At 33.6% G+C, this 115343-nt stretch carries 81 protein-coding genes and 2 tRNA genes (2 of these 83 running past the window's edge); 24 read left to right on the top strand and 59 right to left on the bottom strand.

All coding sequences use genetic code 11. From position 1 onward, the window contains the following. From HNQ90_RS04115 to HNQ90_RS04080, 8 genes are all read right to left on the bottom strand, one after another. Positions 1 to 1606: the 5' portion of an alpha-amylase family glycosyl hydrolase gene (locus tag HNQ90_RS04115; RefSeq protein ID WP_144115384.1), read on the bottom strand. The gene continues 47 nt to the left of window position 1, outside the view; only the first 1606 of its 1653 coding nucleotides appear in the window; the start codon lies at positions 1604 to 1606; the stop codon falls past the left edge of the window. 4 nt (positions 1607 to 1610) lie between these two features. After that, positions 1611 to 3479 carry an alpha-amylase family protein gene (locus HNQ90_RS04110; RefSeq protein ID WP_144115382.1) on the bottom strand — a complete coding sequence of 623 codons (1869 nt, stop codon included), beginning with the start codon at positions 3477 to 3479 and terminating at the stop codon, positions 1611 to 1613. A gap of 56 nt (positions 3480 to 3535) precedes the next feature. After that, a complete protein-coding gene (locus tag HNQ90_RS04105) occupies positions 3536 to 5515 on the bottom strand; it encodes a glycoside hydrolase family 13 protein (protein WP_144115380.1) in 1980 nt (659 codons plus the stop codon). Between the two features lie 11 nt (positions 5516 to 5526). Beyond that, a complete protein-coding gene (locus tag HNQ90_RS04100; RefSeq protein WP_144115378.1) occupies positions 5527 to 7647 on the bottom strand; it encodes a glycoside hydrolase family 97 protein in 2121 nt (706 codons plus the stop codon). Between the two features lie 39 nt (positions 7648 to 7686). Continuing rightward, entirely contained in the window at positions 7687 to 9996 is a 2310-nt protein-coding gene (locus HNQ90_RS04095; protein ID WP_144115376.1) for a glycoside hydrolase family 65 protein, read from the bottom strand. 149 nt (positions 9997 to 10145) lie between these two features. Then, positions 10146 to 10817 carry a beta-phosphoglucomutase gene (gene pgmB / locus HNQ90_RS04090; RefSeq protein ID WP_144115374.1) on the bottom strand — a complete coding sequence of 224 codons (672 nt, stop codon included), beginning with the start codon at positions 10815 to 10817 and terminating at the stop codon, positions 10146 to 10148. Positions 10818 to 10821: 4 nt separating this feature from the next. Next, positions 10822 to 12180, bottom strand: coding sequence for an MFS transporter (locus tag HNQ90_RS04085; protein ID WP_144115372.1), 1359 nt, complete (start codon positions 12178 to 12180; stop codon positions 10822 to 10824). A 198-nt stretch (positions 12181 to 12378) separates the two neighbouring features. Further along, complete coding sequence (locus HNQ90_RS04080) at positions 12379 to 13452, bottom strand: LacI family DNA-binding transcriptional regulator (protein ID WP_144115370.1); 1074 nt, start codon at positions 13450 to 13452, stop codon at positions 12379 to 12381. Positions 13453 to 13774: 322 nt separating this feature from the next. Here HNQ90_RS04080 and HNQ90_RS04075 point away from each other — a divergent pair, with 322 nt between their 5' ends. The 4 genes from HNQ90_RS04075 (at position 13775) to HNQ90_RS04060 (ending at position 22893) form a co-directional block, all read left to right on the top strand. Further along, entirely contained in the window at positions 13775 to 16945 is a 3171-nt protein-coding gene (locus HNQ90_RS04075) for a SusC/RagA family TonB-linked outer membrane protein (protein ID WP_144115368.1), read from the top strand. A 12-nt stretch (positions 16946 to 16957) separates the two neighbouring features. Continuing rightward, positions 16958 to 18505: a RagB/SusD family nutrient uptake outer membrane protein gene (locus tag HNQ90_RS04070; RefSeq protein WP_144115366.1), complete on the top strand. Its 1548-nt coding sequence runs from the start codon at positions 16958 to 16960 to the stop codon at positions 18503 to 18505. Positions 18506 to 18524: 19 nt separating this feature from the next. Next, a complete protein-coding gene (locus HNQ90_RS04065) occupies positions 18525 to 19919 on the top strand; it encodes a SusF/SusE family carbohydrate-binding protein (protein WP_144115364.1) in 1395 nt (464 codons plus the stop codon). A gap of 88 nt (positions 19920 to 20007) precedes the next feature. Then, the gene (locus tag HNQ90_RS04060; protein WP_144115362.1) at positions 20008 to 22893 is read left to right on the top strand and encodes an alpha-amylase family glycosyl hydrolase; all 2886 of its coding nucleotides are present in this window, start codon (positions 20008 to 20010) and stop codon (positions 22891 to 22893) included. 86 nt (positions 22894 to 22979) lie between these two features. Here HNQ90_RS04060 and fsa read toward each other — a convergent pair whose 3' ends face one another. The 12 genes from fsa to HNQ90_RS03975 all read right to left on the bottom strand — a co-directional run bounded on the left by fsa (position 22980) and on the right by HNQ90_RS03975 (position 39879). Then, entirely contained in the window at positions 22980 to 23636 is a 657-nt protein-coding gene (gene fsa / locus HNQ90_RS04055; RefSeq protein ID WP_144115360.1) for a fructose-6-phosphate aldolase, read from the bottom strand. A gap of 10 nt (positions 23637 to 23646) precedes the next feature. Continuing rightward, positions 23647 to 25695, bottom strand: a complete 2049-nt coding sequence (locus tag HNQ90_RS04050; RefSeq protein WP_144115358.1) for a transketolase family protein — start codon at positions 25693 to 25695, stop codon at positions 23647 to 23649. 249 nt (positions 25696 to 25944) lie between these two features. Continuing rightward, positions 25945 to 27507 (bottom strand): glycerol-3-phosphate dehydrogenase/oxidase, encoded by a 1563-nt coding sequence (locus HNQ90_RS04045; RefSeq protein WP_144115356.1) that lies wholly within the window; start codon positions 27505 to 27507, stop codon positions 25945 to 25947. A gap of 55 nt (positions 27508 to 27562) precedes the next feature. Continuing rightward, positions 27563 to 28042: a nucleoside deaminase gene (locus HNQ90_RS04040; protein ID WP_144115355.1), complete on the bottom strand. Its 480-nt coding sequence runs from the start codon at positions 28040 to 28042 to the stop codon at positions 27563 to 27565. A gap of 255 nt (positions 28043 to 28297) precedes the next feature. Further along, positions 28298 to 28777 carry a response regulator gene (locus HNQ90_RS04035; RefSeq protein WP_144115354.1) on the bottom strand — a complete coding sequence of 160 codons (480 nt, stop codon included), beginning with the start codon at positions 28775 to 28777 and terminating at the stop codon, positions 28298 to 28300. Between the two features lie 14 nt (positions 28778 to 28791). Beyond that, positions 28792 to 29583 carry a PAS domain-containing protein gene (locus HNQ90_RS04030; protein WP_144115353.1) on the bottom strand — a complete coding sequence of 264 codons (792 nt, stop codon included), beginning with the start codon at positions 29581 to 29583 and terminating at the stop codon, positions 28792 to 28794. Between the two features lie 163 nt (positions 29584 to 29746). Beyond that, the gene (locus tag HNQ90_RS04025; RefSeq protein WP_172625817.1) at positions 29747 to 30145 is read right to left on the bottom strand and encodes a PAS domain-containing protein; all 399 of its coding nucleotides are present in this window, start codon (positions 30143 to 30145) and stop codon (positions 29747 to 29749) included. Next, positions 30132 to 30557: a DUF7793 family protein gene (locus HNQ90_RS04020; RefSeq protein WP_144115351.1), complete on the bottom strand. Its 426-nt coding sequence runs from the start codon at positions 30555 to 30557 to the stop codon at positions 30132 to 30134. Before HNQ90_RS04020 ends, HNQ90_RS04025 begins: the two co-directional genes overlap by 14 nt. Then, complete coding sequence (locus HNQ90_RS04015) at positions 30557 to 30970, bottom strand: DUF7793 family protein (RefSeq protein ID WP_144115349.1); 414 nt, start codon at positions 30968 to 30970, stop codon at positions 30557 to 30559. The genes HNQ90_RS04020 and HNQ90_RS04015 overlap by 1 nt, the downstream gene beginning before the upstream one ends. 185 nt (positions 30971 to 31155) lie before the next feature. Next, a complete protein-coding gene (locus tag HNQ90_RS17940) occupies positions 31156 to 36798 on the bottom strand; it encodes a PAS domain-containing protein (RefSeq protein ID WP_241678327.1) in 5643 nt (1880 codons plus the stop codon). Positions 36799 to 36803: 5 nt separating this feature from the next. Continuing rightward, entirely contained in the window at positions 36804 to 37181 is a 378-nt protein-coding gene (locus tag HNQ90_RS03980; RefSeq protein ID WP_221279718.1) for a response regulator, read from the bottom strand. 28 nt (positions 37182 to 37209) lie between these two features. Beyond that, on the bottom strand, positions 37210 to 39879 hold the full coding sequence (locus tag HNQ90_RS03975; protein WP_144115345.1) for a PAS domain-containing sensor histidine kinase: 2670 nt from the start codon (positions 39877 to 39879) through the stop codon (positions 37210 to 37212). A gap of 934 nt (positions 39880 to 40813) precedes the next feature. Between HNQ90_RS03975 and HNQ90_RS03970 the strand changes: the two genes are divergently transcribed. The 4 genes from HNQ90_RS03970 to HNQ90_RS03955 all read left to right on the top strand — a co-directional run bounded on the left by HNQ90_RS03970 (position 40814) and on the right by HNQ90_RS03955 (position 45704). Next, the gene (locus tag HNQ90_RS03970) at positions 40814 to 41026 is read left to right on the top strand and encodes a hypothetical protein (protein ID WP_144115343.1); all 213 of its coding nucleotides are present in this window, start codon (positions 40814 to 40816) and stop codon (positions 41024 to 41026) included. Between the two features lie 13 nt (positions 41027 to 41039). Then, positions 41040 to 42443 (top strand): glucuronate isomerase, encoded by a 1404-nt coding sequence (uxaC, locus tag HNQ90_RS03965; protein ID WP_144115341.1) that lies wholly within the window; start codon positions 41040 to 41042, stop codon positions 42441 to 42443. Between the two features lie 175 nt (positions 42444 to 42618). Beyond that, positions 42619 to 44064, top strand: a complete 1446-nt coding sequence (locus HNQ90_RS03960) for a tagaturonate reductase (RefSeq protein WP_144115340.1) — start codon at positions 42619 to 42621, stop codon at positions 44062 to 44064. Positions 44065 to 44096: 32 nt separating this feature from the next. Beyond that, positions 44097 to 45704, top strand: coding sequence for a UxaA family hydrolase (locus HNQ90_RS03955; RefSeq protein WP_144115339.1), 1608 nt, complete (start codon positions 44097 to 44099; stop codon positions 45702 to 45704). A gap of 55 nt (positions 45705 to 45759) precedes the next feature. Here HNQ90_RS03955 and HNQ90_RS03950 read toward each other — a convergent pair whose 3' ends face one another. Continuing rightward, a complete protein-coding gene (locus HNQ90_RS03950) occupies positions 45760 to 46788 on the bottom strand; it encodes a LacI family DNA-binding transcriptional regulator (RefSeq protein WP_144115337.1) in 1029 nt (342 codons plus the stop codon). A 391-nt stretch (positions 46789 to 47179) separates the two neighbouring features. On the opposite strand from HNQ90_RS03950, the gene HNQ90_RS03945 reads away from it, so the two are divergent. The 3 genes from HNQ90_RS03945 (at position 47180) to HNQ90_RS03935 (ending at position 49970) form a co-directional block, all read left to right on the top strand. Next, positions 47180 to 48172, top strand: coding sequence for a pectinesterase family protein (locus HNQ90_RS03945; protein ID WP_206669635.1), 993 nt, complete (start codon positions 47180 to 47182; stop codon positions 48170 to 48172). Then, positions 48154 to 48909 (top strand): rhamnogalacturonan acetylesterase, encoded by a 756-nt coding sequence (locus HNQ90_RS03940; RefSeq protein ID WP_144115336.1) that lies wholly within the window; start codon positions 48154 to 48156, stop codon positions 48907 to 48909. The genes HNQ90_RS03945 and HNQ90_RS03940 overlap by 19 nt, the downstream gene beginning before the upstream one ends. A gap of 68 nt (positions 48910 to 48977) precedes the next feature. After that, entirely contained in the window at positions 48978 to 49970 is a 993-nt protein-coding gene (locus tag HNQ90_RS03935; RefSeq protein WP_144115335.1) for a Gfo/Idh/MocA family protein, read from the top strand. Between the two features lie 146 nt (positions 49971 to 50116). On the opposite strand, the gene HNQ90_RS03930 is transcribed toward HNQ90_RS03935, so the two are convergent. From HNQ90_RS03930 to HNQ90_RS03855, 16 genes are all read right to left on the bottom strand, one after another. Further along, positions 50117 to 51808, bottom strand: coding sequence for a glycoside hydrolase family 28 protein (locus HNQ90_RS03930; RefSeq protein WP_144115334.1), 1692 nt, complete (start codon positions 51806 to 51808; stop codon positions 50117 to 50119). Positions 51809 to 51816: 8 nt separating this feature from the next. Beyond that, a complete protein-coding gene (locus tag HNQ90_RS03925) occupies positions 51817 to 53442 on the bottom strand; it encodes a glycoside hydrolase family 43 protein (RefSeq protein WP_144115333.1) in 1626 nt (541 codons plus the stop codon). A gap of 25 nt (positions 53443 to 53467) precedes the next feature. After that, positions 53468 to 54700 (bottom strand): glycoside hydrolase family 88/105 protein, encoded by a 1233-nt coding sequence (locus tag HNQ90_RS03920; protein WP_144115332.1) that lies wholly within the window; start codon positions 54698 to 54700, stop codon positions 53468 to 53470. Positions 54701 to 54704: 4 nt separating this feature from the next. Continuing rightward, a complete protein-coding gene (locus tag HNQ90_RS03915; RefSeq protein WP_144115331.1) occupies positions 54705 to 55712 on the bottom strand; it encodes a DUF4861 family protein in 1008 nt (335 codons plus the stop codon). Between the two features lie 23 nt (positions 55713 to 55735). Then, the gene (locus HNQ90_RS03910; protein ID WP_144115330.1) at positions 55736 to 57157 is read right to left on the bottom strand and encodes a glycoside hydrolase family 28 protein; all 1422 of its coding nucleotides are present in this window, start codon (positions 57155 to 57157) and stop codon (positions 55736 to 55738) included. A gap of 105 nt (positions 57158 to 57262) precedes the next feature. After that, positions 57263 to 59503 (bottom strand): pectinesterase family protein, encoded by a 2241-nt coding sequence (locus tag HNQ90_RS03905; RefSeq protein WP_144115328.1) that lies wholly within the window; start codon positions 59501 to 59503, stop codon positions 57263 to 57265. 9 nt (positions 59504 to 59512) lie between these two features. Continuing rightward, on the bottom strand, positions 59513 to 61024 hold the full coding sequence (locus HNQ90_RS03900; protein ID WP_144115327.1) for a pectate lyase family protein: 1512 nt from the start codon (positions 61022 to 61024) through the stop codon (positions 59513 to 59515). A gap of 83 nt (positions 61025 to 61107) precedes the next feature. Then, the gene (locus HNQ90_RS03895) at positions 61108 to 62778 is read right to left on the bottom strand and encodes a DUF4957 domain-containing protein (RefSeq protein ID WP_144115325.1); all 1671 of its coding nucleotides are present in this window, start codon (positions 62776 to 62778) and stop codon (positions 61108 to 61110) included. A gap of 21 nt (positions 62779 to 62799) precedes the next feature. Further along, on the bottom strand, positions 62800 to 64629 hold the full coding sequence (locus tag HNQ90_RS03890; RefSeq protein ID WP_241678325.1) for a RagB/SusD family nutrient uptake outer membrane protein: 1830 nt from the start codon (positions 64627 to 64629) through the stop codon (positions 62800 to 62802). 2 nt (positions 64630 to 64631) lie between these two features. Further along, positions 64632 to 67955, bottom strand: a complete 3324-nt coding sequence (locus HNQ90_RS03885) for a SusC/RagA family TonB-linked outer membrane protein (protein WP_144115323.1) — start codon at positions 67953 to 67955, stop codon at positions 64632 to 64634. 670 nt (positions 67956 to 68625) lie between these two features. Then, the gene (locus tag HNQ90_RS03880) at positions 68626 to 69840 is read right to left on the bottom strand and encodes a glycoside hydrolase family 88/105 protein (protein ID WP_144115321.1); all 1215 of its coding nucleotides are present in this window, start codon (positions 69838 to 69840) and stop codon (positions 68626 to 68628) included. Between the two features lie 8 nt (positions 69841 to 69848). Next, positions 69849 to 70364 carry a cupin domain-containing protein gene (locus HNQ90_RS03875; RefSeq protein WP_144115319.1) on the bottom strand — a complete coding sequence of 172 codons (516 nt, stop codon included), beginning with the start codon at positions 70362 to 70364 and terminating at the stop codon, positions 69849 to 69851. A gap of 5 nt (positions 70365 to 70369) precedes the next feature. Then, positions 70370 to 71260 carry an alpha/beta hydrolase gene (locus HNQ90_RS03870; protein WP_144115318.1) on the bottom strand — a complete coding sequence of 297 codons (891 nt, stop codon included), beginning with the start codon at positions 71258 to 71260 and terminating at the stop codon, positions 70370 to 70372. Between the two features lie 182 nt (positions 71261 to 71442). Then, positions 71443 to 73044, bottom strand: coding sequence for a RagB/SusD family nutrient uptake outer membrane protein (locus HNQ90_RS03865; protein ID WP_144115316.1), 1602 nt, complete (start codon positions 73042 to 73044; stop codon positions 71443 to 71445). An 11-nt stretch (positions 73045 to 73055) separates the two neighbouring features. Beyond that, on the bottom strand, positions 73056 to 76187 hold the full coding sequence (locus HNQ90_RS03860) for a SusC/RagA family TonB-linked outer membrane protein (RefSeq protein ID WP_144115314.1): 3132 nt from the start codon (positions 76185 to 76187) through the stop codon (positions 73056 to 73058). Between the two features lie 84 nt (positions 76188 to 76271). Beyond that, positions 76272 to 76664, bottom strand: a complete 393-nt coding sequence (locus tag HNQ90_RS03855; RefSeq protein WP_144115312.1) for a hypothetical protein — start codon at positions 76662 to 76664, stop codon at positions 76272 to 76274. Positions 76665 to 77462: 798 nt separating this feature from the next. On the opposite strand from HNQ90_RS03855, the gene HNQ90_RS03850 reads away from it, so the two are divergent. Both HNQ90_RS03850 and pelA read left to right on the top strand, forming a co-directional pair. Beyond that, positions 77463 to 78935, top strand: a complete 1473-nt coding sequence (locus HNQ90_RS03850; protein ID WP_206669634.1) for a pectate lyase family protein — start codon at positions 77463 to 77465, stop codon at positions 78933 to 78935. A 142-nt stretch (positions 78936 to 79077) separates the two neighbouring features. Continuing rightward, positions 79078 to 80187, top strand: coding sequence for a pectate lyase (pelA, locus tag HNQ90_RS03845; protein WP_144115310.1), 1110 nt, complete (start codon positions 79078 to 79080; stop codon positions 80185 to 80187). Between the two features lie 153 nt (positions 80188 to 80340). Here pelA and HNQ90_RS03840 read toward each other — a convergent pair. Beyond that, positions 80341 to 80422, bottom strand: a tRNA-Leu gene (locus HNQ90_RS03840). A gap of 101 nt (positions 80423 to 80523) precedes the next feature. Here HNQ90_RS03840 and HNQ90_RS03835 point away from each other — a divergent pair. The 3 genes from HNQ90_RS03835 (at position 80524) to HNQ90_RS03825 (ending at position 84071) form a co-directional block, all read left to right on the top strand. Continuing rightward, positions 80524 to 81912 carry a dipeptidase gene (locus tag HNQ90_RS03835; protein WP_144115308.1) on the top strand — a complete coding sequence of 463 codons (1389 nt, stop codon included), beginning with the start codon at positions 80524 to 80526 and terminating at the stop codon, positions 81910 to 81912. 107 nt (positions 81913 to 82019) lie between these two features. Further along, positions 82020 to 82877 (top strand): DMT family transporter, encoded by an 858-nt coding sequence (locus tag HNQ90_RS03830; RefSeq protein WP_144115306.1) that lies wholly within the window; start codon positions 82020 to 82022, stop codon positions 82875 to 82877. 93 nt (positions 82878 to 82970) lie between these two features. After that, positions 82971 to 84071 carry a DUF4407 domain-containing protein gene (locus tag HNQ90_RS03825; RefSeq protein WP_144115305.1) on the top strand — a complete coding sequence of 367 codons (1101 nt, stop codon included), beginning with the start codon at positions 82971 to 82973 and terminating at the stop codon, positions 84069 to 84071. Here the strand turns inward: HNQ90_RS03825 and HNQ90_RS03820 are convergent, their stop codons facing one another. Continuing rightward, a complete protein-coding gene (locus HNQ90_RS03820) occupies positions 84072 to 84350 on the bottom strand; it encodes a hypothetical protein (RefSeq protein WP_144115303.1) in 279 nt (92 codons plus the stop codon). A gap of 297 nt (positions 84351 to 84647) precedes the next feature. Here HNQ90_RS03820 and HNQ90_RS03815 point away from each other — a divergent pair, with 297 nt between their 5' ends. After that, positions 84648 to 85079, top strand: coding sequence for a YybH family protein (locus tag HNQ90_RS03815; RefSeq protein WP_144115301.1), 432 nt, complete (start codon positions 84648 to 84650; stop codon positions 85077 to 85079). Positions 85080 to 85290: 211 nt separating this feature from the next. On the opposite strand, the gene HNQ90_RS03810 is transcribed toward HNQ90_RS03815, so the two are convergent. The 8 genes from HNQ90_RS03810 to HNQ90_RS03775 form a co-directional block, all read right to left on the bottom strand. Then, positions 85291 to 85869 (bottom strand): PhnA domain-containing protein, encoded by a 579-nt coding sequence (locus tag HNQ90_RS03810; RefSeq protein ID WP_144115300.1) that lies wholly within the window; start codon positions 85867 to 85869, stop codon positions 85291 to 85293. 164 nt (positions 85870 to 86033) lie between these two features. Then, the gene (locus tag HNQ90_RS03805; protein WP_144115299.1) at positions 86034 to 86864 is read right to left on the bottom strand and encodes a hypothetical protein; all 831 of its coding nucleotides are present in this window, start codon (positions 86862 to 86864) and stop codon (positions 86034 to 86036) included. Positions 86865 to 87004: 140 nt separating this feature from the next. Further along, positions 87005 to 87370: an MmcQ/YjbR family DNA-binding protein gene (locus tag HNQ90_RS03800; protein ID WP_144115298.1), complete on the bottom strand. Its 366-nt coding sequence runs from the start codon at positions 87368 to 87370 to the stop codon at positions 87005 to 87007. Beyond that, positions 87371 to 87979: a DUF4230 domain-containing protein gene (locus tag HNQ90_RS03795; protein ID WP_144115297.1), complete on the bottom strand. Its 609-nt coding sequence runs from the start codon at positions 87977 to 87979 to the stop codon at positions 87371 to 87373. Continuing rightward, entirely contained in the window at positions 87980 to 88729 is a 750-nt protein-coding gene (locus tag HNQ90_RS03790; RefSeq protein ID WP_092848128.1) for a cyclase family protein, read from the bottom strand. Beyond that, a complete protein-coding gene (gene hemW, locus HNQ90_RS03785) occupies positions 88726 to 89850 on the bottom strand; it encodes a radical SAM family heme chaperone HemW (RefSeq protein WP_241678332.1) in 1125 nt (374 codons plus the stop codon). Before hemW ends, HNQ90_RS03790 begins: the two co-directional genes overlap by 4 nt. A 142-nt stretch (positions 89851 to 89992) precedes the next feature. Then, positions 89993 to 90598, bottom strand: coding sequence for a crossover junction endodeoxyribonuclease RuvC (ruvC, locus tag HNQ90_RS03780; RefSeq protein WP_241678324.1), 606 nt, complete (start codon positions 90596 to 90598; stop codon positions 89993 to 89995). Beyond that, positions 90598 to 91236, bottom strand: coding sequence for an outer membrane beta-barrel protein (locus tag HNQ90_RS03775; protein ID WP_092848131.1), 639 nt, complete (start codon positions 91234 to 91236; stop codon positions 90598 to 90600). The genes ruvC and HNQ90_RS03775 overlap by 1 nt, the downstream gene beginning before the upstream one ends. 30 nt (positions 91237 to 91266) lie before the next feature. On the opposite strand from HNQ90_RS03775, the gene HNQ90_RS03770 reads away from it, so the two are divergent. The 3 genes from HNQ90_RS03770 to HNQ90_RS03760 are packed head-to-tail and all read left to right on the top strand — an operon-like array spanning position 91267 to position 94135. Continuing rightward, on the top strand, positions 91267 to 92241 hold the full coding sequence (locus HNQ90_RS03770; RefSeq protein WP_144115296.1) for a lysylphosphatidylglycerol synthase domain-containing protein: 975 nt from the start codon (positions 91267 to 91269) through the stop codon (positions 92239 to 92241). Then, complete coding sequence (locus HNQ90_RS03765; protein ID WP_144115295.1) at positions 92238 to 93380, top strand: glycosyltransferase; 1143 nt, start codon at positions 92238 to 92240, stop codon at positions 93378 to 93380. The genes HNQ90_RS03770 and HNQ90_RS03765 overlap by 4 nt, the downstream gene beginning before the upstream one ends. A 20-nt stretch (positions 93381 to 93400) precedes the next feature. After that, positions 93401 to 94135, top strand: coding sequence for a Bax inhibitor-1/YccA family protein (locus tag HNQ90_RS03760; RefSeq protein WP_144115294.1), 735 nt, complete (start codon positions 93401 to 93403; stop codon positions 94133 to 94135). A gap of 155 nt (positions 94136 to 94290) precedes the next feature. On the opposite strand, the gene HNQ90_RS03755 is transcribed toward HNQ90_RS03760, so the two are convergent. The 3 genes from HNQ90_RS03755 to HNQ90_RS03745 form a co-directional block, all read right to left on the bottom strand. After that, positions 94291 to 94767: a hypothetical protein gene (locus HNQ90_RS03755; protein ID WP_144115293.1), complete on the bottom strand. Its 477-nt coding sequence runs from the start codon at positions 94765 to 94767 to the stop codon at positions 94291 to 94293. A 130-nt stretch (positions 94768 to 94897) separates the two neighbouring features. After that, positions 94898 to 96910: a M56 family metallopeptidase gene (locus HNQ90_RS03750; RefSeq protein ID WP_172625816.1), complete on the bottom strand. Its 2013-nt coding sequence runs from the start codon at positions 96908 to 96910 to the stop codon at positions 94898 to 94900. Positions 96911 to 96912: 2 nt separating this feature from the next. Further along, the gene (locus HNQ90_RS03745) at positions 96913 to 97275 is read right to left on the bottom strand and encodes a BlaI/MecI/CopY family transcriptional regulator (protein WP_092848147.1); all 363 of its coding nucleotides are present in this window, start codon (positions 97273 to 97275) and stop codon (positions 96913 to 96915) included. 141 nt (positions 97276 to 97416) lie between these two features. Here HNQ90_RS03745 and HNQ90_RS03740 point away from each other — a divergent pair, with 141 nt between their 5' ends. Then, positions 97417 to 97920 carry a DUF456 domain-containing protein gene (locus HNQ90_RS03740; protein WP_144115292.1) on the top strand — a complete coding sequence of 168 codons (504 nt, stop codon included), beginning with the start codon at positions 97417 to 97419 and terminating at the stop codon, positions 97918 to 97920. Positions 97921 to 98181: 261 nt separating this feature from the next. On the opposite strand, the gene HNQ90_RS03735 is transcribed toward HNQ90_RS03740, so the two are convergent. From HNQ90_RS03735 to HNQ90_RS03720, 4 genes are all read right to left on the bottom strand, one after another. Beyond that, the gene (locus HNQ90_RS03735) at positions 98182 to 98856 is read right to left on the bottom strand and encodes a response regulator (RefSeq protein WP_144115291.1); all 675 of its coding nucleotides are present in this window, start codon (positions 98854 to 98856) and stop codon (positions 98182 to 98184) included. 2 nt (positions 98857 to 98858) lie between these two features. Further along, positions 98859 to 100649 (bottom strand): tetratricopeptide repeat-containing sensor histidine kinase, encoded by a 1791-nt coding sequence (locus HNQ90_RS03730; protein WP_144115290.1) that lies wholly within the window; start codon positions 100647 to 100649, stop codon positions 98859 to 98861. 179 nt (positions 100650 to 100828) lie between these two features. Further along, entirely contained in the window at positions 100829 to 100978 is a 150-nt protein-coding gene (locus HNQ90_RS03725; RefSeq protein ID WP_172625814.1) for a hypothetical protein, read from the bottom strand. A 335-nt stretch (positions 100979 to 101313) separates the two neighbouring features. Further along, entirely contained in the window at positions 101314 to 102318 is a 1005-nt protein-coding gene (locus tag HNQ90_RS03720) for a LacI family DNA-binding transcriptional regulator (RefSeq protein ID WP_144115289.1), read from the bottom strand. Positions 102319 to 102537: 219 nt separating this feature from the next. Here HNQ90_RS03720 and HNQ90_RS03715 point away from each other — a divergent pair, with 219 nt between their 5' ends. The 3 genes from HNQ90_RS03715 to HNQ90_RS03705 all read left to right on the top strand — a co-directional run bounded on the left by HNQ90_RS03715 (position 102538) and on the right by HNQ90_RS03705 (position 109045). Beyond that, positions 102538 to 105045, top strand: coding sequence for a TonB-dependent receptor (locus tag HNQ90_RS03715; protein WP_144115288.1), 2508 nt, complete (start codon positions 102538 to 102540; stop codon positions 105043 to 105045). Between the two features lie 506 nt (positions 105046 to 105551). Beyond that, positions 105552 to 107306, top strand: coding sequence for a hybrid sensor histidine kinase/response regulator (locus HNQ90_RS03710; protein ID WP_144115287.1), 1755 nt, complete (start codon positions 105552 to 105554; stop codon positions 107304 to 107306). Further along, entirely contained in the window at positions 107303 to 109045 is a 1743-nt protein-coding gene (locus HNQ90_RS03705) for an ATP-binding response regulator (protein WP_144115286.1), read from the top strand. Before HNQ90_RS03710 ends, HNQ90_RS03705 begins: the two co-directional genes overlap by 4 nt. Before the next feature lie 200 nt (positions 109046 to 109245). On the opposite strand, the gene HNQ90_RS03700 is transcribed toward HNQ90_RS03705, so the two are convergent. The 5 genes from HNQ90_RS03700 to dnaE all read right to left on the bottom strand — a co-directional run. Continuing rightward, positions 109246 to 109319 (bottom strand) — tRNA-Asp (locus HNQ90_RS03700). Between the two features lie 113 nt (positions 109320 to 109432). Then, on the bottom strand, positions 109433 to 110362 hold the full coding sequence (locus tag HNQ90_RS03695; RefSeq protein WP_144115285.1) for a DUF58 domain-containing protein: 930 nt from the start codon (positions 110360 to 110362) through the stop codon (positions 109433 to 109435). 213 nt (positions 110363 to 110575) lie between these two features. After that, positions 110576 to 111118: a ClpP family protease gene (locus HNQ90_RS03690; protein ID WP_172625813.1), complete on the bottom strand. Its 543-nt coding sequence runs from the start codon at positions 111116 to 111118 to the stop codon at positions 110576 to 110578. Positions 111119 to 111200: 82 nt separating this feature from the next. Continuing rightward, complete coding sequence (trxA, locus tag HNQ90_RS03685) at positions 111201 to 111518, bottom strand: thioredoxin (protein ID WP_092848165.1); 318 nt, start codon at positions 111516 to 111518, stop codon at positions 111201 to 111203. A gap of 285 nt (positions 111519 to 111803) precedes the next feature. Beyond that, on the bottom strand, positions 111804 to 115343 hold the 3' portion of the coding sequence (gene dnaE / locus HNQ90_RS03680) for a DNA polymerase III subunit alpha (protein WP_144115283.1). It continues 849 nt past the right edge of the window; 3540 of the gene's 4389 nt are visible here — the last part of the coding sequence; the start codon falls outside the window, past its right edge — the gene reads right to left on this strand; it ends in the stop codon at positions 111804 to 111806.

Here is a 115343-nt window from a genome sequence, read left to right as displayed (position 1 = left end):
TTTTTCCTTGTGTAACTGTGTTTGAAACCCCAGAGTAAGCGTCATGTAGAGTCTCTCCATTTTTAAATAGTTTAGATACATCTACTACCTTTTCGCCATGAGGTAAGTTTAATCCAACAACAACTAAGTCTTTATAATTACCTTTTGAAAAACTTCTGTAAAACACATAAGGTGTCTCGGTTATCATTTGATGAATGCCGGCTCCTACTGCTGGATGGTTTGCCCGAAACTGCCCCAATTTTTGCCAATGTTTTAAAATGGATTGTGTTTTGGGGTTGTTTTGAACGTCGTCCCAATTCATGAAAGAACGCAATGTGGCATCGCCAACCGCATCTTTAATTACAAGAGACCTTGCTGATTCATCGCCATAATAAACTTGAGATGCACCAGGACACAACAATAATCTTGTAGCAGTTACAAAGGGTTTTTCTCTAACGGCATCAAAGGGTTGACCATCATCGTGAGAGCTTAAATAATTTAAAAGACTATAGCCTTTTAATTCTGAATTTAGTACCTGTGAATATTTTTTAAAATGCGCCTCGGTTGACATTTGAGCTGCATTCCATTTCATTTCAAAATTAATAAGTGCATTAAAAGCATTATCAAAATAATTGACTTTCTTATCGCCAAAGTCGAACCCTTTGGTTGCTGAAATTCCGTAATTATAAACCTCGCCCAACAAATAAAAGTCGTTATTATCTAGCACTTTATCTGGGTTGTTTTTTTTGAATTCCGCGAAAGCGAAATCGCATTCTTGCTTAAATTCTTGCCAAACATGTTCTTCTACATGTTTAACCGTATCTACACGATACCCATCAATTCCAAATTCTGTGATATAATCTGTAAGCCATTTCATGATATAAAACCGAGGTGCTCTAGGATAGTTTGTTCTTTTAAAAAAGGCATCTAGTTCTGCTACCTCACTTTCATACCTTCCTTCGACTTGCCATTTAGTAACCAAATGTGGTGGTAACTTTACCGCTTCATCACTTTCTGTTTTAATGTCTGGAAGGTTTTTAACTAAGGTGCAGGTAATGGTGTTTTGGTAAGATTGATAATCGCAGTGTGGTTGAGTACGCACCCAATTTGAAGGCCAAATTGGATCTTTTTCGGTTACTGGCCCTGTATGATTTATTACGGCATCAAGCAAAATACGAATGCCATGTTTATGAGCGGTTTCTACTAGTTGATGCAAATCCTGTTTGGTTCCAAAATTAGGATCTAAAGCCGTCCAATCGCTGGCCCAATAGCCATGAAAACCATAGCTTAAACCTGTACCCTCGTCTGTACCCCCATGAATTTGCTCTACAATGGGTGTCATCCAAATGGCATTAATTCCTAAATTGGTAAAATACCCGTCCTTTATTTTTTGAGTTACACCCTTAATATCGCCTCCTTTAAAACCACGAAGCTTTCCTGTTTCTGCGTTTCTTTCAAAATTAATATCATTTGAAACATCACCATTATTAAACCTATCTGTTAATAAAAAATATATGTTTGCAGCTTGCCAAACAAATGGTGTTTCTGGCTGTTCTGGAAGGATATCTTTTTTGTTTTCACAATTAAAAAACACTAAAAACGATAATAAAATGGCTATATGCTTCATGTTTTTAATTAAGTTTTAAAATGAAAGACTCCAAAGGTTCAATTTTTATTTTGAGACTAGCGTTACCATTTTCAACGTTTAAAACAGACGTGAATTGATGGTATAATTGGTCTTTAGCTTGATAAGCCTTATTATCTAACTGCCAATTTTCAACAACACTTTTGGGTATTTTCAGGTCGAATTCATAGCCCGATTTATTATCGAAATTTGAAATAACAATTAGCTTTTCATCATCACTCCAACGTACAAATGATAGCATTTTATCATGGTAACCTTCGGTATGCTTTCTGTTATACAAATGTATGTCTTGATACGCTCCAACTAAAGCACTACTGTTTATTGTAAAATTTAAAAGGCGCTTATAAAAATCTCTTAACGCTTTTTCATTTTTGGTTAATTGCCCGCCATCAAATTGTTTATTATTTACCCAACGTTGATGTGCCGGAACGCCTACATAATCGAATATTGAGGTCCGTGTAGCCTTACCAAAGCCTGCATTTTCTGAGCCATCTTCACCCACTTCCTGACCAAAATAAATCATTGTTGGTGCCGTGGTAGATGTTGCAGAAACTACCATAGCGGGTTTTCCTTTTTCGGGGCTTCCAGCAAAATCCGGACTTGCTAAACGTTGTTCGTCATGATTTTCTAGAAAATGTAACATGTGCTGTTCTATATCCTTTAAATCATTAAGAATAGGTGGAATATTATCTGTTTTTCCGTGGCCTTGAATGACGCTTTTTATGGTATCGTACAATTGGACTTTATCATACAAATAGTCCATTTTACCTTTTTTGATATAATCTCTATACAGCAATGGATTATACACTTCGGCTAATAAAAAAGCATTGGGATTTTGCATTTTAATGCTCGAATTCATGTAACTCCAAAACTCAACCGGCACCATTTCTGCCATGTCATAACGAAAACCATCAACTCCCATTTCTAGCCAATACAATGCAATATCTTTAAACTTTACCCAAGAATTAGGTACGGTTTTGTCTTTCCAAAAGTCAAAATGTGTTTTATAATTTTCATTTTCAAAACCGTCGGGAAGTGCAACAAAATCCTTTTTACCATCAGGCGAAATACCATAATTAACCTTTGCGGTTTCGTACCAATCGTTCATATCTGGTTGAGAAAGCCTAGATCCATTCCCTGTCCATTTTGCAGGTTTTTCGGGGAACTCACCATCCTCTAAAAGATGTTTTTCAGGACCTAATGGCGAATATCCATTTTTCCATACAGGTACTTTAAACGTTTCGTTAGGGTTATAATAGAAGTTATTATTTACTTTATATACCACAGCGGTATCATCATCTTCACCAAAATCTTTAACGCCTTTTGGATTAGAAATACTTTTATAATTGCGAGCTACATGATTGGGCACAATATCAATTATAACCTTTAATCCAGCTTGGTGTGTACGGTTTATAAGTGCTTGAAATTCTTGCAATCTATTAGCAACATTATCTACCAAATCTGGATTTACGTTATAATAGTCTTTTACCGCATAAGGCGAACCCGCTCGACCTTTTACAACATCTGGATCGTCGTTTGAAATACCGAACTTGGTATAATCTCTAATAACACCGTGATGAGGCACTCCTGTAAACCAAATATGAGAAACTCCTAAATCCTTAATTTCGTGTAATGCTTTATCAGTAAAATCTTTGAATTTACCAACACCATTTTCCTCAATGCTTCCCCAAGGTTTATTGGTAGTATTAATATTACCAAACAATCGTGTAAAAACTTGGTAAACTACCTGTTTTTTCTTTACTACTTTTATACTAGCGTTATCATTATACTTCTTATTTTCCTTACAAGACATGAAAACAGGAAACAATGAAACTATAAAAAAAAGCTTTTTCATTTTAATATTTCTTTTCAGATTTAAGATGCTAAACATGTTGACATGAGACAACTAAATTAGTCCAGTTTAGTAGTTAAAACAAGGCTTCCTTTCCCGTTTAAAGTGATATTATCTCCCCAAAAAAATTGGTAGTCGGTAATTATGTTTTTAATTGCTTTTCCTTTTAACCCCAATTCCCTAAACCTATTTAAATCTAATTCTATTGGTTTATCGTTTTTATTAATAATATGAATTACAGTTTCGTTATCTGCACTTCTAAACAATACATACACCCCGTTTTCTGGAGCAAAATGCAAGGTTTTACCATCGTGAATGGCTTTGCTATTTTTTCTATAATTTAAAAGCTTCTTTAAAAAGATTTGCATGTCCTTTTGCTGCTCACTTAAACCTTCTCCTGTAAATGCGTTAACTTGATCGCCCTCCCATCCTCCAGGAAAATCAGATCGAATTAACCCATGATCTCCAGGTTTATCAAAATCGTTCATTAAAATTTCTGTACCGTAATAAATTTGCGGAATTCTTGGTAAGGCTAATAAATAACTAAGTGCCATTTTAGTGTTAGCCACATCACCTTTTAGCTGGGTAAAAATGCGACTCATATCATGATTATCAGGAAAAACCATAAGATCTTTAGGACTTGCGTAATAAAAATCGTTTGCCAAACCTTGATACATTTTAACTAGGCCTTTATCCCACTCTTCATCTTCATTTAGCGCTTCAACTATAAAATTTTGCATTGGAAAATCCATTGGCGATTTTAAATTAGACTTGTAGCCATCTCTATTATTAGCTCCATCTTGCCAATACCCAACCAAAAGCGGGTTGTAACTCCACTCTTCTCCAACAATACTAAAATTAGGATATTCATTCATAATTTCACCAGCCCAACGACTCATAAAATCTTTATCCGGATAAGGATATGTATCCTGACGAATACCGCCTAAATTTGCCGTTTCTATCCACCAAATACTATTCTGAATGGTATATTTCGCCATAAAGGCGTTGCGTTGATTTAAATCTGGCATAGCAGATACAAACCAACCTACGTTCATGTTTTCCTTATCAACTTTAGAGGCATACCTGTCTTGGTTGGTTGTACGTCTGTGATTGGTAATAATACTAGCGTCTCCATCCCAATTACCCATATTTGATTCGTAATATTGTTGATGGTTAATCCAATTTTTAAATGGCAAATCTTTCATCCACCAATGCTCTAAACCGCAATGGTTTGCCACTTGATCCATAATTAACTTCATGCCCTTTTTAGACAACTTAGCTGATAATTCTTTGTATTCTTCTAAAGTTCCAAATCGAGGATCTATTTCGTAAAAATTGGTCATGGCATAACCATGGTACGAACCCTGTGGCATATCGTTGCTTAGCAACGGAGTTGGCCATACGGCTGTAAATCCTAATTCTTCAATATAATCTAAATGATTGGTGATGCCTTGAATGTCTCCACCATGACGAGCATAATCATCATTCCTATCAATTATTTTCTCATGAAGTCCTTCAACAATGTCGTTCTCTGGATTCCCATTAGCAAACCTATCTGGTGTAATTAGATAAATAGCATCACTACTATTAAAACCTATATATTCTTCTGAAGATTTTTTTCTTGATTTAAGCTCATAAGTATGAATTAAATCTTCTTTATTTTCTTCTTTAAAAATGATATTGAATTTCCCCGATTTTGTAGATTCTGAGATATTTAAATCTATAAATAAATAATTTGGACTATCTGCTTTATGAACTTTTTCTATAGAGATACCTTGGTAAGAAACTTGAACCGTTTTACCAGAAATATTAGGATGATGGACTAGCAACTGAAGTTTAGAATTCTTAAACCCTACCCACCAGTTTAAAGGCTCTATACGATTAATATCCAATTTCTCAACTATTGAAACATTTTCACTAATCTCATCCATTTTTGTATCACCTTCTTTTTTACAAGATAAATTTAACGCAAATACAGATAGCAACCCAAGGAATATTGAACGTTTAATATTTTTATATATTTTAAAATAATGTCTCATAGCTATTAATTTTAATTTACAGCTTCAATACTAATAGCATAACCTCCACCTGGCGCAGATAAAAGTGATAATTTTGATTTACTTGTTACCTTCTTTGTAATAATAGAATAAGCTTGCGGATTGGTTTTGTAGTGCGCACTTTCAGCATCGCCATAAATAGTAGCCATATATTTTTTTCCTTTTTCAAGAAAATCTAAACTAATATTAGAGGTTCTAGAATTAACCCCATTTACATTACCCACAAACCAATTATCACTTCCTTTTTCTTTCCTAGCTACAGTTAAATAATGTCCTGGTTCTGCTTCTAAATAGACACTTTTATCCCAATCTATTGCCACATCTTTTATAAACTGAAAAGCATCCATAAACTGCTCGTAATGTTCAGGTAAATCTGCAGCCATCTGCAATGGGCTGTACATGGTAACATACAACGCCAATTGGTTTGCAATTGTGCTGTTTACATGCGAATTGTTATTAGGATTTAATTTACTAATATCCATTTCAAAAATTCCTGGTGTATAATCCATTGGCCCGCCAATAAGTCTTGTAAATGGTAGTATGGTAACATGATTTGGTTTTGAACCACCAAATGCCTGAAACTCGGTACCTCTAGCAGACTCGTTTCCAATTAAATTAGGATATGTTCTACTTATTCCGGTTGGTCTTACGGCTTCGTGAGCGTTTACCATAACCTCATAATCGGCAGCTTTTTCAAGAGCGTATTGATAGTGGTTAACAATCCACTGGCTGTAATGGTGTTCGCCTCTAGGTAAAATATTACCAACATACCCACTCTTTACCGCATCGTAACCATTGTCTTTCATGAATTGATACGCTTTATCCAAATGGCGCTCGTAGTTTCTGGTTGAACCAGACGTTTCATGATGCATAATCATTTTAACACCTTTAGATTTTGCGTAATTATGAATAGCCTCAACATCAAAATCGGGATACGGTGTCACAAAATCGAAAACATAATCTTTAGATTTTCCAAACCAATCTTCCCAACCTTGGTTCCAACCTTCAACTAAAACACCATCAAATCCGTGTTCTGAAGCAAAATCGATGTAACGTTTTACTTTAGTATTATTGGCTGCATGGGTTGTATTTGCCTTCACTTTAGAATAATCTGTTACTCCTAATTGAATTGCAGGTAAATCATTGGTATACGCCCAAGAACTTTTACCGGTTATCATTTCCCACCAAACACCAATATACTTTACTGGTTTTATCCAAGAGGTATCTTCAATTTTACAAGGTTCATTTAAGTTTAAAGTGATTCTTGAATTTAAAATATCTCGCGCATCATCACTTACCATAATGGTTCTCCAAGGTGAATTACACGGTGCTTGCATATACCCTTTGTCGCCGTTTACATCTGGTGTTAACCACGACTCAAAAACCATGGTTTCTTCATTTAAATTTAAATGCATACATGAATAATCGATAAGTGCTGCTTCGTGTAAATTAATATACAAACCATTAGCAGTTTTCATCATTAAAGCTGTTTGCACACCTGTTTTAGAAAATTGCTCTTGCGAGGCATTCCCCGTTACAGCCTTATCAAACTTTGAACTTATTTCTGATAATTTTGATTCGGTATAATCGTATTCTTGAGTATCATAATCTCCTGGAATCCAAAATGCCGTATGGTCTCCCGTCATAGCAAATTGAGACTTTTCTTCTTTAATTACGAAATATACCAAGTTTTCCTGTTGCGGAAACTCATAACGAAACCCTAAACCCTCGTTAAATAACCTAAAACGAATAACCACAATTCTATTTGTTTCATTTTGTTTTAGACTAACAGTTAATTCATTATAATGATTTGTAATTTCTTTTTCCTCGCCCCAAACTGGTGCCCAAGTGTTGTTAAAAGTTGCATTTTCGGTTTTTAAAACTTTAAAATCATTGAGTAATGACTTTTCATCATCTTTTAGCTCTAAACCTAAGTGACTAGGGTTTATTACACTTTTATCTTTAAAGGCTAACTGGTAGGTTGGCCTACCAGCATCATCTAGATAAAACGCCATAGTTAATGCGCCATTAGGAGATTTTAACTCTTGTGCATAAGCTGCCTGATTTAAAAATGAACACCAAGCCGTTACAAATAATATATATAGAAATTTCATGCTTTTTATTTTACAAAGATTCTGGTTTTAAACGCTATACTAACTCACAACTTTTAAACTATCACCCTTTAGCATTAAGGGTTTATTGTTTACAAGTATTTCTAGATCGTTACCACCAATTATTTCGAAATTGGTTTGCTCTTGGGTAATATGAACCTTTAAAATATGGTTTCTAAAATTCACTTTAAAGGAGTAGCCTTTCCATTGTTTAGGAATTTTAGGGGTAAATGACAACTTATTATCCTTAACACGCATACCACCAAAACCTTCAACAATGCTCATCCAAGTTCCCGCCATAGATGTAATATGAAGGCCTTCGTGTACTTCGTGATTATAATCGTCTAAATCTAATCTTGAAGTTCGTAAATAGAAGGTGTAGGCCTGTTCCATTCTATCTAATTTTGCAGCTTGAATACTATGCACACACGGCGACAAAGAACTTTCATGAACTGTAAATGGCTCATAAAAATCGAAATGACGCTCTAAAGTTTCATTTGAAAATTGATCTTCAAAAAAGTAAAAACCTTGTAAGGTATCTGCTTGTTTTATGTATGGTGAACGCAAGATTCTATCCCAACTCCATTTTTGATTTATAGGTCTTTCTGATTTTGATAAATTTTCAACAGAAATCAATTCTTTATCTAAGAACCCATCTTGTTGTAAATACACCTGATGTTTTTCAGAATACGGAAAGTACATATTATCTGCCACTGCCTTCCAAAGGGCCAATTCTTTTTTAGATAGTTTTACTTTTTCGGAAATTCTAGAGAAATCTGAAGTATATTCTGTTTCAATTTTTTCAATTTGCTCTAGCGTATAATCTATACACCATTTGGCTAAATAATTAGTATACCAATTATTATTTACGTTATTTTCATATTCATTTGGTCCCGTAACACCAAGAATAACGTACTGGTTTTTATCTGCCGAAAACGTAGCACGCTGTTGCCAAAAACGAGCTATACCAATTAAAACTTCTAGTCCTTTTTCTGGAATATAACTGTAATCTCCGGTGTAGCGGTGGTAATTATATATTGCAAATGCAATGGCACCGTTTCTATGAATTTCTTCAAAGGTAATTTCCCATTCGTTGTGGCACTCTTCGCCATTCATGGTTACCATAGGATATAAGGCTGCACCGTTATTAAAACCTAGTTTTTCAGCATTTTCGATAGCTTTATCCAAATGATTATAACGGTACTCTAAAAGTGTTCTAGCAACGTTTTGATCTTTAGTTGCCATGTAGAACGGGATGCAATACGCTTCGGTATCCCAATAGGTGCTTCCTCCATATTTTTCGCCTGTAAATCCTTTAGGCCCAATATTTAATTTGGAATCCTTACCTAAATACGTTTGGTTTAATTGAAAAATATTGAAACGGATACCTTGTTGGGCTTTTACATCGCCATCAATAGTAATGTCGGCTATTTCCCAAATTTTTGCCCACGCTTGCTTTTGCCCTTCAAGCAATTGATTAAACCCCTTTGTTGTCGCTGTTTTTAAAACGGCTTTTGCAGCATTTACTAAATTAGATTTGTCATGATTTCTATCGACTGTATAGCCTCCAAATTTTTGAATACTAAACGTTTCTCCTTTTTTAACTGCGTGTGCATAACTAAACGACACTTTGTTAGAGCTCTCGGTAATACTAGGCTCAACCAAAACAGATTTACCAGAAAGAAAAACTACCGACTCCATAAAAGTACAAGTATGGAAATGGGTTTTCATGGTTTTCGCTTCAATAAAAGCCTGATTATTTGCATGATTCACCTTAGTGGTGTCCCAAAATTTATCATCCCAATTGGTATCTTCATTGGTAATTCCAGAATCTAAATACGGTTGAAATATAATTTCGGCGTCGCTATTTAAAGGGGTTACCAGGTAATTAATAGCTCCTATTTCATCTAATTCTAAACTTAAAAAACGCTTTACCTCCACCTCTATCTGAATAGAATTGGGTAAGGTTGCTTTAAACGATCTTGATAACCAGCCCTCTTTCATATTGAGTTCTCGCCTAAAATCTTCGACAGATGTACAGGTATTTAAATCTAAGGGCTCGCCATTAATTGTCACGTTAATTCCAATCCAATTTGGCGCATTTAATACCTTAGCAAAGTATTCTGGATAGCCATTTTTCCACCAACCCACACGAGTTTTGTCTGGGTAGTAAACACCAGCAATATAACTCCCTTGAAAGGTATCGCCGGAGTATGCTTCTTCAAAATTTGCACGTTGTCCCATGGCACCATTGCCAATACTGAAAATACTTTCTGAAGATTTTACATGACTTGCATCGAAACCTTCCTCAATGATGGACCAATTATCTGGTTTTATATAATCTTGATTCATTTTTTTAAGATGATAGAGAATGGACTTTAGGCCGCTTAGCTGTTAGACTAGGCTTACTAATACGTCTAGTTCTCGATTATTATTTTTTATTTAATTAATATGAATTCTAGTGCCCCTCAAGCATCAACTTGAAATGCGTGCTATTACCGCTATTTGACTGTCTCTATTTTTGTTATTAATGATTTGATAAAACCTGAAGTTATTTCGGTTAAATCTTCAACATTAAAATCGGCTTTACTAAGGGTTTCCTTATCACCAACACCAATGGAAATCATATGTGCAGCATTTGCAGCATCGATGCCCGCAATGGCATCTTCAAAAACAACACATTGTTCTGGTTTAAGCTTTAATTTTTCTGCTCCAATTAAAAACACTTCTGGGTCGGGCTTAGCCTTAGAAACGCTGTTTCCATCAACAATACCCACAAACCTGTCAAATAAATTAACTTGTTTTAAAATTAAAGGTGCATTTTTACTGGCAGACCCTAATACATATTGTATTCCTAAATCGTCCAGTGTATCGAGTAAGTTACTTGCTCCTGGCAAAATTTCTTCTGGTCCCATTTTATGGATATACTGCAGGTAATGCTCATTTTTGCTTACTAAGAATTCTTGCTTTTTTTCATCGGAAAGTTCTACTTTACCTATGCCCAAAAGAATTTCTAATGATCTAACACGACTTACACCTTTTAGTAGTTCGTTGTGTGCTTCTGTAAACTCAAACCCTAAATGATTTGCCAGCTCTTTCCAAGCTAAAAAATGATATTTTGCCGTGTCTACAATTACACCGTCTAAATCGAAAATAACGCCTATTTTGTTCATGATTTTATGATTGAATTATATCATCAACATCTTTTACTTTATAGACTAAAGATGCTGCAATTAAAAAACTAACACCACTCATCATTAAAGCGAATATGGCTTGGTTGCCATACGCGTATTTTACAAGTGGACCGCCAATTAAGGCATTGATTATTTGAGGAATTACAATGAAGAAATTAAAAATACCCATGTAAACTCCCATTTTTTTTGGCGAAATAGATCCTGCCAAAATAGCATAAGGCATTGCTAAAATACTTGCCCATGCAATGCCTACGCCTATCATAGAAACAATAAGCCAATTTTCGTTTGGCATAATGTAGATAGACAATAAGGCTAAGCCTCCAATAATAAGAGATATTGAATGTGTTTTTTTACGGCCAATTTGTTTAGCAATATAAGGCAATGCAAAGGCGTAAAATGCAGACACTAGATTATAAACCCCAAAGAGAATACCTACCCAATCGCCAGCATTTTGATATGTAGAACTGCTACTATCTGTAAATGGCAACCCATAAATATGCTGCGCAATAGCCGGTGTAGCAAACACCCACATACCAAAAAGCCCAAACCAAGAAAAGAACTGCACCCAACTTAATTGACGCATGGTTGTTGGCATTTTTTTGAAGTCTTCAAAAATATCCCATAAACTCGATTTCTCTTTTTCGTGATTATCTATGGCATCTGCGTGTGCATGTTCGTCTTCAAAACTATCAAGTTCCTCTGGCGAATATTCTTTAGTAGTAACAACAGTAATTAAAATTGAAACCACTAAAATAATTGCACCAATTATAAATGACAGAATTAAATTAAACGGCACAGCACCTTGAATGGTTTCATTAGAAATCCCAAACCAATTGGTCAAGGCATAAGGTAACCAAGAGCCAATAACCGCCCCAAAACCAATAAGTGCAGTTTGCACGCTAAACCCTAAGGTACGTTGATCGGTTCTTAAATTATCGCCTACTAATGCACGAAAAGGCTCCATAGCAATATTAAAGGAGGCATCCATAATCATTAACATTCCTGCTCCAACCCATAAGGCAGGCAAAAAGGCAATAAAAATATCGGCTTGCGGCATAAGCACTAAGCCTACCGAAGCTAAAATGGCACCTACTAAAAAGTAAGGCTTTCTACGGCCAAACCTACCCCAAGTTTTATCGCTATAATGCCCAATAATGGGTTGAACAATTAAGCCCATTAAAGGCGCAATTATCCAAAACCATGACAGTTCGTGAACATCGGCTCCGAAAATTTGAAGTATTCTACTTGCGTTGGCATTTTGGAGTGCAAACCCCATTTGTATTCCTAGAAATCCAAAACTCATGTTCCAGATTTGCCAGAAACTTAATCTGCGCTTTTCCATTAAATAGTATATTAAATTAATACTATTTGATAAGCGGTTTTGTATCAATTTTTATAGAAAAAATCAATATTTCTAATTGATACTACTTATCAAAACTTATTGTGAGAAGTGAAAATATAAGTTTTGATTTCGAGTCAAAGATATAAAAGAATTTCGGTTTTCCTAATTAATTTTATTTCGGCATAGCGTTCTACGAAACTATTTAGTAGATTCTCTTTCAATTATTTCTGTCTCAATAACTAACTTTATAAAATCACGTTTTTGCTCGTTATTTGTAAAGTATTGCTCGGGTTGTGTGTCTTCGGCCTCCAGTCTATCAATTAACAAATTGGCCGATTGCTCGCCTATTTTTTGCCCATGTTGGCTAACGGTTGTAAGGCTTGGTGTTGCGTGTTTAGACAAAACTCCATCGGTAAACCCAATAACCTGAACATCGTCTGGTATTTTTAGCCCGAGTTTCCTAGCCACTTTCATAGCAGAAACTGCATAAAGCTCATTAACCGCAAAAACGCCATGAATATTAGGATTCGATTTAAAAAATTGCGCTATTTCTGCTTCCAAAACGTCCAAATTATTTTCAACATCTAAGCTGTCGTCAATTTTTAAAATAAGATTAGAATCGGCTTCTATTCCATTACTCTGTAGGGCCTCTAAATAGCCTTGAGTCCTTAATTTACCCACACTTACATAATCCAACGTGGTAATTAAAGCTATGTGTTTGCAACCGTTTCCAATAAGTTTCTTTACTGCTTTTACAGCGCCATTAAAATCATCGACAATTACCTTGTCGCAATCTACTTCATCAACAACCCTATCAAACATAACAATAGGCATGCCTTGGTTTATTGTGGCATTAAAATGATGATAATCTTGCTTTAGTAAAGTTTCTTTTGAAATGGAAAGAATAAACCCATCAATGCTACCATTGGCTAGCATTTCCATGTTTATAATCTCTTTGGTAAACGACTCATTTGATAAACCTACAATAACATTATAACCTCTACGATTGGCTACGCGCTCTATACCTCGAATAACTGTCGAGAAAAAGTGATGCACAATTTCTGGTATTAAAATACCTATGGTTTTAGTTTTTCTGTTCTTTAAACTAAGCGCTATATTATTGGGTTTATAATTATATAATTTAGCAAAAGCTTGGATTTTTTGAGTAGTATCTTCACTAATTTCTTTGCTATTGCTAAGCGCTTTAGAAACCGTTGAAACCGAGACATCCAACTCTTTTGCAATTTGCTTTAATGTTATCTTTCTTTTCATATAATTAAAATAGTGTACCGCTTAAGCAGAAATATTTTGTTTAATAAACGTAGTGAGATAAAGGTTTTACCAACACGTTTATTAATGTAAAAATAGCTATAAAAATATTGTTGCTGTAAAGATAGAAGATTATTTAAACTAGCGCTAAATATATGAAATTCTTATTTTAAGATCTAAAAATTAAAAAGTTGTCAACACGAAAACGTTTTCGTAAAATATTTCGTAATACATAATTATTTCTTTACAATTTCTTTACATAGGTTTGGATTGAGAAGTGAAAATATAAGCAAACTAAAACAACTAATTATTTAAACTAATTTGTATGAAAACAACTATTAATAGTTTACTGTTTTTTCTGTTTTTGGCTCCCATCCATATATTTGGGCAAACGCCAATAACGGGCTCAGTGACAGAACAATCTACTTCAATTCCTCTCCCTGGAGTTAATGTTGTTGTAAAAGGAACCAATAATGGTACCGCAACAGACTTTGATGGAAACTACCGTATTGAAGTGAATAACGGAGACGTTATTGTATTTTCCTATATTGGTTTTCAACCTAAGGAGGTTATCTACTCAGGTCAAACAACTCTAGACGTACAATTAACCGAAGACACATCTCAATTAGATGAAATCGTTATTATTGGTTATGGTAGCGTGAAAAAAGAAGACTTAACTGGTGCGGTTGATGTAATTTCGGCAAAAGACTTTAACCAAGGAGCCGTTGTATCTCCAGACCAATTACTACAAGGTAAAGCAGCTGGTGTAAGAATTACAAGTGCTGGCGGACAACCGGATGCTGCACCTAATATTCGCATTAGAGGCGGATCGTCACTTTCCGGAAACAACGCGCCATTAATTGTTATTGATGGTGTACCATTGGATAACGGTGGTGTTGCCGGTGTTGGTAACCCGTTAAGCTTAATTAACCCTAACGATATTGAAAGTTTTAGTATCCTTAAAGATGCATCGGCAACTGCTATTTATGGTTCGCGTGCCTCTAATGGTGTACTTATTATTACCACTAAAAAAGGAACTTCGGGTGAAACTAAATTTAATTTTTCTGCCAGAACGTCTTTAAGTAACATTAGTTCTAACGATCAAGTTCCTGTAATGAATGGTAACGAGTTTGTACAATTTGCACAAACCTACTTCCCAGATAATATTGACGCTTTAGGTGTTCCTGTAGGTAGCGTAGATACCAACCAACCTATAGCACAAATTATTAGCACTCCAAATGGAGATAGAGCTATTTACAATACAGACTGGCAAGATGTTATTTACAGGACTGCCGTAACCAAAGATTATAATTTTGGTGTAAGAGGAAATTTATTGAAAAAAATTCCTGTTAGAGCCTCTGTTGGTTATAACGAAACCGAAGGTGTTGTACAAACCAACGATTACGAAAGAATTACAGCGTCGTTAAGATTAACACCAAAGTTTTTTGACGATCACTTAAAAGTAGATATTAACGCTAAAGGAACTGTTGTAGATAAAAACTCTATAGATGATGGTGCTGCTCTAGGTGGAGCCATCTCCATGGATCCTACAAAACCAGTTTATGATGCAAACTCAATTTTTGGTGGTTTCTACCAGCAATTACAGGCTTCGGACAACCCTAATAACCCAAATGCAAAAATTGGAGCAGGCAATCCATTAGGTGTTTTACTTCAAAGAACTCGACCTGAAAAAGTAAATCGTTTACTCGGTAATATAGAGCTTGATTATAAATTTCATTTTTTACCTGAACTGCGCGCTGTTGTGAATTTAGGATTAGAAGCTTCAAGAGCAGAAATTACTGAAACCTTTTCAGATAACGCAATAAATAGTTATGCGCAAATTGCGAGTGCTGATCCCAGTGCGCCTTTACCTATTGGAACTTTCATCTTGCAACCTGGATTATCATATGCTGAAAATCAACATATAACAAATGTAACTGGAGAATATTACTTAGCATATCGTAAAGAATTTGATGATTTATTTATTAATAATTTTGATGTTCAAGCAGGTTATTCTTATCAAAATTTTAAGAATGATGGTAATAAAAAAATATTTCAATCTGATCCAGCTTATGATGCTGATAAAATAGCGGGGGTTGATTACGATTTAGATAGTGATGGAGTTACAGGGGATAGAGTAAGGAATTTAAACCCTAATAATCCTAATGACCGCTTTTTCAATGAATTGAATCTTCAATCATTTTTTGGGCGTGCTAATATTAACTTAACTAACAAATATTTACTTACTGCTTCTTTTAGAGCAGATGCATCTTCATTCTTTACCGAAGAAAATCGTTGGGGCTACTTCCCTTCGGCAGCATTAGCTTGGAAAGTAAAAGAAGAAAGTTTTTTAAAAGATGTGAATTTTGTTAACGATTTTAAACTAAGATTTGGTTGGGGTGAAACTGGACAACAAGATATTTCTGGACAAGTTGGTTTTTATCCATCCATTCCTTTATTCGAAATAGGAGATGCTAATAGTCAATATATTGAGGGAGTAAACTTATACGACGCTAAAGAGTTCAACCCTGATTTAACTTGGGAAAAATCAACTACATATAATTTAGGTGTAGATTTCGACTTCTTTAAAAACAGTTTTCTTTCAGGTTCTTTTGATATCTTTAAAAGAGAAACTACAGACTTGCTAGTGTTAACTGGAGTTTCTCCTGGATCAGCACTAAGCGATCAAGTTATAAAGAATGTAGGATCTACTGAAAGTAAAGGTTTTGAATTAAATCTAAACTTAAACCCTGTACAAAATGAAGTTTTCAACTTATCTTTTAATGGAAATTTATCATATAATTTTACTGAGGTAACTGACTTAGAAGGTGTTGAACAAATTAACGCTCCTGATGGTGGTCTTGCTATTGGAACAGGAAATATTTTATTAAGACATGCATTAGGCGAACAAGCTGGTTCTGCTTGGGTGTTAAAACAAGTTTATGATACAGCTGGAGACCCAATTCTAGGATCTTTTGTAGATTTAAATGATGATGGTAGAATTACTGAAGCTGACAGATACTATAGAGCTATACAACCTAACTGGACTTTTGGTTTTGGTTTTAATATGAACTACAAAAACTGGGATTTTAGTGCCAGTTTTAGAGGTCAATTAGACGGCGAAATTTATAACTCTAGACGATTAACACATGGCGCCATAGAAAATGCGCTAGCCTTAGATGGTAATTCATTTAACAACACGCTAAACTTCTATTCAGGCGAAGCAAGTACAGTGTTTACAGACATCGTAGACCCTGTGCAATACTCAGATTACTTTCTTGAAGGGGCGTCTTTCTTAAGATGCGAAAACATTGTAATTGGGCACACCCTAACTAATGTTATAAAAAATGCATCATTAAAAATATATGGAGCCGTTAACAATCCATTCTTAATTACTAATTACTCCGGACAAGATCCTGAGAATTTCAATGGAATTGATAATGATTTCTATCCAAGAGCAACGATATATAATTTAGGTGTAAATATTGATTTTTAAACTAAAGAAATTATGAAAAATAAAATTTTTAAATTACTATTTGGTTTAGTAGTAGTCTTCACTGTTAACATAGGTTGTACAGATGATTTAAATACTGAACCTTTAATAGAATTATCATTAGAAGAATTGCTAGATCAAGACCCTCAAGCGGTTGAGGGGATATTATCTAGGCTTTATGGTTCATTTTCGCTTTCGGGAGCAAAAGGGCCTGAGAGTTCAGATATTAGTGATAATGCTGGAGAATCACCTTTTTTAAGAGGTATTGTAAACTTACAAGATTTTGCTGCCGATGCCATGAAAAATAGATGGGGAGATAATGGTTTAGACCAATTAACAACCACTACAGATTGGACTCCAGAAAATAAATTCTTTAGATACTTATACAACAGAATCTTTTTCACTATTCCACAATGTAACAACTTACTTTCTATACTACCAAATGTAGATGTAGAAGACAAAGATGGAATTATTTCTGAAGTACGCTTTATTAGAGCTTTAGCTAATTATTATTTAATAGATGTATTTGGAAAAGGTGTAATTGCTACAGAAGAAAACTTTGGTCAATCAGAATTATTACCAGAAGCATCACGCCAAGAATTATTCGACTTTGTTGAATCTGAATTGTTAGAAATTGAAGCTATATTACCAGTAACTAATACTTATGGTAGAGCAACAAAAGGAGCAGCTAGAATGTTATTAGCAAAATTATATTTGAATGCTGAAGTGTATACAGGTACACCTCGATATGCTGATGCAGCCTCATTTGCTAATAAAGTAATTACTGAAGGGCCTTATTCATTAGCAAACGATTTTGTTAGTATATTTTCTGCAGATAATGATTCGTCAACCGAAATTATATTCCCTTTAATTGCTGATGCTCAAGTAAGTCAAAGTTTTGGAAATACTACCTATATTGTAAATGGTAGTTTAAACGATGCCACAATACCATTAGCCCAATTTGGCGCTACTGAAGGTTGGGGTGGACATAGATCAAGCAAAGCTTGGTACGGATTATTTGGTGATTTAGGAACATCAAACGATGATAGAGCTAAATTATTTTGGACTGAAGGCCACAACTATGAAATGGAAGATTATAAAGAGTGGACAGATGGTTATCCATCAATAAAGTTTAGAAACACAAGCTTTTCTGGTACTTCAAACCAAACTAGTTTTTCTCCAACAGATTTTCCTTTATTCAGACTTGCTGATGCTTACTTAATGTATGCGGAATGTGCTGTTCGAGGAGCTACAGGAACAGACATGGGAACAGCAGTGCAATATGTAAATGATGTTCGGGATAGATCAAATGCAAGCCTTATCACTCAAAACGATTTAACAGAACAATTTATAATTAACGAACGCGGAAGAGAATTAAACCTTGAAGGACACAGACGTACTGATTTAATTCGATTTGGTATGTTTACAGGAGGATCTTATCTATGGCCATGGAAAGGTGGTGTAAAAGCCGGAACTTCTATACCAGCAACTTATAATTTATACCCAATTCCTTCGTCGGCTTTACAGGCTAACCCGAATTTAACTCAAAACCCAGGATATTAAAAACTAAACACAAACTATTATGAAAAATATAAAATTATTATCATTCTTATTTATAGCCTTCATAAGCTTTAATGCTTGCGATCAAGATGACGACTTAGTATTTACGGCTTCCGAAGCCCAAGACTTTGTTTTCAACACAACATTTTTAAATAATTATATATTAAGTTCTGGTGTTAATAGCAATTTAGCAGAACGCTTTACATGGAACCATGCTAATTTTAATGTTCCAACACAAATAACATACAATCTACAGGCAGCTACAATGTCTGACTTTAGTGATTATGTAGGTAACCCTGAAGCTGACGACTTTAACACTTATAATTTAGGTACCACGAGTTCAAACGAATTGGCAGTAACAGTCGGTCAAATGTTAAAATTAGCTAATTTAATTGAGGGTATTGATAATGACCCTAACACGACAGATATTCCTAATAATAGCCAATTGTATTTTAGATTGAGAGCTACAATTGGAACGGACGCAAGCTTGGAATCGTTTTCTGCAATACAAACATTAAATATTGAATTACAAGAAACTACTGATGGAGGCGGAGGCGCTTTTGAAGTAGCATCGTGGGGTGTTGTAGGTTCTGGTTATAATAACTGGGGCGCATTTGCTGATGGTAAATTTTACACAACGGCAACGCCAGGAGTAATCGTATCATACGTTAATTTACTAGATGGTGAAATTAAATTTCGCGAAAATAATGCTTGGGATAATAGCCTAGGTGATGCTAATAACGATGGTATTTTAGATACAGATGCCGATAATAATATTGCGGTAACAGCTGGTGATTATAAAATTACTATTGACACTAATGATAACGCTTATACTATCGAGCCATTTTCATGGGGTGTAGTTGGTTCTGGATTTAATGATTGGGGAGCAACGCCTGATGCTAAATTCTACTACGATTACACAACCGATACTTTTAAAGCAGGCGTTCAATTATTAGACGGCGAAATTAAATTTAGAATGAACAACGCATGGGATGTTAGTTTTGGTGACGCCAATGCTGATGGTATTTTAGATACTGATGCTGATAATAATATAGCATCAACTGCCGGACATTACTTAATTACAATTAACCTAAATGATAATTCTTATACCATAGAAGAATCAAATGTATATGGTGTTGTTGGTTCTGGATATAACGATTGGGGAGGCGCTGGACCTGATGCTTCATTAACCGAAATTCAACCAGGTGTATGGTTTGCTGAAAACATCACGTTATTAGATGGTGAAATTAAATTCCGTCAAAACAATACTTGGGATGTAAGTTATGGCGATGCTACTGGTGATAATCTTTTAGATACCGACGCCGACAATAACATTGCATCTGAAGCTGGAAACTATGTTATTAGCATAGACTTTAATGATGCCGAGGGTATTAAATACTCTATCGGAAAAAGGTAAACTCTTTAAAAAGAAGTAAATTTTTTTGAATTAAAAAGAGGTTGCACGCTTAAAATTTGCAACCTCTTTTTTTATAAAACATTATGGCATGAAGAAACTTGTACTTATTTTTTTATTATTTATTAATTGGTGTTTCGCACAACAGCAAACAGTTACACACACTGTTTCGCCTTCTCCTTTTGAGGAAGACGATAACATAACCATTACCATACAAGGCAGCAGTATTAATGAAGTAACTTGGGGCGTAACAGGAAACGAACTTTATCTTTGGGCTTGGTCTTTAGACACCAATTTAGCCAACGAACAAGGCTGCCCTACTAATGGCTCTTGGGACAACTCTAATGAAGCGCATAAACTAACCTATAATAGCGGTGCAGACACTTATACTATTTCATTTGTACCTACCGCATTTTTTTCTAGAACAAATATTGGAAGAATTGGCTTTTTAGTTAAAGCTAAAGATGGCTCTGGCGATAAAAAATCGCAAGATATTTTAGAGAATGTTGGTGCCTTTCAATTATCTTTAAGTGCTCCTAGCAACACAACTAGCATTATAAATTCGGGAAGCAACCTTAATATAACGGCTTCAAATACGGGTGGCAATGCAGGTTATATACTAAAGGCAAATGGCAGTACTATTAACACACAATCTGGTATTGCTTCGTATGCATATACAGATACAAATATAACAGCCAATAGAAATTACATTCTAGAAGTTACTGTAGGCGGCGTAACAAAAACAAAATCATTTTCTGTTATTGTAGACCCTGGATCAGAGTTTAGTGTAATGCCACAAACCTATTTAGATGGTATTACTTATGATAATAGCGACCCAACTAAAGCAACTTTAGTGCTTTACGCTACGGGTAAAGACTTTGTTTATGTTGCTGGTAGTTTTAATAATTGGCAACCAGATGCTTCTTACGCCATGAAACGAGACCCTTCTAGAAACAACAAATTCTGGCTTACTTTAACTGGTTTAACACCTGGACAAATTGAAACCTTCCAATATTGGGTAGTAGATAAAACACCCATTGCAAACTCTCCAACATTAGTTAAAACGGCAGACCCATACTCTACTTTAGTTTTATCCCCTTTTGACGACCCTTATATTCCGGCTTCAACATATCCTAACTTACCAACCTATCCAGCTGGTCAAGATCGTGAAGTCACGGTTTTACAAACAGGAAAAACACCATATAACTGGCAGGTTACAAATTTCGAAAAACCTAAAAAAGAAGATTTAGTTATTTATGAAGTTTTAATTCGCGATTTTGATGCCGATAGAAATTTTCAAGACCTAATTGATAAAATAGATTACTTTAAAAACTTAAATATAAATGCTATTGAACTTATGCCGATCATGGAATTTGAAGGCAACGAGAGTTGGGGTTACAACACCTCATTCCATATGGCTTTAGATAAGTTTTACGGAACGGAAGATAAATTTAAAGAACTTGTTGATGTTTGTCACCAAAACGGTATTGCCGTTATACTAGATGTTGCATTAAATCATGCCTTTGGAAGAAACCCTATGGTACGCATGTGGATGAACGACCCTGATGGCGATGGTTGGGGAGAACCAAGTTCTGAAAACCCATACTTTAATGAAACGGCAAAACATACGTATAGCGTGGGTTCAGATTTCGATCATTCAAACTCGTTTACCAACGTATATACAAAACGTGTAGTTAAGCATTGGATAGAAGAATTTAACATTGACGGGTTTCGTTGGGATTTAACAAAAGGTTTTACCCAAGAGTGCTCCTTTGGCGATGAAGGCTGTACAAATAGTTACCAGCAAGACCGTGTTGATATTTTAAAAGATTATGCCGACTATTCATGGAGTTTAGATGAAACTCATTATGTTATATTCGAACATTTAGGAGCCACTTCCGAAGAGCAACAATGGGCTAATTACAGAATTGGAGATGCTATTCCTAAGGGCGTTATGATGTGGAGCGAAATGTGGACACCTTACAAAAACCTAGCACAAGGACAAACAACAGATATTAATTTTGACAGAATGGGCCACAATGCTCATGGATTTACTGAAAAACGTGCACTTGGTTTCCCAGAAAGCCATGACAAGGACAGAATTATGTATGAAATGACCGCTTTTGGCACGAGTACAAATCCGTCTCATGATGTTACAGATTTAAATATCGCTTTAAAAAGAATGTCCGCTTTAGGCGCCATATCGCTTACCGTGCCAGGACCAAAAATGGTTTGGCATTTTGCCGAACTAGGCATGGAAAATTCTATTTGGATGTGCGCTAATGGTGCTGTTAATACCGATTATGATGGTAATAATGATGGCGATTGTAAATTAGATACTAAGCCACAACCACAATGGACCAATAACTGGTTAAATGACACTAATAGGAGTCAAGTTTATAAGGATTGGTCTAGATTAAATGCACTTAAAATTAATGAAGCCGTTTTTGAAGGTAATTATAATATTACCTCTGGTACACAAACACCTAGAATAAGCATTTATACTGGAAACGAAAACACCTCTGATACAGCACTTAAAAACGTTATTATAATAGCAAACTTTTCGGTAACAAACCAAACTGTAAATCCTAGTTTCCCTTATTCTGGAGATTGGTATGATTTGATGGATGAATCCGCTACAACTGCAACAATTGATGGCTCAACCACCGCTGTAAATCTTGCTCCTGGCGAATTTAAAGTGTACGGAAACCAAACCTCAACCTTATCGACTAAGGATTATGAGCAGCCATTAAATACTAAAATATACCCAAATCCAGCATCTACATCATTTCAAGTAAACACAGCTTTGGAGGCGGTTTTAATTTATGATATTACTGGAAAACTAGTAAAAACCTTTAGAGGCGAATTTAGTGCAGGTAATGCTTTTGATATAGCCAACTTAAAACCGAGTATTTACCTAGTTAAAATAACGAATACTGTTGGGGCAACACATACTGTAAAACTTGTAAAACAATAGTTAAAAACAGAATAAAAACAAAAAAGCTTCTCAATTCCTATCTGGAACATGAGAAGCTTTTTTTTATGCTAAAAGGCTATAGTATTCTAGCTATTTCCTTTTTTATAGTCTTCTAAAAACTTAGCTAAACCAATATCTGTTAAAGGGTGTTTTAATAAACCTTTAATAGATGATAATGGTCCCGTCATTACATCACTTCCTAATTTAGCACAATCAATAACGTGCATCGTGTGACGTACAGATGCTGCTAGGATTTGAGTTTCGAAACCGTAGTTATCGTAAATTTGTCTAATTTCTGCAATAAGGTTTAAACCATCTGTAGAGATATCATCTAATCTACCAATAAAAGGAGACACATAAGTTGCTCCTGCTTTCGCTGCTAAAAGTGCTTGACCAGCAGAAAAAACTAAAGTTACATTAGTCTTAATTCCTTTATCAGAAAAATATTTACAAGCTTTAATTCCATCTGCAATTAATGGTAATTTAACTACGATTTGAGGGTTTAAAGCCGCTAAAGCTTCACCTTCTTTAACCATACCTTCAAAATCTGTTGAGATTACTTCGGCACTTACATCACCTTCAACTATATCACATATTTTTTTGTAATGCGCTATAATATTATCGGCACCTGTAATACCTTCTTTAGCCATTAAAGACGGGTTGGTTGTAACACCATCTAAAACACCAAAAGCTTGTGCTTCTGCAATATCATCAAGGTTTGCTGTATCTATAAAAAATTTCATATCTCTTAGTTTATTTTGTTAAAACTGATTCGTTTAAATAGTCTAATACTTGTTTGCTTACTTTCTCTCCAGTAAAACCAAACTTATCATCTAGAACTTTTGCTGGTGCAGAATAACCAAAGTGAGTTAATCCAAATACTTTACCATTATCTCCCACAAGACCTTCTAAATTAACAGGTAATCCTGCAGTTAATCCAAATAACGGTGTGTTTTTAGGAATAACACTGTTTTGGTATTCTTTAGATTGATTTCTGAATACACCTTCTGAAATTATAGAAGCTATACTCACCTTTAAATTTTCCTTTTCTTCTAATATTTGAGCCGCTTCAAATAAGGTAGCAACTTCTGATCCGTTCGCTACTAAAACCACATCTGGGTTTGCAACTTCTTTTACCAAATAACCACCCTTTTGAGCCTCTAAAGCATCTTGATATCTTGATGCGCCTTTAGCAGGAAGATCTTTAATACCTTGTCTAGATAAGATTAAACCAGATGGTGAGTCTGTGTTTTCTAAAGCCATTTTCCAAGCAACGCTAGTTTCAGCTGAATCTGCTGGACGCATAGCTAAGAAACTGTTTTTACCACTATGGTTTTTAAGCTTTTCTAATAAACGTATTTGAGCTTCTTGCTCTACTGGTTGGTGTGTTGGTCCATCTTCACCTACTCTAAAAGCATCGTGTGTCCAAACATATTTTACACCTAGTTCTTGAATACCACTTAAACGGATAGCTGGTTTCATGTAATCTGAAAACACAAAGAATGTTGCTACTACAGGAATAATTCCACCGTGTAAAGCAATACCGTTTGCAATACAAGCCATAGTTAATTCGGCAACACCCGCTTGTAAAAACGATCCGCTAAAATCGCCTTTTTGTAATGCTGACGATTTTTTTAAGAATCCATCAGTTTTATCACTGTTAGATAAATCGGCAGAAGACACAATCATGTTTTCTACGTTTTCAGCTAAATATGCTAACACATTTGAAGAGGCCGCTCTAGAAGCTAAACCTGCTTTATGCTCGATAGATTCGAAATCTAATTCTGGAAGTTTTCCTGATAAGAAGAAATCTAATTTATTAGCTAAAGCTTCATTATCTTTTCTCCAAGCATTTATAACAGCTTTCTTTTTAGCTGCTTCTGCTGTTTTTTCTTCAATGATATTCTTGTATAACGCACTTACGTTCTCGTATATATCAAAAGGACTGTCAACACTAGCCCCTAAATTTAATAAGGTTTTTTCGTAATCTGCACCCGTTGCTCCAATTGGCTGACCGTGTAATTCACAGTATCCTTCAAACATAGTACCATCGGCAGCTACACAACCTTTACCCATTATTGTTTTTCCAATAATTAAGGTTGGTTTTTCGGTTTCGTTATTAGCATCGGTTAATGCCTTTCTAATTTCATCGTGATTATGAGCATCGATAGTAACGACTTTCCAACCCCAAGCTTCATATTTAGCCGCGGTATCTTCACTAGTTACCTCGTCTGTAGATGTTGATAATTGAATGTCGTTAGAATCGAAAAACATAATAAAGTTGCTTAATCCTAAGTGACCTGCAATTCTACCAGCACCTTGAGATATTTCTTCTTGAATACCTCCATCAGAAATAAATCCATAAATTTTATGGTTTAACCAATCTCCAAAACGTGCTTCTAAAAATTTAGCAGCAATAGCAGCTCCCACACCCATAGTATGACCTTGCCCTAATGGACCAGATGTATTTTCTATTCCTCGTGCCACATCTACTTCTGGATGCCCCGGAGTAATAGACCCCCATTGACGGAAGTTTGCAACATCGTCTTTAGCATAATTTCCTAGTAAATAGTACTGTGCATACATTAATGTAGATAAATGACCTGCATCCATAAAGAAACGATCTCTAAATGGCCATGTCATATCTGATGGATCATAATTAAAAAATTCTGAATAAAGGATATGCATAAAATCTGCCCCTCCCATTGGGCCACCTGGATGACCTGAATTTGCCTTTTCTACCATAGCTACACATAATGCTCTTATATTATCTGCTGCTTGTAAATTAATGTCTTTGTTCATTTTTTTAATTATGATTAATATTTAATTGCTTAAAAAAACAGGGCGATTGTATACCTAAATAGCTATCAAAACACACGGTTTTTGCAAATATATAATCTTTAAATCGTTAGGGGTAAATAAATAGTAAAATTTTTTAATAACAAGTGTTAACATCTCTAAAATACTACGTTGATTATACGAATAATGAAAAATAGCTAATAGAAAACAGTTACTTGTTTATGATATTAACGTATTTGTTAAAAAATCAACTTATAAAATATAATGACTTGCTATTTTTGTAAAACTAGCAATTTGCTCTTTTTCCCAAGCCTCGTTTCTTCCTAACTCCGTAGCTAAAATAGAGGCAACAACTGGTGCTATTTCTACTGCTACTTTGGCATCTAAAAACAATACTCTTACACGTCTTGCTAAAACATCGTCCAGAGTTCTTGCCATTTCATTTCTTATAGCCCAAACTACTTCTGCCTTTGTAAACTCTAGTCGTTCATGTAATTTCTCGCCTAATTCTGGAGATTTTTTAATAAGGGCGATAATATATTTTTTATCACTTCCGTAGACATACAAATGTTCCGATTTATCTAAAGCACCATCTGCACCATGAATTAATAAGGTTTTAGTTATACACTTGGCGTTTGGCAATTTACCTAGTTTAATTACTCTATTAATAGTGTCCTGTGCCATACGGCGGTAGGTTGTCCATTTACCTCCTGTTATTGTAATTAAGCCAGATTTAGATTTAATAATTTTATGGCTTCTTGAAATTTCTTTAGTTTTTTCTGAATTATCTTTTGGAGCAGCCAAAGGGCGCAAGCCTGCAAATATGCTTAACACATCTTGTTTGCCCACAGGTTTAGTTAAATACGCATTTGCTGTTTCTATAATAAATTCGACTTCTTGACTAAGCGCTTTTGGTTCCAAACTATGACTTTCCATAAGCGTATCTGTAGTTCCTACAACAACTCTATTATGCCATGGTACTAAAAACAACACCCTACCGTCCTTTGTTTTAGGAATCATGATAGCATCGTTTCCGGGTAAATAGGATTTATCGAGAACCACATGCACACCTTGGCTAGGACGAATTTTATCTTTAGCTTGGGCATTGTCCATTTTTAAAACATCGTCTGTAAAAACACCTGTAGCATTTATTACTGCTCGACTATTTAAGGTATAAGAGGCTTTAGTTTCGGAATCTACGGCCTGAACACCACATATTTTACCGGTATCATTTTTAAGTAAATTGGTTACTTTAAAATGATTAAGTACCGTTGCTCCATGCTCAATACAAGTTTGCGCCAAATTTATGGCAAGTCTAGAATCATCAAACTGACCGTCGTGATAAACAACACCGCCTTTTAACCGCTTCTTTTTTAGAGTTTTTAAACGTGTTTCTGTTTCATCTTTTGAAATTCTAGATGATTTCCCAAAACTTAATTTTCCAGATAAAAAATCGTACACTTTAAGGCCTATGGTGTAAAAGAAACTATCCCACCAACTATAATTAGGAATAATAAATGATTGATCGCCTACCAAATGCGGTGCATTTTTCAACATTAATCCGCGCTCGTATAGGGCTTCTTTTACCAAATCGATATTTCCTTGGGCTAAATAGCGTACACCTCCATGTACTAATTTTGTACTTCGGCTAGAGGTTCCTTTAGCAAAATCTACTTGTTCTAGAAGTAAAGTTTTAAAACCTCGCGAAACACTATCTAAAGCAACACCTAAACCGGTAGCTCCGCCACCAATAACAATTACATCCCAATCTGTATTTTCTTTTAATTGATTTACTAAAGTTGCTCTATTAAACAAATTGAATGTTTTTAATTATTACCCCCTTTAAAAATTGAACTACAGCCTATTGTTTTTAATACTCTGTTTTATCCATTTTAGTTTCCCATTTCTTAAATGCTTCAATAGCGATATCTCTTCCTAGTTGTTTAAAAGGAATACTTCTTTTTTCGTAAGGCAAAGGGATTTCTTTATAAATAAAGGCATCATCAAAACCTATATTTGCTGCATCTATTTGGTTGCTACCATAGTATACTTTATCTGGTCTTGCCCAATAAATTGCACCTAAACACATAGGACATGGCTCGCAGGATGTATAAATCTCACAGCCTTCTAATTGAAACGTGTCTAAGTTTTTGCAAGCATCTCGTATTGCGGTAACCTCGGCATGTGCCGTAGGGTCGTTTGTTGATGTTACTTTATTATTACCACGACCAACTATTTTACCATCTTTTACTATGATACAGCCAAAAGGACCTCCTTCGTTATTATCCATTCCAGAAATAGCTGCATCTACAGCCTCTTGCATAAAAAGTTTTTTATCTAATTCACACATATTACACTACTTTTTCGTCTTTTTTTTTTAAAAAGTGAATTTACATAAAAAACATGGCAACTTTGCTAGGAACTAATATTTAAATCATGGACCATAAACACAAACTAATTGATATAAAAAGGCACCGATTTTATTGATATAATTTAAGTTTTAAGAGGTGTTTTTAAATAAAAAAAGAGAGCCACAATTTCTTGTTAACCCTCCTGCTATTAAAAAAACTAATGAATAATTGATTTAAAAAAATTAAAAACGTGATTAAGCCTCTCTTCTATAAACATCTAAATTGATGTCGTTTTCCTGATAATCATACTCTTTAAGAAATGGGCGAGAGTCAATTGAAATATTATGAAGATCCTCAACCGTTAATGGTTTACTTAAATAATCTAAGCAATAAAAGTTTGCTTTTGCCTTATTTACATCTATTAAATTAATTGCGGAAGTAAGCATATATATTTTTAAACCCTTAACATCTAAAAACTCCAATTCTTTTAGTCTATCAAGAAACTCAAAACCATTACATTGTGGCATATCATAATCTAAAATCAAAACATTTGGTCGTGTTAAGTGATTAAGATTATTTGGATGCAAAGAGATTTTTAAATACTCAAGAGCTGTTACCGGGCTACTAAAATCTACAACCCTAATTGTTTCATCAAACTGTTCAACAACTTGCTTAATTATAAATAAATCTACTTCACTATCATCTACTAGCACTATGTTTCTTAATGGTTTCATGCAGTTTTAGTTTTTTAATTTATGTTTAGACTAATATCTTTACTAAGTTTACTAAAATCTTTTAACTCTTGCGTAGATATGGTAGCCGAAACCACAATACCTCTAGTATTTATTACAGGACCAATTTGTGAAATAAAAACGACATCCTCACCTTCAGAATTAACACCATAAGTTTGAAATTGATCTGGCTTAGCGTTATCAAAAACATTTCTAATAATTTGCTTAACCTTATTGTGAAAAATTGGGTTTATAAAACCATATAAATTACACCCTAAAACTTCTTTCTCACATAATTTCCCAAAGCCCCGGTTAGAATTTATAATTTCGGCAAAGGCATTTATTGAAAGCACTGAGTTTGAAATACAATTATAATATGTTTTATTAGGCGTTTCAGTGCTTATAACTTTTAATTTAGCATCATGATTTGCTTGATCGTTAAAATGGAAAGCAACAAATTTATCGATGCTTCCTGACTCGTTTCTTCCGGGTACTATCATGGTATCTAACCTATACAATTTACCCGAACTTGTATAATCTGTTATTATTCCTTTCCAAATTCCACCATTCTTAATCTCCGACCATATATCCTTATAAATTGGATTAGCATGTCTTCCAGATTTTAAAATTGTATTTAATTCCCCTACAATTTTATGATGAGGAATTTCAATTAACTCAGAAAACTTATGATTGGCATAAACTATTCTTCCTATAATATCTATAATAGAAATACTTGTGTGATTATCTAAAAATGCTTCTAACATACTATCTGGATTATCTCTCCAAACTTCTTGTTTCATTAGTTTCATAACATGTTTGTTTTTGATTTAAAATATTAATCAAAGACTATAATAATATTGTTGAAAATTAGATTTGCGGCACTTTGCCAAAAGTCAAACAAGCTTAAAATTTACCTTTTTTTAATAATTATTTTTTTAAATGAATTATTTTAAATGTGTTGATTATCTTTTATTAATGGCATTCTACTTTATTAGAAACATCTAAGTACATAGACACAAAACTTTCAATATTGCCCTCGTTATCTTTTGTTGGCACAATTGTAGATTCTAACTCAAACTGCTTCCCTGTTTTTGTTTTACTAGATAAAATCCCTTTCCATACCTGTCCGTTTTCTATAGTTTTCCATAACTCTTTATAAAAAGGATCTTTTCGAATATCGGAAACAAACAATCTATTTACCACGCCTAAAAGCTCACTTTCTTTACTTTCGGTTATGGTACAAAAACGATCGTTCGCATATACTATTCTTCCCAATTTATCTGAAACGGAAACGGCTACATTGCTTTTTATAAATTCAGAAATCGCAATCTCTGGATTTGTGCGCCACATGTAATGTTTAATTGCTTGCATCGAATATTTGTTTAGCTTTAATAGAATGAGCCAAGGCTTCATCAAAATCTTTAAAGATTTTATATGGCGTGTTGGGCTCATAAATTCTTTTATATGAGTTTATTAATAATTTTGTGTTTAATGAATTGACAATAAATGCTTCATAAATTCTTGCCTTTTTAAAAACCAAACTACTTGCAAAAAATTTAGCTGCAGATGTACTTAGATTACCTTGATTATCTCTAACATCAATTATAAATGGAGCAGATCTGCCTTCCAACAACTCTAAAACAGCAACTTCATACTCTTCTAAAGTATTTTGCTCTAGTGTTAAATAGGTTTCTGTGTTACTGAATTCGCAAAAGAGAATTCCTTGAGAATCTGTCCAAAATCGTGCTTTATTAAGTTTAATTTCTTTTTTAATAGGGTTCATTATGAGAGAGCATTAAAAAAATGATTAGTTTCTAGCGAATAAGAAATCGCATTATTATAATTTTTAAAAATTTTGTTTGGAATTATGGGGTCGTATATTTTTCTTAAAGCAACGAGTGCAAATTGAATAAAACAGGAATTGACCACAAAGGACTTTGATAGTATAGCTGATTTTAACTCAGGATTATTTGCTATTACTTGAATTACAGTATAAGCTTCTTTTTCTTTAAGTATTCTAAGATCGACTAATAAAGGAAAATAACTGCCGCCGGAAATTGATGTAATTGTATTTACATATTCTTCTAAAAACTCTTCACTAAATTCCTTAGTGCATTCTCCTCTTTCAAATTTGCAAAAGAGAATTCCCTCGTCGAGCCAAAACTTAGCCTTATTACATTTTCTTTTATTTTCCATTAGCAGTTATTCTATTGAAAACTAAAGAACAATTGGCATGCCAAAGCAATAAAAAGAGTAATAAATTAATTTTAACCTACTGATTTACAGATGATTAATCGTGTTAATTTAAAAATCACACATGAAACAAAAACCACGGTATACCGTTATTTAAACACCGCTAAATTAAGAACCACGGTAATCCGTTATTTTTTAGAAGGTTTTGTTATACCTAGTTTTTTCATTCTATCTCTCAAGGTACTAGGTTTAATATCTAGAAGTTTTGATGCGCCATCATCTCCATGAATTTTCCAATCGCACTTTTCTAATGTTTTTAAAATATGATTGCGCTGAACTTCATCAAGAGTAAGGCTTGTATAGTTTTTAGATAACTCTTTTAATACTGTAGTTTCATTAACAGGCGATAGCATTAAGGTTTCTGAGTCTGATAAGATTACAGCTCGTTCTACTAAATTTTCTAACTCTCTTATATTACCAGGCCAGTTATGAGACATAAGATCGTCCATAGCATCACTAGGTATATATTTAATATGTTTTTCGTAAGCTTTATTAAATTTATCTACAAAATGCTCCACTAACAATGGTATATCATCTAACCGATCTTTTAAAGGCGGCACATTAATAGGGAACACATTAAGCCTAAAAAATAAATCTTCTCTAAACTGTTTCTTTTCAATTTCTTCTTTTAGATCTCTATTTGTTGCAGCTATTACCCTAACATCTAATTTTTTTGAGCCCGTACCTCCAACAACTTCAATTTCTCCTTCTTGTAAAAATCTTAAAATTTTTGGTTGCATATCTAAAGGAAGCTCTCCTATTTCATCTAAAAATAAAGTACCACCATCTGCCAATTCAAATTTCCCTGTTTTATCACTAAAGGCACCTGTAAACGATCCTTTTTTATGCCCAAACAACTCACTCTCAATAAGCTCCCTAGGAATTGCAGAACAATTTATTTTAATTAAAGGCTTTTTATTACGTAAACTAATATTATGAATTGCTCGAGCTAGTAACTCTTTACCTGTACCCGATTCTCCCAACAACAACACCGATGCATTGGTTGGCGCTACTTTTTCTACTTCGGTTAACACTTTACTAAACACCTCACTGCCGTAAACCATTTCTTCATAGTTAAAAACTAAGGCTAACTCGTTTCTTAGATATACATTTTCTTGTTCTAACTGTTCTCTTAAATGATTTAACTCTTTATTAGCAGCAGAAAGTTCGGCATTTGCAATAACAAGGTTTTTTTCTGCTATTTTACGCTCGGAACTTTCAACCATTAAGGACACAATACTTGCTATAGAGGTAACAAACTCTTCCTCTTCTGCAGTCCATTTTCTTTTTTCTCCAATATGCTCGAAACAAATAACACCATACATACCTTGGTTTCCCTGAATAAAAACATCTAATATCGAGGTTACACCTAAAGGGTTTAAATAATTTTCTGCAAATCCTTTTGTTATTTCATGATTAACGGCGTCTTCAATACTTAATAAACTATTACCTATTAATGCATCAAAATAGCCTTGATTATCCTTATTAGTTAAGTTTAACCCTTCTTCAAACTTACCTGTTTCTAAAACATATAGTTTTTCACAAATAATAGCGGTTTTGTCTTCATTAAATTTCCAAACACCAACACGTGCCACATTTAAACTGGCTGCAGAGAGAGAAATTATTCTTTGTAAAGAACTATAATAATTAGACCCCACGAGGGCCGTTAGTTCCATAATTAATTTTTTCTTCTGGATAGATTTCCGAGCAACATCTTCTAGTATTCTTTTTGCTTTTTCTTCTTCCGAAACATCTTTTATGGTAGCAAATAGCGCAATAACCTCACCTTCATCATTTTTAATATTTCCTGATAAAAATGATATTAGATATTTTTCACCATTTTTTCTAATAAACTCTAGATGAAACGACTTAGCTTCACCTTTAGCCACTTCGTCTTTAATTTTCATCATTAATTGCAAATCTTCTGTTTTTGCAAATGGGTAAGGCAAATTCAAGCCAATAAGTTCTTCTTCTGAATATCCAAAAATGTCACATAACGCATCGTTAACCAATATGATTTGCCCCTCGAGATTTACAATTAATAAACCTTCTTGCATAGACATAATAAGCTTATCTGAAAATGCTTTGGCCGCTTGTAATTCTAACTCTGCTTTTTTACGAGCCGTTATATCTTGAATGGTTCCATAAAAAAATGATGCTTCGCCATTTTCAAAGACGACTTCACCCAATCCATGAATCCACTTTAATTCTTTACTTTTTTTCGTGAATATTCTATACTCTAAATCAAACTTCTGTCCTGTTTCTATACTCCTTTCAATTTCCTTATCACATATATCAACATCTTCAGTATGGGTTATTGCTCTCCAATCATCTAATGCTATTTTGGTATTTATATTTAACTCTGCTATCTCTTTTAGAATTACGGAAGTTTCAGCTATTCCCGTTTTTATATCTAAGGTATAACTACCTATTTTTGCGATTTTTTGAGCTTCTAATAACGATTTTTCACTTTCTTTTATTTTTATTTCCGCCTCTTTTCGCTCTGTTATATCTTGAATGGTACCATGAAAACTTGTGCAAATTCCATCAACAAAAACAAATTCACCCAAACCGTGAATCCATCTTAACACCTTGTTTTTGGCAGTAAACACTCTATACTCCAAATCGAATTTCTCACCACGTTTTTGGCACTCTAAAACCGTTTGCTTAACTAACTGCCTATCATCGGGATGTACTATTGTTTTCCATAGATTAAAGCTAATATCTTTATCAACACTTATCTCTAAAATTTCATTAAAAGTGACTGAAGTTTCGGCAACGAGTTCTATAAGATCTAAATTAAAGCTACCTGTTTTTGCGATTTTTTGAGCCTCTAATAGCGATTTTTTACTTTCTTTTATTTTTATTTCTGCTTCTTTGCGCTCATTAATATCCTGTATAGTTCCAAAAAAGTTTGTTGGCTTGCCATCATTATAAATGGCATCACCTAGTATATGAAACCATCTTGTTCTTTTTTTGTTGTAAGTAATTATTCGATATTCGAAATCAAATTTCTCGCCTGTTTTAATACTATTGTTCATCTCTTCAATAAACGCAAGCCTATCTTCAGGATGTAATATCTTAGTATTCCAAAATTCCAAGGTTATTTGGCTTTTTTGGCTAACCCCTATTATTTCTTTAAAAACTATTGAGGTTTCTGTAATTTCTGTTTTTAAGTCGAGATTAAAACTACCAATTTTAGCCGTTTTTTGTGCTTCTAATAGTGATTTTTCGCTTTCCTGTATTTTTAACTCCGTCTCTTTTCGTTTGGTAATATCCTGCATTGTACCAATCATTTTAATAGGATTTCCATCGCTATCAAATATGACCTCACCTACACCATGTGTCCAAATTTCTTTTTTATTGTTTAATTTACAAACTCGATATTCTCTGTTAAATTTTTTGTTGTTTTTTATACAGTCTTCAAAATAACCTAAAACATCTTCTCTTTCATCTGGATGAATAAGAGTACCCCAAGTATTAATCGTTTTAACAAACGTTTTTTTTATACCTAACATTTTATCTAATACAACAGAGCTTTTCCATGTTTTGTCTATCAGATCTACAGCAAATGTCCCTATATTACCTACTATTTGCGAGCGCCTCAAGTTATACTCACTTTCTAAAAGCATTGCTTCTGCCTCTTTACGCTCGGTAATATCTTGATTAGTACCAATTACTTTTATAGGTTTTCCATTGCTATCAAAAATTAACTCACCTCTAGCATGAATCCAAATTACTTTTTTACTATCTTGTTTTATAAACCTATGCTCTACATTAAATTTCTCGCCTTTTAAGACTTGCTCTTGAAAATAAGTTTGTATTTTCTCTCTATCGTCTGGATGAATAAGTTGGTTCCAGCTTTCAATAGTTTTTTCGTAAGATTTATTTATACCCAGAATGCTATCCAATATCTCAGAACTTTGCCAAGTCATACTTTTAAGATCTAAAGCATATGTGCCAATATTAGCTACTTTTTGAGATAGTCTTAAATTATATTCACTTTCTAAAATTTTTACTTCGGCTTTTTTGCGCTCGGTAATATCCTGAATGGTACCAATCATTTTCATTGGTGCACCATCGTCATCAAAAACTAACTCTCCAAATCCATGAACCCAAACTTCCTCCTTAGTATTGTTTTTTATAAGCCTATATTCTCTATTAAATTTTTTATGATTTTTTATTACGTCAACCTCTAAATGGTTTAACATACCGGCTCTATCATCTGGGTGAATTAAGCCTAACCAATTTTCTACATTTTTTAGAAATGATTTTTTTATACCAAAAATATTATCTAAAACCGCTGAGCTATACCAAATACCCGAATTAATATCTAAAGAATAAGAACCTATGTTTGCAACAATTTGCGATTGTCTTAAATTGTATTCGCTTTCCTGAAGTTTTATTTCGGCTTTTTTACGCTCGGTAATATTACGTGCTACAGCAAGTATTTTACCATCGTTTTGCAATTTTGTAGAGATTTCGGCATCTATTAAATCTCTTTTTTTACCTATTAACTGTTTTTCAATAGTTACAGATTCGCCATTTAGTATTTGATGATAAGTATCGGGGTTTTCAACTATAGCTCCAACAAGAATATCTTGAAGTTTTAATTTTGAAAATTCGCTTTTAGTATATCCTAATATATTATGTGTTGCCTTATTAAAATCATATATAGCACCATCAAATGAAAATGTAAGTATGGCATCACTAGCTTGATTAATTAGAGATTTATAAGATGCATCTCTTTTTTTAACCTCTTCTATGATGTTGAATTTTACAATAGCTACTTTTGCTAAATTAACGGCAGAGTTTAATTCTCGAATATCTTCTAAAGACGGTGTTTTAACCGCGCTACTATAAATTGCGAATGTTCCTAATACTGTTTTATTTTCAGAAATTATGGGAATAGACCAACACGATTTTAAATTATTCTGTAGAGCTAAATCTTTATAATCTTCCCATAATTTATTTGTACTTATATCTGAAACAATTACTGGTTTTTTAGTAAATGCTGCTGTACCACAAGACCCTACATTATTACCAATAACTATTCGCTTAATTGCTAAATTGTATGCTTTAGGTGTTTTTGGTGCCGAAATAAGGTTTAAATGCATGCCATCTTCATCTAACATACTAATAGCTACAGAAAACTCTGGATGTAATAATTGGTAGTTATTTATTATATGATTAAAAACTTCTTTAATAGGCGTGTTATTTGCTATTAAATCTAGTATTGCATTTTCATTAATTAACTTTTGTTCAATTTTTTCGCGCTGGAGAATTTCTTTTTCTAAAACTGAATTTTTTTGTTCTAACTTACTAATTAAGCGTTTACTATATAGCTTTAAAACTTCCTGATCTGTATACTGCTCTTTTTCAACAGGTTGTTCTTGACTGGTATCTTTTGAAAGAATATCATGAACTAATTGAAGTATTTTATCTGAATCTGTAGGTTTTCTTAAAAAATAATCGGCCCCTAGTTTTAAGGCAAAATCTTCGTCAGGTTTTTTAGTATAGGTAGAGGTGTAAAAAACAAAAGGGATATCTTTATATAATTCATCATTTTTACATGCTTGACAAAACATATAGCCATCCATAACCGGCATAAAAATATCCGAAATAATAAGATGCGCATTATTTTGAGGTAGCTTCTCTAACGCTTCTTTACCATCTTTGGCTTCAACAACATGATACCCTGCCTCTTCCAGTATTACTCTTAACAAGTAAAGGTTCTCATAAATATCATCTACTATTAATATAGTTTTCATACCAATTAATTTTGGTTTTTTACTTTATAAATATCCTGCATCTCCTCTATAAAAGTATCTGGATTAATCGGTTTTTCGATATACGCATCTACGCCTACCTCTATAGCTTTTTCTTTATCTGCATCCATAACATAAGATGAAACAGCTATAATTGTTGTGTTTTTGGGTATACCACTCTTTCTTAAGCTAATACAAATTTCGTAACCATCCATATCTGGTAGCTGAATATCCATTAAAATAATATCTGGGTGGTTTTCATTGGCCAACTTTAAACCTTCTTCACCATTATAAGCTTTAATAATTTTATACCTACAACTTTCTAACAAATAAGCCAGCATATACATGTTTTGCTTATTATCCTCTATTATTAAAACGGTAACCATAATTTACAATATGCTAAATTTAATTATATTATTTTTTATTTAAATTACCTAAAGGTAATTTAAAACTAAAATTACTGCCTTTACCTATTTCGCTTTGCACATTAATACTTCCTCCTAATTTTTCAATTAAGTTTTTACAAATGGACAACCCTAGCCCTGTACCTTCATGGTTTCTATTCAATCCATCTTTAAGTTGCGCAAAAGGCATAAATAATTTTGAAATATCCTTTTCGCTTATACCTATTCCTTGATCTATAACCTGCGTTATAAGATGATTGTCTACAACATCTGCTTTAATAAGTATAGTGCCTTGTTCTGAAAACTTAATAGCGTTGGAAAGTAGGTTAAGTAATACTTGCTCTACCCGTCCTTGATCACTTACAAGCGTTATTTCCATTTCGCTAATTTCGGTCTTCAAATTAAGTGCCTTAGCAGAAGCTTGCGGCGATACAAAATCGATGGAACTTTGCAAGGATTTTAAGTAATCGAAAGGAGCGAAAGTAACTTCTAACTTACCTGCTTCTATTTTAGAAATATCTAGCACATCATTAATTAAACTAAGTAAATGATCTCCACTATTTTTAACCATTTGCAACTGCTTAATTTGTTCGCGGTTTAGTGGTCCTGCAATTTCTTTTAATAAAATACCCGTAAAGCCTATAATTGAGTTCATTGGCGTGCGTAACTCATGAGACATGGTTGCTAAAAATGCAGATTTCATTAAATCTGCAGATTGCGCTTTAACTTTTTCTTTTTCCAACTCTGAAGTTCTTGAGGATACTAATTCTTCTAGATTATTTTTGTGAGCATTTAACTCTGCTTCTGCTCTTTTACGAACTGTAATATTTGATGCTACAATACCCAAAGCCATTGGCTTAGAGTTGCTATCATTAATTAAAAACCCAGACATCTCAACAGGTATTAAATTACCTGTCTTAAATGTTTTAAATTCAGACTCACCTCTCCAATTTTCTGTTTTATAAACACTAGTAATATGATCGTGTACTATAACATCGTGTAAGCGTTTAGGATAAAAATCTGTTATATGGTTTGGCAACTCTTGTTTAGCCCCTAATTCGACTAATTGTCTACCCTTTTTATTTAAATAAATAGGCTTACCTTCTAAAGATGCTAATCCAATAAAATCATCGCTAGTTTCTATTAAAGAAAGTAACATTTTATTATTTTCTTCTGCTTTTTTGTTTTCTGTAATGTCCCTTATGGTGCCTATTAAAAATTTATTACCATTACCATCAATATACCTGGTTTTCTTAGTAGATATTATTTGTTTTTCTTTTCCTTGAAGGGTAATCGTTTCTTCATTTTCATTCTCAATGCCAGTCTCAAGAACCTCTCTATCTATTTTTAAAAAATTTTTTCTTTCTTCTGGAGAAACATCTTCAGCAAGTGTTTTACCTATTATCTGATCTACAGAAAGATTAAACATTTTACAAAATGCTTGGTTAACCATTACCATGCGGCTTTCATTATCTTTAACAAATAACGGATCTCCAATATTATTAATGATATTATCTAAGTTACGCTCACTTTCATTTAGTAATTCTTCAGATTTTTTACGCTCTGTAATGTCTGTAAAGTAAATAGTTAAGCCTTCCGAAGTTGGATAAATTTTATTCTCAAACCACTTATCCAATGGTGTATAATAACCTTGAAATATTTGTGCTTGCTGGGTTTCCTCTGCTTTATAATAAGCATCGTAAAATGGAAGACCTATACCTTCTGGGAATTCTGTCCAAATATGTTTACCTAATAAATTACTAGGTGTTCTGCCCAAAATTTCTCCTGCTTTTTTGTTTACATATGTATAACACCATTTCTTATCTAAAGAAATAAATCCGTCGGAAATATTATTTAACGTTACCTCGATTTGAGATGACAACTCTTGTTCAACTTTCTGTTTTTCAACTACAAGATCTTTATATTTTTTTCTATAATCAATTATTGAAAAAATATCGCGTTCCCGATTAGCTATAAAGGATGCTCCACCACTCTCATTATCAAAATATTTTAGATACACATAAAGCAATAGTGAAAATACTACAGATGAAATAGCTTTACCTATTAAATGACATATTAATGACGATTTAAATAAAGGGGTACCATAATGCATTGCTATGTTATACACAATAGCATCAAACATCAGAATTAAAAACAATGAACTAAACAGAACTAGAAAAAAAGGCAGCTTTTTCAGTCTAGAAATTAAATATTGATATAGGATTATAAGTAATAAAAAATCAACAGACATAATAGCTGTGCCCTTAGAAAAATACTTAAAATTTATAACTAAAATAGAACTAGAGTTTATGGATGCATTATTAATTTGACTCACCAGGTATTGCTGTACATAAGTAATTTGAAATACAAGAGCCATTATAATATTAGAAATAATAATTCCAATAATTAAAGCCCGAGTGCTAGCAACCCCTTCCTTTATATAGATTAATAAAACCGCAAATAACAATACACTAAATAAGATTATAGACCCCGGATACATTACATAGCCATCAAAAATGGTTATGCTAAAAGAAGTTACCGCATTGGCTTGCAAATATTGAACAGCCCCCAAAAGAAGATAAAGAGGTGCTAAACCAATTTTGGCTCTAAGTTTAAATAAGAAAAGAATACTTGAGGCTATTAGCAAAAACTCTACAAGTATTGTAGCATAAATATTCATACAATTTCATTTGGGTAAGAAATTCTACTAAAAAGCCATTATTATTAATAGAAATAATGGGTAACTTATATACAATGCTATTATTTACGTAATAATAGCTTGTGTAAGCTATTTACTAAAGTAAATGGTCTCAAATATTTACAACTATCTTTTTTTTGATCAATTATAAATTTTAAGAAAACCTAGTATATAAATTAAAGGCTACAAATGTATAGAAATAACAAGTAAGCTTTTTTAATTAAATGATTTTTATAGCCCCATTTTATTTTTTTACAATGGTCGTTTTTTTAATTAAATTACAACCACACAACCTAAGTAATTCTATATTTAACTAAAATAAGAAAAGTTATAGTTTCTTACAATGCTTTTCCATGTTTTTTGGATATTAATTTTTTAAAAAATTCACAGTTAACCCTTTACATTAAAAAAACTTCAGTCTTAAGCCACAAAAAGAACACAACCTTATTGTTATCAGCGTTTTAAATGTAAAAAACACACTAATATAGAAAAGAAAAAAATCACCAAAATCAAGTAATTTACATAAACAGAATGCCTTAAATTAAACCGTTAATTTTTAGCATAAAAATAATATTGTTTGATGCTATTAAAAACAAAAAAATGTAACCCGATTAGATAACAGAGTAAGTACAACATCAATTAAATTAACATAACAGAAACACGCTATAAAAACCAAGTAAATCAATAATTAATTATCATCTTCCTTCATTTAAATTCCAAACAAAAATTAGAAATTTTGGTGTTTATTTTTTGCACGTAATAATAAAATATTCACAAAAACAAAGCAGAATAATTGCATATAAGATATTTATTTTTACTTTTGTGTAATCGATTACAGTATTGTTTCATAATTATAAACAACAACTTGATAAAATTTACAAACCGTAATAATCTTCAATAATATGAAACCACGGAATTGGCGAAAATTCAAATTACAAATTATGAATACAAAAACATTCAAAGATTGACTTTTGGTAAAACATCAGTTACAAAATGGGGAGAATCCAAAGATTTATACGGCATAGCTAAATTTTTATCCTCTAAAGAAATTGACTTTGTTAATAGACTACCGTTACATGTTAACGGTGGAGATTTATCAACTTTTGATAAACCCTCAAACGAAGAATAAAAAAAAATATTAAATGATGAGTGATAAATTTATACATGATAATTTCTTATTAGAAAATAAATACGCTGAAGAATTATATCATAATTATTCAAAAAACCAACCTATAATAGATTATCACAACCATTTACCTCCACAACAGATAGCCGATGATGTAACTTTTAATAACATTACAAATGTTTGGATAAATGGCGACCACTATAAATGGCGTGCAATGCGCACATTGGGCATTAGCGAAGAATTTATTACTGGAAAATCTTCAGATAAAGCTAAATTTTTAAACTGGGCAAAAACAGTACCTTATACTATGCGTAATCCATTATACCATTGGACGCATTTAGAACTTGCACGGTATTTTGATATTTACGATTTATTAAACGAAAAATCGGCCGAAAAAATTTGGGAACAAACGCAAGACAAATTAAACTCAGAAAGCTATAGCTGCCAAGGCTTACTTAAAAAAGCAAATACCGAAGTAGTTTGTACTACTGAAGACCCAACGGACACTTTAGAGCATCATCAAAAATTAGCCAAAAGCGATTTTAGTGTAAAAGTAAGTACTGCTTTTAGGCCAGATAATGCTATTTTAATTTCTAATGAAGGTTACAATAATTATATAGATTCTCTGGGCGATTCTGCCGGCATGTCTATTAATTCATTTTCAGATTTATGCGCTGTATTAAAAAACAGAATCGAATTTTTTAATGCTAATGGCTGTAAACTATGTGATCATGGATTGGATCAAATTTATTTTGAAAACTTTACCGAAACTGAAGTAAAAACCATTTTCAAAAGAAAAAGAGAACACCAACACATTACTAATGAGGAGGCATTAAAATTTCAAAGTGCCATTTTAGTTTTTTTATGTGAAACTTACCACGAATTTGGTTGGGTACAACAATTCCACTTAGGAGCTTTAAGAAATAACAATGCTCGCATGCATCGTATTTTAGGTCCAGATACAGGTTGGGATTCTATTGGCGATTATCCACAGGCTCAAAAATTATCACAGTTTTTAAATGCTTTAGATACTAAAGATAAATTAACAAAAACCATTATATATAACCTAAACCCTGCCGATAACGAAGTAATGGCTACCATGATTGGTAACTTTAATGATGGTAGTGTAAAAGGTAAAGTTCAGTTTGGTTCCGGATGGTGGTTTTTAGACCAAAAGGATGGTATGACTAAACAATTAAACGCGCTCTCCAATATGGGGTTAATTAGTTGTTTTGTTGGAATGTTAACAGATTCTCGTAGTTTCTTATCGTTTCCAAGACACGAATATTTTAGACGTATTTTATGTAATCTATTAGGAGATGAGATAAAAAGAGGTGAATTACCTAACGATATGGAATGGATAGGTAAAATGGTTTCAGATATTAGTTATAATAACGCCAAAGAATACTTTAAGTTTTAATAAATCAATAATTGGGTAAAAGTAATTTTCAGCTTAAAAACTAAAACCTCTTATACCTCTATTTTTAATGATGATAATAGCATTATTCTTAGTAACATATATTCCATAATTAAGTTTGTGGTTACCCAAAGTGTTTAGGTTCAAGGAATAATTTTTTTTTAAATACAATTCAAGAATGAAAAAATTAAATAGAAAAAATGTTGGGCTAGAAGAAAAACTACCAATTAAAATAATACAATTTGGTGAGGGTAATTTTTTAAGAGCTTTTATAGGATATGCATTTCAGGAACTTAATAAAGTAGCTGATTTTAATGCAGGAATTGCCGTAGTACAACCTATCGAAAAAGGTTTAGTAAGGATGCTAAACGATCAAGATGGCTTATACACGCTTTTTATGAAAGGTGTTAAAAAAGGTGAAGAAATTCAAGAAATCGAACTCATATCTAACATAGTTAAAGCAGTAGATCCCTACTCTAATTTTAACGATTACATAAGTTTAGCAAAGGAAGAATCATTAGAGTTCATGATTTCTAATACTACCGAAGCTGGTATCGCTTATGTAAGCTCAGACACTGCAACAATGCAACCTCCAAGTTCGTTTCCTGCAAAGTTAACAGTACTTTTACACGAGCGTTTTAAACATTTTAATGGCGATAAAACTAAGGGGTTAACCATTATTCCATGTGAGCTTATTAATCATAATTCTGAAACCTTAAAAGAAATTATTCTTAAATACGCATCCAATTGGAATTTAGGTGAAGACTTTAAAAATTGGCTATTAGAAAGCAATTCGTTTCATAGTACTTTAGTTGACCGAATTGTTCCAGGCTACCCAAAAGCCGAAATTGAAACTTACAACGCACAAATAGAGTATCAAGATAACCTAATAGTTTCCGCCGAAGCTTTTTTTCTTTGGGTTATTGAAGGAGGCAACGATTTAAAAGCAAAATTACCGTTTAACAAAACCAATTTAGACGTTAAAATAGTTGGAGACATGCAACCATACCGCACAAGAAAAGTTCGCATATTAAATGGTGCACATACCGCTTTAGTTCCTTTTTCTATTCTTTACGGTAACAAAACAGTAAAACAATCTGTCGATAATTTGTTTACGGGTCCATTTATTAATCACATTGTGTTTAATGAAATTATAGATACTTTAGAAATGGATAAAGACGAGTTAAATAGTTTCGCTGATGAAATTTTCGACCGTTTTAGAAACCCTTTCATTATTCACAATTTATCTAGCATTGCTTTAAATACAGTATCAAAATTTGCCGTAAGAGTATTACCAAGTTTATTGGGCTATGTAAACATACATAACAGAGTTCCAACGCACTTAACATTTGCTTTTGCTTCGTTAATACGGTTTTATAAAGGTACATGGCAAGGTGAAACGCTACCAGTTCAAGATAGCGACGAAATTGTTGCAACCTTTACTAAAATATGGCAACTTACTGATTATACCGAAATTGCCAAAAACGTATTAAGTATCGAAGAATATTGGGGCAAAGACTTAACAAAAGTAAATCACTTAACAGAAGCCGTTGCCTTAGCTTTAAAAGAAATTGATGTTAACGGTATTGAAAATGGGTTTGCTAATTACAGTAAAGCATTTTAAAAATTATAGTATAACTATATCAAATTACTACAATGCAAAAAAAAATCATAAAAGTTAATGCATCCGACAATGTTGCAGTTGCTTTGGTCAATTTAAGTGCCGGAGAAGTTATTTCTTTTGAAGGGCAAGATATTACAGTCCTATCATACACAAAATCTAAGCATAAAATAGCTTTAGAAAAATTTGATTCTGGTGCCAGAATTATCATGTATGGTGTTTTAGTAGGGACTGCTAATGGCGTAATTGAAAAAGGTGATGTTTTAACAACTCAAAATGTTAAGCATCAAAGTGAAAAAGTATTTGGAAGAACCGAATCTTTTAGTTGGACAGCACCAAATGTTGAAAAATGGAAAGATAAAACGTTTTTAGGATATCATAGAGAAGATGGGCAAGTAGGAACTGAAAATGTTTGGTTATTTTTTCCTTTGGTATTTTGTGAAAATCGAAACATTGAAATTTTAAAAGAAATTTTCGAAAAAGAACTCTTAAAGCAAAAGGTAAATCCGCATCAAATGTTACTTCGATCTTTAGTTAGCGGTAAGGAAGAAACCGAAGTAGCATCAACAACACCAGATGTGTTTGATAATATTGATGTAAAATTTATTACCCATCCAGGTGGTTGTGGAGGCATTCGTCAAGATTCTGAAAGTTTAGCAAAATTATTAGCAGGATATGTTAATAATCCAAACGTTGCAGGAGCAACAGTATTGAGCTTAGGTTGCCAAAACCTTCAAATTAATATTTTTAAAGAGGCATTGCATAAAATCAATCCTAACTTAAATAAACCGGTTCTTATTTACGAACAACAACAAATGGGAACGGTCGATGAGATGCTATCGGTAATTGTTAAAGAGTCCTTTAAGGCTATAAAACAAGCTAATAATACGAAACGTGAACCTGCTTCATTATCTAAATTACGAGTAGGTTTAGAGTGTGGTGGTTCAGATGGATTTTCAGGAATATCTGCCAACCCAACTTTAGGAGCGGTATCAGATTTACTAGCTGCCCTTAACGGAACTGCTGTTTTAGCAGAATTTCCAGAATTATGTGGTGTAGAACAAGAATTGGTAAACCGATGTGTTGACGACGAGGATGGTAAAAAGTTTTTAAAACTAATGAAAGCTTATGAAAAATCGGTTGTGGATGCTGGCTCAGGATTTGATATGAATCCGTCTCCAGGAAACATTAAAGATGGCTTAATTACCGATGCCATGAAATCGGCTGGAGCAGCTAAAAAAGGAGGTACTTCTCCTGTGCAAGACGTTTTAGATTACGGCGAGTATATTACTAAACCTGGTTTAAACCTATTATGTACTCCAGGTAATGATGTTGAAAGCACAACAGGATTAGTAGGCTCTGGTGCTAACGTAGTTTTATTTACTACAGGCTTAGGAACACCAACCGGAAACCCTATTGCTCCCATTATAAAAGTATCGTCAAATACAGAGCTTGCCGAACGCATGCCAGATATTATTGATATTGAAACTGGCGCCGTAATTCGTGGTGAAAAAACAATTGAAGAGATGGCAGATGAAATGCTTGAATTTATAATTAAGGTTGCCAGTGGAGAAATTCAAACAAAAGCTAAACTTTTAAACCAAAACGATTTTATTCCTTGGAGAAGAGGCGTTTCTTTATAAAAAGCATATAGTAAATTAATAACAAATAGTTACGTGCTTTTTTTCGCCTGTTAGGTTATGCTTCAGATTTTAAAGACGATTTTCTAATAATAAGTTCGGGATTTAACACGACTTGTTTATTAGGTATTTTCTTTTTGCCTTTATCTACCTCATCTAAAAAAACTTGAGCCGAAATTCTACCCATTTCAAGAGGCGATTGATCTACAGAAGTTACAGGAAGTTCCATAAAACGTGTAAAAGGTTCATTTGCAAACCCTACAATACAAATATCTTGAGGTATTCTAATGCCTCGAGACTTTATTTCTTGAATAGCACCTAAGGCTGCAAAATCACTAGAAGAAAATATCGCGTCTGGCGGCATTTCCATATCCAATAATATTTTGGTAGCCTTACTTCCCTCTTCAACTTTACTTGCAGTTTCAATAACTAAGCTTTCGTCAAATTCAAGACCATTATCAAGTATAGCCTGTTTATAGCCTAAGTATCTGTTATTAAAAATTTGTATTTTTCGATTATTCGATAAATGTGCTATTCGTTTACAGCCTTGGTTAATTAAATGCTGTGCAGCTTCATATCCTGCCTTAAAATCATCAATAGTAACAGCACTTATACCATCAATATCCTTTTTCCTATCAAAAAAGATTAAAGGCACATTTTTTTTAAGTAATCTATCAAAATTTTCATTTTCTTCAGACCCAGAATTAGATATAGACATTAAAACACCGTCTACCTGCGCATTTAATAACGAATTAATATTTTGAATTTCTAGTTTCTTTTGATCATGAGTTTGACAAATAATTACATGATATCCCTTAGCGTATAACACCTCTTCAATACCACGTATTACTAATGCAAAAAAATTGCTATCTATTCTAGGAACAATAACACCTACATTATAACTTTTACCACTTTTAAGAGCTTGAGCAAGTTTGTTTTGCTCATAATTCATTTCTTTAGCCGTTTCATTTACCAATTGGCGGGTAGACTCACTTATTTTAGGGTTTCCATTTAATGCTCTAGATACTGTTGCTGCTGTTATATTTAGTTTTTTCGCAATATCGTAAATGGTTGTCTTTTTGCTCATTTTAGCTACTTAAATTATGTAAATACAAACTTGAATGTTTTATAAAAAGTTCGTTTAAAAAATGGTTAAATTTAGATAAATTGTTGTTTTTATCGGTAGGGAAACTCATAAATTTAAAAGTTTCTATCAATATAGTAATTTTTTTTATGTAATTACTTTAAATATGCCTTACAAAAGGTGAGACCAATTCATAATTCAAATTAATCGTACTTATTTAATCTCGCTTGTTTTAATTACATATTTGTTAGTATTACTAAAATTTATTTTTATATTTATGTAATCGATTACAGTTATTTAATTTTAATCTGTAAAGATTAAGCGTTACTAAACTTTAGTTAAATAATTCAACATAAAAAGGCTATTAAAAACTTATAAAATAGGGTGTATATAAATGGAATTAATCCTTCAAGAAATGAAATTATCAAAATATCTTTTTGTTTTCTTAGTCATTTCAGCTAGCATTCATTTACAAGCACAAAAGCCAAAAAATGAATACATAATGATTGTTACAAAAGATGGCAGTGGCGATTTTACTTCCGTTCAAGACGCTATTAATGCCGCGAAAGCATTTCCTTACCAACGGGTTATAATTCATGTTAAAAACGGCATTTATAACGAAAAAGTACATGTGTATTCATGGAACACTAAAGTATCTTTAATTGGAGAAAGTAAGGAACACACCATTATTACTTTCAATGATTATTTCGATAAAATAGATTTAGGAAGAAATAGTACTTTTCATACTGCTACAGTTTTAGTAGAAGGGCATGATTTTACGGCAAAAAATTTAACTATAAGAAACACATCTGGTCCTGTTGGGCAAGCAGTTGCATTAGCCGTTAATGCTAACAGGTGTTATTTTGAAAATTGTTCGATAATAGGATTTCAAGATACCCTGTACACTTCGGGTGAAGGCTTTAAGCAGTATTTTAAAAATTGTTTTATTACTGGTAGTACAGATTTTATTTTTGGAGCAGCTACGGTGTTATTTCAGAATTGCGACATACACAGCAAAACTAATTCTTATATAACCGCTGCATCAACTCCCAAAAATCAAGATTTTGGTTACGTTTTTAAAAATTGCAAGCTAACGGCTAAAGAAAATGTTACCGATGTTTATCTAGGAAGACCTTGGCGTATACATGCTAAAACGGTATTTATAAACACCAATATGGGCAAACATATAAAACCCGAAGGCTGGCACAACTGGTCTAACAAAAACGCAGAAGCCAATACCTATTACGCCGAATACCATTGCACTGGAGATGGTTATAAACCAGAAAGCAGAGTTCCTTGGTCTTACCAATTAAAGAAACGTGAAGCTAAAAAATATACAATAGAAAACATTCTTAAATCAAATACAAAATGGTATCAAAATTTTTAAGTGAGATTCAAATCAATTTAATAATGCTCATGCTTATTACAACCAGTTGTATGGCGCAGCAAACCACAATTTATTTAATTGGAGACTCTACCATGTCAAATAAAAAACAACCAGAAACAAATCCGGAACATGGCTGGGGACAAGTGTTACCTCAATTTTTCACAAGCCAAGTTAAAATAGATAACAGAGCGGTAAATGGCCGAAGCAGTAGAAGTTTTATAACAGAAAATCGTTGGGATTCTATTTTGAAAACATTAAAAAAAGGCGATTACGTTTTTATACAATTTGGCCATAACGACCAAAAAGTAAATGACCCGAAGCGCTACACCAATCCACATACAACTTATCGTCATAATTTAATAAAGTTTGTTTTAGATACCCGAGAAAAAGGTGCAACTCCAGTATTGTTTTCATCTATAGTTAGAAGGTTTTTTAATGAACATGGCACTTTGGTAGATACCCATGGCCAATATCCTTTAGAAACTCGATTGGTAGCCCAAGCGTATCATGTCCCTTTTATAGATCTTCAATATTTTACCGAACAACTTGAAGAATCTTTTGGTGTTGAAGGCTCAAAAAAGCTACATCTACATTTTGAACCCGGAGAAAATTCCTTTTATAAAAATGGTAAACATGATAATACACACTTATCTAAATTAGGTGCAAATAAAGTAGCTAAACTCGCAGTGAATGCCTTAAAAACCCATGTTAAAAGTTTGGAGGAGTTTATAAAATAATTTAAGTTACAACATTAATTAGACTTGTTAACGTGAGTAAAATAGGTTAAACTGATAAAATAAAAATAATGAAAAAGGACATTAATTTTGCAATTATTGGAAGCGGAAATATTGCTAACACCTATGCTAAAGCTATAAATAACATTAATAATGCGCGTGTAGTAGCCGTTGTTTCAAAGCGTTTAAAAACACTTGCAGATTACAGTGATATTCCTTCGTTTTACACCTTAAATGATATCGATTTAGATTTTGATGCCGTTGTAGTGTGCACGCCAAATAAATTTCATCACGTTGGTGCTATAGATGCTGCAACATTAGGTAAACATGTACTTTGCGAAAAACCAATAGACATTACTCTAGAATCTATTGATAAAATGATATCTGTTTGTAAAACAAACCATGTTAAGCTTGCTGTTGCCTACCAAAGGCGATTTAGTTCGGACAATCCGATTATAAAACAATTAATTGATAGTGATCAATTAGGGCAAATATTTTCGGTAGATCTGGCGGTTAAAAACTATCGCGACGACAATTATTATAACTCTTCTGCCTATCGTGGCACCTACGATATTGATGGTGGCGGACCTTTTATCCAACAAGCCTCGCATTATATAGATTTATACTATTGGTATTTTGGAAAACCTTTAAAACTGGTAAGTAAGCTAGGTACATTTGTTCATGATATTGAAGTTGAAGATCATGGTGCAGCTATCTGTTTTCATGATTCGGGAATGATTGGAACTATAACGGCGTCTACGGCAACAAAACCGGGTTTTCCTGCGAAAATGGAAATTTATTCTAGCAAAGGCTATATTATAATAGAAAATGACATTATAACCCATTGGGATATTGAAGGCTTAAAGAACCCTACTTTACAAAAGACCGTTAAAAACGCACATACAGGTTCCTCTAGTGCTTTAGTAGACGATACTACAAATCATGAAACTGTAATTAAAGATTTTATTGATGCCATTAAAACAGGTAACGACCCGCTAATAACAGGAGAATCGGCTAGACATGCTACTGAAATAATTTTAGATATTTATAATAGTCAATTCTAAAAATAGAGTCTCAGCATACAACTAAAGCAACAGCTTTGAAAAGAAGATAGCACCAAAATCATGGCAATAAAAAAAGTGATAGCATTTTCTAAGTAGAATATCTATCACTTTTTATCGTCTCTAAAACTCGTAAATTATTTCAATGTTTATTTCATTTCTACGGCAGTATTTAAAACACCTTGCCCTTGTAATATTTGGGCATTTATGTTTGAAAAATCCTCTTTATTAAACTGAATATTTTCGCTTTTTTCACCTAAAACCTTAATTGCAGATTTACTTTTATTAAAAGTAAGATTCTCAACGGTTACGTTTTTTCCATTATAAATGGTTAATGCATGATCATTAGATGCTATAACCTCAACATTAGAAAGTTTTAAACCATCTACATCTATAGCAACAATACCTTTTTTAGTTTCGAAAACGGCATTTTCTAGCGATACATTTTTTAAACTCATTTCTGGTAATCCCATAAAAAACGCAGCTTTTTCTGAGTTAGATACTCTAATGTTTTTCATGTAAATATTCCTAAAAGAAGGTGTTTCTTCGGTAACTTCAACTAAAACTTCATCGCGTTTTTCTTCCATAGATTTATCGCCTTCATCCAATATAGGAGATTCACCTCCGTAAAACATATTAAAACGAATGGCTTCAGCTGGAATATTTGTCATATTAATATTAGAAATATAAATATTCTCGACTAAACCACCCCTTCCACGGGTACTTTTAAACCTTAAACCAACATCTGTACCTATAAAGGTGCAATTTGAAACATGAACATTTTTAACACCTCCAGACATTTCGCTTCCAATAATAAAACCACCATGCGCATGGTAAACTGTATTATTTTTAACAATAACGTTTTGCGTTGGCATACCTAACTTTCTGCCGTCTTCATTTTTTCCAGATTTAAAACAGATGGCATCGTCGCCAACATCAAAAGTGTTATTGTAAATTAAAACGTTTTTACATGAATCTAAATCTAAACCATCACCATTTTGTGAATACCATGGGTTTCTTACGCTAAGATTTCTAATTATAATATCTTCACTTTTTAAGGGGTGAATATTCCAAGCCGGAGAATTTTGAAATGTAGGGCCATCTAAAAGAATTCTTTTACTAGTAGAAATACTTACCATTACTGGTCTTAGAAAATCTTTTACAGACTCTAACTCGGCATCGCTAATTAAATCTGGCACATTAAAATTGGTACTACTTTCATGACCTTTCTTTGAACTTTTGGACGGAAACCAAATCTTTTCGTCTTCTGACAATGCGCCACCAGATTTTAAAAGTTTTTTCCATTGTCCGCTTGTCATCTTTCCTTTTTTAACCGGACGCCATGCATCGCCATTACCATCAATAATACCACGACCTGTTATTGCAATATTTTCTACTTCAAAAGCATTTATTGGCGAAATACATCTTACCGTATGTAAGCCTTCAAAACTTGTTTTTACTAATGGATAATCATCAAAATTATCACTAAAAAGAATTAAAGAGCCATCCTCTAAATGCAAATTTATATTGCTTTTAAAAGTAATAGGGCCAGTAAGCCAAATGCCTCTAGGAACAACTACTTTACCTCCACCTTTTGCATTTACATCGTTTATAGCTTTAGCAAAGGCCTCGGTGTTTTTAACCAGACCACCACTTTGTGCACCAAAATCGGTAATACTAACCTCATAATTAGGAAAACTTGTGGTTTTTACTTTAGGCATATCAAACTCTACGCCTTTATAAATATCAATATCATTACTTTGTTTAATATCCTTAATTTCAGATTGCTTGCATGAAAAAACCCATAAAGACAAACAAAATATTAACGCTAACTTATTCATAGTTCTTTTTATTTAGTAATTCTAAAATAATCTACATCGGCATAACCATATCGTTTAGCATCTTTTGTGCTAACGCTAAATAGGCCAACTTTTGCGCCTACCCATTTACCTTGTTTGGCTTTAAAGGGTTTACCTATTTTTTTATAGTTTTTTCCATTTTCAGAATAGCTAAATTGACACATAGCATCTGGAGCAGAAACTTCAACTCTAAAGTATGCCGTATTGGTTTTTAGACGTTCTTTCGCGTTTATTTGTTCTTCTACACCCTTAATTGCTCCAATAGCCTCGGTTTGTTTAATGAAATAACCTTGCTCATCGACCGATATACTTAAGGTTGCGTAATCCATACCCATTATTATTAATCCTGCCGTTTTACCACTTGTTGCACCTTCTGGAACTAATGTAATTTTGGTTGACGTTGTAAAACTAGGCGCTGGAAATTTTTGAAGTAAAAGATTAGGCACCATCCAAAGGTTTGGTGCATCTTCTGGCACTATTATAGAAAACAATCTTAAATAATCTTTATGCGAAAATTTGGCGTGCCATACCACATCTGAATTGGCATTCCATTGCCACTGCAGGCCAATATCATTACCATCAAAATTATCTGTTTCTGCCGGTGTTTCAATAGGATATGTTTTACCTACGTTAGGTTTTTTATGCGTCTTAACGGGTTCTCCTACCCCATTTCCATCAAAATCTTTACCCATTACTGGCCAATCGTTTTTCCAACGCATTGGTTGTAAGTGGATAATTCTTCCGTAAGCTTCAAGATCTTGGAAATGAAAAAACCAAGATTCGCCATCTGGAGTATCTACCCAAGCCCCTTGGTGGGGACCATTAGTATCAGTACTACCTTGTTCTAAAACAATCTTTTCCTCATAAGGACCATAAATGTTTTTAGATCGTAAAATAAGCTGCCATCCAATTGGAACACCTCCTGCAGGTGCAAAAATATAATAGTAACCATTACGCTTATAGAACTTTGTACCTTCAACGGTTTTATGATTCTCGTGTCCATCAAATACATGAACACCTCTATCAATAACTTTAGTTCCCTCCGGATTCATTTTGTTTACCGTTATTAAACTTTTAACACCAGCTCTACTACCTGCAAAGGCATGCACTAAGTAAGCATCTCCATTGTCATCCCAAAGTGGACAAGGATCAATAAGTCCTTTACCCTCCATAACAAGAATAGGCTCGTCCCATTTACCTTTTGGATCTTTGGTTTTTACCATATAAATACCAAAGTCTGGATCTCCCCAATAGATGTATAATTCGCCTTTGTGGTAACGTATTGCTGGAGCCCAAACGCCATTTCCGTGCTGCGGTACATTAAACACTTCTGCCGGAACTTGCACTAGTAATGCATGGTTTATTAATTTCCAGTTTACCATATCTTTAGAATGTAAAATAGGTAAGCCCGGAGCGGAATTAAAACTAGATGAAGTCATGTAATAATCGTCCCCAACTCTGGCCACATCAGGATCTGAATAATCGGAATATAAGATGGGGTTATTATAAGTACCATCGCCATTATCTGCTACCCAAACATCGGAAACATATGGTGTGCTTTGTGCAAATATTAGAGTTGTGCTAATTAATGTAAATAAGAAAGAATACAGTTTCATTGAATATTAGTTTATTTAATTTTTGTTATTTGTTTAACTCAAGACTAGCTAAAATAAATGGACCAGTACCTTTTGGGTCGTTAGAGCGAATCATTTCATTAATGTAATACTCGTAAGAGCCATCTCTGTAAGGCTTACCACCTAATCCAGCAACGCCACAACATTTATTTAAGTTTACAACGCCATTTTCTTCAACGGTTATTAAGTTTTCTAAAAGGCCGGCATACGCTTTTTCCGCAACCTCTAAATATTTTTTATCTAAGTAGCCTTTACGAACTCCTTTTGCAAATGTGTAAGTAAACATAGTGGTTCCGGTAGCTTCTAGGTAATTACCTTCTCTATTGCCTTGGTCTAAAACTTGCCACCATAAACCAGATTCATCTTGAACCTTAATAATAGCCTCAGCAAATTGATTTAGGTATTTTATAATATGCGCTCTTCCTGGATGGTTTTCGGGTAAAAAATCTAAAACATCTACCATAGCCATACCGTACCACCCCATACCTCTAGACCAAAAGTGTTGCGAGTTTCCAGTTTCTTTATTTGCCCATCTTTGTTCTTTACTTTCATCCCAACCATGATACAGTAAACCTGATTTTTCATCGCGACTATGTTTTTGAATTAAATCGAATTGAAGCACCACATCATTATAGATTTTTTGTTTTTCGGCTTCATCTTTAATAAAATCTCTTGCATATTGTGCGTGAAATGGCTCTGCCATATACAAACCGTCTAGCCACATTTGATGTGGGTAAATTTCTTTATGCCAATAACCTCCATCGGAAGTTTTTGGTTGCGATTCCATTTGACTATTTAAAGTTTGCATAGCTTTTAAAAAACGTTCTTCTTTTGTTTTGGGATATAAATAGAGTAGAACATCTCCAGACTTAATCATGTCTAAATTTTGCTTTTCTAGTTTGTATGTAGCAATGCTACCTGTGCTATCTATTAGCTCATCGGCATAAGCATAAATGTAATCGAAATACTTTTTATGGTTTGTTTTTTCATAAACTTTAGCGAACGCACTTAGCACCAAACCAGGAGTATAACTCCATTTAGGTGATGTTCTAAAATCCAATAACGAAGGTTTAGGGAAACGTTCCATTTCGGAAAGCATCATGCGCTCGGACCATTTTAAGTTTTCGGGAACTATTTTTTCTACTTTGGCGGTTTCTTCTGCTTTATTCTTTTTACAAGATGTTACAGTTAAACTTAATGCTAGTGTAAAAAGTGCTATGTATTTAGTTGAGGTTTTCATTCTTTTAGTTTATTGAATTCGTTTTTTCTAAAGATTCTAGTTTTTTATTCAAGTCGCCTATAAAAGCTTCTTCTGTTTTAATGCCGTTTTTTTCTTGTTCCCAAGCACCTAAAAAGTAGTATGTTAAAGTTTTATTAGCGGGTTTAAAAACAACCAAGTAATCATCAATACCTTCTTTTTGTTCGGCAACCTCATCTAGTTTATAAAAAAGCGCCATTCCTAAATTATCTGGCGGGCTAGCTAATGTTTGTTTACCATAAGTACTTATGTACGCCCATTTAGAACCTTCTTTTTTTTGCAACTTGATACCATGTTTCACTATGCCTGTACAAATACCTGGAATTGCTTTTGAAGGTGTTAATTCTGCTTTGGTAAATCTGTCTTCTGGATAAATTGTAAGTTTTGTTGTTAAATCAATACTCTCATCGCCAGACTCCCATCCTTTATATTCTATATTTACAGAAGAACTTGCATTTAAATTCTCCATTTTAGCAAAGGTGCTTTTTACACTTTGAAAATGAACAACGGTATCGGCAACAATTCGTCCATAACCACCAATGCCCATAGATTTTCCTGCCTTTAAAATATCTTGACCCCAATCTGCAGGTTCATGATACGAATCAAACCCGTCTTGCCCAACATAAGGAAGTACTAATGAATCTACTTTTTTCCCATAAATATCAATAGCATTTCTCCAGTCTAAATATAGGCGATATCCTATTTGACTATTTTCCCAACCTGGACCTTCATAGCGTAAAAACCATGTATGATCGGTATGTTCTTGTGGAACTTGAAGCGAATTGACGTTTTTAAAAGAGGTTCCATTACTATACTCTTTATGTCCTCTCGGACCATCTTTCCATTCTCCTCCTTGTGCTATAGACAGTTCAGCATAGGTTTTAACCTCAGTTATTTCTTCACCAACCGTTGTATTGGTATTGGTTTTAGACTGTTTGTCTTTACAAGAAAACAAACATAAAAGAGCAACTGATAAGACTGCTATTTTCCTCATAATATTTATTTTGTTAATTAGTTTCAATATTGTTTTCCGTTAATACTTGTGTTTTTAAATATAATTGGCTCTGAATTCTCTACTGATAGTGGAGTTTCTACATTCTGAATATGAACATTAGTAAGGGTTACATTGTTCACAAGACTTTGTGGTCTACCCTTTATTAAAACGCCGTATTGACCTCCGTTTTTCACATTAATATTATCTAGGTGAATGTTTTTAACAGAAGGCATGAAATCACCTTCTTGTGGACCGTAAATTGCATAAAATAAATTAATCTTTAAGACCGCTTCTTTTACTTGACCAACTTCTATGTCTTTAACATAAACATTTTCAACAAAACCACCTCGTAACGTATTGGTTTTAATCCTTATAGCTCGATCCAGCTCCGGACTATTCATTTTACAGTTTCTAACAAACACATTTCTAACACCTGCAGAAATTTCACTTCCCATTACCACACCACCATGCCCATCTATCATGTCGCAATTTTCAATAACAATATTTTCACTAGAAATGTTAACACGCCTTCCATCATTATTTCTGCCCGATTTAATTGCAATGCAATCATCGCCAGTGTTAAAAACACAATTAACAATATGTACATTTTTTGAATATTCAGGATCGCAACCATCATTATTTGGTCCGTGACTATTAACAGTTACTCCATCAACTCTAACATAATTACATTTTATTGGATGTATAACCCAAAACGGCGCATTAGTAAATGTTACACCTTCAATTAATACGTTTTCACATTCAAAAGGTTGCATAAATAATGGGCGCAGTTGATGTCCTGGTCCAAATACACGTTCGGAAACAGGGATATTGCTTTCTGCCATTTCCCATAATCGTGGTAAATTATGTTCATCTCTTTGGTTGCGATCCCCCTTTACATACCCATATCTTTCGGCTCCGCACCAAGGCCACCAATTGGTTTTACTCGCTTGACCGTTAAAGGTTCCTTTACCCGTTACAGCAATATTTTTTTCCTTGTAAGCGTAAATTAAAGGTGAATAATTCATTAACTCCTGACCTTCGTATGAGGTGTGTACAACAGGTAAATAATCTTCGGTGCTTGTTGAAAATAACACTTCGGCTCCTGCTTCTAAATGTAAATTCACATTGCTTTTAAGATAAATAGCACCCGTTAAAAATTTGCCTGGTGGAATTACAACTTTACCACCACCAGATTCATTACATGCGCCAATGGCTTTTTTAATAGCCTGTGAATTATTGGTTTCGCCATCTGCAATAGCTCCGAAATCTAATATATTAAATGTGTTATCTGGAAATTCTAAAACCTTAATGCTACTAATAATTTTATCTGCCTCATTAAAAACATCGATTACTGCTTTTTCCTTTTCTTTACAAGAGTTAAGGCCTAGTAAAATTACCGACAAACAAATTAATGTATATAATGAAGAATGTGATATGATTTTCATAGATTATTGCTTTAATGTAATCGATTGTATAAAAATACAAAAGTTGTATTTGTTAGCATAATTTATTTAAAATATTAAATAAACTACCCCAAATTATGCTTTCGTTTAAAATTTAGGTATCCACACGTCTGAGCCTGCCAACACGTTTTCTAGTGTGAATGCTTTGCTTTCTTTTTTTGTTAATTGTTTGGCCCATTTTACTCTATTTTTAGAAGCTCCTGGTCCTAACGAATTATATTCGGCATAGAATGTAGTTTGTTCTGCATGTTGTTTATTCCAATTGTGCCAACCTTCTAGTTTTACGTGCTTATCCATATAGCAATTTATCCACACGGTTTTTGCGTAGTCGCGCCACGGACGCCCTAGATAAAACGTGTTTTTTAAAGCGCTTCCTGATAGTTTACAATCTTTAAAAACAAAACCATATTTAGTATCTTTATTAGTGGAAGCAGCGGTTATATAACCCTTTTCCTTACAGTAAATCTCACAGTTTTCAAAAAATGCTGTAGACCACCCGAAAATAAAATCGACCGTTCCTTCTATGTAACAATCTTTGAAATATTGTCTGCTTTTAGCGCCATGAAGGTAAAGCGTATCTTGATTGCCCAAGAATTTGCAATTTTCAAAGATTACTCTGTCGCCATCAACTCTTACAGCAACGGCTTGACTGCCTTCACCTGCACTATTCTGGAAAGTTATATGTTTTGCTTTAAAATCATTTCCAAAAACAAAGAACGATGTAGAACCTGTAGTACCCATTTCTTCTCCAAATGTATTTAGCTTTTTTGCAAAATCATTGAAGGTTAATATGGTTTTGCTTTTATCTTCTCCAACAAAAGTGACATTTGTTTTTGAAGCCGCAAGTACTAATTTTTCTTTATAAACACCGTTTTTAATAAAAATTTTGGTTTCCTTTTTTCTGAAATCCGGTACTGCATTTATAGCTTCTTGAACCGTTGTAAAATCGCCAGTTCCATTAGAATCAACTATAAAATGGTAACTTTCACCATTAATCACTTTTTTGTTACCGGCAGTATTATTACTTAACGAATGGCTGTAAACTTCAATGTTTGTGTATTTTTTATCTAATGTATTTAAATTTGAATCATTAACATTAGGGTTTAAATTGTTTTCTAGCTCCCAAACATTTGGCATTCCATCTTTATCTGAATCTAACGGTCCTTCTTCTACTTTTAAAAGTGGCCATCCCCCAACGTTATCTTGAGAATCTATAATCCCATTTTTATAATTGGCAGTACCCGCTTTTGTGTTGTTTATAATCCTGACATCTACAGCATCTCTTTGATGGCTAACTCCTGCTTCTTTAAGAACTTTTAAGTAAGCTTCGTTAGCGTTTTGAGTTTCAATATTGTTGAATATATTAATTTCGGCGTTTAACTTTGTATCTAACGGATTATCGCATTTTACACCACCATCCCAATTGGTTTTGGTAATATTATTATAACCGTTCACAAAATTTCCATGAATATAAAACTTGCCATACGGCGCATACGGGTTTACTATTCTACCAGCACTTGATGCTTTTGTAGCAGGCCCAGATTTAAAATAATTATTTACGATATTATATGTGCCTTTTTCTCCACCATAAATACTATTAGTACCCCAATTATAAATCACATTATTTCTAAAATCGACAAATTCGTTTTCTGAATTTTTTGTTGATGAAGACCCGCTAAACCGAGGGTTTCTACTATTATTACTAACAATTAAATTATGATGAAACGATGCATTAACACCGCCCCAAATACCTCCGTAGCCATGTGCGCCTTTGCTGTGTACAGAGTTATTTAATGCTTCTGAAATTATGCACCACTGAAGCGTAAAGTTTGTATTGTTATAAAAAGAAGCATTTTCATCGGTTCCCCAACTTATTGAACAATGGTCTATAATAACATTATTAGTGTTTCTAGCGCCTAAGGCATCTCCTTCAACTTTGTTTGTATCGCCCATTCTAAACCTTAAATAACGCAGTATTACGTTATCTCCCTTTATAAAAACAGGATATCCTTTAATGGTAATACCTTTACCAGGAGCCGTTTGCCCTAATATGGTTACATCTCCTTTATTAATTTCTAAACTTTTTTGAAGCTCGATTGTTCCAGAAACATTAAAAACAATTGTTCGAGGTCCACTTTTTAATATGCCTTTTCTAAAACTTCCTTCGCCATCATCATTTAAATTAGTGACTGTATAAATAATACCACCGCGACCACCGGTAGCATATTTACCAAAGCCTTCGGCTGTAGGAAATGCTAAACTTTGCGCATAACTTGATTGGCAGACAAATAGAATAATCGTGATTAAGAAAGATGCTTTTTTTATCATTATCTTAATTTATTTTTGCCCCTCGGTAATGGATGCCACCAAACTATTAATATATACTTCAATATTTTCGTAACCTGTACTTAAATCATGTCCATTAGAATTATTATCTGCTGCTTTTAAGTTTTTGCTTTCTTTCCAAGCATCTGGCATACCATCACCAGAAGTATCTACCGGAGCAGTTTCTGATTTTAATTCTGGCCATCCACCAACATCGGCTTGAGTATCTATAATTCCATTAGAACTACCATTAGAACCATCGAACGTGTAGGTTGTGTTTTTTACCTCATTAGTAATTCTTAAATCAACAGCATCGCGCTTATATGACGCACCTCCGTAGGCAAGTACTTTATTATACGCTACTTCTGCTGTGTGCGTATTAACATTGTTGTTAATATTATGTGGTTCTGCCATACGCATGGCAGCTTTATCTTCTTCTGAAACCGTACCATAGCTACCATGATATTGATTATAAACGCCATATGTCCAATTATCTTCTGTGGTTTGCGTACTACCTTCTACATAATTTCCATCAATATAAAACTTACCCCAAATATCATAAACATCGGTGCCTTCATTTTTGTTTTTATCAATAGCCATTATCCTAGTTTTCTTTGTAGTTGCAGGTCCTGGTTTGTAATAACAATTTACAATATTTACATTCATAGCTTCTCCGCCATAAGCGCTATTACCTCTCCAATTGTAAATAACATTATTTCTAACATCGGTTAAATCTGTAAGTGCGAACGACGATCCTGCTGATTCTCCCAAACGCGGGTTTCTACTATCATGATGCGCTAAAAGATTATGGTGAAATGATGCATTTTTACCACCCCAAATACCACCATATCCGTGAGCTCCTTTGTCGTGAACAGAATTACGTAAGCTTTCTGTTATGTAACACCATTGAAGCGTTGTGTTTTCATTATTATAAATGGAAACTGTTTCGTCTGTAGACCAGCTCATGGAGCAATGATCTATTATTATATTTTTATGAAAACGGCCGCCAAAAGCATCGCCTTCTTGTTTTGCCTCATCACCCATTCTGAATCTTAAAAATCTTATAATTATATTATCGGCATCTATTGTAACGGGATAATTTCTTAAGCAAATACCATCGCCAGGTGCTGTTTGACCAGCAATTGTAAGATCTCCGTTTTTTATTTTTAATTCGGAAAGCAGACGTATGGTTCCAGATACTTTGAAAATTATATACCTTGCGCCTGTTGTATTAATAGCCTCTCTTAAACTACCAGGACCATAATCCTCTAGTGTAGTAACAAATAGTACTTTACCGCCACGACCACCTGTTGTGTGCATGCCAAAACCTTCGGCTCCTGGAAAAGCAAAGGCTTCTTCATCTACTTGTACAGGTTTTTCTTCTTCCTCTTCTTGCTCCTCTTCTTCTTCAGTAGGGTCTACAACCTCAACTTCTTCTTCTGTTTTATCATCTCCTGGAGCACTTTCACTACATGAAACAGCAAAAAGAAAAAGTATTACGAATGTGTTAATATATAGTTTCATTTTTTTTATTCGTTTAAATTAAAAGTGGATACCTTAAAGTATAAACTCCATTAGATATCCACTTTGTATTTTACTAGTTTAAATTACAACTTAGTACGCCACATAGGAGCTCCGGCACTGAATTTGCCAAAAAAGCCTATATCTTTAAAGTTAAAATCATTATTATCTGTATCGACCCATAAATCCTCTTGAGTTGATGTATAATTCCCAATTGGAAAACCTGGAATCTCTGTGCCTTCACTAAAAGAGAAATTGGTAGTACTGTAATTATTAAGTAACTCGAAATTGGTGTTAGCTAAGCCTTGAGCAATACCTTGCATGCCATAAGTACCCGATTCTGCTTGATCCCATGAATGACCAAAAATTGAATTGGTAATTTTAATACCATTAATAACATTATCGTTACCATCGCCTCCACGGTATCTAAACATTCTTGCTCCATTTTTAATAAAGTTAGCAAACGTACAGTCTTCGATAATAATGGATTGTGAATTGTTTCTTGACTGAATTCCTGTATCTATTTTATTAAACGTACTGCCAGAAAACACTATATTATTTACACGTGCTGTTGGCGGATCGCTCGGGTTTGTATCTGTTGTGAATAAACCGTATCCTCCAATACTATCTACTACAGTGTTCATAATTTTATAATTATCAACTTCTACGGTTCCGCGAATTCTAACAAGACCTCTAAATGTTCCCATGGTGCAATTATCAAACAGAATTTCTCCTACATAAACATCACTTCTGTTTGTGTTAAATACATAATCGCCTCCAAAATCTTCACCCCTAACTTCCATATCGATAAATCGAATATGGTCAATTGTAGAGCCTGCCTCGATATCCCAACTACCGGATGTAACTATTTTAGCTTTTTGTTCTCCAAAACCATAAGCTGCTCTAATGGTTATAGACTTATCCAATCTATCGCTTGGGAAATTATAAGTTACGCCTCTTTTTACTAAAACTATTGCGCCATTTGGTGCAGCTGCAACAGCATCTGAAACCGCATCTGGATTTTCATTATCTCTAATATCTATAACTCCAGGGCTTGTAGGATCTATATCTGCTATTTTAGTCGTATAGTTAACCCATCCTCTAAGTTCTGTTCCACTATAAATGGCAATTTGATACTCTGTTTCGGGGCTTAACCCGTTAAAAATGGCTTCGCCTGCTAAAAACTCTTCTTCTGTAACAGGTGTTTCAGGGAATAATGGTGTTTCTAACCTTAAATCATCTGGAGCAAAAGCCTTCATTCCTGTAATAGCATCTCCTAATGGTGTCCAGCTTACTCTAGCTGCAATATCTGTAACATCGAAAGTTTTTGGTACGTTAAGTATAGAAGGAAATCTTTCTGTTCTTACACCTCCCAAATCTGAAACTTTACTGTCGTATTGAGGATCTGCATCATGAGCCGTTGCTCTCACTTGGTAAAGTGAATTCCAAAACAACTCTTCACCTAGGTTGTTTTCATTAAGTTTAACATAATTAGTATCAGCAGGAACGGTATATTCAATAGTTTGAAATGTATCTCTACTTACCTCTATTGTATAACCAACTGCACCTTTTAGTTTCCCCATATTAACAATAATGGAATTACCTTCTGCTAATAATCCAGCATTAAGAACAGGACTAAACAAACGTGTTTTCTCAAAAGTTTCATTATCATCTTTACTGCAAGCATTAAACACGGTAATGATCAAACATAAAAACAGTACCGTTTTTATATTGAAAATATTACTTTTATTTTTCATATGTATAAGTATATAAGTTGTTTAAAATTGATAGCCATCGTTACTTAATGTCCCTTGACTATTGTCGATGGCAGTAACTGGAATAGGAAAAATGTACCTAGCAACACCAGCTTTTGGACCATTATAATAATTATTATAATCGTTTATAATAAACTCCGAATAGGTTGTTGTATCGTCGTGTAACCCAATTAGAAACGGTTCCCTTATCCAAGAATCATCTGGTGCAGCTAATAATTTTGTATCTGGATTTAATACTACAAACTCTCCATTTTCATCTGTTTTCCAGTACATGTAATCTGGACCAGTTCCCGTTCCTGCAAAAGCTTCGTCGGCTAATTTTTTTAAGCCTTCGACTGTTTCTTTTGCTTTTTCAGAATAAAGATTCCAACGAATCAATTCGTATTTACGAATCATTTCTCCACCAAACTCCCAAGCTCGCTCATCTACAATGGCATCGAAAAAGGATTGTTTAGAGCTCGATACTTGAGCTAAATAATTATCTACTTCTGTGCTCCAATCGGCAGGATCAAAGGCGCGTTGACGCACTCTTTTAAACGCATTTTGCGCTTCTATTGTAGGACCATTTAATTCGTTTTCTGCTTCAGCAAACATTAATAGCACATCGGCATATCGCATCATAGGCCAGTTTATACCCGTACCTTTGGCAGACTGTCTACCTGGAGGCGTTGGCAATAAGCGTCTGTTCCACTTACCTTGAGAAATATTATCGACACCAACATGCGCCAAGGTATCTTCCACCGTAACGGTAAATAGACCGCAGGTCACATCCCTACGTTTATCTTTGCTATTAAACGACATGTAATATGTTGCAGGCATTGCCATAAAATTGTTACTAGACCCGTATTCGTGCTTTGCATCATTACCACCGTCCACTTTAATTCCAATATTCCAACCTACATCTCCACCGCCTACAGCAAATGGTACTTCGAATAAAATTTCTTGATTTAAAGGCGATAAAAAGATGTTTTGATTTAAAAATATTTGTTTATAATCTGAAGGTAATTCTCTGTCCTTTAAATCAATTAATTTCTCGCTGTATTCTTTAGCTATTTCATAGTAATCTAAATAATCAGCATCACGCACCATGCTTAGATTTGGTGTTAAATAATAACCACCACGTTGTAAGGCTAAACGAGCAATCATACCCAAAGTATATTCCCGGTTTACTTGCTCTACACCATTAGACAATTCATCTGCCCACTTCATGTTTGTTTCCACATCGATTAAGGCTTGAATTTCACTAGCTAGAATTACATTTCTATTTGTTTTTGGGAAAAAGAAATTAGCACCAGCAACAGGAGCCTCTGTAGTGTAAGGTACATCGCCAAAATAAAAGGTAAGCATGCTGTACCAATATGCTCTTATAGTGTAAGCCTCTCCTAGCAATTGGTTAAAAGTATTTCTTACTACAACATCTGAAGCTTCTAAATTACCACTATTGGTAATACCTTCAATAGCAATATTTGCATCTCTTATGGCTCTATAAGCGTGTATCCAAACAATGTTCAAGTCGTTATTAGAACTTTGAGCATTTAAATTCCAAATTTCACGTCTACCATTGTCAAATTCATCGTTATGGTAGCCTATTTCAATATCGGTACAACCAGCCATATTATTTGATAGCCTAGATCTAAAAGCATCTTCGTTAAAAGATCTATAAATGGCATTTACACCACTTCTAGCATCATCTACATTTGAATAAATATAGTCAAGATCGAATGTTGAAATAGATTCAGGCTCTAAAAAATCCTTATCGCACGAAGCTATTAACATAACTGTTACAACAGCTAATAAATATTTGATTTTCATATTAATAAATTTCTTTTTCATAATTAAAATGTTGCATTAATACCAAATGTATAAGAACGTGATCTTGGAAAAGAAGACTTGTCTAGACCAGGTGTAAACGGGTTCCTGCTTGAGTTAACCTCTGGGTCGAATCCTGAATACTTAGTCCAAATGGCTAAGTTTCTTCCCGTTGCAAATACTCTAAATTTATTTAATCCAATTTTAGAGATTAATTTTTCAGGTAAGCTATAACCTAAAGTTACGTTGTTTAACCTTAGAAAAGAACCATCTTCAATAGCCCAATCGTGAATAACAGCAGCTGCTGCGCCATGACTGGCATGAGACCAAATGTTTTTTCCTTGATTTAATTCTCTTAATTGCTCTAAATCGGTAACAATACCTCCTGGTGTCCCTGTATAAGAACCATCAATATCTAGATATGTAAATCTATTATCTAAACTCATAGTATTTAACAAGTTACCATTAGACACTCTTCTGAATTGGTTGAACTGTATTTTACCTGTGTTATACACATCGTTACCTACTTGATAGTTAAAAAACGTGGCAAAATCAAAGTTTTTATACTTTACGTTAAAACCAAAACCACCTTGAAAATCTGGCAAAGCATTACCAATAATTTTTCGGTCATCATCATCTGAAATGATACCGTCGTTGTTTAAATCTCTTAGTTTTAAAGTACCAGGTCTTAAGGTATTACCAACAGTACCTGAAGCATCTGCAATACCGTCTTTTAAGATGTAAGTTCCGGTAGCTACGTCATAACTTTCAAAATCATCAACAGTATAAAAACCATCTGTAACAAAGCCGTACATGTTTCCTAATTTACCGCCAAGTTCTAGAATGTAATCATTTCTATTTCTTAAGTCGGTACTAGCCCAATTAGATTGTGCAAATCTTGATTGTGTACCATCTAATTTTTCTATGGTAAGCACATTATGACCAATGTTAAAGTTAGCCGACAATGTAAAATCTTTAGTATCTACTATGTATCCTGAAAGACCAAGTTCCAACCCTTCGTTTGCGGTGCTTCCTATGTTTGCATATTGATCATTGAAGCCTGTATTTTGCGGAATAGCTTGTGTGTACAGTAAATCGTGAGTTTCGTTTTTATAATAGTCAAAACTACCATTTAATCGTTTTTTAAATAAGGTAAAGTCTAAACCGTAGTTACTAGTTACAGTGGTTTCCCAAATTAAGTTTGGGTTATATAAGGTACTACTTGAAGGTTCATAAAAAACGTTAAACACATTGCCAAAACCTGGCCCTCTTTCTGTTGTGCCTTCAAAAAGGAATTGTGTTAAACCCGAACCTATTCTGTCGTTACCCGTTTCACCATAACTTACTCTTAATTTAAGTTGATTGATAAAATCGACATCTTTCAAAAACTCTTCTTCCTTTAATTTCCAAGCAAATGCTAGTGCGGGAAAAATACCTAAAGCGTTTTCTTTAGCAAATTTACTAGATTGGTCGGCACGAGCAGTTAGGGTAAAAATATACTTGTCTTGTAGTTGGAAATCAAATCTTCCAAAAAAAGATTTTCTATTAGAATCGGTAAATTCTCCTGCAGATATTCTATCGACATCTCCAAATTGCATGTTAGCAAATAACTCTTCTGGAGTAACTGATAATCTAAAATTTTCAGCTCTTAGAAAATTAGATTTACCTCCGCTAGAAGAAACCTCATGACCAACTAACACATCTAATTTAGATTCTCCCCAATCTTTTTTATAGTTTATGGTATTAATCCAACGGTAGCTATGGTCTTCCCTATTTGTGCGTTGACCAAGTGGTAAACTTCCACCATTATTAAACGACTCGCTAGTTAATGGTCCATAAAACCTTAAATCTTCTTGAAACCCTTTTGAACGAGAAAAGGATGTCTTTGCCGTTATATCATCTGTAACAGCCCAGGTTAACGCAGCATTAAAAACATAATCATTATCCGTTCTTTTTCTCCAATCTTGTTTGACCAATTCGTTAGGATTAACTAAACTTAATAGAAACTGTTGAAAATCGTCATCGGAGTTCACTTGGGTTAAATCAATATCCAATTCATCAGCAATACCATTTACCGGTCTTGTTTGCACAGCATCTTTAATATCTAATTGCCCGCTTGATGTCCCTGCACCATCTTTAATGGTGTTTGTAATTCTCGCTTGAGCGTTAAATGAAAGACGATCGGAAATTTTTTGGTTTATTTTGAAGTTAATAGCCGTTCTTTCATAACCAGAACCAGTAAGCAATCCTTCGTCAGCATTATGAGAAATGCTTAAGTTCATTTTTGTTAGTTCTGTTCCACCACCTATAGAAAGGTTATGATATTGTGAAAGTCTGGAACCTCCAAATAGTTCATCTTGCCAATCTGTAGCTTTTCTATTTTTATAAAGTTCTAAATCTTCATATTTCCCAAAGAACTTCTCAAAACCTTCTACTGCAGTTTCACCTCGTAAAGCCTGATACTCGTAATTTGCCAAAACAAACTCATAGGGATCTAGTACTTTATATTTCCTGTCTTGAGGTAACTCATTGAATTGAAAAAAGTTATTATATGAAATGGTTGTTTTACCAGCCACAGGATTTTTAGTCGTTACAACTATAACACCATTTGATGCTTGAGCACCATAAACAGCTGTAGCTGCGGCATCTTTTAAAACATCAATACTAGCAATATCGTTAACCGGTATATTATCAATTCCACCAACAATAAAACCATCGACTACAAAAAGCGGACTATTGTCTTGAGATAGCGAAGTACCTCCTCTAATTCGAATTCGAATTTCTGCACCTGGTTCACCATCAGACGAGGTTACATTTACACCCGGCAATCTACCAGAAAGCGCTTCGGCAGCACTTGAAATTGGCATGGTTGAAAGCTCTCTACTACTTATACTAGCAGACGAACCTGTCATGTCAGATTTTTTAACCTTACCATAACCGTAATCTACAATTACGATTTCATCCAATTGACTTACGTCAGGCTCTAAAGTAATATTTATAGACGTTTGGTTATTTACAATAACCTCTTGCGATTTGTAACCAATATAAGAAAATACAATTGTAGCACTTGAAGCCACATTGTTAAGTGTAAATTCTCCATCAAAATCGGTAGAAGTTCCATTAGAAGTACCTTTTACAAGAACTGTAACACCGGGAAGTGGACCTCCTAATTCGCTCCCATCTGTTACCAACCCTGTAATTGTTTGATTTTGCGCTTGTAAATTATTTGCAAAAAGCAAAAACGCACCTATAAGTAAAGCAACAAAGGCTTTATTTTTATCGTAAAGATTTATTTTCTTTCTCTCCCTATGGAATAAAAAAAGATAATTGAATAATGAATGTTTCGTCATAAATAGTTCGTTTAGCAGTTAATATTGGTTTAGTTTGTAATCTTTTTGATTGCGCTAATTAATTCGTAATAAGAATTGAATTAATTAATAAAATCCATCGAAACTCTTATAAAGCGTGTTGCTATTAAATGTATTAACAACACTTTTAAAATGTAATCGATTACGCGAATATATAAAAAATTTACATAAAACCAAATTTTTTAACTATTTCAAAACTCATAAGTCACACACTTTCTATTATTTACAAAAAAACAAAGAACCAGAGCTCAAAGTAAAACCACCACTCATGCAATGGATTACACAAAATAGGTTTCTAAAACTTTAAATCTAAATTAGTTACAAAAACTTAGCATAACTAGTTCTTAACATATATAAATAGGATGCTTACCAAGATGCATCAAAGCTATTTGTAAAAAGACTTTACTCATAAAATCATTTATAATAATGAAGCTGACAAAGAATTAGCAGGTTACTTGGTGTAATGGGATAACAATAAACAAAACCTTAGTAAAAACGTCAATCTATTCTATAATTAACTTATAGAAGAAAAAAAAAAAACGTTTTACTAAGGTTTATATAAAAATCTATGCATGAGGCATGCAGCACCTACCAACTAATACCAAAATAACACGAATCAACTATTTTCTGAAAGACGCATTATTGCTATTTATTATCTACTTAACTCTAACGCAGCAAGAATAAATGGCCCAGTACCATGCAAGTTGTTTACTTTTTTTGCTTCACTTACATAATATTCATACGATGCGTCTCTGTACGGATTTCCGCCTAAACCAGCACCTTTACAGGTTTGAGTTAAATGCACTTTGCCATCTTGGTCTACTTTTACTAATTCTTTTACTAAACCATCGAAAGCCTTATTAGCGACATCATTAAAATCTGAAGGCAAATAACCTTTTTTAACTCCTTTAGCAAAGGCATAAGCAAACATAGCGGTTCCTGAAGATTCTAAATAATTACCTTCTCGCTCTGGAAAATTAGGCACTTGATACCAAATACCAGATGCATCTTGCACCTTCATTAAAGCGGTAGACAAATCGTTTAACTGTTGAATTAACATGCCTCTTTTAGAATGATCTCTTGGAAAATAATCTAGCACATCTACCAACGCCATAACGTACCAACCTAAAGAACGCGACCAAAAGTTTGGAGATTTACCAGTAGTTTTATCTGCCCATTGCATTTGCTTGCTTTCGTCCCAGGCGTGCAATAACAATCCTGTTTTTTTATCTAAGGTTTGCTTGTAACATACCTCGAATTGATGCGCTACATCGTCAAAATTTTTACCATCTTCAAACTCTGCAATATACCTTGCATAAAAAGGCTGCCCCATATACAAACCATCTAACCACATTTGGTATGGATATATTTTTTTATGCCATAAGCCTCCAGATTTGGTTCTTGGATGGTTTTCTAATTGTTTTCTAAGCGTTTTAATAGCTGTTAGATATTTTTCGTCTTTAGTTTTTTCATATAAGAAAAAAAGAGTTTTTCCTGCATTAATATTATCGATGTTATACTTTTCGATATCGTAATTTAAAATGGTTCCTGTGCTATCAATTAAATCGTCTGCATAGCCTTTTTCATATTCAAAATATTTTTCGTTTCCTGTTTCTAGGTATAATTTCTCGAAAGACAAAGCCAATAAACCATGTTTATAATTCCAGTTTAAGGTTTCATGGTTATCGACATCGCTGGCTTTTGGAAAACGTTTCATTATAGATAATGCCATGCGCTCTGACCATTTTAAGGTGTCCGAAATTTTTATTTCTGTTTTCGTATTTTCATTTACAACCTCTTTCTTTTGGTCTTTACAACTTGTAAAAAGGCAAGTAACCATAAGTATTGCTAGTGCTGTTTTTTTCATATTAATATTTATTTTGTTTCGTATTTTTTAATTACTAAGTATTTTAATTCTGTATCTCCTGCATTACTAATACCATGCATGCTGTACGACGGACAATACAAACTGGTATTAGCTGCTACAATAACTTCTTTTCCGTTAAGGTGAAATTTTGCAGTGCCCTCTAACACAAAAAAGAATTCGTCTTCTAGGTGTTTGTGTGGAGGATGCGTTGCTTTTCCTGGTGCTACAGCACTCATTTTTAAAGTGCGACCATCTAAAAAATTTTTATCGGCAAACCAATATTGATAACCCACTTTAGTTGGAATTGCTTCTTCTTTACTAAACGTGTTTACACAATTTTCGATGGTATATTCTTTCTGTCCTCTTTCTCCTTCTGAGATAGAAAGTTCTGCATATGTTTTTGTTGAAGACACCACTTGTTGCTCTATTACTATATCTTCTTCGACTACTACTTTTTTATCTGTTTTACAGGCTACAATAGAAGTTGCACAAAATAATGCTACTATTAATTTTAGTGTTTTCATTGTTATTAATTTTTGAATGTATTGTTTAAAAATGTTATGATGTGTGTCACTGTTTTATCAAACCAAGGATGAAATAACCAAAAAGTATGTGGACTATCTGAAATAATTTCAACCTGATTATAAATATTGTATTGATTTAAAACACGAATCACATCTTCCCTTCCGGCATGAAATCGTTTATATTGACTACCAACAAATAAAATGGGAGGAGTATTTTGGCTTATATGGCTTAATGCCGAAGCTTCTTCCCAAATTTCTGGAATGTCATTATAAGTTCCGCCTAACCAATAACTAGCCATTTTCCCTTCTTTTGATTCCGGATGATGAAATGCCAAAACACCATCTAAATTTATAATAGCATGAACGCTTGATGATATTTTATTAGCTGAGTGCTCTTCAAATTTATTATTGTTATTTGTAGCACCAACTAATGTTGCTATTTGTGCTCCAGAAGAAGCGCCTAAAATTGCTACCTTAAAGCGATCTACATGAAACTGCTTCGCATTACTTTTTATAAATCGAATAGCATGTTTAACATCAAAAACACCTTGTGGGTATTTAGCCTCGTCGGCTAATCTATAGTTTATTGCAAAACACGAATACCCTTTACTTGCAATATGTTTAGCCAAGGCATGCATGTTTATTTTATCTCCAGACTTCCAGCCTCCGCCATGTACCAATACAACTGCCGGATTAGTTTTATTTTTATGAATAAATGCATCTAAATAAAGTTTACTATCATTAATAGTTTTATAAGCTACTCCATGTTTTTCTGTTACATTACTAAAGCAAGTAAAACCTACTTTTTTAATTAGAGGAAATTGCTTTTTGTATTTATTGTAGGCGCTATTTAAAGTAAAAGAGGTATCCTTTTTAACATTTTGAATTGCGAACATCGCCTTACTAAAAAAGCAAAAACAAATTAAATATGTTAGTGTTTTTAAATGCATATTATGTTTAAAAAATAAGCCCGATTAATAAAAATCAGGCTTACTTAAGAAATTAAATCAACTACTAGATATAACTAACTCAAACTATAAATGAAAAAACTTCTTTTTTAATAAGTATTATTAAGCCATTACTGGTAAGCCGGATTTTGTGGAAAATCTCTATTCTGATTTAAATCTAGAGCAGATTGCGGAATTGGTCTTAAAATTTTAAGTTCTCCGTTTGCTCCTGAAAAATTACCTGTTTCAATAAGGTAATTATGCGCTACGGCTCTTTCTACTAATTTTCCGGTACGTTTTAAATCGAACCATCTATGATACTCTCCAAATAACTCTCTACCTCTTTCATCTAATACATCATCAATATTATAAGTTGTTAATGGTGTAGATAATCCTGCTCTTTCTCTAACTGCATTTAATCGTTGCAAACCTAACCCTGGGTTTGTATTTAAATACGCTTCGGCTGCTATTAAATATGTTTCCGCAAGTCGAGACAAAACAATATCTCTAGTGCTTACACGACCATCATTTTCGTAAGGCGCAGTAGGATCATCAAACTTTTTAGCTGGTATAGTTTGGTAATCTAAACTTACAACTGCAGCTCCATAAGTTCCGTAATCGTGAATTTCTGCTTCTGGATGTAATAATGCATATGCATCTACTTCTGCCTGCGTCATCCATTGTGGCACATAAAAATGCCTTACATCTCCTGTAGGATTGTTTCCATCAAAATCCGCATAATACCTCCATAATGCTTCTGTCATGAATGTAGCATCATACCTTTCGTCTTCTTCAGTAAACAATTCTAAAGCAAAATCTGTTGGCAATAAAGTATACGTTCTATAACCTGCACTACCAGCAACCTCGGAACCTCCTAAATAAGGACCAAACCAATTGGCTTGCTTATGGCCTAATTCGGTTGGATTTGTACTAACAGAAGCGGCATCAAATTGTACAGAAAATATGGTTTCGGCATTTAGCTCGTTACCAGGAAACCATAATTCTGCAAAAGGAATTGTTAATGCTTGTCCTGCAATAGCATCCTCTGCATAGGCTGCTGCTGTATCGAAATCGGTTGAATCTCCATAACCCTCATAAGCTCTTGTTAAATACACTTTTGCAAATAAATGCTGTACCGCTCTTTTATTAACTCGGCCTGTAAATGCTCCATCTGATACGGTTGTTAACGCGTCTTGTAAATCTTGAATAATTACCTCGTACACTTCAGAAGCTTCGTTTCTTTCAAATTCTAACTGAGGACTGGTAATATAATCTGTAACAATACCAACACCTCCGTAGGTTTGCACCAATAAGAAATAAGCATTAGCTCTTAAATATTTAACCTCGCCTATTAACTGATCTAAATTAGAAGTCTGCCCTGTTATATTTGCATAATATAAAGCTGTATTTGCTGTTTGAATGGCTTTATAACAACTTCTATATAATTGATCTACACCTTCTGAAGAAGAATTTAATTGGGAATACTGCATTAAACCTTCTGGTCCCGACTCTCTACCATCTGAGTATAAATCTGTACCACCACAAAAAACATAGGCATCGTCTCCATAAATTTCACGTAACTGATTGTAATTTGCATTTACCAGGGCATTAAAACCTTCTTCTGTATTGTAAAATGTCTCTGCAGTTACATTAGAGAGGTTTTCTTCTTCTATAAAACCTGAGCAAGAACTAAACGCTATTGCTAGAATTGCTATAATTATTATTTTTTTCATTTTGCTTTTCTTTAAAAAGTTAAACTTAAACCTAGTTGGTACGTAATAGAACTTACACGAGCAATATTATAACCTGCTGCAGCCCATTCTGGATCATAACCATCATAATCTGATATTACAAATGGGTTTAATACATTGGCATATATTCTACACCTCTTCATTTTTAGTTTATCGATAATGTTATCTCCTAGAGTATAACCCAATGTGATATTTTTAATTTTAATAAATGAAGCATCTCTATAATAACCAACCTTATCATTTCTCCAATATGTACCTCCGTTACGTGGCTGAGGATACGAATTTGAATACTGCGCCGGAACACCTGCTCCATTTTCTGGTATATACCAATCTGCAATATCTAATTTTTGACGCCCTCTATCTCTTACATCTGTGAAGTTTTGATGAAATTCACTAAACGCTAGTACGCCTTGATTTGTAAATGCAGAAATAGCAAAATCGAAATTACCAACTCTTAAGTTTGAAGTAATGGCTCCAGACCAACTTGGATCTGAGTTACCAATAATGCGTCTATCGTCATTAGCATTTATTTCACCATCGCCATTTAAATCTTTAACTTTTGCTTGCCCTGGCGTTTGACCATATGAAGCTGCTTCGGCTTCTTCCTCTGGTTGCCATATACCATCAAACACATAGTTATAATAGGAGTTTAAAGACTCGCCTAAATGTAAATTATTACCTATATCGCTCACTTCACTTTGCCCATAAATAGACTCTAATTTATTGGTGTTTTTAGTAAAAGTAAAAGTGGTTTCCCAAGATATGTTATCGGTTTTAATATTTTTAGTGCTTAATAAAACCTCAACACCTTTATTACTAACAGAGCCTACGTTTGCAAAGGTCGATTCCCAACCCGATTCGTATGGTAGTGTTTGTTGATAGATTAAGTCTTCAGACAATCTATCATACACATCTAAACTTCCGGTAATTCTATTGTTTAACAATCCAAAATCTAAACCAAAGTTTAATTCTCTTGTTTTTTCCCAAGTTAATTCGCTATTAGCCAAAGTTGCGGCTAACCAACCATTTGCATTAGTACCGTTAAAATCGTAATACCTTTGTTGGTTTAAGCCGTTTAAGGTAGAGTAAGCATCTACACTATCATTTCCTGTATATCCTAAACTTGCTCTTAATTTTAAACTAGATATGGTGTTGCTATCGCTTAAGAAACTTTCCTCATTAATTTTCCAAGCCGCACTTACAGAAGGAAAGGACTCCCATTTATTACCTTCGGATAACACGGAAGAACCATCCCACCTATTAGATACCGTTAATAAATATTTATCTTTAAAGGCATAATTTAAACGCACTGCATAAGAATTTAACGTCTTTTTAATGTAATTAGACCCTAAGTTATAAGTACCTGAATCTCCCGAACCTACGTTATGAAAACCAGTTTCAAAAGGCTGTCTTAATGAACTTAAGAATGAACTTTCTGTTTCGTTAGAAAATATACTTTGCAAGCCTAAAAAGTTAAAAACATGATCTTCTTTTACGGTATAATTTATATTAAACTGATTATCCCAAGTGTAGTTAAAGTTTTGGCTATTAGCAATTTCTGAAGACGCTAAGTTTTGATTACTAATACCAGTATTTGTTAAAATACCCCAATACTTACCTCTTCTATTATTATTGTAATTACCAGAGTAGGTTGTTTTTAAAGTTAACCATTCTAAAGGTTTATATTCAAAAAACACATTTGCTAATGTTCTCCATTTTTTAATTTGATCGGAACTATTTGCTATTTCTAAAAGCGGATTGTATGTACTTGTTTTATTAATTACAAAACTATTAGGATCGCTTGGCGTTGTTAATTTACCTGGTTGCTCAAAATACTCACCAATAATTTCGTCTCCGTTATCGTCTACTGCCCAAGGAGATAAGAATGGATTTAGCCTAAATGCCTCACGCATGGCCACATCACTACCTAACTCTTCGTCTGTTCTAGCAATAGTAACATTTACCCCTGTTGCAAACTTCTCATTAAATTTATGATTTAACCCCGCCTTAAGTGTATATTTATCAATGGACTCGTTTGGTATATTACCCGTTTCGGTTTGCAAACCTAAGCCTAGGTTATAGCCTAATCCGTTATCTGCTCTACCAGAAATATTTAAATAATTATTTGTTTGTTGGCCACTTTCCAACACAGCATCATACCAATCAAACGTGTTATTTTCTGCTACTCTTTGTGCTAAAACAGCATTAGCAGTACCAATAACAGATGCTTGCAACATTTCTGGCGTTGTGGTATCATTATTACCTCCATTAGTTGTTGCTAAATATGCAGATTCATGGTAATACCACCATTTGTCGCCACTCATCATTTTAGGTAATCTGGCAACTTCTTTTGTACCGTACGAAGTATCGTAAGACACATTCATTCCAGATTTTGCTGTAGAACCACTTTTTGTAGTAATAATTACAACACCGCTTGCTCCTCTAGAACCATAAATAGCTGCCGAAGATGCATCTTTTAAAATATCCATTCTTGAGATATCTTGCGGATTTAAAAACGAAATATCATCGGTAGGCACCCCATCTACAACGTACAAAGGTCCTGTATTACTAAGAAGAGAATTAGATCCCCTAATAGTAATATCGAAACCATCGCCAATACGACCTGTTGAAGATGATATTTGAACACCTGGCACATTACCTTGAATGGCTTCTAGCGGACTAGTAACATTTCTATCTGTAACATCGGAAGCGCTTATAGTATTTACAGCTCCCGTTAAATCTTTTTTCTTAACAGAACCATATCCTACCACCACAACCTCATCTAGCGCTGCTAAATCATCACTAAGCGATATATCAATAACGCTTTTTCCTTCTACATTAATTATTTGAGTTTCAAATCCAACATAGCTAATTACTAACACAGAATTTTTACTTGCAACTTTAAAGGCATACTTACCGTCAAAATCTGTTACTGTTCCATTTGTAGTACCCTGTTCCAAAATATTAACTCCCGGTATGGGCTGCCCAGATTGATCTGTAATAGTTCCACTTATTGGAATTGTTTTATCTTGTGCATACATTTTATTACCCATGAGCACGCCCAGAAAAAGAAAAACTGTGCAACACAATTTTATTGATTTCCTAAATAAAAGTTTAATGTTCATAATTTAAGTTTTTAATTCAGATTAGTTATTATTTATTAGTTTTAGTTATTTATACTCTCTACCAGCAATCCATTAATTTTAGCATTAACAAATTGAATTTTCGAAACATTTTCCAAAGAAAATATGAAAATTTACTTTACTTTTTAAATTTATTAGACCCGTATATAACTTTCCGGATGACACATCAACTCTTCCTCTGCCACTTACAAAACAATTTTGAATAGCTTTTTTAAATGCATCAGGATTATTGGAAATTGCATCGTAATTCAAAGAATTATCTTGAAATTTAGACACCTCAAAACCATCAACAATTTGTTGTATGGTTTCCCAAGTCCATTTTTTTTTGATAGTAACAGCAGTATTATTACCTATATGACCTTTACACCCAAAACAAAAAACAAACACACCAAGAAGGCAAAGTATTTTAAAGCTCGCCAGCCGATTCAAAATCTGAGTAGAAATTTCTAAATATCTCATAAAAACTAAACAATTATAACCATATTATTAAAAAAAACACCCTTTAACAAAACATTTAAAAATGTAATCGATTACACGAAACTAATAAATTATCTCGTAAAAAACAAAAAAAAGACTAAATTCCTTAATATTATGTTAATAAAAGGTTTAATTCTAGCCAATTTGTCTTTTTTAGGATTATATTTATACTCTTAATAATAGATAATGTAATCGATACCATTACTAAATCTTAGTTATTAAAGCATTACATACTACTCTATTATTAATGGATAAAAAACTACTATTTACGGCATACCAAAAAGCTAGATATTAAAGCAGCGCCGTTTATGGAGTATTAAAATCAATCTCATACTGAGATGGCTAAAATAGCTGCAAGCATTTTTTGTGAGCAAGTATACAATACAGATAATCCATAAACTATAAAAAAGGTAGTTCTATTTCCCCAGCTATTTATAAAAAAAAAAATCATCTTTAAAAACCCTAATACTCAATAAAAACTAACTTAAATATTTAACCTTAAAAATCCTGTAATAAAGGGATCCTTTTTATTTCTGCGCTGGCAAATTCCATAGCACATGTAATTAAACCTCCTTATATATTATTAAATCTGAAAATTAAACATATAACAAGATTAAATAAAATTTGTACCAATAGATTCATTTATGGTATTGAAGCTTAATAGAACCTACTAGCTTATACTTTCTAATTAAAATACATAGCCTCATTTACATGCGAACCTACTATTAGCGTACCAATTAAAGGATGAATATCCAAATAGAAACTAAACAATATAAACCAATGAGAAAAACAATTTTTACTATGGTGTTGTCCATAATAATAGGATGCGCTTCGAGCAAGCAAATTAATAAACCGGTAAATACAACCTCCAATAACGCTATTTCCAATGTTTCACAATTGGCATTTCCAACCGCCGAAGGTTATGGTAAATATGCCAAAGGCGGTCGTGGTGGTGAGGTCTATGAGGTTACCAATTTAAATGATGGTGGCGAAGGAAGTTTAAGAGCAGCTATTGAAGCTCCGGAACCCAGAACAGTAGTTTTTAAAGTTTCTGGCACTATAACATTAGAAAGCCCTTTAAGAATTAAGCACCCTTTTATCACTATCGCTGGCCAAACTGCACCGGGTGATGGTATTTGTATTAGAAAATGGCCTTTAATTATCGAAGCAGACCACGTCATTATTAGGTACATAAAGGTGCGGTTTGGAAATGAGTCTGGCTCTGATTCCGACGCCATTTCAAGTCGGTTTGTAAACAATTTAATTCTAGATCACGTTTCCGCTAGTTGGAGTGTAGATGAAACCATGTCTATATACCACTGCAAAAACGTAACTGTACAATGGTGTATCATTTCAGAGAGCTTATTTAACTCTAATCACATTAAAGGTATTCATGGATTTGGTGGTATTTGGGGCTCTAACTACAGCACGTACCATCACAATTTACTGGCACATCATTCAAGCAGAAACGTACGTTTTGCATCAGGTTCTGGAAATACCGATTATAGAAACAACGTGATTTACAATTGGGGCTACCAAAGTGCTTATGGCGGCGAAAACCAACAAAAAAATAATGATGGTACAGTAAATCCCGAATTTTCATTTAGCAATATTAATATGGTTGCTAATTATTATAAGCCAGGACCTGCAACTGCACTAGGGAACGTGCAGTACAGAATTGTAAGCCCATCGCGACGCGATGTTACCACCGATTACGGGACTTGGTATGTAGCAGAAAATTTTATGGAACGCAACCCAGTAGTTTCTGCCAATAATTGGGATGGTGGTGTACAACCTCAAGGTGGTAACTCAGACATTGAGATATTAAAAAGCGGTAAACCTTGGCCTGCCATGGCCATAAAGCAACACACGGCACAAGAAGCATATAAATTAGTATTAAATAATGCGGGAGCAACATTACCTAAAAGGGATGCAGTAGATACCCGTATTGTAAACGATGTGCGTAAAGGTGTTGCTACTTTTGAAGGTACTACCTATAAACAAAAAAAGGATGTACCAGATCCAACCAAAAACTCCGGAATAATTGATACACCAAATGACGTTGGCGGCTGGCCAGAACTAAAAAGCACGTCTGCGCCTACTGATACCGATAAAGATGGTATGCCAGACAAATGGGAAATTAAAAACGGCCTAAACCCTAAAGACCCTAGTGATAGAAACATAATTGGACCAGATGGATACCCGATGTTAGAAGTTTATTTAAATGGTATAAAACCAGTTATACGTCTTTAGAGGAAGTGATCTAGAGAATAAAACCACCTAATTAAACGTTACTACTATTGATAAATTATTAAAGCTTTTGCCTAAATTATCCATAAACCTATATATTTATGCAATCGATAACACATGACCAATTATTAAAAAACAAGTTAACATGAATTATTTTAAAAAAAACATACTAACACTATTTCTTGTCTGTGCTGTAACCCTAACTGTTAAAGCTCAAGTACACGAAAAATCTTGGAGAAAAATAACCAATATGGATGAAGGCTCATGGTTCGCTAACCAAGAAGCCAAAGACATAGCAGAAAACGTGTTGCTTTACCAACGTAATATCGGAGGATGGCAAAAAAACATCCAAATGCAAAAACCACTTTCCATTGAAGAGAAAAAGGCATTAATAAATCTTAAAAATAGTACTAAAGGATGTACAACCGATAATGGCGCGACTTACCAAGAGATGTTATTTTTATCAAAAATCTACCGCCAAGTGCCAGACGAAAGATATAAAAAAGCATTTCTTGCGGGTTTAAATTACATTTTAGAAGCCCAATACGACAATGGTGGTTGGCCCCAATATTATCCCTTAAGAAAAGGATACTATACGCATATTACTTATAATGACGATTCTATGGTAAACATTTTAAATGTTCTAAAAGAAATTAAAGACACCACAGATTATTTTTCAATAAAACCATCTAAGAACATAATTAATAAGTCTAAAATTGCCTTTAAAAAAGGTATAGACTGTATTATTAAAACCCAATACAAACAACATGGTGTATTAACAAGTTGGTGTGCGCAACACGACGAGAACACCATGCTACCCACAAAAGCAAGGGCCTACGAACTCCCTTCGCTAAGTGGTCAAGAATCGGCCGGAATTGTTTTATTGCTAATGGACATTGAAAACCCTTCAACAGACATTATAAATTCTATTAACAGCGCCTGTATTTGGTTTGAAAAAGTAAAACTAAAAGGCATTAAACAAGAACGCATTTATAACGAAGCAGGCAAAACGATTAGCAGGACCATAATACAAGATGAAAAGGCACCACCACTTTGGGCACGTTTTATGGATTTAGAAAATAACACGCCCTTTTTCTGCGATAGAGACGGTATAAAAAAAGCCACTTTAGCAGAAATTGGAGAAGAACGCAGAAATGGTTACGGATGGTACACCAATCAACCAAGCAAAGTATTAGAAAAATATCCAGAATGGAAGTTAAAATATGATAGCGTACTTTCTAAGAAAAAAGAGTAATGCAACTTAGTAAATGTACAATATGCGGAGTTGGAGAACTAGCTACACTCTACATTAACCTAAAATAAAACTTGCACCCCAAAAACCTCCCGTTTTAAGAAAACCATCAACTAGTATAAACGAAAAAAGTCGAAGATAAATCTTCGACTTTTGTGCGGGCGGGGAGACTCGAACTCCCACACATTGCTGCACTAGATCCTAAGTCTAGCGTGTCTACCAATTCCACCACGCCCGCAAAAGGATTGCAAATATAAACAACATTTTTAAATTGCAAACTTTATAGGGCCAAAAAACTTTCTTTTTTATACTTTTGATTATATCCACATAAAATTTTCAATGAATCAAATCAAATCTTACATAGCAGAACACCAAGAAAGATTCTTAACAGAATTAATCGATCTATTAAAAATTCCATCAATAAGTGCAGATAAAGCTTATAAAAAAGATGTTTTAAAAACGGCCGATGCTATTAAGGATAGCCTAGAAAAAGTAGGCTGCGATACTGTCGAAATTTCCAAAACAGAGGGCTACCCTATTGTATATGCCCAAAAAATAATTGATAAAAACCTACCCACTATTTTAGTTTACGGCCATTATGATGTGCAACCACCAGATCCTATAAATTTATGGGACTCGCCACCTTTCGAGCCCGTAATTAAAAAAACAGATAAACATCCCGATGGCGCTATTTTTGCTCGTGGTGCCTGCGATGACAAAGGGCAAATGTACATGCATGTAAAAGCTATGGAATTCATGACGGCTACCAACCAGCTGCCGTGCAACGTTAAATTTATGATTGAGGGCGAAGAAGAAGTAGGAAGCGCTAACCTAGCAACCTTTGTAAAAAACAACACCGAAAAACTTAAAAACGACGTTATTTTAATTTCCGACACCGGAATGATTGCTAACGATGTACCATCCATAACCACCGGATTACGTGGCTTAAGCTATGTCGAGGTAGAAGTTACAGGTCCTAATCGCGATTTGCACTCGGGTCTTTATGGCGGCGCAGTAGCAAATCCAATAAATATTTTAACCAAAATGATTGCATCGCTTCACGACGAAAACAATCATATAAGCATTCCTGGATTTTACGATAACGTTGAAGAATTATCACAACAAGAACGTGCAGAAATGGCTAAAGCACCATTCAATTTAGATACTTATAAAAAAGCTTTAGATATTAACGCGGTTTACGGCGAAGCCGGATACACCACCAACGAGCGCAATTCTATACGCCCAACACTAGACGTTAACGGTATTTGGGGTGGTTACACCGGCGAAGGCGCCAAAACCGTTATTGCAAGTAAAGCCTACGCCAAAATTTCTATGCGTTTAGTCCCAAACCAAGACTGGCAAAACATAACAAAATTATTTAAAACCCATTTCGAAAATATCGCCCCACCAGGCGTAACCGTAAAAGTAACTCCGCACCACGGCGGCCAAGGCTACGTAACACCAATCGATAGTGTAGGCTACAAAGCTGCAAGTAAAGCCTACCAAGACACCTTCGGAAAAACCCCAATACCACAACGTAGCGGAGGCAGCATACCCATTGTTGCCCTTTTCGAGCAAGAGTTAAAAAGTAAAACCATTTTAATGGGCTTTGGTCTAGACAGCGACGCCATCCATTCGCCAAACGAACATTTTGGAGTCTGGAACTACCTAAAAGGCATAGAAACCATACCTTTGTTTTACAAATATTTTACCGAGTTATCAAAGTAATTTGGGCGTTACCACAAGGGTCGCGCTTTCCATTATATCTTTTTTTGCCATATATGGCAGCAAAAAAAGGATGCCATTACAATCGCTAACGCAGTTAGCAACACAACATGAAAAACCAACATAACCAGAACCTACTATTACTAACATTAGCCACTTTACTAATTAGTACCTCTGGAGCCTTGGGGCGCTTTATAAGCATGCCAACCGAAATAATAATTTGGTGGCGTAGTGCTTTAGGCGCCGTGTTTCTGTTTATGTTCTGCAAATTGAAAAAAGTAGATCTTAAAATTCAGTCTAAAAAAGATTTCACAACTATACTCATTAGTGCCGTCTTTTTGGGTGCGCACTGGATTACCTATTTCTACGCCCTAAAACTCTCTAATGTAGCTTTAGGTATGTTATCGCTATTTACATTTCCGGTTATAACCGCTTTAATAGAACCCTTTTTTACTAAAACAAAACTAAATCCTATTCACATCCTTTTAGCCTTAATGGTATTGCTAGGTATTTATATATTGGCGCCCGATTTTAATTTTGAAAGCACACAAATAAAAGGGATTCTTTGTGGTTTGCTATCGGCCTTATTTTACGCCATACGGAATTTAATGCTTAAAAAACCCGCTTCAAAATACAACGGCATGACTTTAATGATGTACCAAACCTTATTTTTAACCCTAATTTTACTCCCTGTACTTTTTATAAAAGACAACTCCAATATTACCACACAATACCCTTATGTTATTTTACTAGCATTAGTTACCACAGCAATAGGCCACTCGTTATTAATTAGCTGTTTTAAACACTTCTCCATAAGTACAGCTAGTATTATTGGCAGCTCCCAACCTATTTTTGGTATTATAATAGCCTTTTTATTTCTAAACGAAATACCAACACTAAATACCTTTATTGGAGGCGCTTTAATTATTGGTACCGTTGTAATTGAGAGTATTAGGTCTAGGAAATAACACTACCAACATCATTTTTATATCAAATTTTGTAACAAATAGACTGCTTTAACGTTCTAATAGACAATCATCAATCAAAAAATCAATCAAGTTATGTTAAAGCAATTTTTTATTATCTGCTCTGGGGCAGACACAGATATTTTAAAAACCTGTTCGGTTGGCGAGCAAAATAAATACGCAGGTATTGGCGCCACCGTTTTCTTTACTGCAATTATGGCTTTTATTGCCGGTAGTTATGCCCTTTACACGGTTTTCGATAATCCGTACACCTCCATTTTCTTCGGACTTATTTGGGGATTACTCATTTTTAATTTAGACCGCTATATTGTTTCAACTATAAAAAAAACAGATTCTTTTTTTAAGGAAATTATTCAGGCATCGCCCAGAATAGTGCTTGCCGTAATTATAGCCATTGTTATTTCTAAACCCTTAGAACTTAAAATTTTCGAAAAAGAGATAAATCAGGTTTTACTAGAACAGAAAAACCAAATGACTTTAGCTAACAAAACTCAACTAGCTGAGCAATTCTTGCCCACAATTACAACACTACAAAACGATATAGAAAATTTAAACAATACGGTAAGCACCAAAGAAGCAGAAGTTAACGCGCTTTACAACACCTATATTGCCGAAGCCGAAGGAACAGCAGGCACTAATCTTTTAGGAAAAGGCCCTGTTTATAAAGAAAAACGCGAAAAACACGACGTCTTATTAGCCGAATTACAACTATTAAAAGCAGAAAATAAAGCTAAAATAATAGCCATTGAAAACGACATTGCTAATCTAAAAAGCCAATACGATTTGCAAGTAGCAACATCTCAACCTATTATCGATAATTTTGATGGCTTAATGACACGCGTTGAAGCCCTGGGCAAGTTACCATGGCTTCCATCGTTTTTTATATTCTTGCTTTTTTTAGCCATAGAAACATCGCCAATAATAGCAAAGTTATTGTCTCCTAAGGGCGCATACGATCTAAAATTAGAGGACGAGGAAACCGCATTAAAAACACAGGTGTTGCAAAATAAAAACCAACGCGATGTTTTGTTAAAAACAGATTACGCCATTAACGATCGTATTTATAGCGACCTTGAAAACGAAGAGGAACTCTATACCTACAAGCGCAACAAATTGAGAGAACTAATGCAATTGCAGGGAGACTCCTTCTATAAAAAACAGAAAAATATATTGTGATTATGCGGCTATTTCAGATTTAAAGTGATCGTAAAGCTCTTTACAGCCAAAACCAACTATAGACAGTCGTTTGTTTTTAGCTAATGCTTCTTCGTGTAATTTTGAAATAGCATTTACACCATATTTATCCATACTTTCAACATCCTGAATGCTAATAGTGATATGATTTGCCTTCTCAAAAATGTTTTTAAACTCTGCATTAAACACATTTAAACTTTGTTTGTTTAACACACCTTTTACTTTAAAGAAATTGTTGCAATTTGAAATTTGAAAGTCCATAATTTGTTGATTTTTAAAGGTTAAAATAAACTTGAGGGAGAGTATTATTTTTTATTACATTTTAAAAGTACATAATAGGTAAGGTATTTACACAATTTTTTCGACCAACCCTTTTTTACTTTAGATGAAAAAAAACTTTCTGTAAATTTTATCGGTGAATAACTTGATTTCCACCTCAATAAAAAAACTAAACAACAATTAAGATTTTATTACATTTACCAATGCTTTAAAATATTGGTATATTTATTGAAGTAGACTTAATACATAAACCGCTAATTATAAATTAAATTTAAACCCATGAAAAAACTTATTGTACTGCTATGTATATTATGTTTCTGCAATAGTTACTCGCAAACAAATGATGAAGATGATGTTAAGGCAATAAACAAAGTTTTAAAAAAACAAAGAATAGCATGGTCTAACCACGATTTTGAAGGTTACATGGCAGGCTATTGGGACAGCGAGTTATTAAAGTTTTATAGTAAAAATGGTGTTACCTATGGTTGGGAAAACACTTTTGACCGTTATGAAAAAGCTTACCCAACAAAAGAGCATACCGGAAAACTTAGTTTTAAAATTAATGACATTACCAAAATAAGTGAAGGTGCTTATTACGTTTTAGGCGAATACCACATTAAACGAGATATGGGAAATGCCGATGGTATTTTTATGCTAGTCTTTAAAAAGATTAATGGCGAATGGAAAATTATTGCAGATACCTCAACGTAATTGTTAACGCCTAAAGTAAAAATGTTTTATACTAGTTGAAGGCAGCCCCTTGGCAGATGGTTGCGTTAGGAATTGCAACGGCATCCTTTTTAAAGCTTTAAAACAAAAAGGTGAGGCTATCCATAATTTAAAAGGTGGCCATGACTTACAACTTGCATGACACTTTAAAAAGATATAGTGGAAAGCCCGACCTTTAGGTAACGCCCAAATATTACAATTTCTTTACAAAATCTGTAATTATTACGGTAAGTGTTGGTCCTACTTTACCTTCTATATATTTTTCGTTTTCGCGATCTAAACGAATATTTCGTACTGCGGTTCCTTGTTTTGCTACCATGCTAGAACCTTTAACTTTTAAATCTTTTATAAGTACTACCGAGTCGCCGTGTTGTAATACTACACCGTTTACATCTCTATGAATAAGTTGTTCTGGATCTGGAGCGCCCTCGCCAGTTGCCTTTGCAAACTCTAAAACATCGTCTTCTAAATACATCATATCTAGTAGGTCTTGCGGCCAACCTTCCTTTCTTAAACGCGACAACATTCTCCAAGCGGCTACTTTTACAGCTTCGTGCTCGCTCCACATACTATCGTTTAAACAACGCCAGTGGTTAGTATCGGTAGTGTCTGGATTTTCAATTTGATCGACACAGGTTTTACAGGCTACTAAAGACTTATTTAGTGCCTCGTCCTTTTGTGGTAATAATGTATGAATTTGTAAATGCTCTACGTTTCCACATAATTCGCATTTATTATCTGCTCTTTTATATAATTCTCTTTCTAAACTCATAATTTAAATTTTGTAGTGCAATAATACAGCTTAATAGCAGCTTGTACAAATTTGAGATTACAACATAATGATTCTCTCTATAATTAGATAAAAACGACCGCTTATTTAATACAAAAAGGACACTTAACGCGTCCTTTTTTTTTGCTTATAAACTGTACTAGTTATTATTTTGACATATCGTGTATCCAGGTGTATAAATAATCGCCATGAACTCCAGTAAAATAACTTTGCCATGCTTTTATTTTTGCTTTATTTTCTTCGTTATCTGGAAATGCAGCCTTCATAAGCTCATCGTCTCTATCAAACATTTTATCTAAATCGGCTAAAGAATCTAGAAAATAGGCTTCCATAAACTCGGTTTTGTCTGAGCCCCAAGCATGCACATTAGGATAATAGGCTTTTATGTATTCGTTTTTTAAGGTAAGTTTTTCATGGCCTTCTTTTCTTAACTTTTCAAACTCTTCCATGGAGCCATCTTCAGGAAAAGCAAAATGGCTTTTTCTAACATAGCACAGCATATCTTTAGTTGGTTTTTCAGTCATGTGTTTGGCTCCCGAAATTGGCGCGTAAATTTCATCGGAATGCTCGTTAGTATAATAAGAGCTTATTTTTTTGAAATATGCTTTTCTTTCGGCTTCATCTGGCCATGCTTCTTTTTCTAACTCGGCACTTCGTTTCGCAAACTTCCCAATATCGTTCCATGACGCAAAATTATTTACCACCAATAACTCGGTGTTATCTTCGCTCATGTTATGCATATACACAGAATGCCCCATGATATATTCATTTTTCATGATTACCTTTTCGAAATACTCTTTTTCTAAGGCTTTCCATTCGGATAATTTAAAATCTTTTTTATCGGGGTTCCAATGGTTCATTGTTACCGTCATGTACTCTTGTTCCTTTTCCGTATCGTCTTGCGCGGAAACTACAAGTTGACCGAGTAACAGTGTAAGAACAATTAATGTTGAGAATAATGGATTGGCTTTTTTCATAATCTGTAATAATTAAAGTTAATAATTTGTTGAAATTAAATACGCTTTAATATTCTTGGGAGTGCGATTATGCTAAAAATAAATACTTATGTAATTGAGAGATGATAAATATATGCAAAAAACTATTGATTATCAAGAATTTAACCAAGCAAAGTTTCGCGCATTTTTTTGGTCATGCCTTTTATAACCATGGCATAGGAATGGTCTATTAACTCTAAAATGAGTTTAGGTTGCAATTCTCCTTCGTGAAGATACAGGGTGTTCCAATGTTTTTTACTCATGTGAAACCCCGGGCGAATACTATTATAATCGGCGCGTAATTCTTCCGAATATTCCGGATCTGCCTTTAAATTTATGGTGGTTTCGCCGGCCTCCCATTTTTTTAAACTTACTAAAGCAAACATTTTTCCTAATACCTTAAATACGAGTGTATCTGCATCAAAAGGAAAATCTTCGGTGGTGCCTTTTTTAGCTAAACAGTAATCTCGAATTTGTTCGATATTCATTTATTTAAGCTTTTTAGTCCCTTCTGTTCCAATTTCTAGGGCCGAATAATCTAATTTCCAGCCAATAGTTTCAACAATGGTTTCTATAAGTAAAATGGTTTCTAAGGCTTCTTTTTGTGCTGCTTGAATGAGTCCGCTTTCTGGAATTTTATCTTTTATATGTAGTTTGGCCTCGTTGTGCAATCCGGTTAAATCGTTTGCCTCAAACCTATTAAAATAGCCGTCAGACTTATCATAATAATTTAAATTAGTTTCTATGGATAGAATTTCTGGCTGCGGAAAATGTTTTAGTATTATTTTCTTTTTATCGGTATCGGCCTGTAAATCTATTTTTGATAAATCGTAACCAATATGGGCTTTAGCGTTAATTACTACTAATGCTTTTTTACGACTTGTAATGAGTTTTAAAAAGCGTTCTTTAACATCTTCGTAGTGGTAAATTTCTGCAAAATCGCCCTCAACGGTTATAAACTTACACACCTTTTTTATCTTATCTAAAAGGATAGTAGATTGCGAATTAACAAGCTGTTTTTTCTTAATAGATTTTAAAACGGTAACTACGCCTAGTGTTACCAAAACTGCAATAATAACGGCTAAAAAAATTTCCATTTAACTAATAACTTTGTATAATATGGGTTTACTTGGCGTAGCGTCATTCTCGAACGGCGCTATTTGCAAATTTAAAAAATACTCTCCGTCTTCTATTTTATTGGACACATAAATAAACTCGGTAATGGTAGCATCTAATCTTAATTTCCCTTTAGTATTCCAGAATTCTCGGTGTCCTAAAAGTTCGCCACCGTCTTTTTCTTTATCAATACTAGGTAAATCTATTAGCAAGTGCTTTATACCCTTTTCTACAAGAAACTTTACCGCATCAGCTTCAAGATACGGCCAATTTGTATTGGAGTATTGCCTAGAGTGTTTCTCGCGCGTATTTGGTATGGTTCGTATTACAATAGCATCTCTTTTTTTATTTCCTAGAGCAAACTGCAATTGCTTTTTTGATATAATTTTATCTTCCCCATCGTTTTCGGGTGCCACCGTAACAACTTCAGCAAGAAAAAAGAAGGTTTTTAAATTTTGATTTATAGAGTGCACTTTTTCTGTAATATGTCCAGCACACTCGGTATGTGTGCCATGTGCATGTGGGTTAAACTGAATATTATTGAAATTAATATCGGCACCTTCACTTACAGCTGCTGTCCACTCTCCATCTTGTACAGGTTCAATTTTTGGCGCGTCCACATACCATGCATTCACATTTTTTTCTGATGAAATAAGTGGTATAGAAATATCCAAAGGTTTTGAAAAATCGATTTGAAGTTTTCTAGAGTTGTATTGAATCGTTGCAATCAAGATAAGTTTATTTTAAAAAGGTTTGCGGCGATACCATCGCTAAGAAATTTACCTTTTTTTGTGGTTAATAATTTATTACCATCAATATACAATAAATGTTCTTGAATATAAATTTCTGATTGTTTTAATAAATAGTTTTTATAAGTTTCGCCAAAATCATTCTCAATTTTTTCTAATGAAACGCCCCAAACAGTTCTTAAACCCGTCATAATATATTCGTTGAATTTATCGGTTTTAGATAGGGTTTCTATTTCGTTAGGTAGTGTATTGTTTTGAATAGATTTTATATACTTTGTATTGTTAGACACATTCCAACTACGCTGGTCACCATTAAAGGAGTGCGCCGAAGGGCCAATACCCAAATAGGGTTTACCAAGCCAGTAGGCCGAATTATTTTTACTAAAATACTCGGGTTTACCAAAGTTAGACAACTCGTAATTTACAAACCCTTCTGCTTCTAAAGTATCTACAAGGATATTAAATTGCTCTTGTGCCAAATCATCGTCTACATTAGCAATAACACCTTTTTTAATAAAAGTTTCTAGAGCTGTTTTAGGTTCTACAGTTAAGGCATAACAAGAAATGTGTGGCACATTAAAGGCTAATGCAGTTTCTATATTTTTAATCCAGGCTGCGTTGGTTAATCCTGGAATACCATAAATTAAATCAACAGAAATATTATCGAAATGTTTCGTGGCTTCTTCTAAACATTTAAGCGCCTCTTTAGCGTTATGCGCACGGTTCATGAGTTTTAAATCGCTTTCGTAAAACGACTGAATACCAATGCTTAATCGGTTTATCCTACTTTTTGCCAATTCTTGTATTACGCTTTCAGATAAATCGTCTGGATTGGCTTCCAAAGTGATTTCTGGATGCTCAACAATGTTATAATATTTGTAAGCGGCATCTATTATAAAGTCAAATTCGTTGCAAGACAATAAACTTGGTGTTCCGCCTCCAAAGTAAATGGTTTCTATGTTTTGGCTTTCTAGCTCGTTTTTTCTAAGCTTTAATTCTTGTACCAAACACTGAATTAATTCTTCTTTCTTTTTTAAAGAGGTTGAAAAATGAAAATCGCAGTAGTGACAAGCTTGCTTGCAGAAGGGTATGTGTATGTATATAGAAGCCGAAGCCCCTCCTAACCTCCCCGAAGGGGCGGAATTCGTACTCGTACCTTTAAGTTTATTTTTTATCAATTAAAATGTATTGAAATTAGGATTGAATTTTCTTTTAAACAAATAACTTCCCTTACAGAAACGATGGCTATTTAGTCTTCTTCCGAAGATCGACAATTGGATTGTTTTTTCTTCCTCCTTTGGAGGTTTGGGGACCTTTACTATTCTGCTTAACAAAAGCGTCCCAACCCGTATAACTCTTACCTAACTCAATTCGTCCAGAGTTATAAAAATGACAAACAGCTGCCGCTAATCCATCAGTTGAATCTAAATTTTTGGGTAAGGTTTTTAACCCCAACATACTTTGAAGCATTTTGGCAACTTGCTCTTTACTAGCATTTCCGTTTCCGGTAATAGCCATTTTAATTTTTTTAGGCAAGTATTCTGTAATAGGAATTTCTCTACTTAAACCGGCAGCCATAGCAACACCTTGCGCTCTACCCAATTTTAACATACTCTGTACGTTTTTACCAAAAAAGGGGGCTTCAATAGCTATTTCGTCTGGATTATGCGTATCAATAAGTTCGATAGTACGCTCAAAAATGAGTTTTAATTTTAAATAATGATCGCTATATTTTTTTAAATCCAATTCATTTAATTGAACAAAATGCATGGTTTTACCCACTACCTTTATAATGCCAAAACCCATAATGGTTGTGCCAGGGTCAATACCCAAAATTATTCTTTCTTTCATTAATCTCCACAGTAATAACAACCACTTAGCGAAATAGACGCGCCAAAAGTTAGGGTTAAAATATCGCCATTAAACGATCCGAATCCGCTAGTAACAGGACTAAAATCCTTTGAAAAACCTTTAACATATGAGGCATCCACATAAATTGACAGCTTATCAGAAACACCATAATGCAACTCGATTCCTGCCATAGCATTTAAATACGATGTTTTATTATTACCATAATCGCCTAAAGGTTTTATCATAGTAAACCCAGGTCCGGCATGAACAAAAGCACCCAAGTTATCTACAAAACTGGTAATTACCGAGGCATCGTATACTGCTTGCGCATTAATCCTGGTATAGTTTACTTTAAATTCTGGTGTATTATCGGCATTTGCAAAGCGATTATAGCCTAAGTCTAATTTAACGCCTAAACGTTGCTTAAACATGTATTGCAGCCCTAAATTAATGGTTGGAAAATTTATCGAATTACTTTCAAAATCCTCTACAAACCCACTTGAAGACGGACTATTTACACCCAAAGCAAATTGCGCTTTAAAAGTACTTGTATCGCCTTGTGAAAACCCAGAAAAGCTGTAGATTAAAAATGCTATAGCCAACCAAAAATTAGTATTCAATTTAAAACTTGAGGTCATGTGGTAATATTAATTTAATTTGCATCGCTAATGATCCGTACGTTACCATACAAAACTAAACAATTCTTTTTTGTGCTTATTAAAATAAGCATTGTAGTTGGTGCTTTTTATTTTATTTACAATAAACTAACCCATAATACGGCATTAAGTTTTTCAGAATTTATCGATTTTTCAACAAAAAACGAGGTGTTTTCATTAAAAAACATCATTTTTTTACTTCTTTTAAGCATATTTAACTGGTTTTTCGAAATTTTAAAATGGCAAACATTAGTAACTTTTATAAAACCAATCAGTTTTAAAACAGCCCTAAAACAAAGTTTAGGATCTTTAACAGCATCTTTACTTACACCAAACAGAATTGGAGAATATGGCGCAAAAGCGATGTATTACAGCGCACATTTTAGAAAACGTGTTATGATGGTTAACCTTTTTAGTAATGTGCTACAAATGGGTGCAACTACCCTAATAGGTGCTATTAGTTTTAGCCTGTTTATTTTACAATACAATCCGGATATAAACTATGTTAAGCTAAGTAAATTTATAATCATTGTACTGTCTAGCCTTATTATATTAGGTTTTGGGATTTCCAAAAGTAGGTTTAATATCAAAGGCTTTTCGGTAAAAAAACTAAAGCAGTTTATTTTAGAATTTCCTAAAAGCAAATTAGCTGTAGGCCTACTTTTATCACTACTACGTTATGCTATTTTTTCGTTTCAATTCTATTTACTGTTACATATTTTTAAAACAGAACTCAGCTATTTAAATGCTATGATTATTATTAGTTCTATGTACTTAATAGCTTCTAGTATTCCATCTATATTTATATTCGATGTGGTAGTAAAGGGCAGTATTGCTGTTTATTTGTTTGCGTTTTCTGGCGTTAACGAATTGATAGTTTTATGCATAATTACTATCATGTGGTTGCTAAATTTTGTAATACCAAGTTTGTTTGGCAGTTACTATGTGCTTAGTTTTAGCCTTCCTAAAAATAACGTGGAATCATGATTTTAACACTACTTTTTGTAACCCTAAGTTACCTGATTTTAATAGGTGGTTTTATTATTGGTTTTAATAAAGTATCTACGTTTATTTTAGGGGACGTGCCTGCTAAAACCAAATTCTCGATAGTTATTCCGTTTAGAAATGAGGCAGAACATTTACCCCAATTATTACAATCTGTACTCGCATTACACTACCCAAAACATCTTTTTGAAATTATTTTTGTTGATGACGACTCTAACGACAATTCGGTTACCATCATTCAAAACACCCTAAATTCAGCACAAACACCTATAAACTCTAAGATTCACTTTCAACTCATTTCCAACGCTAAAAAATCGAATTCTCCAAAAAAAACAGCCATTACTTCAGCCATAAAAATAGCCAAACACCCTTGGATTATTACCACCGATGCCGACTGCCAACTGCCTAAATTTTGGCTAGATAGTTTCAATGAGTATATCCTAAAACATAACCCAGTTTGTATTGCTGCACCAGTAACATATTCAACTACTAGCACCTTTTTAAACCTCTTCCAAACGCTAGATATTTTAAGTTTACAGGGCGCTAGCATTGGTGGTTTTGGTTTAAAAAAACGGTTTATGTGTAATGGCGCTAATTTTGCTTATAAAAAAGCTACGTTCAACGCCGTAAATGGTTTTAATGGCAATACTAAAATAGCCAGTGGCGACGATATTTTTCTGCTAGAAAAAATAGCAAAAGCACAGCCCAACCAAGTACATTACCTAAAATGCGAAAAGGCCATTGTAAAAACACATGCACAACCTAACTGGACCCTTTTAATAGCGCAACGTATGCGTTGGGCTGCAAAAACAAGTGCTTATAGTAATGTGTTTGGAAAACTAACAGGCTTAGTTGTTTTACTTACAAATGCCTTAATACTTATTGGCTTAATACTCGCCATTATAGGGGTAATAAATTTTAAAAGTTTGTTTTACATGGGGTTTATAAAGTTTAATATCGATTTTTATTTACTGTATATAACCGCTTCGTTTTACAAGCAAAAAGCTATTTTAAAAAGTTATATATTAGGGTTTTTAGTCTATCCCTTTTTTAGCGTTTATGTGGCTTGTATCTCCATGTTTTCTGGCTATACATGGAAAGGCAGACAGTTTAAAAAATAAATTTAGTAGCTTTAGTTTCTATGAACATCTTTAATAAAACCTCCAATCCGGCATTTACCAATTACTTTTTTGGCACCAAAAACACATCTGGCAAAACCATGTCGGTTAGTGGTATTTTTATTAAATCCATGCTATCCATTGCAATAATTGTTATTATTTCCATTGGTATGTGGAAGCTTCACAGCAACGGTCAATCCATTAAGTGGTACTCTATAGGCGGCATGCTCGCAGCCATTGTAATAAGCATTGTTATTTCGGTACGCCAACATTGGGCACACGTTTTAGTTCCCCTTTACGCCATAGCCAAAGGCTTTTTTTTAGGAGCCGCAACGGTATACGCACATGCACAATTTCCAAATTTACCATACCAAGCCATAGGCATAACCGTGGTAACATTTATCGTTATGCTATTGCTTTATCAAACCCGCATAATTGTAGTAACAAAAAAACTACGAAGCGTTATTATTACAGCCGTAACCAGCATTTTTATAATTTATTTAATATCCTGGATATTAGGCTTTTTTGGCATTAAAGTATTTATTTGGGGCATTTCTTGGCCAGCCATAATTTTCAATATTCTAGCAGCCGTTTTCGCGTCCCTTTCGCTCCTACTCGATTTCGATTATATAGAACGCCACAAAAACAGATCGCCAAAATACAAGGAGTGGCTAGCCACATGGGGCCTACTTGTAACCTTAGTTTGGCTGTATATGGAAGTATTAAGACTCATGCGTAAACTAGCCATTAAGTTTTAATTTGGGCGTTACCACAAGGGTCGGGCTTTCCTCTGCAAGTCCTCGCACTTCCTCCGTCAGGCTGTGGGCTTTCCATTTCAATCCCTAACGCAGCAATCCGCTAAGGCCATTTTAAAACAAAAATGTAGTGATAATTAAAAAAGCCGTTGCAAAACCTAATTTACATGTATAACTATAGGCAATTTAAATTCTGTAGTAACCTGTTGTCCGCGTTTAATAGCCGGAAATATTTTAGGCAAAACATCCAGACTTTGGTTTAATAGTTCTTTTATATTAGGAATTTCATTATAAGTAAGCGAATCAATTTTAGCCTCTAACAAGCTTAAATTGCCAGTATTAGACACCTGAAAATTCAATATTAGCGTATCATTAATATCTTGAGTCACCACAATACGCTCCTCTTGCAAGTAGTTAGTAATATGCTGTGTAATTGTTGTTTGAAAACACAAGGTTCTTTCTGCCTTAGAGCTAGACGAATCGCATACCGAAAAACTTGGGTATTCATCAACATCTTTCCAATTAAACGTTTCTAATTCCTCTTTAAGAATCGCTTCAGAAGATGTTTTCTTCACATTAAAATACTCGCATGATGTGAGTGATAAAATGACTATTAAAACCAATAATTTCCTCATGTATTTTATCTGAAACCGAAAAATACAATTTTTTTAGGTTTTTTGTAATCTAAAAAAGAAAAACCGAAGCCTTAACTTCGGTTTTAAACAGTATTACTTGAAATATAATTGAAATTCGAATTATTTATCCTTAAACTTGAAAAATAATAGGAAGCGAATACGGAACTACAACCTGTTTGCCATCAACCTTTCCTGGTATCATTTTAGGTAATAACTTTACAACTCTTATAGCCTCTGCCTCTAGCTCTGGATGTGCTGCTCTAGAGCGAATATCTATAACACGACCATGTTCATCAATTTTAAAAATAACATGAATACGTTGTTTTCCATTTAACCCTAATTTATGGGCCAATTTTGTGTTAAAATGTTTAGAGACATGCGTTGTTATGCCCTTATCTAAGCACGCTTTTTTCTCTTCGTTACTTAAAGCATTATCACAAGATTCAAAATTTGGCACTTCATCTAGATGTGCTATGGCTACATCCTTATGTAATGGCACTTCATTGAGTAGTACCGTATCTTCTTTTTTGTTTTGCACATCGCTAACTTGAAAAATAATAGGTAAGGAATAAGGCACATTAACCTGCTTCCCTTTATGTTCACCTGGTTTAAATCTAGGTAGCGTTTTAACAACGCGTATAGCTTCTTTTTCTAGCTCGGGATGTTCCGATCTAGAACGCACATCAACAACATCTCCATCAATACTTATTTTAAAAATAACATTAATACGCTGTTTCCCTTTTAAATTAAGACTGTCGGCTAGCTTAGTATTAAAGTTTTTATTAATATGCATTGCAATGTTTTTCGACATACATTTTTTTTGCTCCTCTACTGTTAAATCTTCGCAACCTGGAAAAACAGGAACTTGGTCTATAATACCAAAAGGAACATCTAAATGTTTTATAATATCGGCAAAAAACGGATCTTCAAATCCGTTATCACTTGTAAAAACAAGTAACTTTTTTATTTCTAGGTCTTCGTTTTCATTGATATCACCTTGTACTTGAATTTGCTCAAAAACCTCAGCTATTTTTTTAGTTAAATCAGTTTGCGAGCCTTTAGTGGTGTAATCTTGAATATCATTTACCAAAGCTTGATTAAAGCCTTCGCCTTTAACTGCATCTAAAAGCAGTTTAAGCCCTCTTTCTTCTGCTTCGTTTACATCTCCTTGTATTTCAATTTGATGCTTTAAGGCTTTTACTTTAGTAATTAATGGTGTTTTCTGCTGGATCTCCTCATTGCTGGTATCACCTATTGTGGTAGCGGGATTAGTTTCCATACACGACGTATAAACCAACATGGCTATTAGCATAGGTATTAACAAGGCATACTTAAATAACTTGACCTGTTTTGATTTCGATTTTTGTAACATAATGATTCGTTTTTTGATTAATGATTGTTTAAAAAATGGATTGATGAATGAAATATTTTTGGTATCGAAAACTTGAGACAATAAATTTTGATAATATTGATTTTTATTTTGATTCTTAACTACTTGTGCATCGGCAATATATTCATGCAAGGACATTATTCTATTTTGATAGATATAGGTTAAAGGATTAAACCAAAATGCAATGCGTAGCAGCTCAAAAAACAATAAATCTAGAGTATGTTTTTGTTTTACATGAACCATTTCATGCTTTAAAACCGTGTCTCTATTAGTTTTGTTAAGCTGTGCTCCTAAAAAAATATAATTAAAAAAAGAAAAGGCCATATCGCTTTTTAACACACTAACAATAAAAACATTACCGTATTTATACTTAGGGTTTTTAAAAAGTAATTTTAGTAGTTTTATTAATTTAAAAATAAAAATACATGTTGCTATTCCTGTGCCTAAATAAAACAGAAGTTCCCAACTCCAAAACGACTGTTGTTTTAATATTATGCCTTCCAAAGGAATTGGATTTACAGGGTGTTGCGATGCGCTACCAATAAAAATTTCTGGTAAATTAATGATGTAATCTTGAGAAAGGATATTCTTAAAACTAGACACCTTAATAAACGGAAGTATTAAGGGCATTATAGCTGTAATTAACAAATACGCTCTATTCCAATTAAAAAAGGTTTCCTTTTTTAAAAACAAATCGTAAATAATTAAAAAGAACAACTGAAAAGCAACAACCTGTATAATGTAGTGTAACATAACTAAGATTCGTTTTTATTAATCTCTTTAAGCACAGACTCTAAGTCTTTAATATTCATATCATTTTTCTTTACAAAAAACGACACCATACTTTTAAAAGAACCTTGAAAATAATTATCAACCAATTTATTTATAGATTGATTACTATACTCTTGCTTCTCTAACAATGGAAAATACACATGGCCTTTCCCTTCTTTTTCATAATCGACAAAACCCTTACTCTCAAGAATTCTAACTATTGTAGATACTGTGTTATATGCAGGTTTAGGCTCCGGAAATTCTTCTATTATAGCTTTTACATTGGCCTTTTTTAATTGCCAAAGTATTTGCATAATATCCTCTTCTGCCTTAGTAAGTTGCTTCATAATTAGTACTAATTTATTTGTTGAACTAAATTCTTAGTTTAACAAATATAACTAATAATTTAGTTAAAACTAAATTATTAGTTAAAAAATGTAACATTTGGCACGATTTTTAGTCTAAACAGTATATAACTTAAACATTTTATGGATATTATTTTAATCATTATTGCTGCGCTACTTATGTTTTTAGGTATTATTGGCAGCTTTTTACCTATTTTACCAGGACCATTAACTAGTTGGATTGGACTTTTGGTACTTTACTTTACCGAGGCTATTCCTCTAGACAAAACCTTTTTAATTATAACCTTTGCCATAGCTGTATTTATTTGGATTTTGGATTATATTATTCCTGCTATTGGCACAAAACGCTTTGGTGGTACTAAATATGGTATGATAGGCACTACAATTGGTTTAATTGTTGGCTTAATAGCTCCTATTCCTGGAGGAATTATAATTGGTCCTTTTTTAGGCGCACTTTTAGGAGAGCTTATTAATAAAAGTGATGGTAAAACAGCAACAAAAGCAGCTTTTGGATCTTTTATAGGCTTTTTAACTTCAACCTTTATAAAGTTTGTAGTGGCTATAATTTACCTTGGGTTATTCATTGGTGTTCTTTGGGATTACCGTTATGCCTTATTTCAGGCTTAAACAGAAGAAACCCTGTGGGTCTCTCACCTCCACAGGGTTTATGTAAATTGCTATTATCAACAAAAAATTGAGGGTATTCTTTAATTTTTCTGAAGTGTTGATATACAAATATACTCACAACTATCGTGTTTAGATTACGGGTTTCCCGTAACTATTTTACGGGCAACGGGTAAACCCTAGCAGGAGCAAGGGTTTCGAGAGCAAAAAAAAATCAATTTTTTTTAAAAAAAATTGATTTTTTTTCTTCCAACGGCATATTTCTTAGATAAAACCCTTTTTTCTGGCTTCATCTAGCAGTGTTTCATCTTGACCGTCGCGAACTTCAAAAATTTCTCGAAGTTGCTTCTTCCGTTTTTCTATAGCACTTAAAGAAATGTCTAAATGTGTTACCAAGTTTTTAGTTTTTATACCTTGAGAGAGTAAATGTAAAATTTTTCGGTTTTTATCATCTATTACAATATCTGTAGCAATTGTTTTTCTTATATGACTATTTACCGTACCGCTATAAAAAGGCGGATTATATAATACGGCTTGAAAAGCACTAGCTAATTCTCTAGACGTTAAATCGCTTTTAATTAAAAACCCTTCTGGATCTATAGTTTTAATAATATTATGAATTCTAAAAGACTCGTTAAACATAGTTAACACTATAATTTTCGCATTAGGCAACACCTTTCTGGCATATTCGGCTAAATCTTCACCCGAGCTCATAGAACCATCGGTAGACGGTGGTAAACTAATATCCACAAATAAAAGGTTATAAGGGCGTTCTACCTCTATAGATTTATCCATAAATTTCACGGCTTCATCGCAATTATTTGCAATATCAATGGTTAACTCTTGATTACTTTTTTTGGTGAATTGCAATGTGTTTTGATACCCTTCGATAATCATCGGATGGTCATCAATCATTAAAATTTTAATTTTTTCGGTCATAGTTAGGTTTGGAGTATAGGAGCCTCAATAACTACTTGAGTTCCCATGTTTTTTTTAGATGTTATGTTTATAGTTCCATTCAATTCTTTAATTCTAGAATTCATGTTTTTTAAACCAATACCTGATTTTGCTCGGTTAATATCAAAACCAGATCCATTATCCTTAATCGTTAAGCAAATTACATTATTTTTTAATTTAAAGCTAATTTCAACAACACTTGCTTTGGCATGTTTATAAATATTATGAAGTGTTTCCTGTATAATTCTATAGATATGAATTTTCATTTTGTTACCCACAAAGTCCCATGAAATATCATCATCATGTGTTAACTCATAATCCAAATTATAGGCTAAAGTTTGCGTTTCAATTAGAGTTTTAATAATATCTGAAAAACCAGAACCCGACACAAAATCGGTATTTAATTCGTGAGATACTTTTCTAATATCATCCTCAATTATTTTTAACTCATCAATATATTGTTCTCTAGTTTTAATAGCCTCTTCACTATTACTCATATTTAAGCTATCTAAACTTAAACGCGTACCAAACAAGCGCCCCAAGACACCATCGTGAAGCTCTTGAGAAATTCTTTTCTTTTCTAAATCTCTAGCTTCTTCTACACTTTCATTTTGAGATAACATAAGGTTATAAATTTCCTCATTGGCTTCTTGTTGTTTTTGCTTAAACTGTAATTCAATATTTTTATTTCGCTGAGCAATAACTAAATACAACAAAAATGATGCTAAAACAATGACTACTGATATAATAAAAAGCCACATACGTTCCTTAGCAATTTGAATATTTTGCTGCTCTATTTTATTAGTTTCGTACCTAATTCTGGCAAATTTATCGCGATTTAATCTTTCACTACGTTCCAAACTATCACTTAGCGAAATATAATCTTTTAAATATTTATTAGATAATTCACCCGTTTCTATTTCTGAAATTAATAAAAGGGACTTTAATAAATCATCATTATTGTAAGCCTCGGCAATACCTTTTGCCTTATAAGCATAATATTTAGCCGAATCTTTTTGATTAAAGTCATTGTAATACTCCGCTAAATGTTGAAGAATAATAATGGAATTGTAAGTATCATTAACACTATCGCAAATATTTAAGGCTTTTAAATAGAGACCCGGAAGCTGCTTTAAATTTTTAGAAAGATAGAGTGTATTAGCATAATTCCCTAAGGCTAAAACATGCACATCTGGATAATTATTTATTAATTTAGTATTCGATAAAATTTTCTGATAGCCTTTTAAGGCTAATTCATACTGCTGTAAATTTTTGTAGGTAAACGCAATATTGTTTTCAGACAGCCCTATACTTCTTTCAAAATTGCCTTCTAAATCCTGTTTTAACTCTAAGGCTCTTTTATGATATTTTATAGACTCTTCATAAAGCCCAAGTTCATTAAAAACAATACCTAAATTATTATTAATATAAGCTTTGTATTTTTTAACATCGTTAGTTTCACTTAAACTTTCTAATAGGGTTAGTGCCTCAATAGATGTAGACTCGCTACCAGTATAATCCTTATCGTAAGTTTGACAAACAGCAATACCAAAAAGGGTTGCAGCTGTTTCAAATTTATAATTGTATTTTCTAAATATTTTTTCGGCCTTATAGAAATATAAGTATGCACTATCACTTAATATATACTTCCTGTAAAGCTCACCTATTTTGTAATTCTGTTTTGCTGTAAAAATAGAATCTCGACCCTTACTCTCTAATAGCGTTATTTTTAAGGAATCAATTTTTTTAGTAGCCAACTCGGTTTGAGCTTGCATTCCTAGAAAACAACATAGTAAAAGAGAATATCGTATTAAATTTTTCAATTAAAAATGGTACATTAAGTCTATTTCCAAATGTATTTATAATTTTTCGATTTTTCCCAATTAGATTTATGGTATAAAAAATCCCATATAAAATAAATTATATGGGACTTATATTATATTAAGATTATTACTTAATCTTGACCTTGACCTCCAGTATGAGGAACAGGTTGTTCTGTATCAGGTATTACTTGTAAATCATCTTCTGTTAAATCTTGTTTAGTACAAGAAGATAAAAATGTAAAAAAAAGTGCTGTAATTAATGTAATTTTTAGGGTTTTCATATATTCAAATTTTAAGGTTACAAGATTATATCTATTTAAAAAAATAGCATTTCCAACAAAAATTTCTTGAAAATTTTTATTAAAATCAAATCGAATACATACAATGCAAAACGATTCTGTAAATAAATTTACTGAGGGAAATGACTTAAAAAGTCAACATGGATTAATTCTTCTTAATTGAACTTAGGGAAATACGGATCGCTCAACTAAGGGATGCGAAAATATATTAAGACAAATATTTTTGCCTAGTTTTTTCGAAAAAAAGTGAAATATTCGATGAAATGCACGATTTTTTATCGATGAAATACATAAAAATCCGTTATAGAGGTATTCAGCTACAACGTAGAATTGTTTTTAATCAAGCTTGTTTTTATGATTTTTGTCTTCATATCCTTTTCTACTCCTGTATTTTGCATACGATTTATGAGTAATTCGGCTGCATGTGTACCTATTACTTTTGCATGCTGCCTGATGGTCGTTAATCGAGGAATTGTATGATTTGAGTCCGATTTACTCGCAAAAGCGATTACAGAAATATCTTTTGGTACCTTCAATCCTAAATTAACAGCCGTATTAAGCGCAATGATTCCAGAAGAACTATCGGCAGCTATTACACCTTCAATATTCTTATTTTTCTTGTAAAAGGATTTGATTTTTTTAGCCGTATCGTCTTTCTTCTTGATTTTTAAAACCAAGGCTTCTAACTTCCCAGTCTCTAAAATAGCCTTATTATAACCGCGTTCTCTTAACTTACCAACACTTATATCATTAATATTACTTATAAAAACAATTTTCTTTCTGCCTTCTTCTATTAAGCTTTTCGTGGCATTATAAGTGGCATCAAAATCATCAACTATAACTTTATCGCACATAACATCGTGGGCCACCCTATCAAACATAACAATTGGCAAGCCTTGTTTAATAGTGTTTTTAAAATGGTCTACCTCATTATTCATTTGCGACTCTTGCGACACAGATAAAATAAAACCATCAACACTTCCATTAGCCAAAAATTGTAAACTCTCTTTTTCTTTGGCTAACGATTCGTTGGATATGCATGTTATAATATTATAACCATGTTTGGAAGCTTCTCTTTCAATACCAAAAAGCACTTTGGCCAAAAAGCGATTAAGTATATTAGGAATAATAACACCAATAGTTTTAGTTTTATTATTTTTTAAACTTAAAGCAACCTTATTGGGTCTATAGTTATACAAGTTGGCCAGCTCTTTAACGCGTCTTACTGTTTCTTCACCAATTTCCTCGCTATTATTCAAAGCTTTAGAAACTGTTGATATAGATACATTTAATTCTTTTGCCAGCTGTTTTAGTGTAACCATATAATTTATTAAGATAAAATAGCAATTTACAAAATTAGTACTTGTAAACCGTTCAAGTAAAAATAAGTTTTAAATATATTCATTTTTAAAATACAACCCACATAATACGCAATACATTTTTAAATATCCGTATTAAAATTATAATTATTAGTTTAGTTTTGCCCAAATATTACAAGTATAAAACGGACTATATTTCACTAAATTAATTACATTAAACACATGCAAACAAGAATTTCGACGCTTTTAATCCTTTTCTTTTTTACAACCCAATTAATACATAGTCAAATTACAGGAAAAATTATCGATGCCGAAAGCAACGAACCTTTAGAATATGCAACAGCTGCCCTATATAACATTGAGGGCAACCTAATTACTGGTGTAATAACAAATACTGAAGGGTTTTTTAACTTAGAAAACATAAAAACTGGAACCTATACTATTAACGCCTCTTTTATGGGATACACCTCCTTAAAAACGGATACTATAAAGGTTAACAAAAAAGGACAAGCCATAAATCTAGGGACTCTAAAACTAACTTTAGGGAGCCAATTAAACGAAGTTCTTGTAAAGGCCGAACGATCTGCCGTGGTGCATAAAATTGACCGTCAAGTTTTCGATACTAAAACCTATCAAAATAGCGAAGGCGGCAATGCTGTTGATGTTATAAAAAATTTACCATCGGTAACCGTTGATGGCCAAGGCGAAATAAGTGTTCGTGGCAGTAAAGGGTTTACAGTATTGGTTAACGGAAAACCAACACAAGGCGATGCTAGTGCGATTTTAGCACAATTACCAGCAAATGCTTTAGAAACTATAGAACTTATTACAGCACCATCAGCAAAATATGACCCAGAAGGTAAAGGAGGTATTTTAAATATTAAAACAAAAAAAGGAGCCATTAATGGTACTTTTGCCCAAGTAAACCTGCGAGGTGGATTACCTTCAATAGAACCATACAACACAAAAGTTCCTGCCCAACGTTATGGAATAGATGCTACCATAAATAAGCGTAGCGATAAATGGAACTTCTCTTTAGGTGCTAGCTACCAGCGAAACGATAAAACCGGACGTCGCGAAGGCGAAATGTTTATTGTTAACCAACTGGAAAATAAAACTACTTTTTTACCATCGGATGGCGAACGTAGTTTTGATGATATTAGTTATAACGGACGTTTAAACTTAGATTTTACGCCTAACGAAAACAATGAATTTTCATTTGGCCTATTTGCCGGAAAACATACAAAAGAGCGTCTTGCAGATATTGTGTATTACGACAATCATGCGATTTCACCTATTGGAAGCGATAATAGACTATATACTTTTGAATATTACAACCACAACTTAAGAGTTAGAAAAGGTGATTTTGCTTTAGGTAGTTTAGACTATGCACACAAATTTAGCAACGACTCTAAATTATCAACGTCTTTTTTATATGAATACACCTTTTTGGGAGGACCAACAGAAAATGATAACTTAGGACATCCTGATAATAGCATTATATACCAACAAGAATACAACACAAACGATAATCCATTATATGGTACCCGTTTTAATCTTGATTACCAATGGAAACCTTTTTCTTTTGGCACTCTTGAAACAGGCTACCAATACAGAAACATAGATCATACAGGTGAGTTTGTTTATGAGCGCGACGGCAATTTAGTAACAGAGTTTTCTAGCGATATAGAATTAAAACGTAAAATACATTCGGGTTATGCGCAATTAACCGCTAAAAAGGACAGATGGGATTATGTTGCTGGTGTACGTTTAGAGTCTATGGATAGAACGTATACCGAAGCCTTAAAAAGCGAAACAACACCCAATGTTTACAAATACGACTTTGTAAAATTATTCCCTTCTGCCTCTTTACAATATACGGCAAACGATAAAACAAAAATTAAAGCCGCTTACAGTAAAAGAGTAGAACGCACAACCACTTTAAAGATGAATAGCTTTGCGGAGCGTGAACATTCTGAAGTATTTGAACAAGGCGATAACACCTTATTACCAGAATTTATAGATTTAGCCGAAGTTGGCATTACAAAAAAAATAAAAGGAGGTAACTCCATTTATGCTACAGCTTATTTTAGACATGTAGATAACGTAATAAATCGTGTAAACACTTTAGCATACGAAGCTTCAGGAGAAGTTATTGACAGCATTATAAACCGTGTATACTCTAACGTAGGGAAAAGTAACGCTATTGGATTAGAGTTTGGAGCAACACTTAAACCAACAAAAAACTGGACTAATATTATTGGCGCAAACATTTATAATTATGCTATTGATGGTGTACTAAATTTTAACCACAGAGATGGCGTTGAGCGAACTTATAAAATTGATAGCAAATCGACTATTTACTCTTTAAATTTAAACTCAACATATTCATTTTGGGATAATGCCTCGATACAGTTTACCTTCAATTATCTATCGGATAGAAATACCGCTATGGGCGAAGATTCAAGATTTTACTCACCAAATCTAACGTTCAAAAAAACATTTATGGACAACCGTTTATCGGCGACCTTACAATGGCAGAATATAGACATGGGAATGCTTAACACTAACGAACAACGTATAACCACCTCTAGGCCTAATCAATTTTACACAACCACCAATTATGTTTACGAGGTCGATATGATTACTTTAAACCTATCTTACACATTTAATACGGTAAAAAACAAATCTAAATTTATAGATAGTGAATTTGGCAAGCGCGAATTTTAAATAGGAGAAACTATTATAAAAAAAAAGAGCCTTAATTTCTTAAAGACCCTCTTTCATTGATTAATAGCATTTATTAGACACTACTGTTTTTAGAAAGTCACATCTTTATTTTATTAAATTGACATTGAATGTTAAATGCTCGATCGTAGTAATAATTATTCATGGTTTCAAGTTTAAAAAAAACAAAGACCAGCATTATTTTTAACTACAAATAACACACGCATTGTCAAACCATAACGCTTCAAATAAAAGAGACCTAGATTCAGCTTTAGCCATAAAGACTTTTTTTGATTTCAACACAACCCAACATGAAAAAAAATATGTTGAGTGCCTTTTAATTTATAATAAAGATAAAGTTTTGACTTAAAAATTAAATAGTTAAACAATTCATCTAAAACATCGCTAAAATGTTTGAATATATCGCTAAAAAACACTTAATTGCATGTTAAGCAACTACAATTCTTACAACACAAGCAGCAAGAAGCATTATGAAGCACGTATTTTAAATGAAATTCAAATCATTAAACATTAATTTACTTTTAACTAGAACACCATATAAGGAACTCAGTAGAGCAGACCAACTTACTTTTATAACTTACAGTATTGGCCTTTTAACAGGTCTTTTAATTTACATATTAAATGCTATTCTGCACTACGAAACGCCTAAAAGTGTTGCTATATTTGTGGTTAGCTTATTCTTTATAGCAGCTCAATTATACTTCAATTTTAAAAAACAATTTTTATCTAGCGTAATATTTATTACCTGTGCAAGTGCCACCACCCTTTACTTGTGTTATAATGTAGGACTAACAACATCCTATTTTATGTATAGTTATGTTTTACTATGCGCCATCCCTTTTTTAAATAAAAGAAATAAAAACTACTTGCAAAATAGTATAATTCTAGCCTTAATCGTTTTACTATTTACCATTTTAATTATTGTTTTTTCGCCACAATACAACACCGGAAATTTAGCAGTAGAACATGCTAACAATAAACTTTTTACAAACTCTATTTTAAGCTTTACCCTATTTATAATTTTTTCATTTATTTTGGTAGTAGTGTCTTCCAATGTCATTTTAGCTTTAATTAAGGCTAAAAAAAATGCAGAAATTCAAATGGATAAAAAAACTCGTGTCCTATCTAATTTAGGCCATGAATTACGAACCCAGTTAAGTAGCGTTCATGGTATAACACAATTAATACTCGATCAAAATAAAAAAAACGAGTTGGACGCTAATACGTTTTCCGAACATACCGAAACCCTAGAGCTTAGCAGTAAACAAATGCTTTTCTTGGTAAATGATATTTTAGACATTCATAAAATTGAGTCTGGAAACTTCACGCTAAATAGCAAACCTGAAAATTTAAATAATCTACTTAATAAAGTTGTAACCCCATTTAAAAATAAAGCCTTAGAAAAAAAATTAGTTTTCGAATTTTCAATCGATCCTGTATTAAAAAACTTTTATGTGAATACAGATGCATCAAGGCTTACCCAAGTACTTCAAAACCTAATTTCTAATGCCATTAAATACACCGATAAAGGTTACGTGAAATTCTCTGCAAAAATAGAGTTGCAAACCATAGATTTTGCTGCCGTTCTATTTTCTGTTAAAGATTCTGGTATTGGCATAGCTAAAGAAAATCTTAAAAAGGTATTCCATAGTTTTCACCAAATTCGAGATAAAAACTCTTTAAACATTGGTGGCACAGGCTTAGGTTTGGCCATTTCGAAAACAATAATTGAGAAAATGAATTCTCAAATTAACGTTATTAGTTCACCAAAAGAAGGCAGTGATTTTTATTTTGTTTTAAAACTGAATAAAGTCCAGGCTTTAACTGAAACTGAAAATCAAATTAGCAATACCCAAATAACAACTTCTATTCTTAAAGGAAAAAAAATACTTATTGCTGAAGACAATAAAATTAGCATGCTCTATGCCTCTAAGTTATTAGAAAAAAATGGAGCTAAAGTTCTTAAAGCGTACAACGGCATAGAAGCTGTGCAGATAGCTAAAGATCACCCAGATTTATCCATTATACTTATGGATTTAGAAATGCCAGGAATGAATGGGTTTACAGCGGTAAAACATATTAAAAAATTGGATGAAAAATTTAAAATCATTGCGTTTACAGCAAATATTCCAGACGACAACTTAATAGAAAAAATCAGTGCCCTAAATTTTGATGGCATACTAACAAAACCATTTAAAAACGAAGACATGTTTTTAATTTTACATGAGCATCTCTCTAAATGAAAATAATTTTAAAACATACCAATAACTCGCATAATAAAGAGGAAAAATATATAGATGTTTTTACGTTTGCTATCCATATTTTAGCCATAGTTTTAGCCTTAGTTAACTTGGTGTTTAACTACTACTTGGAGCTTACAGCCTCTATATTTTTTGACACCTTCATAATAATAAGCGTTATTTTATCCATAGTCATCTACTTTAAATATAAAAAATACGCACTAGGCGCTTATATTTCAATTTTAGGATTAGCCCTTGGTATTTCTGCTGCTTTGTATTTTGAAGGCCGTTTGTCTTTTAATTTTCTATATTATTTTGCCATTATACTCTCGGTACCATTTTTAATAAAACGGAATAAAAACTTCACAAAGCACAATTATATTTTATTTATACTAGTAACCACAATGGCTGGCATTACTATATTAATGACACCCACATATCCAATATACCAAAATTTAGGACCAGATGGTATCTACACCAAAATGATTATGAACTCTATAATTAGTGTAGTAACTGCAGCAATGTTTATGGTGTTTTCAGTTTATGTAGGTCGAAATTATTTCACTTCGTTTTTAATAGATAAAAAAATTGCCGAAAGAGAAAAAGACAAACGCATAGTTGCACTAACAAGTTTAGGACACGAATTAAGAACTCAAATAACGAGTATTAATGGTATTACACAGCTTATAACCGAACAAAAAAACGAAGCCAAACCTAATAAAGAATTAATCGATCAATACGCTACCATCTTAAATACCTGTAACGAGCAGATGCTAAATTTGGTTAACGATGTTTTAGATATTCATAAAATTGAATCTGGCAAATTCGAACTTCTAGAAAAACCCGAAAACCTAAACCTTATTTTAAATAATATATCTAATCAATTTAAGCCATTAGCTGAAAAGAAAGGGATTACTTTTAAAAAGGAAATAGACAATAATATTGCCAATATTAATTTAATTTTCGATGAATTAAGACTTGCTCAAATATTAAAAAACCTATTAAGTAATGCAATTAAATATACAGAGAAAGGAACCGTTAAATTAAAAGCACATATTACCAACGAAACAGAAACAGAAGCCTCTATTTTGTTTAAAGTTGAAGACACCGGAATTGGTATCTTAAAAGAAAATTATTCAAAAATATTTGAAAGCTTTCAACAAATAAAAAGTGAAACAACCGATATTTACGGCGGTACAGGTTTGGGCTTATCCTTAACCAAAACTATTTTAAGCAAAATGCAATCCTTCATCAAAATTGAAAACAATGGAGATCAAGGTAGTATTTTTTCATTTCAAATAAACTTCAATAAAATATCTGAAGAAAACACAGCACAAAACATCGAATTAATATTAAGCGACAAAAACTGTTTACTGCAAAAAAATATTTTAATAGCAGACGATAATAAAGTTACCCTACTATACGCAAATACCTTACTAAAAACTTATAGGGCAAACACCTTTTTAGCTAACAACGGTCTTGAAGCCATAGCACAAGCAAAAAAGCATAACAACCTAGATATTGTTCTTTTAGATTTAGAAATGCCCGAACTAAACGGCTTAGAAGCCATTGGCAAATTAAAATTACTAAATCCAGAATTAACTATCATTGCCTTTACGGCTAACATGCCTAGTGAAGAATTAATTATAAAGCTTAAGGCACATGGATTCGATGATTTTATTACTAAACCCTTTAAAAAGGAAGAGCTAATTAAAACCGTTTACGTAAACTGTCAAGCCTAATACAAGCATCTTTTAATTTAAAAACCACCCTAAAACAAAAAAGCATCCCCATCTTCTTCACAGAAAAAAGGAAAGCTTTCCATTGGAATACCAAATTACTTTGGTATAACTACATCACGCTTGTGGCGTGATCAACACAACGTCGTTATAATTACCAAAAAAAGCCCTAATTTCTCAGAGCTTTCTTTTTGCAATTTTTGCGGTCTGGACGGGACTCGAACCCGCGACCTTCGCCGTGACAGGGCGACATTCTAACCAACTGAACTACCAGACCGTTGCATTATTGCGAGTGCAAAGATAACCGCCTTTTTCAATTCCCCAAACCTTTTTTAAACTTTTTTTAAAAAAAATTTAAAAAAAATAGTTTATCCTTTTTAAAAATATAGGTTATCGAAATTTTTGGCGCTCTACCATGTACGTTGTGAGGATGTTATTAAAATTTTCATTAATATCGGCCTCAACATACTTTATTTTGTATTGTGCGCATTTTAATTTTAAAGCTTCAAAATAAGCACTTACCGTTTTAGTATAACTTTCTTTTATAGAATCGGCATACAAATTTATATACGCTCCGGTTTCAACATCTATAAAACGCTTAGGTTTATTATCAAAATCGAAATTAAGCTCGTTTTGCTTATCAAACACATGAAAAAGCACTACTTCATGCTTATTATACTTTAAGTGCCTTAAAGCTTCGAATAATCGCGCGTCATCTTCCGTGGTTTGAAACATATCGGTAAATAAAAAAACCATAGAACGTCTATGAATCTTTTCTGCAATTTCATGCAAATACTTATACGTTTCGGTTTGTTTATTTAACGGTTTAGACACTACCGCATCACTTAAATGGCTTAATAGCATTTGGTGGTGGCGTTCACTGCCCTTTTCTGGCGCATAATAGTCATATTTATCACTATAAATACTTAAACCGACAGCATCGCGTTGCCTTTTTAAAATTTGCATTAAAGAGGCCGCTGCCAACGCCGAAAAACTAATCTTATTTAAACTATTTATGGAAAACGTATCCAGCTTAGGGTAATGCATCGAGCTACTATTATCTAAAATAATATGACAACGCAAATTAGTTTCATCATCATAACGCTTAGTATACAACTTATCTGTTTTAGCAAATAACTTCCAGTCTATATGGCGCGTACTTTCACCTTGATTATAAATTTTATGCTCTGCAAACTCCGCCGAAAACCCATGAAACGGACTTTTATGCATACCAGAAATAAAACCTTCAACCACCTGTTTTGCAAGTAACTCAAGATTTCTAAAACCTTCTGCTTTATTAAGTTCGTTTTGTAAGTTCATAAGCCCCTCTTAATCTCCCCATAAGGGAGAAACACTCTTGTGGTAAAAGTGTAATATTTAAATTTCCGTTTTAACGGGAATGACAGTTTTATAAGAAACCCAATCGCAGAGCGTCTAGGAATTCTGATTGATTAACAGATTTTTTTAAGTGTAATCAGCAATTTTCTTGCTACAATAGCTAAAGTCCCTCCCCCGTGGGGAGGTTAGGTGGAGCTATACTATCCCATCAACAATACCGTAAGCCACAGATTCCTCTGCACCCATCCAATGGTCGCGATTAAAATCTTTAATTACCTTATCGTAATCTTGTCCGCAATTATCGGCTAAAATCTTAGCACTTAATTCTTTAGTTTTTATAATTTCTTGGGCCGTAATTTCAATATCACTAGCTTGCCCACGAGCGCCACCACTAGGTTGATGAATCATAACACGCGCATGAGGTTGTATAAAACGTTTTCCTTTAGTACCAACCGATAATAAAATAGATCCCATAGAAGCTGCCAACCCTGTACAAATTGTAGACACATCGCTATTTAAAGATTTTATGCAATCGTACATAGCAAAACCCGATGTTACATAACCACCTGGGCTATTAATGTACAACTGGATATCCTTAGTCTCTAAGGCATCCAAATAAAGCAACCTATCAATTACATGTTTAGCAGATTTATCGTCCACCTGACCCCACAAAAACACTTTGCGTTCCTCAATCAATTTGCTATCAATAGCATCTTGTACTTTTATAGTTTTACTCATAATTCTTTTTTAATTTGCATCTAAAATAAAAAAAAGGTTCACCAATATGGCAAACCTTTTTAAGTTTCTTTTTATTTATCTACTACAAAAGACCTTCAATGGCATCTGTATATGCTTTTTTAGGAGCAACACCAACTTGACGACCAACAACCTCACCGTTTTGAAACACTAAAACTGTAGGTATGTTACGCACACCATATTTAGCAGCAAACTCTTGGTTAGCATCAACATCTACCTTACCAACAACAGCTTTACCTTCATATTCTTCGCTAATTTGCTCAATAATAGGTCCAACCATTCTACAAGGTCCACACCATGCAGCCCAAAAATCAACCAAAACTGGCTTGTCACTCTTTAATACTTCTTCTTCAAATGTCGCATCTGTTATTTCTAATGCCATAATATTTATATTTTAATATGTTTTTAATTCGTTTTACTAACACAAATTTAGTCAAAAAATAAACGAAAGCTTACAAACCTACAATTTGTTTTACCTATAACGCTATTGGCTAGCTTTATTTAATTTTATTGGGCGCATCCCAAGGGTCGGGCTTTCACTACTCGCACCTCCTACGTCGGGCGCTCAAACATGCCGTTCAATCCCTTGCGCGCGTGCAAAAATTCAAATTACAATTTTAACTTAATATCAAAAAAAATAGATTATTTAAAGCATTAATAAAACCCGTTAATTCAACTTAAACTTCACATCTTGAGCCTCTAATTCACTTATCAACTCCTGACAAACTTTCACTTTTTGTCGTCTGCTAGACATATTTAGCTTTATTTTTTCTCTCATATCATACACCAAAAAGTTTAAAGCTTGATTTCCGGGGTGCATGTTTATTAATTCTTTTAAGGCCGTTATTTTTTGCTCATCAAGCTCTTTAATATTTAGCTGTATAGATAACTTTTTGGCATAATTCTCCATCACGTCATGCAGCAACTGGAAACTATTAAACTGCAATCTAGGATCACTTCTCTTGCCCGTATCCTTATTTACCCAACCTTCGCGAATAAAAGCTTTTACAAACACAAAACTATTTTGTAACAAAAAGTGTCTAAATTTTAAATACTCCTCGCCAAAAATTCTAAACTCAAAACTATCGGTATAATCTTCAATAGTAAACATAGCCCATCCTTTTCCCTGCTTGCTTACACGATGTTGCACATCGGTAACAACACCACCAAAAACCAACTCTCTATTTACATAAGGCTCCAAAGTATTAAACATTCCTACGGTACCATTACAAAAGGTTTTCATTTCGGTTTTAAAATCGTCCAACGGATGTCCAGAAATATAAACCCCAACAACCTCGCGCTCTTTACTAAGTTTCTCCATGGTTCCCCATTCCTCGCAAGGTGGCACTTCGGGTTCTGCAAATTGCACATTACTTTGCTCACCAAACATATCTATCTGTGCCGAATTTTCGTTCTCTTTATACTTTTGAGCAAATTTTATAGCCTTTTCTAAAAAAGTAATACCATCGCCATCATCATGAAAATACTGCGCTCGATGCACATCACTTAAACCATCAAAACCACCTGCCAAAGCAAGGTTTTCAAAAGCTCTTTTATTGGCTGCTCTTAAATCTATTCGTTTCGCAAAATCAAATATTGATTTATAAGGACCGTCTTCTTCTCTGTTTTCAACAATCGTCATTACCGCACCATGTCCAACACCTTTTATGGCGCCCATACCAAAACGAACAGCATAATCTTTATTTACCGAAAACTTGTAAAACGATTCGTTTACATCTGGCCCCAAAACATCAAGTTTCATACGCTTACACTCTTCCATAAAAAATGTAACCTGCTTAATATCGTTCATGTTATTCGATAATACCGCCGCCATATATTCGGCAGGATAATGCGCTTTTAAATAAGCCGTTTGGTAAGCAATCCACGCATAACATGTGGAGTGCGATTTGTTAAAGGCGTAACTAGCAAAGGCTTCCCAATCTTTCCAAACTTTCTCCAGAATTTTAGCATCGTGCCCTTTGGCACTAGCCTGCTCGATAAATTTAGGTTTCATTTTATCAAGAACCGCAATTTGCTTTTTACCCATCGCCTTACGGAGTACATCGGCTTCACCTTTTGTAAAATCTGCTAAACTTTGCGACAGTAACATTACCTGCTCTTGATATACCGTAATACCATAAGTCTCCTTTAGGTACTCCTCCATGGCTGGTAAATCGTATTCTATATCCTCATCTCCATGTTTTCTTCTAACAAAACTTGGAATATACTCCATTGGCCCTGGTCTATACAAGGCATTCATGGCAATTAAATCTTCAAAAACGGTAGGCTTTAAATCGCGAAGGTGTTTCTGCATCCCAGGAGATTCATACTGGAACACACCAACGGTTTCCCCTCTTTGGAACAGCTCATACGTTTTTTCATCGTCCAACGGAAAGGTTTCCGGATCGAGTAAAATATCGTGTTTCGCTTTTACAATTTTAACGGTATCTTTAATTAAGGTTAGCGTTTTTAACCCCAAGAAATCCATTTTAAGTAATCCCGCATCTTCCACCACCGAGTTATCAAACTGGGTAACATACAAATCGGAATCTTTTGCTAAAGAAACCGGTACGAATTTGGTAATATCATCGGGTGTAATAATAACACCACAGGCATGAATTCCCGTATTTCTTACCGAGCCTTCTAGTGTTCTTGCAAGGTTTAAAGTTTCAGCTTGTAAATCGCTACCGTCGGCAATATTTAAAAGTTCGTTGATTTTTTCTAAATCTTCGGCTCTAAATTTTTTCCCAAGTTCCTTTTCAGAAAGACCAAAAATCTTCCCTAGTTTAGACATATTCGGGATTAATTTTGCAATCCTATCGGCATCAAACAAAGGTAAATCCAACACACGTGCGGTATCACGAATAGACGATTTTGCAGCCATGGTACCATAGGTAATAATTTGTGCTACCTGACTACTACCGTATTTATCAATAACGTAATCCATAACACGACTTCGACCTTCATCATCAAAATCAATATCAATATCGGGCATACTTACACGATCCGGATTCAAGAAACGCTCAAAAAGTAAATCGTACTTTAAAGGATCTATATTTGTAATCCATAAACAATAAGCGGCCACCGATCCTGCCGCCGAACCACGCCCAGGCCCCACCGAAACATCCATTTTTCTGGCTTCGCGAATAAAATCTTCAACAATTAAAAAATAACCCGGATATCCAGTGTTTTCAATAACGCTTAACTCAAAATCTAAACGCTCAACAACTTCTTCTGATAGTTCTTCGCCGTATCGTTTTTTGGCACCTTGATAAACCAAATGTCTTAAAAAAGCATTCTCCCCGCGTTTTCCACCATCAACAGCATCTTCTTCATGCCTAAATTCTTCAGGAATATCAAAGGCTGGCAATAATACATCACGAGCAAGTTGGTAGCCTTCAATTTTATCGACTACTTCTTGCACATTACTAATCGCTTCAGGAATATCCTTAAACAATTCCTTCATGGCATCTGGCGATTTAAAATAATACTCCTGATTTGGCAAACCATAGCGGTAACCACGTCCGCGTCCAATTGGAGTAGCCTGTTTTTCACCATCTTTTACACACAATAAAATATCATGCGCATTAGCATCTTCTTGATTTTGGTAATAGGTATTATTGGACGCTATAAGTTTAACATCATGTTTTTTAGCAAGTTTTATTAAGGTTGGATTTACACGATCTTCATCATCTTGATTATGGCGCATAAGCTCCACGTATAAATCATCGCCAAATTCCTCTTTCCACCAAATAAGCGCCTCTTCCGCTTGGTTTTCACCAACATTTAAAACCTTACTAGGCACCTCACCATAAAGGTTTCCCGTTAGTACAATAATATCTTCTTTATACTCCTGTATTAACTTTTTATCAATTCTTGGTAAATAGTAAAACCCGTTAACAAAGGCATGCGACGATAATTTAGCTAGGTTATGGTACCCATTTTTATTTTTAGCTAACAATACAATTTGATAGCCGTTATCTTTTCTAGATTTATCTAAGTGATTTTCGCAAACAAAAAACTCGCAACCAATAATTGGTTTTATAGTTTTTACATCGGTAGATTCGCCATTTTCTTCTGCTTCAGCAATTTTAGCTTCGGCCGCTTTATTGTGTTTATTTACAGCATTTATAAAGTGAAAAGCCCCCATCATGTTAGCATGATCGGTTAATGCTACAGACGGCATGTTGTATTTGGCCGCCGCCGC

The sequence above is a fragment of the Algibacter amylolyticus genome (genome assembly GCF_014202225.1).
Lineage (GTDB): Bacteria > Bacteroidota > Bacteroidia > Flavobacteriales > Flavobacteriaceae > Algibacter_B > Algibacter_B amylolyticus.
The sequence above is the reverse complement of the archived record's forward strand: the minus strand, read 5'-3'. Positions and strand labels throughout refer to the sequence as shown.

What these genes read in the sequence shown, in the direction of transcription:
- HNQ90_RS03715 (WP_144115288.1), top strand. Translation starts at nt 102,538, where the DNA reads ATGCAAACAAGAATTTCGACGCTTTTAATCCTTTTCTTTTTTACAACC.
- trxA (WP_092848165.1), bottom strand. Translation starts at nt 111,518, where the DNA reads ATGGCATTAGAAATAACAGATGCGACATTTGAAGAAGAAGTATTAAAG.
- HNQ90_RS03880 (WP_144115321.1), bottom strand. Translation starts at nt 69,840, where the DNA reads ATGAAAAAAACAGCACTAGCAATACTTATGGTTACTTGCCTTTTTACA.
- HNQ90_RS04030 (WP_144115353.1), bottom strand. Translation starts at nt 29,583, where the DNA reads ATGAAACTAATGAAACAAGAAGTTTGGAGAGATAATCCAGATAGTATG.
- HNQ90_RS03980 (WP_221279718.1), bottom strand. Translation starts at nt 37,181, where the DNA reads ATGGTTACCGTTTTAATAATAGAGGATAATAAGCAAAACATGTATATG.
- HNQ90_RS03800 (WP_144115298.1), bottom strand. Translation starts at nt 87,370, where the DNA reads ATGAATATCGAACAAATTCGAGATTACTGTTTAGCTAAAAAAGGCACC.
- HNQ90_RS03955 (WP_144115339.1), top strand. Translation starts at nt 44,097, where the DNA reads ATGCAAAAAAAAATCATAAAAGTTAATGCATCCGACAATGTTGCAGTT.
- HNQ90_RS03690 (WP_172625813.1), bottom strand. Translation starts at nt 111,118, where the DNA reads ATGAGTAAAACTATAAAAGTACAAGATGCTATTGATAGCAAATTGATT.
- HNQ90_RS03865 (WP_144115316.1), bottom strand. Translation starts at nt 73,044, where the DNA reads ATGAAAAAAATAATAATTATAGCAATTCTAGCAATAGCGTTTAGTTCT.
- HNQ90_RS04060 (WP_144115362.1), top strand. Translation starts at nt 20,008, where the DNA reads ATGAAGAAACTTGTACTTATTTTTTTATTATTTATTAATTGGTGTTTC.
- HNQ90_RS04025 (WP_172625817.1), bottom strand. Translation starts at nt 30,145, where the DNA reads ATGCAAGCAATTAAACATTACATGTGGCGCACAAATCCAGAGATTGCG.
- uxaC (WP_144115341.1), top strand. Translation starts at nt 41,040, where the DNA reads ATGATGAGTGATAAATTTATACATGATAATTTCTTATTAGAAAATAAA.
- HNQ90_RS03730 (WP_144115290.1), bottom strand. Translation starts at nt 100,649, where the DNA reads ATGCAAGCTCAAACCGAGTTGGCTACTAAAAAAATTGATTCCTTAAAA.
- HNQ90_RS04065 (WP_144115364.1), top strand. Translation starts at nt 18,525, where the DNA reads ATGAAAAATATAAAATTATTATCATTCTTATTTATAGCCTTCATAAGC.
- HNQ90_RS03915 (WP_144115331.1), bottom strand. Translation starts at nt 55,712, where the DNA reads ATGAGGAAAATAGCAGTCTTATCAGTTGCTCTTTTATGTTTGTTTTCT.
- HNQ90_RS03850 (WP_206669634.1), top strand. Translation starts at nt 77,463, where the DNA reads ATGAGAAAAACAATTTTTACTATGGTGTTGTCCATAATAATAGGATGC.
- HNQ90_RS03945 (WP_206669635.1), top strand. Translation starts at nt 47,180, where the DNA reads ATGGAATTAATCCTTCAAGAAATGAAATTATCAAAATATCTTTTTGTT.
- HNQ90_RS03875 (WP_144115319.1), bottom strand. Translation starts at nt 70,364, where the DNA reads ATGAAAACACTAAAATTAATAGTAGCATTATTTTGTGCAACTTCTATT.
- HNQ90_RS03895 (WP_144115325.1), bottom strand. Translation starts at nt 62,778, where the DNA reads ATGAAAAATAAAAGTAATATTTTCAATATAAAAACGGTACTGTTTTTA.
- HNQ90_RS03870 (WP_144115318.1), bottom strand. Translation starts at nt 71,260, where the DNA reads ATGTTCGCAATTCAAAATGTTAAAAAGGATACCTCTTTTACTTTAAAT.
- HNQ90_RS04075 (WP_144115368.1), top strand. Translation starts at nt 13,775, where the DNA reads ATGAAAACAACTATTAATAGTTTACTGTTTTTTCTGTTTTTGGCTCCC.
- fsa (WP_144115360.1), bottom strand. Translation starts at nt 23,636, where the DNA reads ATGAAATTTTTTATAGATACAGCAAACCTTGATGATATTGCAGAAGCA.
- HNQ90_RS04015 (WP_144115349.1), bottom strand. Translation starts at nt 30,970, where the DNA reads ATGGAAAATAAAAGAAAATGTAATAAGGCTAAGTTTTGGCTCGACGAG.
- HNQ90_RS04110 (WP_144115382.1), bottom strand. Translation starts at nt 3,479, where the DNA reads ATGAAAAAGCTTTTTTTTATAGTTTCATTGTTTCCTGTTTTCATGTCT.
- HNQ90_RS03735 (WP_144115291.1), bottom strand. Translation starts at nt 98,856, where the DNA reads ATGACCGAAAAAATTAAAATTTTAATGATTGATGACCATCCGATGATT.
- HNQ90_RS03905 (WP_144115328.1), bottom strand. Translation starts at nt 59,503, where the DNA reads ATGATAAAAAAAGCATCTTTCTTAATCACGATTATTCTATTTGTCTGC.
- HNQ90_RS03930 (WP_144115334.1), bottom strand. Translation starts at nt 51,808, where the DNA reads ATGAATAAGTTAGCGTTAATATTTTGTTTGTCTTTATGGGTTTTTTCA.
- HNQ90_RS03725 (WP_172625814.1), bottom strand. Translation starts at nt 100,978, where the DNA reads ATGAAAACCCTAAAAATTACATTAATTACAGCACTTTTTTTTACATTT.
- HNQ90_RS03765 (WP_144115295.1), top strand. Translation starts at nt 92,238, where the DNA reads ATGATTTTAACACTACTTTTTGTAACCCTAAGTTACCTGATTTTAATA.
- HNQ90_RS04020 (WP_144115351.1), bottom strand. Translation starts at nt 30,557, where the DNA reads ATGAACCCTATTAAAAAAGAAATTAAACTTAATAAAGCACGATTTTGG.
- HNQ90_RS03775 (WP_092848131.1), bottom strand. Translation starts at nt 91,236, where the DNA reads ATGACCTCAAGTTTTAAATTGAATACTAATTTTTGGTTGGCTATAGCA.
- HNQ90_RS03925 (WP_144115333.1), bottom strand. Translation starts at nt 53,442, where the DNA reads ATGAAACTGTATTCTTTCTTATTTACATTAATTAGCACAACTCTAATA.
- pgmB (WP_144115374.1), bottom strand. Translation starts at nt 10,817, where the DNA reads ATGAACAAAATAGGCGTTATTTTCGATTTAGACGGTGTAATTGTAGAC.
- HNQ90_RS03740 (WP_144115292.1), top strand. Translation starts at nt 97,417, where the DNA reads ATGGATATTATTTTAATCATTATTGCTGCGCTACTTATGTTTTTAGGT.
- HNQ90_RS04095 (WP_144115376.1), bottom strand. Translation starts at nt 9,996, where the DNA reads ATGAATCAAGATTATATAAAACCAGATAATTGGTCCATCATTGAGGAA.
- HNQ90_RS03920 (WP_144115332.1), bottom strand. Translation starts at nt 54,700, where the DNA reads ATGAAAACCTCAACTAAATACATAGCACTTTTTACACTAGCATTAAGT.
- ruvC (WP_241678324.1), bottom strand. Translation starts at nt 90,598, where the DNA reads ATGAAAGAAAGAATAATTTTGGGTATTGACCCTGGCACAACCATTATG.
- HNQ90_RS03835 (WP_144115308.1), top strand. Translation starts at nt 80,524, where the DNA reads ATGAATCAAATCAAATCTTACATAGCAGAACACCAAGAAAGATTCTTA.
- HNQ90_RS03755 (WP_144115293.1), bottom strand. Translation starts at nt 94,767, where the DNA reads ATGAGGAAATTATTGGTTTTAATAGTCATTTTATCACTCACATCATGC.
- HNQ90_RS04070 (WP_144115366.1), top strand. Translation starts at nt 16,958, where the DNA reads ATGAAAAATAAAATTTTTAAATTACTATTTGGTTTAGTAGTAGTCTTC.
- HNQ90_RS03825 (WP_144115305.1), top strand. Translation starts at nt 82,971, where the DNA reads ATGTTAAAGCAATTTTTTATTATCTGCTCTGGGGCAGACACAGATATT.
- pelA (WP_144115310.1), top strand. Translation starts at nt 79,078, where the DNA reads ATGAATTATTTTAAAAAAAACATACTAACACTATTTCTTGTCTGTGCT.
- HNQ90_RS03745 (WP_092848147.1), bottom strand. Translation starts at nt 97,275, where the DNA reads ATGAAGCAACTTACTAAGGCAGAAGAGGATATTATGCAAATACTTTGG.
- HNQ90_RS03705 (WP_144115286.1), top strand. Translation starts at nt 107,303, where the DNA reads ATGAAAATAATTTTAAAACATACCAATAACTCGCATAATAAAGAGGAA.
- HNQ90_RS03940 (WP_144115336.1), top strand. Translation starts at nt 48,154, where the DNA reads ATGGTATCAAAATTTTTAAGTGAGATTCAAATCAATTTAATAATGCTC.
- HNQ90_RS17940 (WP_241678327.1), bottom strand. Translation starts at nt 36,798, where the DNA reads ATGAAAACTATATTAATAGTAGATGATATTTATGAGAACCTTTACTTG.
- HNQ90_RS03830 (WP_144115306.1), top strand. Translation starts at nt 82,020, where the DNA reads ATGAAAAACCAACATAACCAGAACCTACTATTACTAACATTAGCCACT.
- HNQ90_RS04035 (WP_144115354.1), bottom strand. Translation starts at nt 28,777, where the DNA reads ATGAAACCATTAAGAAACATAGTGCTAGTAGATGATAGTGAAGTAGAT.
- HNQ90_RS03805 (WP_144115299.1), bottom strand. Translation starts at nt 86,864, where the DNA reads ATGAAAAAAGCCAATCCATTATTCTCAACATTAATTGTTCTTACACTG.
- HNQ90_RS03710 (WP_144115287.1), top strand. Translation starts at nt 105,552, where the DNA reads ATGAAATTCAAATCATTAAACATTAATTTACTTTTAACTAGAACACCA.
- HNQ90_RS03810 (WP_144115300.1), bottom strand. Translation starts at nt 85,869, where the DNA reads ATGAGTTTAGAAAGAGAATTATATAAAAGAGCAGATAATAAATGCGAA.
- HNQ90_RS04085 (WP_144115372.1), bottom strand. Translation starts at nt 12,180, where the DNA reads ATGGAAAAGCGCAGATTAAGTTTCTGGCAAATCTGGAACATGAGTTTT.
- HNQ90_RS03770 (WP_144115296.1), top strand. Translation starts at nt 91,267, where the DNA reads ATGATCCGTACGTTACCATACAAAACTAAACAATTCTTTTTTGTGCTT.
- HNQ90_RS03960 (WP_144115340.1), top strand. Translation starts at nt 42,619, where the DNA reads ATGAAAAAATTAAATAGAAAAAATGTTGGGCTAGAAGAAAAACTACCA.
- HNQ90_RS03695 (WP_144115285.1), bottom strand. Translation starts at nt 110,362, where the DNA reads ATGAACTTACAAAACGAACTTAATAAAGCAGAAGGTTTTAGAAATCTT.
- HNQ90_RS03815 (WP_144115301.1), top strand. Translation starts at nt 84,648, where the DNA reads ATGAAAAAACTTATTGTACTGCTATGTATATTATGTTTCTGCAATAGT.
- HNQ90_RS03795 (WP_144115297.1), bottom strand. Translation starts at nt 87,979, where the DNA reads ATGGAAATTTTTTTAGCCGTTATTATTGCAGTTTTGGTAACACTAGGC.
- HNQ90_RS03935 (WP_144115335.1), top strand. Translation starts at nt 48,978, where the DNA reads ATGAAAAAGGACATTAATTTTGCAATTATTGGAAGCGGAAATATTGCT.
- HNQ90_RS03885 (WP_144115323.1), bottom strand. Translation starts at nt 67,955, where the DNA reads ATGACGAAACATTCATTATTCAATTATCTTTTTTTATTCCATAGGGAG.
- HNQ90_RS03750 (WP_172625816.1), bottom strand. Translation starts at nt 96,910, where the DNA reads ATGTTACACTACATTATACAGGTTGTTGCTTTTCAGTTGTTCTTTTTA.
- HNQ90_RS03975 (WP_144115345.1), bottom strand. Translation starts at nt 39,879, where the DNA reads ATGAATATTTATGCTACAATACTTGTAGAGTTTTTGCTAATAGCCTCA.
- HNQ90_RS03820 (WP_144115303.1), bottom strand. Translation starts at nt 84,350, where the DNA reads ATGGACTTTCAAATTTCAAATTGCAACAATTTCTTTAAAGTAAAAGGT.
- HNQ90_RS03890 (WP_241678325.1), bottom strand. Translation starts at nt 64,629, where the DNA reads ATGAAAAAGAAATTTATTAATATGAAAATCAAATATTTATTAGCTGTT.
- HNQ90_RS04050 (WP_144115358.1), bottom strand. Translation starts at nt 25,695, where the DNA reads ATGAACAAAGACATTAATTTACAAGCAGCAGATAATATAAGAGCATTA.
- HNQ90_RS04080 (WP_144115370.1), bottom strand. Translation starts at nt 13,452, where the DNA reads ATGAAAAGAAAGATAACATTAAAGCAAATTGCAAAAGAGTTGGATGTC.
- HNQ90_RS03855 (WP_144115312.1), bottom strand. Translation starts at nt 76,664, where the DNA reads ATGAGATATTTAGAAATTTCTACTCAGATTTTGAATCGGCTGGCGAGC.
- HNQ90_RS03720 (WP_144115289.1), bottom strand. Translation starts at nt 102,318, where the DNA reads ATGGTTACACTAAAACAGCTGGCAAAAGAATTAAATGTATCTATATCA.
- HNQ90_RS03860 (WP_144115314.1), bottom strand. Translation starts at nt 76,187, where the DNA reads ATGAACATTAAACTTTTATTTAGGAAATCAATAAAATTGTGTTGCACA.
- HNQ90_RS04105 (WP_144115380.1), bottom strand. Translation starts at nt 5,515, where the DNA reads ATGAGACATTATTTTAAAATATATAAAAATATTAAACGTTCAATATTC.
- HNQ90_RS03910 (WP_144115330.1), bottom strand. Translation starts at nt 57,157, where the DNA reads ATGAAAATCATATCACATTCTTCATTATATACATTAATTTGTTTGTCG.
- HNQ90_RS03760 (WP_144115294.1), top strand. Translation starts at nt 93,401, where the DNA reads ATGAACATCTTTAATAAAACCTCCAATCCGGCATTTACCAATTACTTT.
- HNQ90_RS04100 (WP_144115378.1), bottom strand. Translation starts at nt 7,647, where the DNA reads ATGAAATTTCTATATATATTATTTGTAACGGCTTGGTGTTCATTTTTA.
- HNQ90_RS03900 (WP_144115327.1), bottom strand. Translation starts at nt 61,024, where the DNA reads ATGAAACTATATATTAACACATTCGTAATACTTTTTCTTTTTGCTGTT.
- HNQ90_RS04040 (WP_144115355.1), bottom strand. Translation starts at nt 28,042, where the DNA reads ATGTGTGAATTAGATAAAAAACTTTTTATGCAAGAGGCTGTAGATGCA.
- HNQ90_RS03950 (WP_144115337.1), bottom strand. Translation starts at nt 46,788, where the DNA reads ATGAGCAAAAAGACAACCATTTACGATATTGCGAAAAAACTAAATATA.